Source organism: Rhodococcus jostii RHA1 (genome assembly GCF_000014565.1).
Lineage (GTDB): Bacteria > Actinomycetota > Actinomycetes > Mycobacteriales > Mycobacteriaceae > Rhodococcus_F > Rhodococcus_F jostii_A.
On the sequence record NC_008268.1, the window covers coordinates 2,007,105 to 2,120,514 of the forward strand.

113 protein-coding genes, 4 tRNA genes and 1 pseudogene (2 of these 118 only partly in view) are annotated in these 113,410 nt (G+C 67.5%); 39 read left to right on the top strand and 79 right to left on the bottom strand.

The genetic code is table 11. From position 1 onward, the window contains the following. Positions 1 to 113, top strand: partial view of an HNH endonuclease gene (locus RHA1_RS09170; RefSeq protein WP_011594802.1) — the end only. It extends 1,177 nt beyond the left edge of the window; the window shows 113 of its 1,290 coding nt (coding positions 1,178–1,290); the start codon falls outside the window, past its left edge; its stop codon occupies positions 111 to 113. On the opposite strand, the gene RHA1_RS09175 is transcribed toward RHA1_RS09170, so the two are convergent. Continuing rightward, a complete protein-coding gene (locus RHA1_RS09175; protein ID WP_011594803.1) occupies positions 108 to 521 on the bottom strand; it encodes a PPOX class F420-dependent oxidoreductase in 414 nt (137 codons plus the stop codon). The two genes, RHA1_RS09170 and RHA1_RS09175, sit on opposite strands and share 6 nt — an antisense overlap. Further along, positions 518 to 1,693: a hypothetical protein gene (locus tag RHA1_RS09180; protein ID WP_041811294.1), complete on the bottom strand. Its 1,176-nt coding sequence runs from the start codon at positions 1,691 to 1,693 to the stop codon at positions 518 to 520. The genes RHA1_RS09175 and RHA1_RS09180 overlap by 4 nt, the downstream gene beginning before the upstream one ends. Positions 1,694 to 1,789: 96 nt before the next feature. On the opposite strand from RHA1_RS09180, the gene RHA1_RS51170 reads away from it, so the two are divergent. Further along, complete coding sequence (locus tag RHA1_RS51170; RefSeq protein ID WP_193384929.1) at positions 1,790 to 2,422, top strand: hypothetical protein; 633 nt, start codon at positions 1,790 to 1,792, stop codon at positions 2,420 to 2,422. Positions 2,423 to 2,428: 6 nt separating this feature from the next. Here the strand turns inward: RHA1_RS51170 and RHA1_RS09190 are convergent, their stop codons facing one another. Together RHA1_RS09190 and relB are read right to left on the bottom strand one after the other, a co-directional pair. After that, positions 2,429 to 3,664 carry a type II toxin-antitoxin system HipA family toxin gene (locus tag RHA1_RS09190; protein WP_011594805.1) on the bottom strand — a complete coding sequence of 412 codons (1,236 nt, stop codon included), beginning with the start codon at positions 3,662 to 3,664 and terminating at the stop codon, positions 2,429 to 2,431. Further along, positions 3,664 to 3,912, bottom strand: a complete 249-nt coding sequence (gene relB / locus RHA1_RS09195) for a type II toxin-antitoxin system RelB family anti-toxin (RefSeq protein ID WP_009474594.1) — start codon at positions 3,910 to 3,912, stop codon at positions 3,664 to 3,666. Before relB ends, RHA1_RS09190 begins: the two co-directional genes overlap by 1 nt. A gap of 198 nt (positions 3,913 to 4,110) precedes the next feature. On the opposite strand from relB, the gene RHA1_RS09200 reads away from it, so the two are divergent. Next, positions 4,111 to 4,881, top strand: coding sequence for a deoxyribonuclease IV (locus RHA1_RS09200; protein ID WP_009474596.1), 771 nt, complete (start codon positions 4,111 to 4,113; stop codon positions 4,879 to 4,881). On the opposite strand, the gene RHA1_RS09205 is transcribed toward RHA1_RS09200, so the two are convergent. Further along, positions 4,878 to 6,341: a SulP family inorganic anion transporter gene (locus RHA1_RS09205; RefSeq protein WP_011594806.1), complete on the bottom strand. Its 1,464-nt coding sequence runs from the start codon at positions 6,339 to 6,341 to the stop codon at positions 4,878 to 4,880. The genes RHA1_RS09200 and RHA1_RS09205 overlap by 4 nt on opposite strands. Positions 6,342 to 6,438: 97 nt before the next feature. On the opposite strand from RHA1_RS09205, the gene RHA1_RS09210 reads away from it, so the two are divergent. The 3 genes from RHA1_RS09210 to RHA1_RS09220 are packed head-to-tail and all read left to right on the top strand — an operon-like array spanning position 6,439 to position 8,664. After that, complete coding sequence (locus RHA1_RS09210; RefSeq protein ID WP_011594807.1) at positions 6,439 to 7,227, top strand: amino acid ABC transporter substrate-binding protein; 789 nt, start codon at positions 6,439 to 6,441, stop codon at positions 7,225 to 7,227. Positions 7,228 to 7,237: 10 nt separating this feature from the next. Then, positions 7,238 to 7,906 carry an amino acid ABC transporter permease gene (locus RHA1_RS09215; protein WP_011594808.1) on the top strand — a complete coding sequence of 223 codons (669 nt, stop codon included), beginning with the start codon at positions 7,238 to 7,240 and terminating at the stop codon, positions 7,904 to 7,906. After that, positions 7,903 to 8,664: an amino acid ABC transporter ATP-binding protein gene (locus RHA1_RS09220; RefSeq protein ID WP_009474600.1), complete on the top strand. Its 762-nt coding sequence runs from the start codon at positions 7,903 to 7,905 to the stop codon at positions 8,662 to 8,664. The genes RHA1_RS09215 and RHA1_RS09220 overlap by 4 nt, the downstream gene beginning before the upstream one ends. 4 nt (positions 8,665 to 8,668) lie before the next feature. On the opposite strand, the gene RHA1_RS09225 is transcribed toward RHA1_RS09220, so the two are convergent. Next, complete coding sequence (locus tag RHA1_RS09225; protein WP_037197085.1) at positions 8,669 to 9,163, bottom strand: GNAT family N-acetyltransferase; 495 nt, start codon at positions 9,161 to 9,163, stop codon at positions 8,669 to 8,671. A gap of 119 nt (positions 9,164 to 9,282) precedes the next feature. Between RHA1_RS09225 and RHA1_RS09230 the strand changes: the two genes are divergently transcribed. Beyond that, entirely contained in the window at positions 9,283 to 10,530 is a 1,248-nt protein-coding gene (locus RHA1_RS09230) for a lipase family protein (protein WP_050787272.1), read from the top strand. A 3-nt stretch (positions 10,531 to 10,533) separates the two neighbouring features. Here RHA1_RS09230 and RHA1_RS09235 read toward each other — a convergent pair whose 3' ends face one another. Genes RHA1_RS09235 through RHA1_RS09245 form a run of 3 tightly spaced genes read right to left on the bottom strand, consistent with a single transcriptional unit; the run spans position 10,534 to position 13,719 of the window. Beyond that, positions 10,534 to 11,385, bottom strand: coding sequence for a patatin-like phospholipase family protein (locus RHA1_RS09235; protein WP_011594811.1), 852 nt, complete (start codon positions 11,383 to 11,385; stop codon positions 10,534 to 10,536). 17 nt (positions 11,386 to 11,402) lie between these two features. Continuing rightward, positions 11,403 to 13,202 carry an AMP-dependent synthetase/ligase gene (locus RHA1_RS09240; RefSeq protein WP_011594812.1) on the bottom strand — a complete coding sequence of 600 codons (1,800 nt, stop codon included), beginning with the start codon at positions 13,200 to 13,202 and terminating at the stop codon, positions 11,403 to 11,405. Then, positions 13,195 to 13,719: a MarR family winged helix-turn-helix transcriptional regulator gene (locus RHA1_RS09245; protein ID WP_011594813.1), complete on the bottom strand. Its 525-nt coding sequence runs from the start codon at positions 13,717 to 13,719 to the stop codon at positions 13,195 to 13,197. Before RHA1_RS09245 ends, RHA1_RS09240 begins: the two co-directional genes overlap by 8 nt. A 190-nt stretch (positions 13,720 to 13,909) precedes the next feature. On the opposite strand from RHA1_RS09245, the gene RHA1_RS09250 reads away from it, so the two are divergent. Both RHA1_RS09250 and RHA1_RS09255 read left to right on the top strand, forming a co-directional pair. Next, positions 13,910 to 14,413, top strand: coding sequence for a GNAT family N-acetyltransferase (locus RHA1_RS09250; protein WP_011594814.1), 504 nt, complete (start codon positions 13,910 to 13,912; stop codon positions 14,411 to 14,413). A 67-nt stretch (positions 14,414 to 14,480) separates the two neighbouring features. Next, positions 14,481 to 14,909: an antibiotic biosynthesis monooxygenase gene (locus tag RHA1_RS09255; RefSeq protein WP_011594815.1), complete on the top strand. Its 429-nt coding sequence runs from the start codon at positions 14,481 to 14,483 to the stop codon at positions 14,907 to 14,909. On the opposite strand, the gene RHA1_RS09260 is transcribed toward RHA1_RS09255, so the two are convergent. After that, positions 14,855 to 15,370 carry an SRPBCC family protein gene (locus RHA1_RS09260; RefSeq protein ID WP_029539347.1) on the bottom strand — a complete coding sequence of 172 codons (516 nt, stop codon included), beginning with the start codon at positions 15,368 to 15,370 and terminating at the stop codon, positions 14,855 to 14,857. The two genes, RHA1_RS09255 and RHA1_RS09260, sit on opposite strands and share 55 nt — an antisense overlap. A 128-nt stretch (positions 15,371 to 15,498) precedes the next feature. Here RHA1_RS09260 and RHA1_RS09265 point away from each other — a divergent pair, with 128 nt between their 5' ends. From RHA1_RS09265 to RHA1_RS09285, 5 genes and pseudogenes are all read left to right on the top strand, one after another. Next, complete coding sequence (locus RHA1_RS09265) at positions 15,499 to 16,827, top strand: SWIM zinc finger family protein (protein ID WP_011594817.1); 1,329 nt, start codon at positions 15,499 to 15,501, stop codon at positions 16,825 to 16,827. Continuing rightward, positions 16,824 to 18,299, top strand: a complete 1,476-nt coding sequence (locus tag RHA1_RS09270) for a DUF5691 domain-containing protein (RefSeq protein ID WP_011594818.1) — start codon at positions 16,824 to 16,826, stop codon at positions 18,297 to 18,299. The genes RHA1_RS09265 and RHA1_RS09270 overlap by 4 nt, the downstream gene beginning before the upstream one ends. Next, entirely contained in the window at positions 18,296 to 19,399 is a 1,104-nt protein-coding gene (locus tag RHA1_RS09275; RefSeq protein ID WP_009474611.1) for an ATP-binding protein, read from the top strand. The genes RHA1_RS09270 and RHA1_RS09275 overlap by 4 nt, the downstream gene beginning before the upstream one ends. After that, on the top strand, positions 19,396 to 21,564 hold the full coding sequence (locus RHA1_RS09280; protein ID WP_011594819.1) for a DUF5682 family protein: 2,169 nt from the start codon (positions 19,396 to 19,398) through the stop codon (positions 21,562 to 21,564). Before RHA1_RS09275 ends, RHA1_RS09280 begins: the two co-directional genes overlap by 4 nt. After that, positions 21,561 to 22,719, top strand: a pseudogene (locus RHA1_RS09285) (VWA domain-containing protein). Before RHA1_RS09280 ends, RHA1_RS09285 begins: the two are co-directional and overlap by 4 nt. Before the next feature lie 7 nt (positions 22,720 to 22,726). On the opposite strand, the gene RHA1_RS09290 reads toward RHA1_RS09285, so the two are convergent. From RHA1_RS09290 to RHA1_RS09315, 6 genes are all read right to left on the bottom strand, one after another. Next, positions 22,727 to 22,930, bottom strand: a complete 204-nt coding sequence (locus tag RHA1_RS09290; RefSeq protein ID WP_005252231.1) for a hypothetical protein — start codon at positions 22,928 to 22,930, stop codon at positions 22,727 to 22,729. 186 nt (positions 22,931 to 23,116) lie between these two features. Then, entirely contained in the window at positions 23,117 to 24,244 is a 1,128-nt protein-coding gene (locus tag RHA1_RS09295) for an acyl-CoA dehydrogenase family protein (RefSeq protein ID WP_009474614.1), read from the bottom strand. A 9-nt stretch (positions 24,245 to 24,253) separates the two neighbouring features. Next, positions 24,254 to 25,429, bottom strand: a complete 1,176-nt coding sequence (locus RHA1_RS09300; RefSeq protein WP_009474615.1) for an acyl-CoA dehydrogenase family protein — start codon at positions 25,427 to 25,429, stop codon at positions 24,254 to 24,256. A gap of 71 nt (positions 25,430 to 25,500) precedes the next feature. Beyond that, entirely contained in the window at positions 25,501 to 25,944 is a 444-nt protein-coding gene (locus tag RHA1_RS09305; RefSeq protein ID WP_005252226.1) for a hypothetical protein, read from the bottom strand. A gap of 11 nt (positions 25,945 to 25,955) precedes the next feature. After that, positions 25,956 to 26,471 carry an Rv1363c family protein gene (locus RHA1_RS09310; protein ID WP_011594822.1) on the bottom strand — a complete coding sequence of 172 codons (516 nt, stop codon included), beginning with the start codon at positions 26,469 to 26,471 and terminating at the stop codon, positions 25,956 to 25,958. Then, entirely contained in the window at positions 26,468 to 26,995 is a 528-nt protein-coding gene (locus tag RHA1_RS09315; protein WP_011594823.1) for an Rv1363c family protein, read from the bottom strand. Before RHA1_RS09315 ends, RHA1_RS09310 begins: the two co-directional genes overlap by 4 nt. A 189-nt stretch (positions 26,996 to 27,184) precedes the next feature. On the opposite strand from RHA1_RS09315, the gene RHA1_RS09320 reads away from it, so the two are divergent. Genes RHA1_RS09320 through RHA1_RS09345 form a run of 6 tightly spaced genes read left to right on the top strand, consistent with a single transcriptional unit; the run spans position 27,185 to position 29,985 of the window. After that, positions 27,185 to 27,646, top strand: coding sequence for an Asp23/Gls24 family envelope stress response protein (locus tag RHA1_RS09320; protein WP_005252221.1), 462 nt, complete (start codon positions 27,185 to 27,187; stop codon positions 27,644 to 27,646). Further along, positions 27,643 to 27,957, top strand: coding sequence for an Asp23/Gls24 family envelope stress response protein (locus RHA1_RS09325; protein ID WP_009474619.1), 315 nt, complete (start codon positions 27,643 to 27,645; stop codon positions 27,955 to 27,957). The genes RHA1_RS09320 and RHA1_RS09325 overlap by 4 nt, the downstream gene beginning before the upstream one ends. Continuing rightward, a complete protein-coding gene (locus tag RHA1_RS09330) occupies positions 27,954 to 28,133 on the top strand; it encodes a hypothetical protein (protein WP_005252219.1) in 180 nt (59 codons plus the stop codon). The genes RHA1_RS09325 and RHA1_RS09330 overlap by 4 nt, the downstream gene beginning before the upstream one ends. Then, complete coding sequence (locus RHA1_RS09335; RefSeq protein ID WP_009474620.1) at positions 28,126 to 29,106, top strand: DUF6286 domain-containing Asp23/Gls24 family envelope stress response protein; 981 nt, start codon at positions 28,126 to 28,128, stop codon at positions 29,104 to 29,106. Before RHA1_RS09330 ends, RHA1_RS09335 begins: the two co-directional genes overlap by 8 nt. Next, a complete protein-coding gene (locus RHA1_RS09340) occupies positions 29,103 to 29,678 on the top strand; it encodes an Asp23/Gls24 family envelope stress response protein (RefSeq protein ID WP_009474621.1) in 576 nt (191 codons plus the stop codon). Before RHA1_RS09335 ends, RHA1_RS09340 begins: the two co-directional genes overlap by 4 nt. A gap of 34 nt (positions 29,679 to 29,712) precedes the next feature. Further along, positions 29,713 to 29,985: a YciI family protein gene (locus RHA1_RS09345; protein ID WP_009474622.1), complete on the top strand. Its 273-nt coding sequence runs from the start codon at positions 29,713 to 29,715 to the stop codon at positions 29,983 to 29,985. A 71-nt stretch (positions 29,986 to 30,056) separates the two neighbouring features. Here the strand turns inward: RHA1_RS09345 and tuf are convergent, their stop codons facing one another. The 14 genes from tuf to RHA1_RS09415 form a co-directional block, all read right to left on the bottom strand. Continuing rightward, on the bottom strand, positions 30,057 to 31,247 hold the full coding sequence (gene tuf, locus RHA1_RS09350; RefSeq protein WP_005252203.1) for an elongation factor Tu: 1,191 nt from the start codon (positions 31,245 to 31,247) through the stop codon (positions 30,057 to 30,059). Between the two features lie 89 nt (positions 31,248 to 31,336). Further along, a complete protein-coding gene (gene fusA / locus RHA1_RS09355; protein ID WP_009474623.1) occupies positions 31,337 to 33,439 on the bottom strand; it encodes an elongation factor G in 2,103 nt (700 codons plus the stop codon). A 161-nt stretch (positions 33,440 to 33,600) separates the two neighbouring features. Beyond that, entirely contained in the window at positions 33,601 to 34,071 is a 471-nt protein-coding gene (gene rpsG / locus RHA1_RS09360) for a 30S ribosomal protein S7 (protein WP_005252199.1), read from the bottom strand. Next, positions 34,071 to 34,445: a 30S ribosomal protein S12 gene (gene rpsL, locus RHA1_RS09365; protein ID WP_005252198.1), complete on the bottom strand. Its 375-nt coding sequence runs from the start codon at positions 34,443 to 34,445 to the stop codon at positions 34,071 to 34,073. Before rpsL ends, rpsG begins: the two co-directional genes overlap by 1 nt. Positions 34,446 to 34,807: 362 nt before the next feature. Continuing rightward, on the bottom strand, positions 34,808 to 35,347 hold the full coding sequence (locus RHA1_RS09370) for a DUF3558 domain-containing protein (RefSeq protein ID WP_011594824.1): 540 nt from the start codon (positions 35,345 to 35,347) through the stop codon (positions 34,808 to 34,810). An 11-nt stretch (positions 35,348 to 35,358) separates the two neighbouring features. Then, positions 35,359 to 35,883: a DUF3558 domain-containing protein gene (locus RHA1_RS09375; protein WP_009474625.1), complete on the bottom strand. Its 525-nt coding sequence runs from the start codon at positions 35,881 to 35,883 to the stop codon at positions 35,359 to 35,361. A 38-nt stretch (positions 35,884 to 35,921) separates the two neighbouring features. Then, positions 35,922 to 36,659: a TetR/AcrR family transcriptional regulator gene (locus RHA1_RS09380; protein WP_011594825.1), complete on the bottom strand. Its 738-nt coding sequence runs from the start codon at positions 36,657 to 36,659 to the stop codon at positions 35,922 to 35,924. Positions 36,660 to 36,718: 59 nt separating this feature from the next. Continuing rightward, on the bottom strand, positions 36,719 to 37,519 hold the full coding sequence (locus tag RHA1_RS09385) for an enoyl-CoA hydratase family protein (protein WP_011594826.1): 801 nt from the start codon (positions 37,517 to 37,519) through the stop codon (positions 36,719 to 36,721). Continuing rightward, a complete protein-coding gene (locus RHA1_RS09390; protein ID WP_011594827.1) occupies positions 37,519 to 38,709 on the bottom strand; it encodes an acyl-CoA dehydrogenase family protein in 1,191 nt (396 codons plus the stop codon). Before RHA1_RS09390 ends, RHA1_RS09385 begins: the two co-directional genes overlap by 1 nt. Then, positions 38,706 to 40,715 carry an acetyl/propionyl/methylcrotonyl-CoA carboxylase subunit alpha gene (locus tag RHA1_RS09395; RefSeq protein WP_011594828.1) on the bottom strand — a complete coding sequence of 670 codons (2,010 nt, stop codon included), beginning with the start codon at positions 40,713 to 40,715 and terminating at the stop codon, positions 38,706 to 38,708. Before RHA1_RS09395 ends, RHA1_RS09390 begins: the two co-directional genes overlap by 4 nt. Before the next feature lie 8 nt (positions 40,716 to 40,723). After that, a complete protein-coding gene (locus RHA1_RS09400; protein ID WP_041811305.1) occupies positions 40,724 to 42,322 on the bottom strand; it encodes an acyl-CoA carboxylase subunit beta in 1,599 nt (532 codons plus the stop codon). Beyond that, positions 42,319 to 43,467 (bottom strand): acyl-CoA dehydrogenase family protein, encoded by a 1,149-nt coding sequence (locus RHA1_RS09405; RefSeq protein ID WP_009474631.1) that lies wholly within the window; start codon positions 43,465 to 43,467, stop codon positions 42,319 to 42,321. The genes RHA1_RS09400 and RHA1_RS09405 overlap by 4 nt, the downstream gene beginning before the upstream one ends. Continuing rightward, positions 43,464 to 45,170, bottom strand: coding sequence for an acyclic terpene utilization AtuA family protein (locus RHA1_RS09410; RefSeq protein WP_011594830.1), 1,707 nt, complete (start codon positions 45,168 to 45,170; stop codon positions 43,464 to 43,466). The genes RHA1_RS09405 and RHA1_RS09410 overlap by 4 nt, the downstream gene beginning before the upstream one ends. Then, on the bottom strand, positions 45,167 to 45,958 hold the full coding sequence (locus tag RHA1_RS09415; RefSeq protein WP_011594831.1) for a TIGR03084 family metal-binding protein: 792 nt from the start codon (positions 45,956 to 45,958) through the stop codon (positions 45,167 to 45,169). Before RHA1_RS09415 ends, RHA1_RS09410 begins: the two co-directional genes overlap by 4 nt. Between RHA1_RS09415 and RHA1_RS09420 the strand changes: the two genes are divergently transcribed. From RHA1_RS09420 to pepN, 4 genes are read left to right on the top strand one after another with little or no spacing between them, the layout of a single operon-like run. Continuing rightward, on the top strand, positions 45,936 to 46,904 hold the full coding sequence (locus RHA1_RS09420) for an SDR family oxidoreductase (protein ID WP_011594832.1): 969 nt from the start codon (positions 45,936 to 45,938) through the stop codon (positions 46,902 to 46,904). The two genes, RHA1_RS09415 and RHA1_RS09420, sit on opposite strands and share 23 nt — an antisense overlap. A gap of 57 nt (positions 46,905 to 46,961) precedes the next feature. Beyond that, positions 46,962 to 47,762 (top strand): crotonase/enoyl-CoA hydratase family protein, encoded by an 801-nt coding sequence (locus tag RHA1_RS09425; protein ID WP_011594833.1) that lies wholly within the window; start codon positions 46,962 to 46,964, stop codon positions 47,760 to 47,762. Between the two features lie 19 nt (positions 47,763 to 47,781). Continuing rightward, positions 47,782 to 48,636: an EamA family transporter gene (locus RHA1_RS09430; RefSeq protein WP_011594834.1), complete on the top strand. Its 855-nt coding sequence runs from the start codon at positions 47,782 to 47,784 to the stop codon at positions 48,634 to 48,636. A gap of 37 nt (positions 48,637 to 48,673) precedes the next feature. Then, on the top strand, positions 48,674 to 51,184 hold the full coding sequence (pepN, locus tag RHA1_RS09435) for an aminopeptidase N (RefSeq protein ID WP_011594835.1): 2,511 nt from the start codon (positions 48,674 to 48,676) through the stop codon (positions 51,182 to 51,184). On the opposite strand, the gene RHA1_RS09440 is transcribed toward pepN, so the two are convergent. Then, positions 51,174 to 52,616 carry an FAD-dependent oxidoreductase gene (locus RHA1_RS09440; RefSeq protein ID WP_011594836.1) on the bottom strand — a complete coding sequence of 481 codons (1,443 nt, stop codon included), beginning with the start codon at positions 52,614 to 52,616 and terminating at the stop codon, positions 51,174 to 51,176. The two genes, pepN and RHA1_RS09440, sit on opposite strands and share 11 nt — an antisense overlap. Positions 52,617 to 52,722: 106 nt before the next feature. Between RHA1_RS09440 and RHA1_RS09445 the strand changes: the two genes are divergently transcribed. Then, positions 52,723 to 53,283, top strand: a complete 561-nt coding sequence (locus RHA1_RS09445; RefSeq protein ID WP_011594837.1) for a TetR/AcrR family transcriptional regulator — start codon at positions 52,723 to 52,725, stop codon at positions 53,281 to 53,283. On the opposite strand, the gene RHA1_RS09450 is transcribed toward RHA1_RS09445, so the two are convergent. Together RHA1_RS09450 and RHA1_RS09455 are read right to left on the bottom strand one after the other, a co-directional pair. Then, positions 53,259 to 53,591, bottom strand: coding sequence for a hypothetical protein (locus RHA1_RS09450; RefSeq protein ID WP_011594838.1), 333 nt, complete (start codon positions 53,589 to 53,591; stop codon positions 53,259 to 53,261). The two genes, RHA1_RS09445 and RHA1_RS09450, sit on opposite strands and share 25 nt — an antisense overlap. 82 nt (positions 53,592 to 53,673) lie before the next feature. After that, positions 53,674 to 54,876, bottom strand: a complete 1,203-nt coding sequence (locus RHA1_RS09455; protein WP_011594839.1) for an adenylate/guanylate cyclase domain-containing protein — start codon at positions 54,874 to 54,876, stop codon at positions 53,674 to 53,676. 89 nt (positions 54,877 to 54,965) lie between these two features. Here RHA1_RS09455 and RHA1_RS09460 point away from each other — a divergent pair, with 89 nt between their 5' ends. The 3 genes from RHA1_RS09460 to RHA1_RS09470 are packed head-to-tail and all read left to right on the top strand — an operon-like array spanning position 54,966 to position 56,937. Then, positions 54,966 to 55,529: a TetR/AcrR family transcriptional regulator gene (locus RHA1_RS09460; protein ID WP_009474642.1), complete on the top strand. Its 564-nt coding sequence runs from the start codon at positions 54,966 to 54,968 to the stop codon at positions 55,527 to 55,529. A 3-nt stretch (positions 55,530 to 55,532) separates the two neighbouring features. Beyond that, positions 55,533 to 55,961: a PaaI family thioesterase gene (locus RHA1_RS09465; protein WP_011594840.1), complete on the top strand. Its 429-nt coding sequence runs from the start codon at positions 55,533 to 55,535 to the stop codon at positions 55,959 to 55,961. 31 nt (positions 55,962 to 55,992) lie between these two features. Next, complete coding sequence (locus tag RHA1_RS09470; protein WP_011594841.1) at positions 55,993 to 56,937, top strand: serine/threonine dehydratase; 945 nt, start codon at positions 55,993 to 55,995, stop codon at positions 56,935 to 56,937. A 12-nt stretch (positions 56,938 to 56,949) separates the two neighbouring features. On the opposite strand, the gene RHA1_RS09475 is transcribed toward RHA1_RS09470, so the two are convergent. The 7 genes from RHA1_RS09475 to RHA1_RS09505 all read right to left on the bottom strand — a co-directional run bounded on the left by RHA1_RS09475 (position 56,950) and on the right by RHA1_RS09505 (position 64,385). Continuing rightward, on the bottom strand, positions 56,950 to 57,927 hold the full coding sequence (locus tag RHA1_RS09475) for a pirin family protein (RefSeq protein ID WP_016882808.1): 978 nt from the start codon (positions 57,925 to 57,927) through the stop codon (positions 56,950 to 56,952). A gap of 19 nt (positions 57,928 to 57,946) precedes the next feature. Then, positions 57,947 to 58,393 carry a MarR family winged helix-turn-helix transcriptional regulator gene (locus tag RHA1_RS09480; protein ID WP_011594843.1) on the bottom strand — a complete coding sequence of 149 codons (447 nt, stop codon included), beginning with the start codon at positions 58,391 to 58,393 and terminating at the stop codon, positions 57,947 to 57,949. Beyond that, positions 58,377 to 59,474, bottom strand: a complete 1,098-nt coding sequence (locus tag RHA1_RS09485) for an LLM class flavin-dependent oxidoreductase (protein ID WP_009474646.1) — start codon at positions 59,472 to 59,474, stop codon at positions 58,377 to 58,379. The genes RHA1_RS09480 and RHA1_RS09485 overlap by 17 nt, the downstream gene beginning before the upstream one ends. 142 nt (positions 59,475 to 59,616) lie before the next feature. After that, positions 59,617 to 61,146 (bottom strand): DHA2 family efflux MFS transporter permease subunit, encoded by a 1,530-nt coding sequence (locus RHA1_RS09490; protein ID WP_009474647.1) that lies wholly within the window; start codon positions 61,144 to 61,146, stop codon positions 59,617 to 59,619. Next, the gene (locus RHA1_RS09495) at positions 61,143 to 61,613 is read right to left on the bottom strand and encodes a MarR family winged helix-turn-helix transcriptional regulator (protein WP_005574387.1); all 471 of its coding nucleotides are present in this window, start codon (positions 61,611 to 61,613) and stop codon (positions 61,143 to 61,145) included. Before RHA1_RS09495 ends, RHA1_RS09490 begins: the two co-directional genes overlap by 4 nt. A 107-nt stretch (positions 61,614 to 61,720) precedes the next feature. Further along, a complete protein-coding gene (locus tag RHA1_RS09500; RefSeq protein ID WP_011594844.1) occupies positions 61,721 to 62,686 on the bottom strand; it encodes an NADPH:quinone oxidoreductase family protein in 966 nt (321 codons plus the stop codon). Between the two features lie 37 nt (positions 62,687 to 62,723). Continuing rightward, positions 62,724 to 64,385 (bottom strand): FAD-dependent oxidoreductase, encoded by a 1,662-nt coding sequence (locus RHA1_RS09505; RefSeq protein ID WP_011594845.1) that lies wholly within the window; start codon positions 64,383 to 64,385, stop codon positions 62,724 to 62,726. 153 nt (positions 64,386 to 64,538) lie between these two features. Between RHA1_RS09505 and RHA1_RS09510 the strand changes: the two genes are divergently transcribed. Next, on the top strand, positions 64,539 to 65,318 hold the full coding sequence (locus RHA1_RS09510) for an acyl-[acyl-carrier-protein] thioesterase (protein ID WP_041811311.1): 780 nt from the start codon (positions 64,539 to 64,541) through the stop codon (positions 65,316 to 65,318). Here RHA1_RS09510 and RHA1_RS09515 read toward each other — a convergent pair whose 3' ends face one another. Further along, entirely contained in the window at positions 65,319 to 66,155 is an 837-nt protein-coding gene (locus RHA1_RS09515) for a helix-turn-helix transcriptional regulator (RefSeq protein WP_011594847.1), read from the bottom strand. It lies immediately after the preceding gene. Between the two features lie 134 nt (positions 66,156 to 66,289). On the opposite strand from RHA1_RS09515, the gene RHA1_RS09520 reads away from it, so the two are divergent. Beyond that, positions 66,290 to 67,303 (top strand): aldo/keto reductase, encoded by a 1,014-nt coding sequence (locus RHA1_RS09520; protein ID WP_011594848.1) that lies wholly within the window; start codon positions 66,290 to 66,292, stop codon positions 67,301 to 67,303. A 9-nt stretch (positions 67,304 to 67,312) separates the two neighbouring features. Further along, a complete protein-coding gene (locus RHA1_RS09525; protein ID WP_011594849.1) occupies positions 67,313 to 67,825 on the top strand; it encodes a SixA phosphatase family protein in 513 nt (170 codons plus the stop codon). 5 nt (positions 67,826 to 67,830) lie between these two features. Here RHA1_RS09525 and RHA1_RS09530 read toward each other — a convergent pair whose 3' ends face one another. Next, a complete protein-coding gene (locus tag RHA1_RS09530) occupies positions 67,831 to 68,031 on the bottom strand; it encodes a hypothetical protein (RefSeq protein WP_005258232.1) in 201 nt (66 codons plus the stop codon). Positions 68,032 to 68,149: 118 nt separating this feature from the next. On the opposite strand from RHA1_RS09530, the gene RHA1_RS09535 reads away from it, so the two are divergent. Next, complete coding sequence (locus tag RHA1_RS09535; RefSeq protein ID WP_011594851.1) at positions 68,150 to 68,521, top strand: TetR/AcrR family transcriptional regulator; 372 nt, start codon at positions 68,150 to 68,152, stop codon at positions 68,519 to 68,521. Between the two features lie 3 nt (positions 68,522 to 68,524). Further along, entirely contained in the window at positions 68,525 to 68,710 is a 186-nt protein-coding gene (locus RHA1_RS51685; protein WP_011594852.1) for a hypothetical protein, read from the top strand. Here RHA1_RS51685 and RHA1_RS09540 read toward each other — a convergent pair. The 3 genes from RHA1_RS09540 to rpoB form a co-directional block, all read right to left on the bottom strand. Next, positions 68,707 to 69,939: a M23 family metallopeptidase gene (locus tag RHA1_RS09540; protein WP_011594853.1), complete on the bottom strand. Its 1,233-nt coding sequence runs from the start codon at positions 69,937 to 69,939 to the stop codon at positions 68,707 to 68,709. The genes RHA1_RS51685 and RHA1_RS09540 overlap by 4 nt on opposite strands. 146 nt (positions 69,940 to 70,085) lie before the next feature. Then, positions 70,086 to 74,042 (bottom strand): DNA-directed RNA polymerase subunit beta', encoded by a 3,957-nt coding sequence (locus RHA1_RS09545; RefSeq protein ID WP_009474658.1) that lies wholly within the window; start codon positions 74,040 to 74,042, stop codon positions 70,086 to 70,088. Positions 74,043 to 74,160: 118 nt separating this feature from the next. Then, a complete protein-coding gene (gene rpoB / locus RHA1_RS09550) occupies positions 74,161 to 77,667 on the bottom strand; it encodes a DNA-directed RNA polymerase subunit beta (RefSeq protein WP_011594854.1) in 3,507 nt (1,168 codons plus the stop codon). A gap of 410 nt (positions 77,668 to 78,077) precedes the next feature. On the opposite strand from rpoB, the gene RHA1_RS09555 reads away from it, so the two are divergent. Further along, a complete protein-coding gene (locus RHA1_RS09555; RefSeq protein ID WP_011594855.1) occupies positions 78,078 to 80,240 on the top strand; it encodes an MMPL family transporter in 2,163 nt (720 codons plus the stop codon). 108 nt (positions 80,241 to 80,348) lie between these two features. Here the strand turns inward: RHA1_RS09555 and RHA1_RS09560 are convergent, their stop codons facing one another. The 13 genes from RHA1_RS09560 to rplJ form a co-directional block, all read right to left on the bottom strand. Then, positions 80,349 to 81,239: a hypothetical protein gene (locus RHA1_RS09560; RefSeq protein ID WP_011594856.1), complete on the bottom strand. Its 891-nt coding sequence runs from the start codon at positions 81,237 to 81,239 to the stop codon at positions 80,349 to 80,351. A 79-nt stretch (positions 81,240 to 81,318) separates the two neighbouring features. Beyond that, positions 81,319 to 81,915: a hypothetical protein gene (locus tag RHA1_RS09565; protein WP_050787273.1), complete on the bottom strand. Its 597-nt coding sequence runs from the start codon at positions 81,913 to 81,915 to the stop codon at positions 81,319 to 81,321. A gap of 134 nt (positions 81,916 to 82,049) precedes the next feature. Continuing rightward, positions 82,050 to 83,297 carry an MCE family protein gene (locus RHA1_RS09570; protein WP_011594858.1) on the bottom strand — a complete coding sequence of 416 codons (1,248 nt, stop codon included), beginning with the start codon at positions 83,295 to 83,297 and terminating at the stop codon, positions 82,050 to 82,052. Next, the gene (locus RHA1_RS09575; RefSeq protein ID WP_011594859.1) at positions 83,294 to 84,595 is read right to left on the bottom strand and encodes an MCE family protein; all 1,302 of its coding nucleotides are present in this window, start codon (positions 84,593 to 84,595) and stop codon (positions 83,294 to 83,296) included. Before RHA1_RS09575 ends, RHA1_RS09570 begins: the two co-directional genes overlap by 4 nt. Next, positions 84,592 to 85,848 carry an MCE family protein gene (locus RHA1_RS09580; protein ID WP_011594860.1) on the bottom strand — a complete coding sequence of 419 codons (1,257 nt, stop codon included), beginning with the start codon at positions 85,846 to 85,848 and terminating at the stop codon, positions 84,592 to 84,594. The genes RHA1_RS09575 and RHA1_RS09580 overlap by 4 nt, the downstream gene beginning before the upstream one ends. Then, positions 85,848 to 86,843: an MCE family protein gene (locus RHA1_RS09585; RefSeq protein WP_011594861.1), complete on the bottom strand. Its 996-nt coding sequence runs from the start codon at positions 86,841 to 86,843 to the stop codon at positions 85,848 to 85,850. The genes RHA1_RS09580 and RHA1_RS09585 overlap by 1 nt, the downstream gene beginning before the upstream one ends. Then, positions 86,840 to 87,919: an MCE family protein gene (locus tag RHA1_RS09590; protein ID WP_011594862.1), complete on the bottom strand. Its 1,080-nt coding sequence runs from the start codon at positions 87,917 to 87,919 to the stop codon at positions 86,840 to 86,842. The genes RHA1_RS09585 and RHA1_RS09590 overlap by 4 nt, the downstream gene beginning before the upstream one ends. Continuing rightward, the gene (locus RHA1_RS09595) at positions 87,916 to 89,274 is read right to left on the bottom strand and encodes an MCE family protein (RefSeq protein WP_011594863.1); all 1,359 of its coding nucleotides are present in this window, start codon (positions 89,272 to 89,274) and stop codon (positions 87,916 to 87,918) included. The genes RHA1_RS09590 and RHA1_RS09595 overlap by 4 nt, the downstream gene beginning before the upstream one ends. Further along, entirely contained in the window at positions 89,271 to 90,131 is an 861-nt protein-coding gene (locus RHA1_RS09600) for an MlaE family ABC transporter permease (RefSeq protein ID WP_016882794.1), read from the bottom strand. The genes RHA1_RS09595 and RHA1_RS09600 overlap by 4 nt, the downstream gene beginning before the upstream one ends. Positions 90,132 to 90,135: 4 nt before the next feature. After that, complete coding sequence (locus tag RHA1_RS09605; RefSeq protein WP_005252107.1) at positions 90,136 to 90,930, bottom strand: MlaE family ABC transporter permease; 795 nt, start codon at positions 90,928 to 90,930, stop codon at positions 90,136 to 90,138. A 9-nt stretch (positions 90,931 to 90,939) separates the two neighbouring features. Continuing rightward, positions 90,940 to 92,034 carry an ABC transporter ATP-binding protein gene (locus tag RHA1_RS09610; RefSeq protein WP_005258257.1) on the bottom strand — a complete coding sequence of 365 codons (1,095 nt, stop codon included), beginning with the start codon at positions 92,032 to 92,034 and terminating at the stop codon, positions 90,940 to 90,942. 302 nt (positions 92,035 to 92,336) lie between these two features. Beyond that, complete coding sequence (rplL, locus tag RHA1_RS09615; protein WP_005252104.1) at positions 92,337 to 92,723, bottom strand: 50S ribosomal protein L7/L12; 387 nt, start codon at positions 92,721 to 92,723, stop codon at positions 92,337 to 92,339. Positions 92,724 to 92,801: 78 nt separating this feature from the next. Further along, positions 92,802 to 93,362 (bottom strand): 50S ribosomal protein L10, encoded by a 561-nt coding sequence (rplJ, locus tag RHA1_RS09620; protein ID WP_005252102.1) that lies wholly within the window; start codon positions 93,360 to 93,362, stop codon positions 92,802 to 92,804. A 460-nt stretch (positions 93,363 to 93,822) separates the two neighbouring features. On the opposite strand from rplJ, the gene RHA1_RS09625 reads away from it, so the two are divergent. After that, positions 93,823 to 95,442, top strand: a complete 1,620-nt coding sequence (locus tag RHA1_RS09625; protein WP_009474665.1) for an MFS transporter — start codon at positions 93,823 to 93,825, stop codon at positions 95,440 to 95,442. 66 nt (positions 95,443 to 95,508) lie between these two features. On the opposite strand, the gene rplA is transcribed toward RHA1_RS09625, so the two are convergent. The 11 genes from rplA to RHA1_RS09680 form a co-directional block, all read right to left on the bottom strand. Next, a complete protein-coding gene (rplA, locus tag RHA1_RS09630; protein WP_005252097.1) occupies positions 95,509 to 96,225 on the bottom strand; it encodes a 50S ribosomal protein L1 in 717 nt (238 codons plus the stop codon). Positions 96,226 to 96,382: 157 nt separating this feature from the next. After that, positions 96,383 to 96,817, bottom strand: coding sequence for a 50S ribosomal protein L11 (gene rplK / locus RHA1_RS09635; RefSeq protein ID WP_005252095.1), 435 nt, complete (start codon positions 96,815 to 96,817; stop codon positions 96,383 to 96,385). Positions 96,818 to 96,876: 59 nt separating this feature from the next. Continuing rightward, positions 96,877 to 97,743, bottom strand: a complete 867-nt coding sequence (nusG, locus tag RHA1_RS09640; RefSeq protein WP_016882792.1) for a transcription termination/antitermination protein NusG — start codon at positions 97,741 to 97,743, stop codon at positions 96,877 to 96,879. A gap of 58 nt (positions 97,744 to 97,801) precedes the next feature. Next, positions 97,802 to 98,254, bottom strand: a complete 453-nt coding sequence (gene secE / locus RHA1_RS09645) for a preprotein translocase subunit SecE (RefSeq protein WP_009474667.1) — start codon at positions 98,252 to 98,254, stop codon at positions 97,802 to 97,804. Positions 98,255 to 98,285: 31 nt separating this feature from the next. Further along, positions 98,286 to 98,358 (bottom strand) — tRNA-Trp (locus RHA1_RS09650). A gap of 184 nt (positions 98,359 to 98,542) precedes the next feature. After that, positions 98,543 to 98,968 (bottom strand): (3R)-hydroxyacyl-ACP dehydratase subunit HadB, encoded by a 426-nt coding sequence (hadB, locus tag RHA1_RS09655; protein WP_005252091.1) that lies wholly within the window; start codon positions 98,966 to 98,968, stop codon positions 98,543 to 98,545. Then, positions 98,955 to 99,518, bottom strand: coding sequence for a (3R)-hydroxyacyl-ACP dehydratase subunit HadA (gene hadA, locus RHA1_RS09660; RefSeq protein WP_009474668.1), 564 nt, complete (start codon positions 99,516 to 99,518; stop codon positions 98,955 to 98,957). Before hadA ends, hadB begins: the two co-directional genes overlap by 14 nt. A gap of 89 nt (positions 99,519 to 99,607) precedes the next feature. Continuing rightward, positions 99,608 to 99,775, bottom strand: a complete 168-nt coding sequence (rpmG, locus tag RHA1_RS09665; protein ID WP_003941903.1) for a 50S ribosomal protein L33 — start codon at positions 99,773 to 99,775, stop codon at positions 99,608 to 99,610. A 61-nt stretch (positions 99,776 to 99,836) separates the two neighbouring features. Continuing rightward, positions 99,837 to 99,909 (bottom strand) — tRNA-Met (locus tag RHA1_RS09670). A 45-nt stretch (positions 99,910 to 99,954) separates the two neighbouring features. Further along, positions 99,955 to 100,027 (bottom strand) — tRNA-Thr (locus RHA1_RS09675). A gap of 215 nt (positions 100,028 to 100,242) precedes the next feature. After that, positions 100,243 to 100,325: transfer RNA gene (locus RHA1_RS09680), tRNA-Tyr, on the bottom strand. Positions 100,326 to 100,524: 199 nt separating this feature from the next. On the opposite strand from RHA1_RS09680, the gene RHA1_RS09685 reads away from it, so the two are divergent. After that, positions 100,525 to 101,016 (top strand): YajQ family cyclic di-GMP-binding protein, encoded by a 492-nt coding sequence (locus RHA1_RS09685; RefSeq protein WP_007298080.1) that lies wholly within the window; start codon positions 100,525 to 100,527, stop codon positions 101,014 to 101,016. Positions 101,017 to 101,086: 70 nt separating this feature from the next. Here the strand turns inward: RHA1_RS09685 and htpX are convergent, their stop codons facing one another. Together htpX and RHA1_RS09695 are read right to left on the bottom strand one after the other, a co-directional pair. Then, positions 101,087 to 101,947 carry a zinc metalloprotease HtpX gene (htpX, locus tag RHA1_RS09690; RefSeq protein WP_005252087.1) on the bottom strand — a complete coding sequence of 287 codons (861 nt, stop codon included), beginning with the start codon at positions 101,945 to 101,947 and terminating at the stop codon, positions 101,087 to 101,089. A gap of 143 nt (positions 101,948 to 102,090) precedes the next feature. Then, the gene (locus tag RHA1_RS09695) at positions 102,091 to 103,146 is read right to left on the bottom strand and encodes a polyprenyl synthetase family protein (RefSeq protein ID WP_016882791.1); all 1,056 of its coding nucleotides are present in this window, start codon (positions 103,144 to 103,146) and stop codon (positions 102,091 to 102,093) included. A 130-nt stretch (positions 103,147 to 103,276) separates the two neighbouring features. On the opposite strand from RHA1_RS09695, the gene RHA1_RS09700 reads away from it, so the two are divergent. Further along, positions 103,277 to 104,539 (top strand): geranylgeranyl reductase family protein, encoded by a 1,263-nt coding sequence (locus RHA1_RS09700; protein WP_011594866.1) that lies wholly within the window; start codon positions 103,277 to 103,279, stop codon positions 104,537 to 104,539. Positions 104,540 to 104,542: 3 nt separating this feature from the next. On the opposite strand, the gene RHA1_RS09705 is transcribed toward RHA1_RS09700, so the two are convergent. The 5 genes from RHA1_RS09705 to menD all read right to left on the bottom strand — a co-directional run bounded on the left by RHA1_RS09705 (position 104,543) and on the right by menD (position 110,017). Next, on the bottom strand, positions 104,543 to 105,241 hold the full coding sequence (locus tag RHA1_RS09705) for a demethylmenaquinone methyltransferase (protein WP_009474673.1): 699 nt from the start codon (positions 105,239 to 105,241) through the stop codon (positions 104,543 to 104,545). 62 nt (positions 105,242 to 105,303) lie between these two features. Continuing rightward, positions 105,304 to 106,680, bottom strand: a complete 1,377-nt coding sequence (locus RHA1_RS09710) for an NAD-dependent succinate-semialdehyde dehydrogenase (RefSeq protein WP_050787274.1) — start codon at positions 106,678 to 106,680, stop codon at positions 105,304 to 105,306. 56 nt (positions 106,681 to 106,736) lie between these two features. Further along, positions 106,737 to 107,882, bottom strand: coding sequence for a glycosyltransferase family 4 protein (locus tag RHA1_RS09715; RefSeq protein ID WP_011594868.1), 1,146 nt, complete (start codon positions 107,880 to 107,882; stop codon positions 106,737 to 106,739). A 72-nt stretch (positions 107,883 to 107,954) separates the two neighbouring features. After that, positions 107,955 to 108,395, bottom strand: coding sequence for a DUF3592 domain-containing protein (locus RHA1_RS09720; RefSeq protein ID WP_011594869.1), 441 nt, complete (start codon positions 108,393 to 108,395; stop codon positions 107,955 to 107,957). Further along, entirely contained in the window at positions 108,392 to 110,017 is a 1,626-nt protein-coding gene (menD, locus tag RHA1_RS09725) for a 2-succinyl-5-enolpyruvyl-6-hydroxy-3-cyclohexene-1-carboxylic-acid synthase (RefSeq protein WP_009474677.1), read from the bottom strand. Before menD ends, RHA1_RS09720 begins: the two co-directional genes overlap by 4 nt. Before the next feature lie 93 nt (positions 110,018 to 110,110). Between menD and RHA1_RS09730 the strand changes: the two genes are divergently transcribed. Next, positions 110,111 to 110,707, top strand: a complete 597-nt coding sequence (locus tag RHA1_RS09730; protein ID WP_011594870.1) for a flavin reductase family protein — start codon at positions 110,111 to 110,113, stop codon at positions 110,705 to 110,707. 61 nt (positions 110,708 to 110,768) lie between these two features. After that, on the top strand, positions 110,769 to 111,596 hold the full coding sequence (locus tag RHA1_RS09735) for a siderophore-interacting protein (RefSeq protein ID WP_011594871.1): 828 nt from the start codon (positions 110,769 to 110,771) through the stop codon (positions 111,594 to 111,596). 55 nt (positions 111,597 to 111,651) lie between these two features. On the opposite strand, the gene RHA1_RS09740 is transcribed toward RHA1_RS09735, so the two are convergent. The 3 genes in view from RHA1_RS09740 to RHA1_RS09750 are tightly spaced (at most 45 nt apart) and all read right to left on the bottom strand, a layout consistent with a single transcriptional unit that may run on beyond the window. After that, positions 111,652 to 112,098, bottom strand: a complete 447-nt coding sequence (locus tag RHA1_RS09740; RefSeq protein ID WP_009474680.1) for a DUF6918 family protein — start codon at positions 112,096 to 112,098, stop codon at positions 111,652 to 111,654. A 45-nt stretch (positions 112,099 to 112,143) separates the two neighbouring features. After that, positions 112,144 to 113,145, bottom strand: coding sequence for an o-succinylbenzoate synthase (locus tag RHA1_RS09745; protein WP_011594872.1), 1,002 nt, complete (start codon positions 113,143 to 113,145; stop codon positions 112,144 to 112,146). Between the two features lie 4 nt (positions 113,146 to 113,149). Continuing rightward, positions 113,150 to 113,410: the 3' end of a PaaI family thioesterase gene (locus RHA1_RS09750; protein ID WP_009474682.1), read on the bottom strand. Its footprint extends 393 nt past the window's final position; the window shows 261 of its 654 coding nt (coding positions 394–654); the start codon falls outside the window, past its right edge; the stop codon is at positions 113,150 to 113,152.

A 113,410-nucleotide genomic window follows, 5' to 3' on the forward strand; every position in this document is an offset into this window, starting at 1 on the left:
CCATACACAACCCCGGCGGCACCCACCTCATCGACCTCGGCACCCCGACCGGGCACCACTACCGATCAACCGCGCCGCCGCTCCCGACCCCGGCGCACCTACGCGCGTCATGACGCGGTGGGCGTTACCCTCTCGGTCGCCGGGGTGATCCGTAACAGCACCCGCGGCTTCTGCCGACGCGCGAGGATGCGTTCGACCAACATCACGATCCGGTATTTCAGCCCGTACTCGTCCCGGACGGTGTCGGCCATCCTTCGGCTAATGAACTCGTCGGCGACGATCTCGGCCACTGCGACTACCGGGTCTACCCCGGTTTCCACTTTTCCCCGCCGCGAACATGGGCGAATTTCGACGCTCGGGTTGTTGCGTAGCCGCTTCACCTTTCCGCTGTCCTCCGGAGTGGTGACGACCAGAGCGTCGCCGTCGCGCGCGATCCAGACCGGCGTCGACACGGGCTCCCCGGACCGGCGGAACGTGGTGAGGGAGACGAAAGATTCGTCTCCCAGCGCGGTGAATGTCACTTGTTCCCACCTGACCAGGACGTGAGTTCGGCGATGTCTCCGTACAGCGTCGACTGGTAGGTGAGCATCAGCTCCTCCACCCCGCCGAACTGATCGCCGACGTGATGGGTGTTCTCCGCCGACAGCTCGCGGTCACCGGAGCGTGCGATGAGTTCGTCGATGCGGCTGTCGAGACTCATCGCCCGGTTGACCGCCAGCACGGACCGCAGTTGCACCTCGGCTCGGGACAGCAGGTCGCCGATTCGTGCGAGTGCGGCGACGCGGTCGACCAGTTGATCCCACACCGGCTTCAGTGCGTTCTGCCGGGCCTCGATCTGTTGACGGGCTGTGTCGGAATGGGTGGCACGCAGCGCTTCGTCGAGTTCGGTCCGGATTCCGCGCAGCGCCACGGTATCGACGGCGATCTGCGTCAGTTCCTCGGCGAGGTCGAGTTGGTACCGCTGGATCGCGAAGTGCTCCGAATGCCAGACTGCGGAACCGTCGATCCTGTCGAAGAGCATCCCCGCCAGGTAGAGCAGGGTGTCGTACGAGTCGGCGAATCTGTCGTTGTCGAGATCGACGCCCTTACCGATGGCCTCGGCGACGCGGCGGCCGACTGCGGCCATCGGGGTGTTTTCGGCGGCCCGGCCGAGGCGTTCCGCCGCGGTGCCGCGCGCGTAATTGCCTGCACGTTCGAGCGCGGTGCCGGCGATCGGCGCCGGTGTGCGTTGCAGCGCCCGGAACAGCGCCTCACGCTGTTCGAGATCGAGATGGACACCCTCACGCCGATCCCGGCGCATCGCCCGGACGCCGTTGCCGTAGTGCGCCGGCGACATCACGACCGCAGCCCGAGACGACTGCAGCTTGCGGGCCAGTTCGGTGGCACGGTATTTGAACAGTAGTTGCGCCGGTCCGGGACGCAGACTGTCGGCGCGGCGCGCCACCTGGTGGTACTCGTCCGTCAGCAGGCGCAGCGCCCCGAAGCCGCCGATCGACGGGATGGTGCGGCCGGCGCGACGCCGGTGGCTGAGTACCTGCCGGGTGGGCGAATCGAGGTGTCCGGCGGCGATCAATACGGCAGCGGCGTCCGACAACGGGGCGTGCGTGCCCGTGATCGCGGATCGTTCACACCATTGGCGGACCTGCAGGGAGATGCGTGCACGCCGCTCCTCGTACTCGGTGCTTTCCGACATCGGACCTCCTGGCCGTTCACTGGTCACCACTGTCCCAGAATTTCGTCGGACGCGCCGCGACCACTCGAGGCGGGGTGCGGATCTAGGCTCTCCCTCATGACCTTCACGTTGCGTGAGGTACTTCTGTTCGCGACAGCGTTGGTGGTGGCCGGTTGCGGTCGCGCGGTCGACGGATCCCCCGAGACCGGCGCCGTCGCGGGGCCCGCGACCACCCCGACGGTGACGACCACACCGAAGACCACCGCACCGAAGACGACCACCACCACCACGACCACCACCACCACGACCACCACCACGACCACCACCACGAACACCCCGGCCCAGGCAAACCCGCAGACGTTTGCGGGCACCGCGGCGGGGAGCTACTACTTCACGACACCGAGCACCAAGTTCCACTGTGCGATCCTCACCGGCGGCGACGTCCCGACCGCCGGCTGTCACGGCCCGATGCCGGCGTCGGCGCCGAAGGTTCCGGGCGCCGGCGCGTCCGGCACCCCGGTGACGCCCAACGCGATCGAGGTCGCCGGTGGCCGCCCCGGTCAGTTCGCCAGCGCCGGCGACCCCCGGTACTACCCGCTCGACCGATCTGCCGCCCCCGCACTGTCGTACGGCACCGCGTTACACGTGAACGATTTGACGTGCCTCGTCGACGAGACGTCCGGGGTCACGTGCCGCAGCGACGCGGGCCACGGATTCACGCTCTCGGACAGCGCGTTTCGAGTGTGGTGAGCCGGCTCAGCCCAGTTCGTCCGAGCGCCGTTCCATCAGTGTGCGCAGCTGGGCGTTCTCCTTCGCGGTGAAGCCGATCGTCTCGATCTCCTCGATGCCACGCCCGATGCCCTTGCGGACGCCGTCGAGCATTCTGGTGACCGCGCGTTCGGGAACACCCAGCCGCCCGCCGGACTCGACGAAGTGCCTGCGGTTCAGCTTGTTCGCCTTGCCGTAGAAGTCGAGGGCCATCGGGTCGCGCCATCCGAGGTACGGCTGGGTGCACAGCAGGTCGTAGGCCGGTGTGACACTCCACAACCCCGATGCGGCGAGCTGCACCGAGAAGTTCTTGCCGTGCAGGTCACCGTTCCCGATCGCGTACGAATAGGCCACCAGCCGAAGCAGCTCCAGGGTGGCGACCCGGGCCGAACCGCCGCCGCGCTCACACACGCCGGCGAGTGCGGTGATCACGCTCTCGGTCTTCAGCCGGTACTTGGCGGCGGGGAACATCCCCATCACCTGGCACGCATCCTCCTGCGGTGTGCGGATGACGCGGCCGGACGGATCGACCCGCCGGTCGAAACGGGCGACGAGCAGACCGGCATTGCCCTTCCCGTCGCGCACCAGCTGATGGTCGGCGACGGGCAACCCGCACTTTGCGGCGAGTCCCATGAAGAAGTGCTCGTTCTCGACCAACTGCGGATATCCCTGCGGTGGCGAGAGTTTGAGGATGGCGGGACCCTTGTCGGTCGCGATCGGCGTCGAGTACATCTGAGCCGACACCTTCGCCTGCACACCGGGCAGCGAGGTGGGGTCCAGTTTCACCGCCTCGTGCCCCGACATCTGCTCGAACAACGCCCGCAGGTCCTGGCGCTCGACCGCGTCGGGGTCGAACACCGGTGCGGTCTCGGGCGGCGGCGCCCCGGCGGGAAGCACGCGCACGTCGCCGATCGTGTCGGCCCCGACCGCCATCAGGATCGTGAGGTGATCGTCCTCGGACGTCTTGGTGGCCGCCACCGCACCCCGCAGCCGGATTCCCTCCGGGAGGAGACCCGCGAAGAACGGCGGAACGCTGCCCCCACTCGCGCGCACCTCGGTCGACGACGTGGGGATCGTCCACGCGACCTGCGGGGCGCGTGGGTCCTGCAGGTACGTGGCGTCGTAGCGGAAGACGACGTCGCCGCCCTCCCGCGCGAGACTGCCCGCGAGGCGCTCACCCTTGTAGACGTCGGCACGGTCGACGTTGCTGAGGTTCTCGACCATCAGGACGCCACCTCCACGCCCGAGCGGGTGACGAGCGCCAGACGGCAGCCCATCGCATCCGCGACGGCGTCGACGAGATCCAGTTGCACGGTCCCCCGACCCGATTCGATCGACTGCACGCTGGACCTCGACACCCCGGCCAGGTCGGCCAGCTCCGCCTGCGTCAGCCCGAGCTGATGTCGCCGCGCCACGAACCCGTCGGCGACCCCGCCGGTCTCGGTTCGCTCGCGGCGGCGCGGGGTTGCCATGAAGCCTCCCTGATCGGTGCAATGCTTGTCGACGGATGCTTAAAGCCAGTGTGCGCCGATTCTGTCTTGAAGTCCATATCTATGACTGCGATAGCAAGCTTAAGGTGCGAGAAGAACGGAAAATGGATGGCCTCCGGCTTTAAGCATGCGAACACAAGCACAAGGCACCTCGTCACACCCACCCCCTACCCTGGATACATGCGCATAGGAGCACACGTCCGCCAGGACGAAGATCCGATCGGATACGGCGAACGGCTCGGCGCCGACGTCATCCAGATGTTCCTCACGGACCCACAGAAGTGGGACAAACCGCCGACGCATCCGCGGACCGACGAGATCCGGAACAGTCCCATCGACGTCGTCGTGCACTCGTCGTACGTGATCAACGTGGCCAGCCTCAACAATCGGCTCCGGATGCCGTCCCGCAACGCCGTCGCGCAGCAGGCGCAGGCCGCCGCCGACATCGGCGCGTTCGGCCTGGTGGTCCACGGCGGGCACGTCCGCGACGGCGAGGACGTGAACGCAGGGATCGTCAACTGGCGCAAACTCTTCGAACGCCAGGCCGACAAGGGCGGATTCCCGGTCCCCATCCTGATCGAGAACACGGCAGGCGGCGACTTCGCGATGGCACGGCACTTCGACGCCATCGACCGGCTGTGGCAGGAGGTCGGCGATTTCGGCGCCGGATTCTGCCTCGACACCTGTCACGCGTGGGCGGGCGGCGAGGAACTGGTCGGTGTCGTCGAACGCATCAAGGCCATCACCGGACGCATCGACCTGGTGCACCTCAACAACTCCCGCGACGAGTTCAACTCGGCCCGCGACCGGCACGCCAACCTCGCCGAGGGAACCATCGACGCCGAACTGCTCGCCGAGGTCGTGCGCACCGCCGATGCGCCCGTCGTCCTCGAGACGCCGTCCGAGGGGCTGGCCGAGGACCTCGCGTACCTGCGGGAAACCGCGGGCTAGTCGCCCAGCCGGCCGGTCAGCCTGCGGTACCGCTCCTCGCTGACCGGGTTCAGGCCCTCCACGGTGACATCGGTGCCGCGGCTCGCGTACTTGGTGGTGATGCCATCGAGCGCGGCCACGGTGGACGCGTCCCAGATGGTGGCGCCCGACAGATCGATCACGACGCGGCCGGGGTCGTCGGCGTAGTCGAACGAGAACACGAGGTCGTTGGACGAGGCGAAGAAGAGCTGACCGCTCACCCGGTACATCTTCACGTCGCCGTCGAGTTCGCCGCGCACGTCCACCATGTGGGCTACCCGGCGTGCGAACAGAACCATCGCCACCAGCACGCCGACACCCACACCGATCGCGAGGTTGTCGGTGGCCAGGGTGCCCGCCACGGTGCTGAGCATCACCATCGTCTCGCTCAGCGGCATCCGCCGAAGCGTGCGGACGCTGTGCCAGTCGAAGGTCGTGGCGGCCACCAGCACCATCACGGCGACGAGCGCCGCCATCGGAATGGTCCCCACCACGTCGCCGAGCCCGACCACGAGAATCAGCAGAAACGCACCGGACAGGAACGTCGACAACCGGGTTCGCGCACCACCGGTCTTGACGTTGATGATGGTCTGCCCGATCAGTGCGCACCCGCCCATGCCGCCGAAGAGACCGGTCACGATGTTCGCGACGCCCTGCCCCCACGACTCCCGCGTCTTGTCCGAGTGCGTATCGGTGACGGAGTCCACGAGCTTGGCGCTCATCAGCGATTCGAGCAGTCCGACGACGGCCATCGCCAGCGCGAACGGCGCGATGATCTTCAGGGTGTCGACGGTGAGGGGAACGTCCGGCAACCCGATCAGAGTCGGCAGTCCGTCTGGCAGTTCACCCTGGTCCCCGACGGTGGGCACCGCGACACCGGCGAGGACGGTGAACGCGGTGAGACCGACGATCACCAGCAGCGGGGCGGGCACCGCCGTGGTCAGCTTCGGGATCCACACGAGCAGCGCCAGACCGGCGGCGAGCAGCGCGTACACCGCCCACGGCACATTCGTCAGATACGGGAACTGGTGCACGAAGATCAGGATTCCCAGCGCGTTGCAGAACCCCACCATCACGCTGCGAGGCAGGAACCGCATGAGCCGCGCCACCCCGAGGACGGCGAAGAGGATCTGCATCGCACCGCCGAGGAAGACGGCCGCAATGAGGTACTGCAAACCGTGTGACGCCATGAGCGGGGCCAGCACCAGCGATACCGAACCGGTGGCCGCCGAGATCATCGCGGGACGCCCACCGGTGAATGCGATGGTCATCGCCATGATCGCGGCGGTGAACAAGCCCACCCGGGGATCGACCCCCACGATGATGGAGAACGACAACGCTTCCGGGATGAGGGCCATCGCCACGACGAGCGCGGACAACGACTCGATACGAAACACCGTCGGATGCAGCCACACCGGCCGTCGGAGAGCGAGAGAGGGCACGGGGAGACAAACCTACTTCCTGAGGAGACCGGAAGATCCTATCCGGGTAGCGTTCGACCAGTACGGTTAGCTGATCCGCCGACAGAGGAGGAACCCCGTGCGACGCACACTTCCGGCCGTCCTGATCACCGTCCTGACCGCGCTGTCGCTGGCGGGGTGTGGGAACTCCGACTCGGGGCCGGTCATCGACCAGGTTCGCGAGGCCGGGGTCCTGAAGGTCGGCACCGAGGGCACGTACACACCGTTCAGCTACCAGGGCCCCGACGGTCAGCTCACCGGGTACGACGTGGATGTCATCCGCGCGGTCGGTGACAAACTCGGCGTCTCCGTCGAGTTCACGCAGACACCGTGGGACTCGATCTTCGCGGGCCTCGAAGCGAAACGCTACGATCTCGTCGCCAACCAGGTGACCGTCAACGACGAACGCACCCAGAAGTACGACCTGTCGACGCCGTACACCTACTCCGAGGGTGTGATCGTCACCCGCGCCGACGACAACTCGATCACCTCGCTCGCCGACCTGAACGGCAAGACGACGGCGCAGTCCGCGACGAGCAACTGGGCGCAGGTCGCCAGGGACGCGGGCGCGAACGTCGAATCCGTCGAGGGCTTCGTGCAGGCCATCACCCTGCTCAAGGACGGCCGGGTCGACGCCACCGTCAACGACAATCTGGCCGTCGCCGAATATCAGAAGCAGACGAGCGACACCGGTGTGAAAGTGGCCGCTGAAACCGGTGACACGAGCGAGCAGGCGTTCGCGGCCCGCAAGGACAGCGGTCTGATGCCCGACATCGACAAGGCCTTGGACGAACTGCGCGCCGACGGAACGCTCGCCCAGATCTCGCAGAAGTACTTCGGCACCGACGTCTCGGCACCGACCAACTGAAAGCCTGCCTGTGGACGACGCAACAGTCCAGCTGATCCTGGACAACCTGTGGCCGATGCTGAAGGCCACGGTCACCATGACGATTCCGCTGACGATCATCAGCTTCACCATCGGGCTCGTCATCGCGTTGCTGATGGCGCTCGCCCGGATCTCGTCGATCAGACCGCTGTCGGTGATCGCCCGGTTCTACGTGTCCATCATCCGCGGCACGCCGCTCCTGGTGCAGCTGTTCATCGTGTTCTACGCGCTGCCCCAGTTCGGCGTGGTTCTCGACCCCTTCCCGGCGGCTGTGATCGCGTTCAGCCTCAACGTCGGCGGGTACGCCGCCGAGGTGATCCGGTCGGCGATCCTGTCGATCCCCAAGGGGCAGTGGGAAGCCGCGCAGACCATCGGGATGGGGTACACCACCACACTGCAGCGGATCGTCCTGCCGCAGGCCGCACGGGTCGCGGTGCCGCCGCTGTCCAACACACTCATCTCGCTGGTGAAAGACACCTCGCTGGCATCGACGATCCTGGTGACCGAACTGCTGCGCGTCGCCCAGCTCGCCGCCGCGCCGACATTCGACTTCTTCGCCCTCTACAGCGTCGCCGCGCTGTACTACTGGGTGATCTGCATCTTCCTGTCGGCCGTCCAGGGCCGGCTCGAAGCCCGACTCGACAGGTATGTGGCCAAATGACCGGCACCCCTCCCCTGCTTCAGGTATCCGGCGTCGAGAAGTCGTTCGGCGACCATCACGTCCTGCGCGACATCAGCTTCGACGTCGGGGCCGGAACGGTGACCGTCATCATCGGGCCGTCGGGCTCCGGCAAGACGACGGTGCTGCGCACCCTCAACGCCCTCGACGTGGCGGACCGCGGGACGATCTCCATCGGCGACGTGTCCGTGGACTTCGGCGCCAAGGTGGACCGGTCGACGCTGGCCGCGTTCCGCGGGCAGAGCGGCATGGTGTTCCAGGCCCACAACCTGTTTCCGCACAAGACGGTGATCCAGAACGTCACCGAGGGGCCGATTGTGGTGCAGAAACGCCCCAAGGACGAGGCGCGCGCGGACGCGATGCGGTTGCTCACCCAGGTCGGCCTGGCGGAGAAGGCGGACCAGTACCCGTACCAGCTGTCGGGCGGTCAGCAGCAGAGGGTCGGTATCGCCCGGGCGCTCGCCCTGAAACCGAAACTGATGTTGTTCGACGAGCCCACGTCCGCACTCGACCCCGAACTGGTCGGCGAGGTGTTGCGGGTGATCCGGGATCTCGCGACCGAGGGCTGGACGATGGTGATCGTCACCCACGAGATCCGGTTCGCGCAGCAGGTGGCCGACCAGGTGTTGTTCGTCGACAACGGTGTCGTACTCGAACGCGGCACACCGAGAGACGTACTCGCCAACCCGACCGGGCCGAGACTGCGCCAGTTCCTGCACCGCATCCTCGACCCGCTGTGAACGGTCAGCGCAGGGATTTCTCCATGAGCACGACGCTCGGCCACTCCACGTCGAAGTCCCTGCGACCCACCAGGAAGAAACCCTGCTCCTCGTAGTAGTCGCGTAGCCGGGCGTTGGTTTCGACGCACTCGAGCCGGACGACGGACGCGTCCTCGGAGCGGGCGTGCTCGTCGACCCACCGGAGCAACTGGGCGCCGAGTCCCGCGCTGGCGTGCCGGCGGTCGGTCATGACCCGGGCCACGTAGGCGGCCGGTATGTCGTCCTCGATCCACACGTCGGGGTCGGACCGCAGCACCCGCAGTGCCCCCACCACGATTCCCGCGAACAGCGCGACACGCCATTCCCCGAACTCGATCTGTTCACGAACGTCGGCGAGCGACACCTCACCCCGGGCGGGTGCGTCGAGTTCCCTTGCCAGGATCCAATCCTCAGCGTCCCAGTGCATCTGAACGATGTCTTCAGCCTGCTCGAGTACTGCCCGCTCCACGGTGACCGCCATGCACACACAGTAACCACCCCGCGACGAAAACAAACCACCGCTGTACCTGTGTCGATCTGCGAAGATGTGACTGGAGTTACAGTTACATTCTGGGACAGTTACCTCAGGCGGTGGTAGCGATGAAGCTGTTTCGTGCAGTGGTCCTGATGACACTCTCCACCTGCGCGGCCGCGTTCGTCTGCGCCCATCCCCCACGTGTCGCCGCCCAGCCCCTGGGCGCCGAATCCATTCTCCCGTCCCCCATTCTGGACGACGACTTCTTCGCGTGGCCGCCGAATGTCGCGGAGTTCGACGCCGGTGAGATCATCCGCTCGCGGGAAGTGACGCTCCGGGCGTTCCCGAACACACTGGTGCCGCACCGGGCTCACCAGATCATGGTGCGTTCCAACGATTCCAAGCACCGTCCCGTGCCGGTGACCGCGACAGTCCTTGTACCGACCGCGGCGTGGACGGCGACGGAACCGAGACCGGTGGTCGCCTACAACATGCCCATCGACTCCCTGGGCGCCCGGTGCACCCCGTCCTACAAGATGGTGCACGACTGGCAGACCCTGGACCTGGACATCCCACCGGTGCTGTCGCTGTTCCTCGCGAAGAACTACGCGGTGCTCGTGCCCGACCACGAGGGGCCGCGGATGGCGTACAGCGCCGGACGAATGGCCGGTCATGCCGTGCTCGACAGCATCCGCGGCATGAAGCGTCTGCCCGGCCTCGGGCTCTCCGACAGTCCGGTCGTCGCGACGGGTTACAGCGGTGGTGCGATCGCCACCGGCTGGGCGGCGCAACTGCAACCGTCGTACGCGCCGGACGTCGAACTCGCCGGCGCCGCCGCGGGCGGCATCCCCGCCGATTTCGGTTTGCTGCGCAGGACGATGAACAGCCAGCTCGGTTCGGGTCTGTACCTGTCCGCTGTCCTCGGGCTCGCCCGCGAATATCCGGAGATGCTGACATTGGCGAATCCGCTCGGTGTGCTGCTGGCGACGTCCCCGCTGAAGGACCAGTGCATCCTGGCCCTCGCACCGGCCGGGATCGCGTTGCTTCCCGCCGAACTGTTCGCGGCCGTACCCGACCCGTTCGGCGATCCCACGGCCCGAACGGTGGTCGCCGAGAACAGGATGGGCGCGCTCACCCCGGTCACGCCTGTGCTGCTGTATCACGGGTCGTCGCGAGTGTTCCTCGGCGACGAATGGATTCCGGAGGAGGGGGTGATCACGCTGCAGCAGGAGTGGTGCCGCGGTGGCGGCGACGTCACCTACGCCCCACAGTTCGGCGAGCACCTCACCGCGGCCGTGTTCGCGCTGCCCGAGGTGGTGCGCTGGATCGACGAACGACTGGCCGGCGTGCCGGCGCCCACGGGATGCCGCTGACGGTTATCCGTGCACGTGCGGCAACAGCAGATCGGCCTGACCGACCTCGACGACCCGCGCCTCGTCGAGCCACTTCGCGGTCTGCTCCCGAGCTCGCGTGATCAGCTCGTCGGCGTCGCCGAAATCGGCGGGACTCGTGTCCAGTGGGCACAGCGGGGGAACCACCCGGATGTCGGCGACGCTCTCGTACCGCTCGATGTCGAGGGCGAGCCGCTGATTGATCGCGAGGGTCACACCGAGCAACCCCATGCCCAGGGCACTTCCGGGGACCTTCGACAGGGTGCACGCATATCCGGTCGGGAGTACCCACACGGTCGTGGCCCCCAACTCGATGGCATGGGAAATGGGCGTGTTGTCGACGACCCCGCCGTCCATCAGCGCCCGGCCGTCGATCACCACGGGTGGGAGGATGCCGGGCAGCGCCGCGCTGGCGGTCACGGCGTCGACGGCCGGCCCCGTCGACAGCCGGACGTCCTTCCCGGTCAGCACGTCGGCGGCGATGACGTGCAGCGGGATGGGCGCGTCTTCCATCCGTTCGAACCGGAGATTCTGCTCCAGCAGCCTCCGGATGGCGCGGTTGGACACCAGATGGTTCCGGAGGCCGACGAAACCGGTGAATCCGGTAAGCAGTCCGGTGGGGAACACCGCACTGCGGGTGAGACCACGCCACAGGTCTGCGAGTTCACGCAGATCTGCATCGGAGGAGCCGCCGGCGAGCCAGGCACCGTTGAGCGCGCCGACGGACGTGCCGACGACGAGGTCCGGCCGAATTCCCCTGCCGATCAGGGTCTGCAACATGCCGACCTCGAGGGCACCGAGGCTCGCCCCACCCGACAGAACGAAAGCTGTTGTCATGCCGCCACCGTAACGGGTCAGCCCCGCCGGTACAGGCTCGCGATGTCGTCGGCGAAGCGCTCGGTCACCACGGGACGCTTGATCTTCAGGGTGGCGGTCAGCTCCCCGTCGGCCTCCGTGAGGTCGCGGCCGAGGACGACGAACCGTTTGATCGACTCCGTGTGGGAGACGGTGGTGTTCGCGTCGTCCACCGCGTCCTGCAGGTCCCCGCGCAGCTCCTCGTCGTCGCGCAGGTCCGCCGCCGTGGCGTCGGACGGCTTGCCGTGCGCGGACTTCCACTTGTCGAATTCCTGCGGATCGACGGTCAGCAGGGCACCGATGAACGGGCGGCCGTCGCCCACCACGACCGCCTGCGAGACGAGGGTGTGCGAGCGAAGCCGGTCTTCGAGAGGCCCCGGCGACACATTCTTGCCGCCGGCGGTGATCAGCAGATCCTTCTTGCGGCCGGTGATGGTGAGGTAGCCCTCGTCGTCCAGGTCGCCGAGATCGCCGGTGCGGAACCAGCCGTCGTTCAGCACGTCCCGGGTGGCGTGTTCGTTGCGCCAGTAACCGCCGAACACGACGCCGCCGCGCAGTTCGATCTCACCGTCTTCGGCGATGCGCACGCTGTTGCCGCCCAGTGGCTGACCGACCGTTCCCATCTTCTGGGCGCCGGGAACGTTCACGCAGTGCGCGGCAGTCGATTCGGTGAGACCGTAACCCTCGTAGACCGGAACACCCATGCCGCGGAAGAAGTGACCGAGCCTCGGCATGAGGGCGCCGCCGCCGGAGATCGCCCACCAGCAGTCGCCGCCCAGTGCTGCGCGGAGTTTCGCGTAGACGAGTTTGTCGGCGAGCGCACGCTCGAGCCGGAGCCGCAGCGACGGACCGCCCGTGTCCTGGGCCTCGCTGTACGCCACCGCCGTGGCTTCGGCGAAGTCGAAGATCCGCTTCTGCAGGCCGCCCGCCGACGCCGCCTTGCGCGCCGCACCGTCCCGCACCTTCTCGAACACGCGGGGTACACCGAGAATGGTGTTGGGCCGGAAACGTTCGAATTCGCCCGTGACCGTGCCGAAGTCGGACCAGTGTGCCTGCGTCGCGCCGGCCTCGAACATCGCCAGCGACACTGCGCGCGCCAGCACGTGCGCCAGCGGAAGGAACGTGAGGACGCGGTTGCCGGGCCGTGCGACGTCACCGATCGGTGCCGCGAGCAACGCCCGCACCTCCGACAGGAAGTTCCGGTGGGTGAGGATGCAGCCCTTGGGACGGCCCGTGGTCCCGGACGTGTACACGAGCGAGGCGAGATCGTTGGCGGTCAGCGCCACTACGCGTTTGAACACCTCGGAATCGTCGATGGACAATCCGTCCTTGATGAGCGTGCCCACCGCGTCCTCGTCGATGGTGAGGATGCGCTTCAGCGTGTAGGGGATGCCGTCGCCCTCGAAACTCGACGCGTGGGCCGGAGTCTCCACGAGCGCGGCGACCGCCCCCGAATCCTCGATGATCCACCGGATCTGATCGTGCGAGGACGAGTCGTAGATCGGGACGGACGCGGCGCCCGCCGCCCAGATCGCGTAGTCGAGCAGCGACCATTCGAATCTCGTCGACGACAGCAGTGCCACGCGGTCGCCGGGCTGGACACCGTTGGCGATCAACCCCTTCGCGGCCCCGATGACGAGCGCACCGAAGTCCTTGGCCGTCACGTCGACCCACCCGCCGGACTCCGGACGCGTGTACATCACCCGATCCGGATGGCTCTCGGCGTGCGCGAACACCCTCAGCACGGCGTTCTCGTGGTCGGAGACGGTGAACGTCGGGGCGCTGGTGTACTCACGCACGGGTGTCGTCTCCGATGCTGTCGTGGTCTGTGTCGCCGCCCTGGCGGAATTTCCGGAGGTGCCGTGCGAACGCGGCGATTTCGCTGTCCGACCACGTGGCCACCCGGTCGCGGACTTCCTCCACGCGGCGTGCGTCGGCGCCGGCCAGCACCGCGACGCCGCCGTCGGTGAGGCTCAACGGATGACCGCTGCGGAGTGGTCCCGGCTCGGCGTGCACCCACCCCTCGTCGATGCAGCCCCGGAGTTGACGCGACACCGTGGAGCGGTGCACGCCGAATGCGTCCGAGATCTGGGTGGCCCGGCATCCCGGATTGCGGGCGACGAAGGAGAGCAGCGAATGTTGAGCGAACGTCGGGGATCCGACGGGAGGACGGTCATCGGCAACCAGTTGACGGACGAGGCGGACGAGTTCGTCATGGACGGCCACCACGCCCGACGCGGACGTTTCCTCCGGCTCGACCTCGTTGTGTTGCACACCGCAACTGTATCCGACCACCCTGGCCTCGACCACCCGCACCCCGATTCCCGTTGCCCTTCGCTCGACTCACGTTCTGCCCATACTGCTATCGATCGTTCGGAAATTCATTCGGCCCGAATCGTCACACGGTCACAATTGGAGAACGCTTTCCGTCCACCGCTACCGGCCGGACAACGGGCGCCGTCAGAAATCCGTTGCGGCCGCGGGCCCGTCGATACACTCTGTCCGCATGCTGATCAGACGCGAGAATCCGGGCGACATCGACGCGGTGGCGGAGGTGCACCGGCAGGCCTTCGACGGCGACGCACCCCTCGAGGTCGGCCTCGTGACCCGATTGCGGTCGAGCGACGCGTGGATTCCGCAACTGTCCCTCGTCGCCGAACTGGCGGGGTCCGTCGCCGGCCACGTGTGCCTGACCCGCGCGACCGTCGACTCCACGGACGTACTCGCGCTCGGCCCGATCGGCGTGCTCCCCGACGTCCAGCGCGACGGCGTGGGTTCGGCACTGATGCACGCCGCGCTCGGCGGCGCCGACGCCAGGGACGAACCCCTGGTGGCACTGCTCGGTCACCTCGACTACTACCCGCGGTTCGGCTTCGTCTCCGGAACGTCGGTCGGGATCGAGCCGGACCAGCCCTCGTGGTCGTCCCACTTCCAGGTCCGCCGGCTCGCACGCTGGAATCCGAGCATCACCGGCACGTTCAGGTACGCCGCACCCTTCTACGACCTGTGACGTCGTATCCGCTGGTAGTTTGAGGTGGCACGTGTCACGGGGGTGAGCGGAACCGAGGTAGGAAACGATGGAGCACGCGGCCGAGGGCGCCGGAACAGCCGGGCCGGTGGATGCGTCCGTCACGACGACCATCGTCCGCCGGGTCCTTCCCGGCTGCGACGAGGAGTTCGCCGACTGGATCCAGACCGGACTCGGGCTCGCCCGGCTGTTTCCGGGATTCCTCGGCGGAGGATGGCTGAAGGAGAGCAGCACCTCCGATGTCTGCGTGATCGTGCTGAAGTTCGAAACCCAAGCCGCGCTGGACAACTGGTTGACATCTTCGCTGCGGAACGGGTGGCTGAGGACCGGCGGGAACATCGCGGTCGAGGAGCCGGACGAGCCGGCGTCGGACGTGGAGAGCCTGTTCGAACGCCCTCGACGCCGGACCGCCGCCGGCCACGGTCAGGCGGGCTCCCCGGGGATCTGCGCACCCGACGGCATCCCCTCCCCCAAATAGGTCTGATAGAACGGCCGCCAGTCCGCGGACGCATCTCCACGGTGACCGGGCGCGTCGGAGCCGTCGAGGTGCCGGTCGAGGTCGGCGAGGCAGACGCTCCACCCGGCGGCGTTCCTGGCTGCGGTGTTGCGGACCTCGAGAACGTTGACGAGCGTCAGGGCGCACCCGTCCGCGGTCGGCTCGACCTCGAAGTGGATCTCGTCCCCGCCCCACGTGAAGGCGAGCGTGTACGGGGCGCCGTAGACGAGGACCGTCCCCGTCTCGGGGTCGCTGTGCGGCTCCGGGAAGAACTCGATGTCGCCGCCGGCGTAGGTGTCGAGGCGGACCCGTGACGGAAACCAGTGCGCGAGCTCGTCGGGCTCCGACACCGCCTCCCACAGCCTCGGGACGGGGAACGGGTACGTGCACCGGAACCGCACGGCGGGACGACCCTTGAACTCGAAATACCTTCCGTGGATCACCGGCCCACTCCCTCGCTGTCGTACCTGACGACAGCTTGACACGGGAGACCGACGTCCACACCGAAGTTGGCCGACAATTCCGCGCACCCTCCTCCCTTCCTGTCGGACAACTCCCCTACGGTGGCGGAGTGACGTCGCCTTGGTCGGAGGGACAGGTCGCATCGGTCGCCCCCGATGCCGGCTCGCTCGCTGCCGCCGGAAAGCTGTCGACCGCGTGGTCGGAGACGGGCAGCAACGGCGGCGCGCTCTGGGGACTGTGCCAGGGCAGCGGCAAGAGCCCCTACCGATCGGTCGTCGACCTCTCCGGCCCGGCCTACAACTGCTCGTGCCCGAGCCGGAAATTTCCCTGCAAACACACGCTCGGCCTGCTGCTGATCTGGTCGCAGGGCCGGGTCCCGGAGCAGTCCGAACCGCCGCCGTTCGCGGCGGAGTGGCTGAGCCGCCGGGCGGGGCGGGCAACCGCGCCGGCGGCTGCGGCCACCACGACGGCCGGTGCGAAGGCCACCGAACGCCGGGCCGAGCGGGTGACGGCGGGCCTCGACGAACTCGACCGGTGGCTCACCGACCAGATCCGTAGCGGGCTCGGCGCAGCCGACATCTCGGCATCCGCGTTCGACGCCATCGCGGCCCGCATGGTCGACGCGCAGGCGCCCGGCATCGCGTCCGCCCTGCGCCGCCTGCCGATCGTCGTGGCCACCCGCGCCGACTGGCCGGACCGGTTGCTCCGCGAGTACGCCAGGCTGCACCTCCTCGTCGTCGCCCATCGCCGGCTGAACGAGCTACCGGAACCACTGCAGGCGTCGGTGCGCTCGCACGTGGGGTACCCGGTGGCCACCGACCGCGTGCGCAGCGAGCCGGGAGTCCGCGACCGGTGGATGGTCCTGGGTATGCAGACCACCGAGGAGAAGCGCCTCTTCACCCGCAAGGTGTGGTTGATCGGCCGCGACCACGGTCGCCGCGCGATCCTCCTGGACTTCGCGCACGGCTCCGCGAACTTCTCGACAGTGGTCCCGCCGCTCGGGTCGCTCGTCGACGCCACCCTGCACTTCTACCCCGGCGCCGCGCCGCTGCGCGCCCAGTTCGGCGACGCTCACGAGGCCCCCGAACCGTTCACCACCGTCGCACCGAGCGACGTCGACACCGCTCTCGACCACTTCGCCGCCGCGGTCGGCGCCGACCCGTGGGTCCGCTCGTGGCCGGCGCTGCTCACCGGCGTCACCCCGGCAATCGACGACGGGCACTGGTTCCTCGTCGACGCGCAGGGGCGCGCGCTGCCGCTGTCCGGCGAAGACCCTGTCCTGTGGCGGCTCCTCGGAATGTCCGGCGGCCGTCCCGTCACCCTGTTCGGGGAGTGGACAAGCGAATCGCTGGTTCCCGTGTCGGTGTTCGATCGCGGCGACGTGTACCCGCTCGGGGCCGGCACGCCCTCGGCCGCGGCGGCGGGGAGCCGGCGATGAGCGAACTCCTGTCCGCCGCCTTGCTCGGCACGGCACGGACTGCCCCCTCGTTCGAGGATCTGGCCACCGGCGAACTGGCACAAGCGGTCAGCGGCGACCCGGCGGAGACCCTGCTGGGCGCCGCCGCGCTCGAGAACGCATACCGCGACGGCGGAGTCGCCGCCTCCGCGCGCGTGCTGCCCGCCCCCGCCGAGGACGACCCGCGGCTGCAGTTGCCGCCGGCGTCCGCGTCGCACCTGATGCAGTTGCTCGCCGCCAAGTCGTGGACGCTCACCGAGTGGTTCGCGGTCGTGGCCGAGCGGAACTACCGCGCGCCGGATCATCTCGTCGCCGACCTGATGGCCGTGGCCCGCACCAACGACGCCCACCGCGAGAGCATCCTCCGGCTGGTGGGGCCCCGCGGCCAGTGGCTCGCCGCGCAGAACCCGGACTGGTCGACGCTGGTCCGCCGATCCGATCGCACCGACGTGTGGACGCACGGCGCACACCAGGAACGACTGCAATGGCTCACGACGATGCGGGCGGTGAACCCGGCGATCGCGATGGCCGAACTGAGCCGCACCTGGGATTCCGAACGGGGCGAGCACCGGGCGGCGTTCATCGCCGTTCTGGGAACGGGGCTCGGCGACGCCGACTCCGCATTGCTCGAGCACGCACTCGACGACCGGCGGAAAGAAGTGCGCCAGCAGGCGGTCCAGTTGCTGCGCCAGCTGCCGAACTCCGCGTACGCCGGGCGCATGGCCGCTCGCGCCCGGGCATGGGTACGGGTGGAGAAGAAGCCGCTGCGCACCCGTCTGGTGGTGAACATGCCCGGCTCCCTGGACGATTCGGCCCGTCGCGACGGCATCGAGGACGTCCACTTCAAGAACAAGGGAATCCGCAGCTGGTGGTTGCGGATGGTGGTCACCGCCGCCCCCTTGTCGGTGTGGGAAGGCATGATCGGCTCCGCCTCCACCGCGTGGGAGATCCGGATCGAAGACCAGTGGCGGGAGGTGATGACGGAGGCGTGGACCACCGCGACCGTGCTGCAGCGCAATCCGCGCTGGGCGTCTGCTCTGCTGCACCGGGAGGGGCGGACAACCGAACGTCGCGTCGTACCGATCGTCCCCGCCCGCGAACGCCTGGCATACATCCTGTCGGGTCGCGCCGACTCCTACCTGCTGGGCGTCGACGGCGCCGCCCTGTTGGACGGTCTGCCCCACCCCTGGCCGCTCGACCTGGCCGAGCGGGTGATCGCCCGCCTCGAGGACGTCGCCGGGCGGCACGCCGAGACCGGCAAGGATCTTGGGCAGTTCTCCCGGCACAGCCACTACTCGACCCTCCGCAGCGCCGAGACGCATTTCCCGTTCGCTGCGGCGCCGCTCCTCCGCGCGGCCGCCGAACGCACCCGTGATCCCGGCTGGCACCAGGCATTCGCCACCGTCGCCACCAACATCGACCATCGCAGAACAGTCCTGAAGGAGCTCGAGTGACCGAGATCGCGGCCGCCCAGGCCGACCTGCTACGACCCCACGCGGAGCAGGCCTACGCCGACGAACTCGCCGCCCTCGCCGCGCACGACACCCGGCCCCGGCCACCGTCGTGGAAATTGTCTCCGTGGGCGGTCGTCACGTACCTGCTCGGCGGCGAACTCGACGACGGCACCGTCATCACCCCCAAGTACGTCGGTCCCCGTCGGCTCATCGAGGTGGCCGTCGCGACGCTCGCGACCGACCGCGCGCTGCTTCTGCTCGGCGTCCCCGGAACCGCCAAGACGTGGGTTTCCGAACACCTGTCGGCGGCGGTCTCCGGCGAGTCGACGCTGCTCGTCCAGGGAACGTCGGGGACGCCGGAGGAGGCCATCCGGTACGGCTGGAACTACGCGCGGTTGCTCGCCGAGGGCCCGACAGCGGGTGCACTCGTTCCGTCCCCCGTCATGACGGCCATGCAGGGCGGGCGGATCGCACGGGTCGAGGAACTCACCCGCATTCCCGCCGATGTGCAGGACGCGCTCATCACCGTGCTGTCGGAGAAGACGCTGCCCATCCCCGAACTGGGCACCGAGGTGCAGGCCGCCAAGGGTTTCAATCTGATCGCCACCGCGAACGACCGCGACCGCGGGGTCAACGAACTGTCGTCCGCGCTGCGCAGGCGGTTCAACACGGTGGTCCTGCCGCTGCCCGCCGACGAGGAGGATGAGGTCGCCATCGTCGCGCGGCGCGTCGAGCAGCTCGGGTCCTCGCTGGAACTACCGAAGATCCCGGCGACCGTCGACGAGATCCGGCGCGTGGTCACCGTGTTCCGCGAACTCCGGTCGGGCGTCACCGGCGACGGCCGCACCAAGCTGAAGTCGCCGTCCGGAACGCTGTCCACGGCGGAGGCGATCTCCGTCGTCACCAACGGACTCGCCCTCGCCGCGCACTTCGGCGACGGGGTGCTCCGCCCGTCCGACGTCGCCGCCGGCATCCTCGGGTCCGTGCTGAAGGACCCGGTCGCCGACAAGGTGGTGTGGACGGAGTACCTCGAGGCCGTGGTCCGCGAACGGGAGGACTGGGCCGACTTCTACCGGGCGTGCCGCGAGGTCACCGGGTGAACTCCGACGTCCGTGTCTTCGGCATCCGCCACCACGGGCCCGGTTCGGCACGATCGGTGCGGCGCGCGCTCGACGAATTCGTCCCCGACGCCGTCCTGATCGAAGGGCCCGCGGACGCCGATCCGCTGGTCGCGTTGACCGCCTCCGACACCATGGAACCTCCGGTGGCCCTGCTCGCGTATGCCACCGGGGAGCCCCGGACGGCGGCGTTCTGGCCGTTCGCCGTGTTCTCCCCGGAGTGGCAGGCGCTGTCGTGGGCGGCTGGGCGCGGCGTCGAAGTCCGCTTCTGCGACCTGCCCGCCGCCAACACCCTCGCCGCCGACGACTCCGAGCCCCGTGCCGAGGATCCGCTGACCCAGTTGGCCGCCGCGGCGGGCTACGACGACACCGAACGCTGGTGGGACGCCGTCATCGAATCGGGTTCGGGTCCCGACTCGTTCGACGCGATCACCGAGGCCATGACCGCCCTGCGGGACACCGTCGAACTCGACGAACCCACCAGCAGGCGCGAGGCGTACATGCGGCAGACGCTGCGGAAGGTGATCAAGGGCGGCGCGCAGCGGATCGCGGTGGTGTGCGGTGCCTGGCACGCCCCCGCACTAGCCGGACCTCTCGGACCGGCCACCGCGGACGCGCGAATCCTCAAGGGACTCCCCAAGATCAAGACCTCGCTCACGTGGGTGCCGTGGACGCACTCGCGGCTGTCCGCCGCGTCCGGGTACGGCGCCGGGATCACCTCCCCCGGCTGGTATCACCACCTGTTCACCGCACCGGACCGGACGATCACCCGATGGCTCACGAAGGTCGCGCGGGTACTGCGGGACGAGGACCTTCCGGTGTCGAGCGCGCACGTCATCGAATCCGTCCGTCTCGCGGACACGTTGGCAGCAATGCGTGCGCGGCCGCTCGCCGGTCTCTCCGAGGTCACCGAGGCCACCCGCGCCGTGATGTGCGACGGCGACGATGTCCTGCTCGACCTCATCACGCGTCGTCTCGTCGTCGGCGAGGCACTCGGCGCCGTCCCGGAGAACACCCCGACAGTTCCCCTCGACGCCGACCTGCGGGCGCGGGCGAAAACCCTGCGGCTCAAGCAGCAGGCCACCGAGAAGACCATCGACCTCGACCTGCGCAGAGACAACGACGTCGCGCGGTCCCGGCTCCTGCACCGCCTGCAGATCCTCGGTGTCGACTGGGGCACGCCGGCCGACAGCGACGTCCGCGGCACCGGCACGTTCCGTGAAACGTGGTCCCTCACCTGGAAACCCGAACTGGCGGTGTCGATCATCGAGGCGTCGCTGTGGGGAACCACCGTCGAGGCCGCGGCTACAGCGACGGTGCGCGAGGGGGCGTCGTCCGCTGATGTCTCCCTCGCCCAGCTCACCGGGCTGCTCGAACAGGCCCTGCTGTCGGATCTCGGCGATGCGCTGGCCGAGCTGCTGCGCGCACTGGAGACGGCTGCCACGCTCGACCACGACGTGATGCACCTGATGGATGCCCTGCCCGCGCTCACCCGCACGCTGCGATACGGAGACGTCCGCGGCACCGACGTCTCGTCCCTCACCCGCGTCACCGACAGCCTGCTCGTCCGCATCTGCGCCGGACTGCCCACCGCGATATCGGGTCTCGACGACGACAGCGCACTCGACCTGCGCCGCGCCGTCGACGACGTCCACGCGGCGGTGATGCTGCGCGACGACGATCGTGCGTCGGCGCGGTGGCTCGGCACACTCGCCGGCCTCGTCGACCGCAGCGACGTGAACGGCCTCGTGATCGGACGCATGGTCCGATTGCTCCGCGACGCAGGCACCGTCAGCGAAACCGAGTCCGCCACCCGACTGTCGCGGGCACTGTCCGTCGGCGCGGATCCCTCCGCCAAGGCGGGGTGGGTCGACGGCTTCCTCGGCGGCGCAGGGCTGCTGCTGGTCCACGACCGGCAATTGCTGCATCTGCTCGACGGATGGGTGTCGGGACTGCGCGAGCAGGACTTCGTCGACGTTCTGCCACTGCTGCGGCGCACGTTCGGCGGGTTCGAAACCGGGGAACGCCGGGCCATCGGGCAGTCCGTGGAGGGCGGGTCCACGGAAGATGCCCGCGCCGAGGTCGACGCTAGGCGGGGCACGATCGCGATCCGGACCGTCGCGGACATTCTGGGGGTGACGTCGTGACCGAGGACGCGGAGCGGTTACGTCGGTGGCGGCTGCTGGGGCAACGCCGCCGAGGAATCCACCGGAGGTCTCGCGTCCAAGGCGGACGCGGCGATGGACGGCGCTCTGGCCGCCCTCTACGACACCAGCAGCGAAGGGTCGAAGAGCCGCCGTCGCGGCGCGGGTCTCGGCGGATCGGCGCCGAAGGTCGCGCGCTGGCTCGGCGACATCCGCACCTACTTCCCGAGCAGCGTCGTGCAGGTGATGCAGAAGGACGCCATCGACCGGCTCGGCCTCACCCAGCTGCTCCTCGAACCCGAACTGCTCGACGCCGTCGAACCGGACGTCCACCTCGTCGGCACGCTGCTGAGCCTGAACCGGGTGATGCCCGAGACCAGCAAGGCCACCGCCCGGATGGTCGTCGAGAAGGTGGTCCGGGAGGTGGAGGAACGGATCGCGCAGAAGACCAGGACAGCCGTCACCGGTGCCCTGAACCGGTCTGCCCGCATCACCAACCCCAAGTACCGCGACATCGACTGGAATCGCACCATCCGCGCCAACCTCGCGCACTACCTCCCCGAGTACAAGACGGTGGTGCCGGAACGACTGCTCGGATACGGCCGCCGATCGCAGGCCGTGCACCGCGACGTCGTCCTCGCCATCGACCAATCCGGGTCGATGGCGTCGAGCGTCGTGTACGCGTCCGTGTTCGGCGCGGTCCTCGCCTCGATGCGCGCGCTGAAGACGTCGCTGATCGTGTTCGACACGGCGGTCGTCGACCTCACCGACAAGCTGTCCGATCCCGTCGACGTGCTGTTCGGCACGCAACTCGGCGGCGGCACCGACATCAACCGGGCCATCGCCTACAGCCAGTCGCTGATCGACAGACCGACCGAATCGCTGTTCGTGCTGATCTCGGACCTGTACGAGGGCGGGATCCGCGCGGAGATGCTGCGGCGGATGTCGGCGATGAAAAACGTAGGCGTCCAGGTGGTTGTTCTGCTGGCGCTGTCCGACGACGGCGCCCCGTCGTTCGATCACGACAACGCGGCGGCCCTCGGTGCGCTCGGCATCCCCGCATTCGCCTGCACCCCGGACAGGTTCCCGGAACTGCTGGCGCTCGCACTCGAACGCGGCGACATCGGCAGGTGGGCGGACAGTCTTCAGACGGAGTGACCGGGGGTCAGCCGGCGGCCATCCGGCGGTCGCTGTGCAGTTCGGGGTGCGCGTCGGCGCGGATCCTGAGCAGGACCAGTCCGGAGACCGAGGCGACGATCAGCGACGCGACCGTCCAGGGAACGTGCAGTTCGGAGATCCCGACTCCCGCACCGACGAGTCCCACGAAAAGCAGGCTCCACATGATCGCTTTGACTGGACCGGACCCCATGGCAATGCTCCTTCACCGAGATTACGTACATCCCCCGTGAGTTCTGGTGTGCGCGCAGAACGTTAGCTGCGTCACACTGGGGTCCCCGTGCGACACGTCGAAAACGCTCTTTCCGATACCAATCCGAGACCTGGACCCGTGAGTACTTATTAACCGCCCGCGGTTAATAAGTACTCACGGGCGCGGCTAGATGATGCTGACGGTCCCCTGGGTGGTCGCCGACGCGAGCACCCGCAGGTGGTCGTCGGACCCGCCGAGGGTGTGCTCGATGGCCGTCAACCGGCTCACGTAATGCCCGACCGGATACTCGGCCGTCATGCCGATGCCGCCGTGCATCTGGATCGCTTCCTGCCCGATCGTGCGGGCGGAGCGGCCGATCTGCAGCTTGGCGCGGGAGGCGACCACCGGATCGACGGTTCCGTCGGCCAGCGACATCGTCGCGTAGAGACTCATGCTACGAGCCAGTTCCAGCAGCACGTACATGTCGGCCGCACGATGCGTGAGCGTCTGGAACTTCGCGATCGGGACACCGAACTGCTTGCGGGTCTTCAGGTACTCGGTGGTCAGTCGCAGCGCTTCCTCCATCGCGCCGACGGCCTCCGCACACAGTGCCGCCTGCGCCCGGATCTGCGCGCTCTCGATCGCCGACGACGCGTCGCCGCCCGTACCGAGAGGCTCAGCCGGGGTGTCCGACAGTTCCACCTGCGCGGCCCGCAGTCCGTCGTGGGTCGCGTAGGCGGTGCGGGTCAGGCCGCTGGCATCGGCGTCGACGAGGAACAGTCCGACCCCACCGTCCGGGAGTGCCGCCGTGACGACCAGAGTGTTCGCGCTGCCGCCGTGCGGAACGGGGTTCTTGGTGCCCGTGAGGGTCCACGCGTCGCCGTCCTTCTTCGCGATCGTGGACACCTGGGTGGACGGCCAGCGCACACCCGGTTCCCGATCGGCGAAGGCCAGCAGGAGGTTGCCCTCCGACACGTCCGGCAGAATCCGGCGACGCTGCTCCGTGCTGCCGGCCGCAGCGATCAGGCCGCCGGGCACGAGCACGGCGTCGAGGACGGGTTCGGGCGCGAGGCGGCGGCCGATCTCGGTCATCACCGACGCGACCTCGACAGGTCCGGCGCCCATACCGCCGTCTTCCTCGTCGAAGCTCAGACCCAGCAGTCCGACCTCGGCGAGTTGCTTCCACACCTGAGGGCTCCACCCCTGCTCGGTGTCGGTGACGGCGTTGCGCTTCTCCGCGTCGTAGCTGCGCCCGAGCAGTTCGCGGGTGGTGTCGCGCAGCAGTTTCTGTTCGTCGGTCAGTTCGAAGTCCATGTCACGCCCTCACAATCCGAGGATCGAGGAGGCGATGATGCTGCGCTGCACTTCGCTCGATCCGCTGTAGATGGAAACCTTGCGGTAGTTCAGGTAGGTCGGAGCCGTCCGCTGCGCCCAGAGAGGCGAAGAGATGCCGTCACCTGCGGCGAAGGGCAGGGAGTCGGGTCCCGCGACGTCGGTGAGCAGTTCGAGTGTGGCCTGCTGCAGTTCGGACCCACGCAGCTTCAGCAGCGACGACGCCGGGTTCGGCTTGCCGTCGGCGGAACTGGCGACCACCCGCAGCTGGGTGAGTTCGAGCGCGATGATCTCGTTCTCGAGTTCGGCGATGCGGGCGGCGAACAGCGGGTCGTCGAGTAGTGTCCCCTCGCCGACCGAGATCTCGGCGGCGCGTTCCTTCGCCTGCGCGAGACGGACTTTGGAAAATCCCAGCCGGGTCACCCCGGTGCGCTCGTTGCCGAGGAGGAACTTGGCGTAGCTCCAGCCCTGGTTCTCCTCGCCCACGAGGTTCTCGGCCGGCACGCGCACGTCCTCGAAGAAAATCTCGTTGACCTCGTAGCCGCCGTCGATCAGCTTGATCGGGCGCACCGTGACGCCGGGCGTCTTCATGTCGACGAGGATGAACGAGATGCCGGCCTGCTTCTTGGGGGCGTCCGGGTTGGTGCGGGCGAGGACGAAGATCCAGTCGGCGTGCTGCGCGAGGGTGGTCCACGTCTTCTGGCCGTTGATCACGTAGTCGTCGCCGTCGCGGACGGCACGGGTCTTCAGCGACGCGAGGTCGGAGCCGGCCTCGGGTTCGGAGAATCCTTGGCACCACCAGATGTCGAGGTTGGCGGTCGGGGGAAGGAATTTCTCCTTCTGCTCCTGCGATCCGAACGCCGCGATGACGGGGCCGACCATGCTGGTGTTGAACGCGAGCGGTTCGGGCACCGAGGCGAGCTGCAGTTCGTCGAGCCAGATGTGCTTCTGCACCGGAGTCCAGTCGCGGCCGCCCCACTCGACCGGCCAGTGCGGCGTCGCGAGCCCGTTGGCGTTCAGAATCCGCTGGGACTCGATGAACCCTTCCTTCCCCACTTCTTCACCACGCGCATACCGCTCGCGGATCTCCGCCGGAATCTGCGTGGTGAAGAACGTTCGCATCTCGTCGCGGAACGCCAGCTCCTCGTCGGTCAAGGCCAGATTCATCGGAATTCCTTCGCACTCGAGGTCGGATTCATGTTCTGGTCCCGACGTTACTCCCTCGTGCGGCTCACGGGTCAGGCGGTGCGAAGGACGAGCAGGTACGCACCACCGGCGGCGTCGATCTGCGTCTCGACGTTCAGTTCCGGTGCGAGGCGGGACAACCTGTCGAGCAACCACTCCGCCGCGTCCTCGGCGTCCGATTTGCCCGGGCACCGCGCCACCGCGACCCGTCCGCCCTTGCGGCCGAGTTGTTCGACGACACCGATGATCGGGGCGGGATCGACGACGAACAACCGGTCGGGCCACGGCACGACCGGTTTGACGGCACCCTTCTTGGTGTTGCACGCCCGGTGCGCGAGGCGTTCGACGCCGCCCTTCGCCTTGGCCTTCTTCGCGGTGACGACGCTGTCGATGCTGGGGCCACGCGGATCGTTGACCGACATGTCGGGGTCCACCGGTTCGTCACACAGCCAGCAACGCCACGACTCGCGGTCGCCGACCTCTCGAAGAGTACTCATGGGCGCCAACGCTACCCGGACGACTGAACCGGATCGAAGCCGGAAATCAGCCAGTTGTCGCCGGACTTGGTGAGCTCGACGGTGATGCTCGTCGCCGTCACCGCCGCTTCCGGTTTCGCGGCGCTGGTGGTGGTCTGGTTGACGAACAGCAGCACCGTCGCCGTGTCGGCCGCGACCTCGACGGGACCGGAGGCGGCCACCGTCGCCTGGGTCGCGACCTGGCTCTCCTTGGCCGCCGGGACGACGACGTCCGTCGTGAACTGTGTGTAGTAGTCGAGGAACTCCCCCGTCAGGCGTTCCTTCGCGGTGCCGACGTCGTTCTCCACCGTGTCCGGCTTGTAGGTCAGCAGGGCGATCGCGCCCTGCGACGCGGTGTCGGTGACGGTGGCCCGGACGGCGTCGTCGACGCGCCGGTCGGGTCGGTAGAGCGTGAAGTAAAGAACCCCCGCCAGCACGGCCGCGACGACGGTGAGCGCGCCCAGGATCAGGAGGAGTCTGCGCGACTTCGGCGATGCGTCGGTACTCACTGCACGAACCCTGCCTTCACGATCTTGTACGTGCCGTCCTCGAGTTGCATCGTCACCCGCATCCGCTGACCGCGCGGCTCCTCGGCCGCGCCGCCCGCATTGGACACCTTCTGCGCGACCGCGACGAGCACGTCCGCGGCGTCGCCGTTCTGCGTCTCGATCGCAGCCTGGCGCACCTCCCCCTGGGACTTGACCTTGGCCTCCTGCATGACCGCGATGAGGTCCTTGGATCGGGCTTCGAATTCGTCGCGGAATTCTCCGGTCGAGCCGTCGAGCACCTTCTGCACGTCTTCGTCGGCCCGCTCGTAGTCCATCGTCGTCAGATTCACGACGCCCTGCCGCGCTGCTTCGAGGATCTCGGATCTCTGCTGAGCCTCCTGCTCCGCCTGCCGGTGTGTGTAGCCGAAGTAGCCGCTGACCGCGACGAATGCGAGTGCGAGGACGGCGAGAACCGCCACACCCGCGGTGACGGCGGAAGTCCTGGCCTGGGGAGCGGCGTCCTCACCGGTGGGCTCTTCCGCCATGGGGTTCCTTCCGTCGTGCCGTGCCTTTGTTACCTGCATCACGTCAGATGCTACCGGGTAGTCATATCAAATATTTTTGGGTGCCTCCCGTCACGGGATCCGCGGACGGAAAGGCGCGTGGGAGACCCCGCGTACGGTCGGTGATCATTACTGTTGAGGAGAAGCCAGGCGACTCGAAGGGGATCCACGATGACCAGCGATTCAGGCGCACGCAGCCGCGTGCAGTTCGGTGCCGGGGCGACGCCGGAACTCGTCAGTTCCGAGGGACGGACCATCATCGCGGACGCCGTGGTCGCCAAGATCGCCGGGATCGCCACCCGTGAGATCAACGGCGTCTACGACGTGGGCGGCGGCACCGCACGCGCTGTCGGCGCCCTCCGCGATCGGATCCCCGGCGCCCGCGTCAACCACGCCCAGGGCGTCGCCGTCGAAGTCGGCGAGAAACAGGCCGCCATCGACATCGGCATCGTCGCGGAATACGGCGTCGCACTGCACGAACTCGCGGTCGGCATCCGCCGCAACGTCATCGCGGCCGTCGAGCGCATGACCGGGCTCGAAGTGACCGAAGTGAACATCACCGTCTTCGACGTCATGCTGTTCGACGAATCCGAGGCCGCATCCGAGCTCGACGGCAAACCGAGGGTGCAGTGACCGGACCACTTCCACCGGACACCCACGCCGAGGACATCTCCGAACGCATCGTCGCCGCCGTCCTCGCAACCCCCGGAGTGGCAGCGATGCACGGCGGCGCGTTCGGTGAAGTCGCGACCTACCTGCCCGGACGCCGGGTGACCGGGGTGACCGTCGGCCCCACGTCCTGTGCGGTCCACCTCGCGGCTCGCTACCCCGCCAACGTCGTCGACACCGCCGAAAGAGTGCGGGCCGCAGTGGAATCGCTGGTGGACGTCCCCGTCGACGTGACCATCGAAGATCTCCTGACAGAGACAGGACAATCTCAATGAACAGCACAATCACAGGCCTGATCGTCGGGTTACTTCTCGCCATCGCCGGCATCCTCGGTGGTTTCAGCGGATTCGTCTTCGCCGTCCTCCTCGGAGCGCTGGGCATGGCCGTCGGCGCGCACCGCGACGGCCACCTCGACCTCGGCGCCATCCTCCGAAGCCGCGGCCGTGGCTGAACCCTTCACCGCACCCCCCGCCGGTCCCCACGACGACGCGGCGCTCGACGACACCGCCCTGCGCGGCGAATTGGTCATCAAGGAGCGCGCCGTCGTGAAGATCGCCGTCGCCGCAGCGCTCCAGGTACCCGGCGTCGTCAAGCAGTCCGGTGGGCTCTCCCGCCTGACGGGGCGGGAACTCCCCCGCGCCGACGTCTCGACGGGAGCGGGCGCCGTCGCGATCAACCTGTACATCGCCGTGCAGTGGCCGTGCCACCTCGACCTCGTCAACCGCCGGCTCCGCGCGCAGGTGCACCGTCAGGTCGAGCAGATGACGGGCATGCCGGTCATCGAACTCAACATAGTGGTCGTCGGAACGGAATCCGCCGCCCCCGAGGACAGTTCGACCGAAGGCCGCTACTCCGAGCAAGGCGATCCGGCCGTGCCACCCGCTCCGGTGGCGCCCCTCCGGCCACGCACGCCGCGCGCCACCCCGGCCGCTGTGCCCGCCGCGATCATCGTCGCCGTAGGAGCCCTCGGTCTCGCGGTCGTCGCAGCGCGTGAGCTGCTCATCATGCGCGGCACCTTCGCCAACGCGCCCTGGATCCGCAACACCGTGCAATGGCTGGGCCGGCTGCACTGGTCCGAGTGGATCGTCCCCGTCGCCGCAGGCGCGATCGTGCTGGGGGTCGTGTTCATCGTCGCGGCCCTCAAACCGCGGCCGCGCACCCACCTGCCGCTCGCAGTCGGTGACACCCCGATCGTCTGGCTCCGCCCCACCGACCTCGCTCGCAACTCCAGTAGCCACGCCAAGACCGTTCCCGGGGTGCTGTCGGCGCACACGACGGTCGACCGCAAGCACGTCACCGTCCGCGTGGTGCGCACCGAGTCGACACCCGCCGGCGACGTGGCCATCTCCGTCCGCGAGGCCGTGGAACCGACGCTGTCGCTGCTCGGCACGTCCCCCGAACTTCGAGTGCAGGTGAAACCGTGAGACATCGGACCGCAGCCGTCAACCGGGTCATCGTCCTGCTCGTCGGGCTCGCACTCCTCGGATTCGGCGCGTACGCCCTCGCCTGGGACCTGCACGTTCCGATCGTCCGCGAATGGGTGTCGCGGTACGACCGCGCGCGCGTCACCGCACTCCCCGACCAGGACTGGTGGGGCTGGGCGCTCGCCGCGACGGTCGTCGTGGGGCTGGTCTTCGGGATCGTGCTCCTCGCCCTGGACCTCACCCGGCGACGCACGTCCCCCGTCGCCGTTCCGGATCGCGAATCGGGCACCTACGTCACCGTCGACCTCGGCTCCCTCGCCAACGGGGTCGCCAGCGAACTCGCGCAGTACCCCGGCGTCCGGCAGACACGCGCTCGCGCCGTCATCGAACGCGGACTCCCCACCCTGTCTATCGTCGTGACCGCCGACCCCACCCTCGACTTGTACGACTTCACCCGCAAATCCGAGGACGTCGCATCCTGGGTCGCATCGACCCTCGGCGGTGAAGAAGTCGCCACCCAGGTCCTGCTCCACCTCGACCGCGCCGACCACCCGGTGCACGTCGAAAGCTGACACGGGGCGTTGCGGTCTCGGTAGGTTCGGTGCCATGGAATACGTGGTGTTCTACGCGACCGATCCGACCACCGCCGCCCGGATTCCGGAGATCTATCCACGACACCGGGAGTACCTCGACGCGTTCGCCGCGGAAGGTGGGCTGCTCGGTATCGGACCGTTCGACGACCCGGCGAGCAACGGGTCCATGGCGGTCTTCAGCAGCCGCGAGCGCGCAGAACAATTCATCGCCCGCGACCCGTTCGTCCTCGAGGGCATCGCGCATCCCAGCGACATCCGAGAATGGGATGCGTTGAACTACCGCTGAGTGTCACACCCCGAAAACGCCAATGGCGCCCACCCCGGAGGGTGAGCGCCATTGGCGTTGGTGGAGCTAGATCACTTGTTGATCTTCGTGACCTTGCCGGCGCCGACGGTACGGCCGCCTTCGCGGATCGCGAAGCGCAGGCCCTCGTCCATGGCGACGGGCTGGATCAGCTTGACGGACATCTCGGTGTTGTCACCGGGCATGACCATCTCGGTGCCCTCGGGCAGCGTCACAACGCCCGTCACGTCCGTGGTACGGAAGTAGAACTGCGGACGGTAGTTGTTGAAGAACGGCGTGTGGCGGCCGCCCTCGTCCTTGGACAGGATGTACGCCTGGCCCTCGAACTCGGTGTGCGGGGTGGTGGTGCCGGGCTTGACGACAACCTGTCCACGCTCGACATCTTCGCGCTTGATACCACGAACCAGCAGACCGACGTTGTCACCGGCCTGGCCCGAGTCGAGGAGCTTGCGGAACATCTCGATACCCGTGACCGTGGTCTTGGTCTTGGTTTCCTTGATGCCGACGATCTCGACATCCTCATTGACGTTGATCACGCCACGCTCGATACGACCGGTGACGACGGTGCCACGACCGGTGATCGTGAAGACGTCCTCGACGGGCATGAGGAAGGGCTTCTCGGTCTCGCGGACCGGGTCCGGGATGGACTCGTCGACCGCAGCCATGAGCTCGAGGATGTTCTTGGTCCACTCCGGGTCGCCCTCGAGCGCCTTGAGTGCGGAGACCTTGACAACCGGAGCGTCCTCGTCGAACTCCTGCGCAGCGAGGAGCTCACGGACCTCCATCTCGACGAGCTCGATGATCTCGTCGTCGTCCACCATGTCGGCCTTGTTCAGGGCGACGAGGATGTACGGCACGCCGACCTGGCGGGCGAGCAGCACGTGCTCACGCGTCTGGGGCATCGGGCCGTCGGTGGCCGCGACCACGAGGATGGCGCCGTCCATCTGCGCCGCACCGGTGATCATGTTCTTGATGTAGTCGGCGTGACCGGGAGCATCGACGTGCGCGTAGTGGCGCTTCTCGGTCTGGTACTCAACATGCGAGATGTTGATCGTGATACCGCGAGCCTTCTCCTCAGGAGCCTTGTCGATCTCGTCGAAGGCCGAGGCCTCGTTGAGATCCGGGTACGCGTCGTGCAGAACCTTGGTGATGGCCGCGGTCAGCGTGGTCTTGCCGTGGTCGACGTGACCGATGGTGCCGATGTTCACGTGCGGCTTCGTCCGCTCGAACTTCGCCTTCGCCACTGTGTGTCCTCCTGGACTGATTGATGCTTGCGGTATGCAGCAGTGCGGTTGTTATTACTGGGTCGTGCTTCGGCCGGCTGGAACCGAGGTTACTCGCCGGTCGCCTTGGCGATGATTTCCTTCGAGACGTTCGCGGGAACCTCTGCGTAGGAATCGAACACCATGGAGAAGTTCGCCCGGCCCTGGGTCTTCGACCGCAGATCACCGATGTAACCAAACATCTCCGAGAGCGGAACCAGCGCCTTCACGACACGGGCACCACTGCGTTCCTCCATGGCCTGGATCTGGCCACGGCGGGAGTTCAGGTCGCCGATCACGTCACCCATGTACTCCTCGGGTGTCGTGACCTCGACAGCCATGAGCGGCTCGAGAATGACCGGGCCGGCCTTGCGGGCGGCTTCCTTCAGCGCCTGCGAACCGGCGACCTTGAAGGCCATTTCCGACGAGTCGACGTCGTGGTAAGCACCGTCGAGCAGCGACAGCTTCAGGTTCACCAGCGGGTAGCCGGCGAGAACGCCGTACTGCATCGCGTCCTGCGCGCCTGCATCCACGGACGGGATGTACTCGCGCGGGATACGACCGCCGGAGACCTTGTTCTCGAACTCGTAGGTGGCACCGTCTTCGCCGACGAACGGCTCCAGCGCGATGATCACCTTGGCGAACTGGCCCGATCCACCCGTCTGCTTCTTGTGGGTGTAGTCGTGCTTCTCGACCTTCTTGGTGATGGTCTCGCGGTAGGCAACCTGCGGCTTGCCGACGTTGGCCTCGACCTTGAACTCGCGACGCATACGGTCGACGAGGATGTCGAGGTGGAGCTCGCCCATGCCGCCGATGACGGTCTGGCCGGTCTCCTCGTCGAGCTCGACGGAGAACGTCGGGTCCTCTTCGGCGAGCTTCTGGATCGCGGTGCCCAGCTTCTCCTGGTCGGACTTGGTCTTGGGCTCGATCGAGACCTGGATGACCGGGTCCGGGAAGCTCATGGACTCGAGCACGATCGGCGCGTCCTGTGCGCACAGGGTGTCACCGGTCGTGGTGTCCTTCAGACCGATCATCGCATAGATGTGGCCGGCCACGGCCTCGTCGACCGGGTTCTCCTTGTTGGCGTGCATCTGGAAGAGCTTTCCGATGCGCTCCTTCTTGCCCTTGGTCGCGTTCATGACCTGGGCGCCCGGATCGATCCGGCCGGAGTACACGCGGACGAACGTCAGCTTGCCGAAGAACGGGTGCGAAGCGATCTTGAAGGCCAGAGCCGAGAACGGCTCGTCCTTGCTCGGCTTACGCGTGAGGATCTCTTCTTCGTTGCCCAGGGCGTGACCCTGGACCTCGCCGATGTCCAGCGGGTTCGGCAGGTAGTCGATGACCGCGTCGAGCATGGGCTGAACGCCCTTGTTCTTGAACGCGGAACCACACAGCACCGGGTACAGCTCGGAGTTGACCGTCATCTTGCGGATGGCGCCCTTGATCTCCTCGACGGAGAGCTCCTCGCCGGCGAAGTACTTCTCCATGAGCTTCTCGTCGGACTCGGCAACCGTCTCGAGCAGCTTCTCGCGGTACTCGGCAGCCTTGTCGGCGAGATCGGCCGGGATCTCCTCGATGGTGGGCTCGGCGCCGATGGCGACCGTGCCACGCCAGGTGACAGCCTTCATCTCGACCAGGTCGACGACGCCGTCGAAATCGTCCTCGGCGCCGATCGGCAGCTGCAGGACGAGCGGCTTCGCGCCGAGGCGGTCGATGATGGTCTGAACCGTGAAGTAGAAGTCCGCGCCCATCTTGTCCATCTTGTTGACGAAACAGATGCGCGGAACGTCGTACTTGGCGGCCTGACGCCACACCTGCTCCGACTGGGGCTCGACGCCCTCTTTGCCGTCGAACACTGCGACGGCGCCGTCGAGCACGCGGAGCGAACGCTCCACCTCGACGGTGAAGTCGACGTGGCCCGGCGTGTCGATGATGTTGATCTGGTTGTTGTTCCAGAAGCAGGTCACCGCGGCAGAGGTGATCGTGATGCCGCGTTCCTTCTCCTGTTCCATCCAGTCCGTGGTCGAGGCACCGTCGTGCGTCTCACCGATCTTGTAGTTGACACCGGTGTAGAACAGGATGCGCTCGGTGGTCGTGGTCTTGCCGGCATCGATGTGCGCCATGATGCCGATGTTGCGGACCTTGTTCAGGTCGGTCAGCACTTCCTGTGCCACAGGATTCTTCCCCGCTCGTAGCTCGTGTATCGGGTGTCGGCCTCCCCGGTGTTCCACCAGCGGGGCCGTTGTCTCGAGTTGTAGATCAGCCGGTCCCCGGTAGGGGCCCGACGTGCGACGACGCCGGAGCAGTCACGGTAGGTGACTGCTCCGACGTGACGTCACCAGCGGTAGTGGGCGAATGCCTTGTTGGCTTCGGCCATCTTGTGAGTGTCCTCACGGCGCTTAACAGCGGCACCCAAGCCGTTGCTGGCATCGAGGAGCTCGTTGGCGAGACGCTCGACCATGGTCTTCTCGCGGCGCTGCCGGGAGAAGGTCACGAGCCAGCGGAGCGCGAGGGTGGTGGAGCGGCCCGGACGGACCTCGACCGGCACCTGGTAGGTGGCGCCACCGACACGGCGGCTGCGGACCTCGAGGGCAGGCTTGACGTTGTCCAGTGCGCGCTTGAGGGTGACGACCGGGTCGGTGCCGGTCTTCTCGCGCGCCTGCTCGAGTGCTTCGTAGACGATGCGCTCGGCGGTGGACTTCTTGCCGTCCAGGAGAATCTTGTTGACGAGCTGCGTCACCAGGGGCGAACCGTAGACCGGGTCGTTGATGAGCGGACGCTTCGGAGCGGGGCCCTTACGTGGCATTAGCTCTTCTCCTTCTTGGCGCCGTAGCGGCTGCGGGCCTGCTTGCGGCCCTTGACACCCTGGGTGTCGAGCGAGCCACGGATGATCTTGTAGCGCACACCGGGGAGGTCCTTCACACGACCACCGCGGACGAGCACCATCGAGTGCTCCTGCAGGTTGTGACCCTCGCCCGGGATGTAAGCGGTGACCTCGACGGAGCTGGTCAAGCGCACACGCGCGACCTTACGGAGCGCCGAGTTCGGCTTCTTCGGGGTGGTGGTGTACACGCGGGTGCACACGCCACGACGCTGCGGGCTGCCCTTGAGGGCTGCCGTCTTGACCTTCGCGGTCTTGTCGCGGCGGCCCTTGCGGACCAGCTGGTTGATGGTTGGCATTTACCGGCTTTCTTCGTGTTGAACAGACTGCTCTGGACAAGCAACCTTGGCTGTTCTGAAATTAGGGATCTAGCAGTTGGGGCAAGAGAGCTGCTGCCCCTCACCCGCACCTCGAGCTGCACCCGAGGTCGGGTGTGTCGCATACCCCCACACAGGCAGCCGGATGCTCGTTCCATGCAGATATCTGCACGAACGCGCGCACGGCAATACCTCGCTAGGCACACAGATCGGCCCGGGCATGCCGGACACGACCCACAACGATACCCGGCGGCGCGCCGGAAGGTCAAAGTGGGCTGGCAGTGGTAAGGGCTGACCTGCGATGTGGGGTACTGCTCGGAGCTGTCGGTACGGACACGGGCACATCAACTACTCAGATTGAGCGTCAGATCCGCAAGCGTCGATGCCGCTTCACACGGGTCTGCCGCCCCCGTCTGGAACTGTACCCACCAGCCGACGACGCCCGCGGAGGGAGATCCGACCGTCACTCCGCACGCCCCCGGATCGCCGGGGGGACGCATCACGACGGCCTTGCGGCCCTGGATGGTGGAGGACTCCACGGTGTACCCGAGCTTCTCGCCGGTCGACTTCTCCGTGTCGAGGGAACCCGTCTCGAACCAGTTGAACGTCACCTTCACGGGACCGTTGGCGCCGACCGCGTCCCAGCGGCAGATCGCGCCGAAGAAGCCCCGTTCGATGGCGTCTGCACCGACGGTCTGGGCGATCTGTTCGTCCGCGACAGCGTTGCATTCCTCCAGCAGGGCCGTGAATTGTTCGGTGTCCCCGGACGAGGACGCCCCCTCCGCCCTGGGCGAGCCCTCGATCGTCGACCCGCACCCCGCGATCAGCCCGACCGCGGTGGCCGCGGCCAGTACCCGCACCGCACGCCACGTCCCGCTGCTCATCACTCCCCCGCTCACTTGGCCCTCGACACGCTGAGTTCGGCGAGATCGCGCGCCACCGTGCACGGGTCCGCCGCGGGTTGCGCGTCCGCGTACATCACCGACCAGTGCACGAAGTCGCCCCCGAACTCCACACCGAGTTCGCACAGAATTCCTTCGGACGACGCAATGAATCCGGGATGCCCCTGGATGTCGATGTCGGTGGCCGGCCTGCCGATCAGCTCGGAACCCGCCCGCTCGCGGCCGATGGGACTGCCGCGGTACCAGGAGAACGTGACGCTCGGACCGCCTATTCCCGCGGTTTCCCACTCGCAGCCGACGGAATTACGCGTCACGCCGGTGAAGGGCGGCATCCCGAACGCCTTCGCCACCTCGTCGTCGGTGACCGAACCGCACTGACCGAAGAACGGGCCCGGGTCGGTCACCTGCGGGAGTTGCTGCGCGGCGGGTTCGGTACCGGAATCGTCTCCGTCTCCCCCACAGCCGGCCAGACCGGCCGCGACGGCGATCAGGACGAGCGCTCCCCATTTCCGGCCCATGGTCGGTGACTCTACCGATCCCCGCGCTCTTTGCCCGATCAGTCGAGAACGGCCACGTCGAGACTCCGCGGCTCTACCGATTCACCGCTCCGCGGCTCTACCGATTCACCGCTCCGCGGCTCTACCAACTCACCGCTCCGCGGCTCTACCAACTCACCGCTCCGCGGCTCTGCCAACTCACCGCTCCGCGGTAGTGCCGCGTCCAGCTGCGCCGCCCACTGGCGCACGATCTCCGCCCGTCGTTTGGAGTCGTCCGTGAGCACGTCGGCCAGACCGAGTCCGCGGGCGAGATCGAGGGTGGCCTGGACAAGCCGGTGCGCCACCGGATCGGCGTCGTCGAACCCGAAGTGCTCGACGGCGGTGCGGTGCGCGACCCGCCCGAACCGTTCCTCGAGCGGCACGATCCGGGCCCGGAGTTCGGGGTCGGCGGCGGCGGCCGTCCAGACCTGCAGCGCCGCCTTGAACAGGGTGCCCGTGTAGTAGTCGACGAGCCGCGACACCACGGCCTCGGTGCGTCCCTCCCCGGTCGGCAGGTCGGTGGCCTCGCGGCGGGCCTGCTCCATCCGGGCGTCGAACATGACCTCGAGGGCCGCGGTGATGAGGTCCTCGCGGGTGGGGAAATGGTGCTGGGTCGCGCCGCGGGACACGCCGGCGCGCTGGGCCACGAGGCTCACCGTGGTGGCACCCCAGCCCGACTCGGCGAGGCAGTCGATGGTGACCTCGAGGAGATGTCCGCGCGTGACCCGGCTACGGTCCTGCTTCGGTTCGCGGGTCATGTGTCACTTCCTCTCGTCGCGCTGCGCGCCCGTGAGCGGGTGACGAGTCCTGAGACTCGTCAACCACGCACGGGGCCGGAGGCCCATCTCGGCGGCCGCTTCTGCAGAAACGCCATCATGCCCTCCCGCGCCTCCTCGGATTCGAACAGCCTCGCCGACTGGGCGGTCAGCTCGTCGGTGTAGCGGTCGAAATCGGCGAGCACGCTCCGGGTCGTGAGGGTCTTCGACTCGGCCAACCCCTGCGGCGAGGCCTGCCGCAACTGGTCGAGCAATTCCTGGACGGTGTCCTCGGGATCCTCGTCGGACTCGCTGATCAGCCCGATGGCCTCCGCCTCGTGGGCACCGAACTTCTCGCCCGTGAGGAGGTAGCGGCTCGCGGCGCGCGAATCGATGCGGGGCAGCACGGTCAACGAGATGATCGACGCGGCGAGTCCGAGCCGGACCTCGGTGAGCGCGAACGTGCTGCGCGGGCCGGCGACGGCGATGTCGCAGGCCCCGACCAATCCCATGCCCCCGGCCCTGACGTGACCGTCGATCCGGGCGATCACCGGCTTCGGCAACTCGACGATCGCCCGTAGCAGTGCGGCCATCTGCCGGGTGCGTGAGCCGACGTCGCCGGACGTCTCACTCAGATCCGCCCCGGCGCAGAACGTGCTGCCGGTGTGGGTGAGGACGACGCCGCGGACGTCGTTGTCCGCGGCGGCGTCCCGCAATCCCTGCAGCAGTTCGTCCACGAGCCTGCCGGAGATGGCGTTCCTGTTGTGGGGCGAATCGAGGGTGAGGGTGGCGAACCCCCGGTTCACCTCGTACCGGACGTACCGGTCGGATTCCACGTCGGTCATGTGCTGTCCGTTCGACATCAGTACGACTTCGGCAGCCCGAGCGAGTGCTGGGAGACGAAGTTGAGGATCATTTCCCGGCTCACCGGGGCCACACGGGCGATGCGTGCCGCACCGAGCATCGCCGCGAGACCGTATTCCTTGGTGAGACCCGCGCCACCGTGCGTCTGGACGGCCTGGTCGAGTGCCTTGATGCTGGCCTCGGCGGCGGCGTACTTGGCCATGTTGGCGGCCTCGGCGGCGCCGAAGTCGTCGCCGCTGTCGTAGAGGACGGCCGCCTTCTGCATCATCAGCTTGGCGAGTTCGAGTTCGATCTTGATCTGCGCCAGCGGATGCGAGATGCCCTGGTGCGCGCCGATCGGCTCCTTCCACACCGTGCGGTCCTTCGCGAACCGCACCGCGGCGTCCAGCGCGTAGCGGCCCATGCCGATCGCCATGGCGGCGCCGAGGATGCGTTCGGGGTTGAGACCCGCGAACAGCTGCATCAACGCCGCGTCGGCCTCGCCGACGAGCGCGTCGGCGGGCAGCCGGACGTCGTCGAGGAACAGCATGAACTGGTGGTCGGGCTCGACGATGTCCATCTCCATCGGCGTCTTCACGAAGTTCTCGGCGTCGGCGGGGACGATGAACAGTGCAGGCTTCAGCTTGCCGGTCTTCGAGTCCTCGGTCCGCGCGACGATCAGCACGGCGTCGGCCTGGTCGACCCCGGAGATGTAGATCTTGTTCCCCGACAGCAGCCAGTCTTCGGCTTGACCATCACCCCTCGCTTCGCTCGACCGGACCCGCCGCGCAGTGGTCGTGATCTGGTGCGAGTTCGAACCCGCGTCGGCCTCGGTGATGCCGAACGCCATGATCTTCGAGCCGTCGGCGAGGCCGGGGAGCCAGGTCTGCTTCTGCTCCTCGGTGCCGTACTTGCCGATGATCGTGCCGCAGATGGCCGGCGACACGACCACCAGCAGGAGGCCGGCGCCGTGGGCCGCGAGTTCTTCCTGGACGAGGGCGAGTTCGTAGATGCCTGCGCCGCCGCCCCCGTATTCTTCGGGGAGATTGACGCCGAGGAAGCCGAGTTTGCCGGCCTCGTTCCACAATTCGGTCAGCGGTTCGCTGCGCCGCGCCCGGGGCAACACGTAGTCGACGTAGTTGAACCGCTCCCCGAGCCTCGACACGGAGGCGCGGAGTTCCTTCTGTTCTTCGGTCTCGATGAAGCTCATAGTTCTCCTTCAGGCTGCGCTGCTTCGACTACTGCAAGGACCGTTCCCACGTCGACCTGCTGACCGGCGGTCACGGAAAGTTCGGTGAGGACGCCGGAGGCCGGTGCCTTGATCGTGTGTTCCATCTTCATCGCCTCGAGCCACACGATCGGCTGACCGGCGGTCACGGAGTCGCCTGCCGCGGCGCCGACGCGGATGACGGAACCCGGCATCGGCGCGAGCAGCGACCCCTCGGCGACGACGGCGCTCGGATCGGTGAATCGCGGTGCGGCGTGCAGGCTCACCGGGCCCAGGGCGGAGTCGACGAACACGTCGTCGCCGTACCGGGACACCTCGAACGAGCGGCGCAGCCCCGCGACGTCCAGTGCGACGTGACGGGCCGTGGCCGACACGAGCGCGACGTCGTCGAAACCCTCGGCCTTCAGCCCGTACCGGGTGAGCAGGTACCGGATCTCGATGTCACCGCCTCCGCCCGTGAACGTCTTGCTCTGCGGCGCGGACGCCAGGTTCCGCCATCCGCTGGGCAGCGAGGTGTTCACCGTCGCGACGTCGCGGTTGTGCGCGGCGTCCGCGAGTGCGGCGGCCAGCGCCGACAGTCGCTCGGTGTCGGCCGAGGCCAGCGGACGGGCCAGCACGTCCAGCCCGTGGGTGTCGAAGAACGCGGTGTCCGTGTCGCCGGCGAGGAATGCCGGGTGGCGGAGCACGTTGACGAGGAGGTCGCGGTTGGTGCGCAGTCCGTGAATCTGCGCGCGGCCCAGGGCCGCAGCCAGCCGGGTGGCCGCCTGCGTGCGGGTAGGCGCGAACGAGATGACCTTCGCGAGCATCGGGTCGTAGTGCACGCCGACGGTGGAGCCGTCGACCACGCCGGAGTCGAGGCGGATCCCCGGGGAGCGCAGGACGTCGAATTCGACCGCGTTCTCGGGCAGGTCCAGACGGTGGACCGGTCCGCTCTGCGGCTGCCAGTTCTGCGCCGGATCCTCGGCGTACAGCCGGACCTCGATGGAATGGCCGGACACGGCGGGCGGTTCGGGGTCGAGCCTGCCGCCCGCAGCGACCTGCAACTGCAGGTCCACGAGGTCGAGGCCGGTGGTGCACTCGGTGACCGGGTGTTCCACCTGCAGCCGGGTATTCATCTCGAGGAAGAAGAAGTTCCCCTGGTCCGGGTCATCTCCCCCTCGCTCCGCTCGACCGGAAGCCAGGAACTCGACCGTCCCCGCACCCTCGTAGTCGATGGCCTTCGCCGCGAGCCGGGCGGCCTCGAACAGTCGCTCGCGCATCCCGGGGACGGCGTCGACCAACGGTGACGGCGCCTCTTCCACCACCTTCTGGTGCCGACGCTGGATGGAGCATTCACGCTCCCCCACCGCCCAGACGGTTCCGTGCCGGTCGGCCATCACCTGGACCTCGATGTGCCTGCCCGTTTCCAGGTAGCGCTCGCAGAACACGGTCGGGTCACCGAAGGCCGATTGCGCTTCGCGGCGGGCCCCTTCCAGCTGTTCCGGGAGGTCCGCGAGTTCACGCACGACACGCATGCCGCGTCCGCCACCGCCTGCGGACGCCTTGACGAGCACCGGCAGGTCCGCTTCGGTGACGGCGTCCGGGTCGAGTTCGGTCAGCACCGGGACTCCGGCGGCGGCCATCATCTTCTTGGACTCCACCTTCGAACCCATCATTTCGATGGCGGGCGCTGGCGGGCCGATCCACGTCAGGCCCGCCTCGTGGACGGCGCGCGCGAAGTCCGCGTTCTCGGAGAGGAACCCGTAGCCGGGGTGGATGGCATCGGCGCCGGCGAGCAGTGCCGCCTCGATGACGAGGTCACCGCGCAGGTAGGTGTCGGCGGGACTGTTGCCCGGCAACCGGACCGCGGTGTCGGCCTCGGCGACGTGCGGGCTGAGGGCGTCGGCGTCCGAGAACACGGCGACGGTCCCGATGCCTGCGCGGCGGCAGGTGGCGAAGACGCGGCGGGCGATCTCACCACGATTGGCAACCAGTACGGACTGGATCATGTCGGGCCTCACATCCGGAAGACGCCGAAGTTCTCGGCGCCTTCGATCGGGGCGTTGGCAATGGCCGACAGGCACATTCCCACCACGGTTCGGGTGTCGCGCGGGTCGATCACGCCGTCGTCGTAGAGGCGACCGGACAGGAACATCGGCACGGATTCCGCCTCGATCTGGTTCTCGATCATGGCGCGCATGCCGGCGTCTGCCTCTTCGTCGAACGCCTGCCCGCGGGATTCGGCGGAGGCGCGGCTGACGATGGAGATGACCCCGGCCAGCTGCGCCCCGCCCATGACTGCGGATTTGGAGCTGGGCCAGGCGAACAGGAAGCGGGGGTCGAATGCGCGTCCGCACATCCCGTAGTGGCCGGCGCCGTAGGACGCACCGAGCAGGATCGAGATGTGCGGGACGGTGGAGTTGGAGACGGCGTTGATCATCATCGACCCGTGCTTGATCATCCCGCCCTCCTCGTACTCCTTGCCCACCATGTAGCCGGTCGTGTTGTGCAGGAACAACAGTGGCGTGTTCGAGCGGTTGGCGAGCTGGATGAACTGGGTGGCCTTCTGCGATTCCTCGCTGAACAGCACGCCGCGCGCGTTGGCGAGGATGCCCACCGGATATCCGTGCAGTTCGGCCCAGCCCGTGACGAGCGACGATCCGTACATCGGCTTGAACTCGTCGAAATCGGAGCCGTCGACGATGCGGGCGACCACCTCGCGGGGATCGAACGGGATCTTGAGGTCGGCGGGGACGATGCCGAGCAGTTCCTCGGGGTCCTCGAGGGGTTCGATGACCTCGGCCCGCGGCGCGGGACCCTGCTTCTTCCAGTTGAGGCGCTTGACGATGCTGCGGCCGATCCGGATGGCGTCCTGCTCGTCGACCGCGAAGTAGTCGGCGAGGCCGGACTTGCGCGCATGCATCTCGGCGCCGCCGAGGGTTTCGTCGTCGGATTCCTCACCGGTGGCCATCTTCACGAGCGGCGGTCCGGCGAGGAACACCTTGGACCGTTCCTTGATCATGACGACGTGATCGGACATGCCGGGGATGTACGCGCCGCCTGCCGTCGAGTTGCCGAAGACGAGGGCGATGGTCGGGATACCCGCGGCGGACAGCTGGGTGAGGTCGCGGAACATGCGACCACCGGGGATGAACACTTCCTTCTGGGTGGGAAGGTCGGCGCCGCCGGATTCCACGAGGGAGATGACGGGGAGCCTATTCTGCCGGGCGATGTCGTTGGCGCGGAATCCCTTCCGCAACGTCCACGGATTGCTGGTGCCGCCGCGGACCGTCGGGTCGTTGGCGACGATCAGGCACTCGACGCCCTCCACCACGCCGATACCGACGACAGTGCTGGCGCCGACCGGGAAGTCGCTGCCCCACGCCGCGAGCGGGCACAGTTCGAGGAACGGCGAGTCGGGGTCGAGGAGCAGTTCGATGCGTTCGCGGGCGAGCAGCTTGCCGCGCTTCTTGTGCCGTTCGGTGTACTTCTCGCCGCCGCCCGCGAGCGCCTTGGCGTGCTCGGTGTCGATCTCGGCGAGCTTGTCCGTCATGGCCTTCGCCGCCGCGGCGTACTCTTCGGAACCCGTGTCCAGCGTGGACTTCAACGTGGTCATGACTGATACCCCAATCGCTTGGCCGCGAGCCCCGTCAGGATCTCGGTGGTACCGCCACCGATCCCGAGGATGCGCATGTCGCGGTACTGCCGTTCCACTTCGCTCTCCCGCATGTAGCCGAGGCCGCCGAACAGCTGGACGGCCTGGTTGGCCACCCACTCGCCCGCCTCGACGGCGGTGTTCTTCGCGAAGCAGACCTCCGCGATGAAGTCCTCGTTCGACACGAGCGAACGCTCTACCAGCGCTCGGGTGTAGACGCGGGCCACGTCGGTCTTGCGCGCCATCTCCGTGACCGTGTTCTGCACGGACTGCCTGCTGATCAGCGGACGGCCGAACGTCTCGCGGTCGCGCACCCACTGCAGCGTGAGGTCGAGGCACCGTTGTGCGCTCGAATAGGCCTGCGCGGCGAGGGCGATGCGCTCGGTGAGGAACGCCTGCGCGATCTGCGCGAACCCGCTGTTCTCCTCGCCGACCAGGTTTGCGGCGGGCACCCGCGCGTCGACGAACGACAACTCGGCCGTGTCCGACGCGCGCCAGCCCATCTTGTCGAGTTTGCGTGCCACCTCGAATCCCGGTGTGCCCTTCTCGATCACGAGCAGGGAGACCCCGGATGCGCCGGGACCGCCGGTGCGGACGGCGGTGACGACGAAGTCGGCCCGCACGGCGGAGGTGATGAACGTCTTCGACCCGTTGACGACGTAGTGGTCGCCGTCGCGGATCGCGGTGGTCCGCAGATGGCCGACGTCGGAACCGCCGCCGGGTTCGGTGATGGCGAGCGAGCCGATGAGCTCGCCGCGCAGGGTGGGGCGGACCCACTTCTCGATCTGCTCCGGGTCACCGGCCGCGGCGAGGTGCGGCAGGGCGATTCCCGACGTGAACAGGGAAGCGAACGCCCCGCCCGAGGCCCCCGCCTGATGGAATTCCTCGCAGATCAGTACGGCGTCGACGAGGTCTCCGCCCTCGCCTCCGACGGATTCGGGGAAGCCGGCGCCGAGGAGTCCCAGCTCGGCGGCCTCCCGGTGCAGCGCGCGGGGCAGTTCGCCGTCGCGTTCCCAGTCGTCCAGGTGCGGCAGTATCTGCCGTTCGACGAAGCTGCGCACCGTCTTGCGCAGTTCCTGCCGTTCGGGTGTGTCCCACACGCTCACAACGTCGTCCCTTCGGGAAGGAGTGCTTCCGGTATGTCGAGGTGCCGGGATCTCAGCCATTCGCCGAGACCTTTGGCCTGCGGGTCGAACCGGGCCTGGGACGCGACGCCCTGCCCGAGGATTCCCTCGATCACGAAGTTGACGGCGCGCAGTTTCGGCAGCACATATCTCGTGACGGTGAGGTCGGCGGCCTCCGGGAGGAGGCGCTTGACTTCGTCGACGGTCAGGGCGTGGGCCAGCCACCGCCACTGTTCGTCGGTACGCACCCACACACCGACATTCGCGTTGCCGCCCTTGTCCCCGCTGCGCGCCCCGGCGATGGTGCCGAGCGCCACCCGGACCGTGGGTTCGGCGCCCCGCGGCTCCGGGAGCGCGGGTTCGGCGACGTCCTCGAGTTCCCGGACGTCGGTGGCGGGTTCGATGTCGACGCGCGTTCCGTCCGGCAGCACCGCGACGTGCGGCACCTCCTTGGCGTACACGTATCCCGGGGTGAACACGCCGTACGGCTGCCCCTGCCCGGGCGGCGCCGTCAGCGTGAATCCGGGGTAGCTCGCAAGTGCCATTTCGACTGCGACGGAGGAGAATCCGCGTCCGACCGCGTTGGCGTCGGAATCCCGGACCACGCAGCGCAGCAGCGCGCTCGCGGCCTCCTCGGTGTCGGCGTCCGGGTGATCGGTGCGGGCGAGCGACCAGTCGAGTTCGGCAGGCCGGGCGGGAAGCCACCCCTCGAGCTGCCGCTTCACCAGGGCCGCCTTGGCCTCGATGTCGAGGCCGGTGAGGACGAACACGGCCTCGTTGCGGAATCCCGCGAGCGTGTTCAGCGACACCTTGAGCTGCGGCGGCGGCGCCTCCCCGGTGACACCGCTGATGCGCACGCGGTCGGGTCCGTCCTGCGACAGTGCGGCGGAGTCGATCCGCGCGGTCACGTCGGGACCGGCGTAGCGGCCACCGGTGATCTCGTACAGCAATTGCGCGGTGACGGTACCGACGTTCACGGCGCCGCCGGTCCCGGGGTGCTTGGTGATGACGGACGAACCGTCCGAGTCGATCTCGGCGATCGGGAATCCGGGACGGTCGAGGTCGTCGATCTCGGTGAAGAACGCGTAGTTGCCGCCCGTGGCCTGGGTGCCGCATTCGATGACGTGCCCCGCCACCACGGCGCCGGCGAGCTGGTCGAAAGCGTCTCGCTGCCAGCCGAAGTGCGCGGCCGCCGGGCCCACGATCACGGACGCGTCGGTGACACGCCCGGTGACGACGACGTCGGCGCCGGCATTCAGGCATTCGACGATGCCCCACGCGCCGAGGTAGGCGTTGGCGGTCAGCGGGCTGCCCAGCCCCAGTTCGGCGGCCCGGCCGATGAGGTCGTCGCCTTCGACGTGGGCGATCTTCGCCTGCAGCCCCAGCTTGTCGCTCACCTCCCGCAACGCGTCCGCGAGACCGGCCGGGTTGAGGCCGCCGGCGTTGGCGACGACGCGGACTCCCTTGTCGAGGGCCAACCCGAGGCAGTCCTCCGCCTGACGGAGGAATGTCTTGGCGTACCCGCGGTTCGGGTCCTTCATGCGGTCGCGGCCGAGGATCAGCATGGTGAGTTCGGCGAGGTAGTCGCCGGTCAGGTAGTCGAGCTCGCCGCCTTCGAGCATCTCGCGCATCGCCGACAACCGGTCGCCGTAGAAGCCGGAGCAGTTGCCGATCCGCACGGTCATCGGGTTCCCGCCTCACGCCCGCCGCCCGCGGGGCCCGCGAAGGCCTGAGCGATGTTCAGCCACGTGTCCGCATCGGCGCCGGTGGCCTCGAGGGCGAGATCCGCCCGGTTCGCGCGCTGGGTGACGAGAAGGCAGAAGTCCTCGGCGGGCCCGGTGACCTTCTGCGCGGCATCCTCGGGTCCCCACGTCCAGACGGACACCCCGTCGGGGGCGGTGAGTTCGACGCGGAACTCCTCCGCGGGTGGGGCGAGTTCGTTGACGGCGTAGGCGAAGTCGCGGGTGCGGACACCGAGGTGGGCGATGCTCTTCAACCGCTCGGTGGGTGTGCGCGGCACCGAGAGCGCGTCGGCGACGTCCTGGCCGTGTGCCCACGTCTCCATCAACCGGGCGGTGGCCATCGAGGCCGCCTTCATCGGCGGGCCGTACCAGAGGATCTTCTGCCCGGGCGGCACCGACAGGAGGGCCTCCGCGAGTCGGGCGCGGGCCGAGCGCCAGGCCGCGAGCAGTTCCGCGGGTTGCCGCCGGGCGTGCTCCTCGGCACCGGCATCGACGAAGCCGGCCGGGTTCGAGGCGGCCACCGTGAGTTGCTCGGTGAAGCCGTCGGGGTCGGTGATCGCCAGGAGGGCGGCCTCGTCGGTCCACAGCAGATGTCCGATCTGGTGTGCGATGGTCCAGCCCTCGGCCGGCGTCGGATCGGCCCAGCGGGAGTCGGGGAGGTCGGCGACCAGGGCGTCCAGTGAATCGCTCTCGGCGCACAAGTCGTCGATGAACCTCTGCAGTTCAGCCATGCGACCAGCATCACACCGGCCCCAGAAAAAAGCAAGCACGATTGATTGTTATTTGGCTGCGGATCGCCCGGCGAGGTGCCACGCTGGTCACGTGATACGACAGTTGCTCACCCATGCCGCGCTCAACCCACTCCCCTCCCCGCGCGCACTGGCCGCCCGAGTCGTACCGGGAACCGGCCACCGCATCACCGGGAAACGGATCCTCGTCACCGGTGGTTCCTCGGGAGTCGGGGAAGCGGCCGCACGCCGGCTCGCCGCGCTCGGCGCGGAGGTCGTCCTCGTGGCCCGCGGCTCCGACGCCCTCGAGTCGGTGCGCGACGACATCCTGCGGTCCGGTTGCGACGCGCACGCCGTTCCCTGCGACCTCACGGACCCGGAGTCCGTCGACGCCCTCGTCGCTCAGGTGCTCGGGGAGATCGGCCCCGTCGACGTACTCGTCAACAACGCCGGGCGGTCGATCCGGCGGACGGTCGAGGACTCACTGGACCGATTCCACGATTTCGAACGCACCATGGCCGTCAACTACTTCGGCTCGACGCGGCTGACCCTCGCGTTGCTCCCGTCGATGATCGAGCGCCGCAAGGGCCACATCATCAATGTCGCGACGTGGGGCGTGCCTGCCGGTGTCATGCCCAAGTTCTCCGCCTACCACGCGTCCAAGGCTGCCGTCGGCGCGTTCGGCCGGAGCCTCGGCGCCGAAGTGCGCGACCGCGGAATCTCCGTGACCACCCTGGACTTTCCCTTGGTCCGGACGCCGATGATCGCGCCCACCACGGACTACGACGCGATGGCCGCCCTGACTCCAGGGCAGGCGGCGGAATGGTTCGTCACCGCCGTGCGCACCCGGCCGATCGAACTGCTCCCCAGTTACGCCGAACTGTTCCGGCTGCTCGGCACGTTCGCGCCGTCCGCCACCGACGCACTGGTACGGCGCACCGGCATCTGAGCGCAATGACAGACTGGGACGGTCTCGAATCCGCGCTCACACCCGAGGGAGTCGTCCATGACCGACGCCGTGCTCACCACCCGCGAAGGCGACATCGTCACCTGGACGCTCAACCGTCCGGAGGCGCGCAACCCGATCTCCGAGCCGGACGTGATCGAGGCGCTCGAGAATGCGGTGGCCGACGTCAACGGTGATCCCAGCGTGCGCGTCGCGATCGTCACGGGTGCGGGTTCGGCGTTCTCCTCCGGCGGCAACGTCAAGCACATGCGCGACCGCGCCGGAATGTTCGGCGGCTCCCCCGCCGACCTGCGGCAGGGCTACCGGCACGGTATCCAGCGCATCCCGCTGGCCCTCTACCACTGTGAGGTGCCGACCATCGCCGCCGTCAACGGACCCGCGATCGGTGCCGGATGCGACCTGTCCCTGATGTGCGACATGCGGATCGCCTCCACGGCCGCCGTATTCGCGGAGAGCTTCGTCAAGGTCGGACTCGTCCCCGGCGACGGCGGCGCCTGGTTCCTGCCGCAGGCCGTCGGGATGGCGCGGGCCAGCGAGATGGCGTTCACCGGCGACGCGATCGACGCCGCGAAAGCCCTCGAGTGGGGACTCGTCTCGCAGGTCACCGAGCCCGAGGAACTCCTCGGCGCGGCACGAGCACTCGCCGAGCGGGTGGCGGTCAACCCGCCGCAGGTGCTGCGGATGACCAAGAAGCTGCTACGCGAAGGCCGTCACCAGAGCCTCGAGAGCCTCCTCGAACTGTCGGCGGCCATGCAGTCGCTCGCCCATCACACCGCGGACCATCACGAGGCGGTCGGCGCGATGCTCGATCGCCGCAGCCCGAACTTCACCGGCGAGTGAACCCGGGCATCGCACACCGGTGACAGCCGAGCCGCGCAGTCAGCTTCTTCCCGTCGTCTCGGTCCTCGGATCGGTGCTGTCCGTCCAGTTCGGCGCCGCCTTCGCGAGCACCCTGTTCGAGGCGGTGGGCGCCAGTGGCGCGGTGTCGCTGCGGCTGACGATCGCGGCGATCATCCTCGGGGTGATCGTGCGGCCGCGGTGGCGACGGTGGACGCGAACGCAGCGCGAGGGCATCCTCGCACTCGGAGTGGCGCTGGCCGTGATGAATTCGGCGTTCTACGAGGCCCTCGCGCGGCTCCCGCTCGGCACCGCCGTCACCATCGAGTTCCTGGGTCCGCTCACCCTCGCCGCCGTGCTGTCGCGAAGACTGCGGGACGGTGTGTGGGTGCTGGCGGCGCTGACCGGCGTGGTCATGCTCGGCGTGCGCGAGAACTCGGGCGCCGAGGCCCTCGACCTCGTGGGGGTGGCATTCGCGCTCACCGCCGGGGCGGCGTGGGCCGGTTACATCGTCGCCGGCTCGAACCTCGCGGCAACGGTTCCCAGCGCGGACGGCCTCGCCGGCGCGAGCATCGTCGCGGCGGCCCTGACGCTTCCGCTCGGCGCCATGTCCGGCGGCACCGCACTGTTCGACCCCCGGATCCTGGCCGTGGGCGCGGCGGTGGCCCTGCTGTCGTCGGTGATCCCGTACTCGCTCGAGCTACGGGCGCTGCAGGTGATGAACAAAAAAGTGTTCGCCGTGCTCATCGCGCTCGAGCCTGCGGCCGCGACCCTCGCCGGGGTGATCGTGCTCGGGCAGGTCCTCGGACTGCAGTCGCTGGCCGCGATCGCGCTCGTCGTCGCGGCCGGCGTCGGCTCCGTCCTGAGCAACCGGTAGCGGCACGGCCTGCGGGCGGGGCTGGCAGGATCGACGCGTGAGCACAGCGAACCTGACCCGAGCCGAAACCGCCGAACGTTCCCGCGCGATCGACGTTCTCGGCTATCGGGTGGAACTGGACGTACTCGGCGCCGTCGACCGGGAGGTCGGGACGTTCGCGACCACCACGACCGTCGAGTTCACCGCCCGCACGTCCACGACCTGGCTCGACTTCCTCGGCGCCGGTGTGGAGTCGGTGACGGTCAACGGCGCCGACGTCCCCGTCGACTACGACGGCGCCCGTATCGCGTTGACCGGACTGCGTGAATCCAACGTCGTGACCGTCGCCGCTCGGGGCGAGTACAGCCGTTCCGGTGAGGGTCTGCACCGGTTCCTCGACCCGGCGGACGGGCAGACGTACCTGTACACGCAGTACGAACCGGCGGACGCGCGGCGGGTGTTCACGTGCTTCGAACAGCCGGACCTGAAGGCGCCGTTCACGTTCGTCGTCACCGCGCCGGAGGAGTGGGAGGTGGTCTCCAACCAGCAGGTCGCCGAGCGGGAAGACACCACCGGTGGGCAGGTGGTCACGTTCGCGCCGACCCTGCCGATCTCCACCTACATCACCGCCGTCGCGGCCGGGCCCTACCACCGGGTCGACTCGGAATGGAGTGGCGGCGACGTCACGATCCCGCTGGGCGTCCTGTGCCGCGCCTCGCTCGCGCGGTACCTCGACGCGGACACGATCTTCGAGATCACCCGGCAGGGGCTGGGGTTCTTCACGGAGAATTTCGACTACCCCTACCCGTTCGGCAAGTACGACCAGGTGTTCGTCCCCGAGTACAACCTCGGCGCCATGGAGAACCCCGGCTGTGTGACGTTCACCGAGGCGTACGTGTTCCGCGGCGCCGCCACCGACTCCCAGTACGAGGGCCGGGCCAACACGATCCTGCACGAGATGGCCCACATGTGGTTCGGCGACCTCGTCACGATGGTGTGGTGGGACGACCTGTGGCTCAAGGAATCGTTCGCCGACTACATGGGCGCACTGGCCAACGCGGAGGCCACCCGGTGGACCGACGCGTGGGTGGCCTTCGCCAACCGTCGCAAGGCGTGGGCGTACCTGCAGGACCAGTTGCCGACGACGCATCCGATCGTCGCGGACATCGTCGATCTCGAGGCCGCGAAACTGAACTTCGACGGCATCACGTACGCGAAGGGCGCCAGCGTCCTCAAGCAACTCGTCGCGTACGCCGGGCGTGATGCGTTCTTCGAGGGGGCACGCCGCTACTTCCGCGCCCACGCCTTCGGGAACACCACCCTCACGGATCTGCTGACGGAACTGTCGGCCACGTCGGGCCGGGACCTGACGAGCTGGGCGCGCGCCTGGTTGCAGACCACCGGCGTGTCCGCACTGAGCCTGCAGCGCGGCGCCGACGGGCGCGCCTCGATCGTGCAGACCGATCCGCGTCCACACCGCCTCGGCGTCGGGCGCTACGACTTCGACGGGACCGGCGACCTCCTGTGCGTGGAGCGGGTCGAGGTCGACCTCGCCGACGCCCACACCCCGATCGATCTCGCCGACGCGCCGCTCGTGTTGCTCAACGACGCCGACCTGACGTACGCGAAGGTGCGGCTGGACGACCGATCGCTGACCACCGTCGAGACCTCCCTCGACCGGGTCCGCGACCCGCTGGCGCGTGGCCTGATCTGGTCGTCGCTGTGGAACGCGACCCGCGACAGCGAACTGGGTGCCACGCGGTATCTGTCGATGGCCCAGCGGTTCTCGCCGGCGGAGTCGCACCTGACCCTCCTCACGTCGGTGCAGGCCAACGCCCCCTATGCGATCGAGCACTTCTTCCCCGAGACCTCGCGCGACACCGCCCGCCTCGACTGGCTCGAGCACACCTGGCGCGCGTTGTGGAACGCCACGCCGGGTTCGGGAAGCCAACTCGCCTGGGCACGGGCGGTGGCGTCTGCAGCGGCGATGGACGGCAGTCGCGCGGCCGGCATCCGGTCGATTCTCGAGGCCGGCGGGCCGGCACCGACCGGCCTGTCGCTCGACCCGGATCTGCGCTGGGGATTCTGGGGCGCGCTCGCCGCCACCGGGCACGCCGACGACGCGGACCTCGACGGTGAGCTGCGCCGCGACGACACCGGCTCCGGCCGCACCGCGTACCTGCGGGCGAGTTTCTCGCGACCGGACCCGGACGTGAAGGCGAAGGCCTGGGAATCGATCTTCCACGACCGCACACTGTCCAACGAACATCTCGGCGCGATCATCGCCGGGTTCCGCGCAGGTGCCCGGAACGACCTCGTCGAGGGATACGCTGCCGACTACTTCGCCTCGATCCGCTCGGTGTGGGAGGAGCGCAGTATCGAAATCGCGCGGCGGATCGTGGTCGGGCTGTTCCCGTCCGAGCCCACACTCGACGCGGCGGACGGTTGGCTCGCCACCCACGCCGATGCGCCCGCCGCGCTACGACGGCTGGTGCTCGAGCAACGGGATCATCTCTCCCGGGACCTGCGAGCGCAGGCGTTCAACAGCCATTCGGACGTCACCGGCTGACCGGCCGGGCACCGTTCGACGTGCGGGCCGTCCACCGTTCCAGGACGCCCCGCCACAGCCCGGACGCACTGTCGCCCGCCCAGGCGATGTAGCCGTCGGGACGCACGAGCAGTGCGGGGCCCTCGTCGGTCCGGGTCACCGCGCGGACATCGCCCGGGACAGGAACCCCGTCCTCGGTGACCAGGACGAAACCGCCCGAGCGCATCACCTCGTACAGCCGTCCGCCGTCGGTGGGCAGGTCGTCGGCGCGTCGGCCGACGAGGGTGCTCTCGCCGGCGACGTGGCCGTACCCGATTCCGATCCCCGAGAACATCCGGGCGATCGCGTCGCCGATCGCCGGGAAGCCGAGAAGCGCCGCCACTAACCCGTTCCGGATCTTCCGGAGGATCCACGGCCTGACAATCATCATCCGCATCGTGGCACCGCTCGACCGCAGAACCAGCCGGCCCACCGGGTGCCGCTCGGAGTGGTACGTGTCGAGCACCGCGTCGTCCGCGCCGTCCAGGACGGCCGCGAGCTTCCATCCGAGATTGACGGCGTCCTGAATGCCGGTATTCATTCCCTGTCCGCCAGCAGGGGAATGCACGTGGGCGGCGTCACCGGCGAGAAACACCCGGCCCGTCCGATACTGCAGGACCTGCCGTTCGTCGCAGTGGAAACGCGACTGCCACCGCACGTCGCCGAGGCCGTAGTCCGTGCCCATGGCGACTTCGATGGTGCTGCGCAGTTCCTCCCGGTCCACGGGCGCGGTGTCGTCCACCTGATGCCGCCGGTTCCAGGCGATCACGCGAAACAGGTTGTCGCCGTACGGTGCGATGAACGCGAATCCGTCGCGGACGGCGTTGACGGTCACGAGATTGTCCGGTGGGTTTTCGAGTTCGACGTCGGCGAGCATGATCGACCGCAGCACGGCCTTGCCGGGGAACGGTTGCCCGATCATCGTCCGCACCGCGCTGTGCGCGCCGTCCGCACCGACCGCATACGTCGCGAGGAACGTGCTGTCGCGTCCAGAATTGTCGTGGCCGTGAACGCGCACGCCGTTCCCGTCCTGCTCCACCCCGGTCACGGTGAACCCGCGGATGATGTCGGCGCCCCTGTCCCGGGCGTGTTCCTCCAGGAGTGCGTCGACGTTCCGCTGCGGGGTGACGAGGACGAACGGGAACCGGGACCGCAGGCGCCCGAGGTAAAGCGCTGCACCGCGCCACAGCTTCAGACCGGGTGAGGCGGCGCCGGTGGCGACGAGTCGGTCGGCGAGTCCGCGGGCGTCGAGCAGTTCGAGGGTGCGGGCGTGGACGCCGAATGCGCGGCTGAGGGTGGACGGCGCGGCGCGCTTGTCCAGCACCGTCACCGATCGGCCGGCCGCCGCCAACTCTCCCGCGAGCATGCATCCGGTGGGTCCCGCGCCGATCACCACCACGTCGATGTGCTTCATGACGTTGCCTCCGATCGAAAGTGCCCCAGCTAAGTCAACAACTGTTGACTTCAACGGTAGGCGCATCCCGGCGCCAGGTCAACAGCTGTTGACTTACACTCTGAGAATGCCCGACCGCCGCGCCCGCTCCGCCGTCGCCACCCGCGCCGCGATACTCGACGCCGCCCGCGCCCGATTCGGCACCGACGGCTACGAACGCACGACGATGCGCGCCGTCGCGTCGGATGTGGGCGTCGACCCCGCACTGGTGGTCCGGTACTTCGGCAACAAGGAATCACTGTTCGCCGAGGCCGCCGAATTCGATCTGCACCTGCCCGACCTCCACGACGTTCCCGCGAAGGACCTCGCGACCGTGCTCATGCCGCGCTTCTTCGCGGTGTGGGAGAACGACGGCGCGTTCCTCCCCCTGCTCCGCGCGGCGGCGAGCAGCCCGCGGGCCGCCGAGGCGATGTTGCAGGTCTTCGCCCGCCAGGTGGCGCCCGCGCTGGCCGTGGTCACGGCGGACCGCCCGGACGAACGCGCGGCCCTCGTCGGGTCGCAGGTCCTCGGACTCGCCTTCTCGCGCTACGTACTCCGGGTGCCGCCCGTGGCGGACATGACGCACGAGCAGCTGATGCGCTGGGTCGGGCCGGTGCTCGAGTACTACCTCACGACCGAACCGCGGTAGCCCTGCCGGTGATGCCTGCCGCCGTTCAGCATCCAGCGGGCGTCGAGCTCGCTCGTGCTGCGGTGGTGCCGCCTGATCGTGAACGATGTGATCGGCAACCGCTCGACGACGCTCGCCTCGGCACGCGCATCGCCCGCGATGCCCTGTTCGAGAACCGAATACGCGGTGTGGTTGACCGAATGCACGGCCAGCCGGAGCGCGTCGAGCGCCGTGGGTCGCGGCCCGAACGCGGCGAGCGTGTGACCGCCGTCCACCGCGGTTTCGACCACCGCGTAGAAATGCCAGTCTGCGCCCGAATCGCCAGTCATGATGCGCCTCACTCGATGTGCTTCTGTGAGCTGTGCCATGACGATATCGCGGGGGTACGACACGTTTTCGGAGCCGCGTCGCTCAGGCGACGGACCGGCGGCCGATCCCGAAGAGCTCCTGGGGGACGTCGATCCCCTTGAGGCGGTGACTGCCCGCCGGTTCACCCCAGAACTCGTCGGTGTCGAGTTCGTCGTAGAACTCGCCGGTCACGACCACCTCGTGAGACGGCGCGACCGCGACGACGCGGCTCGCCATGTTCACGGGCCTGCCGAACCAGTCGCCCGCGCTCGGCACGGCTGTGCCCCAGGCGATCCCGGCCCGCAACGGCGGAAGCCCCTCGGCGCGGGCGGCCTGCACGAGGTCGAGCGCGGTGTATGCCAGCGCGTTGGGATCGGGCGAGACCAACATGACGGCGTCGCCGATCGTCTTCACCAGACGCACCGGCGGAAGCACCAGATCGGTGGCCAGCCCGTCCAGCCGCTCGGCCACCCGTCCCAGATCGGCGGGCGCCACCTGCTCACCGAGCAGCGTGAATCCGACGAGGTCGGCGAAGCAGACGCCGATCTCCTGCGCCCCTCGAACCTGCAGGTTCGAGTCCCTGGCGATACCCACCGCATCGGAGCGCAGTTGGTGGCGCAGAGTCGTGGCGATGAGGTGTGCCAGGATCTGCGCCTCGAAATCCGCGATGCGCCGCACCTCGACCGCGTACCGCAGGGCCACCTCGGGGTGATCCCGCGTCGCCTCGAGTCGCTCCTGTAGGAGCGCGTCCGCGGCGTCGGCGACCGTCCAGAGGTTGCGGCCGAGGACCCGGGCGGCCGCGAAGATTCCGCTCTCGTCGAGCCCCAGATCCCGGTACTGCTTGAGTCCGCGCGCGAGGTCGAGGTCGCCGTCGTCGTAGAACGTCCCGTCCTCCGACGCACCCCGGCCGATCGCCCGGAACCACCGCCGGGCGTCCTCCACGGTGACGCCGGTCTTCTCGGAGATCTCGTCGATGCCGTACCGGCCCTTCGGCGCCAGCGCGTGCTCGAGCAGCAGGTGCGCGAGCCGATTGTTCCGCGAGGCGGCGCGGAGTTCGTCGATCGACACCCCGTCCTCGATCAGGGTGTTCAGGACGCCCATCCGCGCAGAGCGATCCGATCCGCTGAGTCCGTCGAGGAGGCCGGCGGCCTCGAACTCGTGGACTTGCGTGGGCGGCGGACCCGGGCGTCGAAGCGGGCGAGGCGGCGGGGACACCAGACGTCCCGTTCGGGGCGTGATCCGTCGGGGCTGTCGCGGGTTGCGCACGCCCTCATCGTCCCAGGAACGACGCCGCCCTTCGCCGTAATCCTGCGAACTCGCTTCCCCCGCGACCCCGACCGAACTATATTCGGTAGGTGCCGATTCAAAGTCTGTTGCTGGACGCGGCGGAGGGCCACTTCGCCCGCCGCGGCGTCCTCGCGACGCGGCTCGCCGACATCCGGCACGAGGCCGGTGTCAGCGTGGGAGCCGTCTACCACCACTTCCCGAACAAGGAAGAGCTGTACCTCCAGGTCTGGTTACGCGCTCTCGCCGACTATCAGGACGGATTCCGGACCGCGCTCACGAAATGCGCGGATGCGCGGTCCGGGGTGGAAGGCGCTGTCGTCCGCCACCTGCAGTGGGTGTCCGGCAACCCGCAGCGGGCCACCATCCTCGCCGCGCCCCGGCCCCCGGGCATCGACGAGCGGGCCGATTCCACCAACGCGGCGTTCTTCCGCGACGTCACCCACTGGTGGCGGGTCCACGAACACTACGGAACGGTCCGCCGGTTCGAGTTCGACGTGCTCTACGCGCTGTGGCTGGGCCCGGCCCAGGAGTACTCCCGCCAGTGGCTCGCGGGCGCCATGACCACCGACCCCACCGCCGTGGCGCCCGAACTGGCGACCGCCGCATGGAACTCGCTACGGAACCAGGAGTAGAGGATGACAGTCGACGTCGCGCTCACCGCCGACACCGCGCAGGCCGTGCTGGCGGCCCAGCCGTTCAGCGTGCTGGTCGGCGCCCGCATGACCCAGTTCGGGGAGGGCGGCACCACCCTCGAGATCCCGGTCCGGGACGAACTGCGGCAACAGAACGGCTTCGTGCACGGCGGTGTCCTGTCATACGCCGCCGACAACGCTCTGACGTTCGCCGCGGGCACCGTGCTCGGCGCGAACATCATGACCGCCGGCTTCACGATCACCTACCTCCGCCCCGCCCAGGGCGTGCTGCTGCGGGCGGACGCCCGAGCCGACGCGTCGACCCGGCGACAGGCGTTGTGCCGGTGCGACATCTACGCGGTGCAGGACGACGGCTCGGAGGTACTGTGCGCCGCCGCCCAGGGCACGGCGACGGTCAAGCAGCCGCGGTAGTCGCGGCCGCACGGGATGGAACGATGGGACCATGGCTGAATCCGTCGACCGCGCATCCGTGGACAGGGCGCGTGAGCGCATCACCGGCCTGATCCGCAGGACACCCACGTTCCGCGCCACCGTCCCCACCGTGCACGGCGCCGTACCGGTGATCTTCAAACTCGAGTTCCTGCAGTACGGGGGCTCGTTCAAAGTGCGGGGCAGCCTCAACGCGCTGCTCCACGCCGAGGAGGACGGGCGGCTCGACGACGCGGGTGTCGTCATCGCGTCCGGCGGGAACGCCGCCATCGGCGCGGCCTGGGCGTCGCGTCTCAGGGGTGTGAAGTGCACGGTCGTCGTCCCCGTCACCGCACCCGACGTCAAGATCGACAAGCTGATCGCGCTCGGCGCGGACGTACGCAAGGTCGGTGCTCGATACGCCGAGGCGGCCGAGTATGCGGACGAACTCGCGACGTCGTCGAACGCTCTCGCCCTGCACGCCTACGATCTCCCCGACATCGTCGCCGGGGCGGGCACCATCGCCCTAGAGATCCAGGACGACGTCGCCGAGCCGCTGTCCTACGTGATCGCCGTCGGCGGCGGCGGACTGCTCTCCGGTGTCGTCGCAGGCAGCGGCGAGGACGACAGCATCTACGGCGTGGAACCGAGCGGAGCGGCGACGCTGCACTCCGCGGTCGCCGCCCGGCAACCCGTGGACATCGACATCGACAGCATCGCCGGCGATTCCCTCGGCGCCACCAAGATCGGTTCCATCGCCTGGGACACCGTCCTGTCGCGGCCCGTGTCCAGCTTGATCGTCGACGACGACGCCCTGATCGACGCGCGAACACTGCTGTGGGAGGAGTTCCGGATCGTCGTCGAGCACGGCACCGCCGCGGCGCTCGCCGCGATCGTCACCGGACAACTCGCCCCCGCCGACGACAAGCCGCTCTGCGTGGTGCTCTGCGGGGCCAACACGTCGATGACCAGCTACTGATCCGCCGTCTTCTCAGCCGCGCGGTTTCAGCCGGCTGTTCGGCAGTTCGGGTGCGGGCAGCGGATCGCCGTCATAGCCCTCGACCGTGCCGAACCGGGGGTCCGCGGGCGCCGCGCCCCGGAGCTCGGACTGCCACTCACGGCGGGAGCCGACGATGTCCTCGTGGGTGCGGCCGAGGAAGTTCCACCACATGATCACCTGTTCGCCCAGCGGCTCACCTCCGAGCAGCAGCAGCCGGGCCCGCGTTCCGCCCGCGTTGCGCAGCGCCACCAGCGCCTCCCCGGGCGGCTGATAGCCGAGTTCCGCCCACCGCAGCGTGGTCCCGCGCAGCTGCACCTCGCCCTCGTCGACGAGCACCCCGACCTCGAAGCCACGTTCGATGTCGAGGGTGACGTCCGCACCCGGCGCCAGGAGGATCTCCGCGCCGAGCAGCGGCGTGAATGTGCGCACCGGCGACGTGGAGCCCACCGTGCTCCCGAGGAACACCCGCACGGTCGCGCCGTCCAGTTCGACCGGGTCGGGTGCGTACGTCTCGAACGCCGGATCCGCGTCCTGCGCCGACGCCGGCAACGCCACCCACAGCTGCGCGCCGTGCAGGATGCGTGTCTGCGGGGTCGAGACCTCGGAGTGCGCGATCCCCCGCCCCGCGGTCATCAGGTTGAGCTCACCGGGACGCACCATCGCATGCGAGCCGATGCTGTCGCGGTGTTCGATCTCGCCGGTGAACAACCAGCTCACCGTCTGCAGTCCCGTGTGTGGGTGCGGCGGAACGTTCATCCCGCCCGTCGTCCCGACGTCGTCCGGACCGTAGTGGTCGGCGAAGCACCACGCTCCGATCAGCGACCGCTCCCGCTGCGGGAGGGTGCGCCGGACCGGCATCGCGCGGGGACCGCCGAGCGGGACCTCGCGCGCACCGAGCACCTGGATGCCCCCGCCGTCGGGGTGCGACTCGCACCGCTCTTCCACCGAATTCGTCTCCAGATTGCTCACTGTTCCATCGTGCCTTCCGTCAGTCCTGTGCGCCGCGCAGTTTCGCGCAGAGCTCGGTGAGCGTGTCGAGTTCGTCGTCGGACAGTGCCGGGCCGACGTGTCTCCGGATGCTCGCCGCGTGCCGACGTCCGACGGACTTCTGCACACGAGCACCCTCGTCCGTCAAAGCGACGACGGTCCCCCGGCGGTCGCCCGGATCGCATTCCCGCGTGACGAATCCGGACCCGGCCAGCCGCTCGACGAGCCTGCTCAGCGACGGCTGGCTGAGCAGGATCTCCCGGTTGAGATCGTGCAGACGCAGTCTGCGCCCGGGGGCCCGGCCGAGCGTGAACAGCACGTCGTATTCGCGCATGCTCAGCTCGTCCCACACGTCGTCGGCGGCGAGGTTGCGCATCACCGCGACCTGGGCGCGGAAGATCGCCTCCCACGCCTCGGCCGCGCGTTCGGTCCTACTGACGGGCGGCATCGACGGGCTCGCGATCGGCCTTCATCGACGCGTGCGTCGGCGGGTTGTCCGGCACGCCGGCAGGTCGGCGGGCAGCGAACTCCTTGCGCAGCACGGGCACGACCTCGCCGCCGAGCAGATCCAGTTGCTCGAGCACCGTCTTCAGGGGTAGTCCCGCATGGTCGACGAGGAACAACTGCCGCTGGTAGTCGCCGAAGAAGTCGGCAAACGTCAGGGTCTTCTCGATCACCTGCTCCGGTGTGCCGACGGTCAGCGGAGTCTGCTCGGTGAAGTCCTCGAGACTCGGCCCGTGGCCGTAGACGGGGGCGTTGTCGAAGTAGGGCCGGAACTCGTCGACGGCGTCCTTGGCGTTCCGGCGCATGAACACCTGCCCGCCCAGTCCGACGATCGCCTGGTCCGCGCGGCCGTGACCGTAGTGCTCGTACCGCTCGCGGTAGAGGTTGATCAGGGCGATGTAATGCTCCTTCGGCCAGAAGATGTTGTTGGCGAAGAAACCGTCACCGTGGAACGCCGCGATCTCGGCGATCTCCGGACTGCGGATCGAGCCGTGCCACACGAAAGGCGCGATGCCGTCGAGCGGACGCGGCGTGGACGTGAACCCCTGCAGCGGGGTGCGGAACTGTCCCTGCCAATCGACGACGTCCTCGTCCCACAGCCGGCGCAGCAGCCGGTAGTGCTCGAGCGCCAGCGGAATCCCCTGGCGGATGTCCTGCCCGAACCAGGGGTAGACGGGGGCCGTGTTTCCGCGACCCATCATGAGGTCCACCCGGCCGTCCGCGAGGTGCTGCAGCATCGCGTAGTCCTCGGCGATCTTCACCGGGTCGTTGGTGGTGATCAGCGTCGTGGACGTCGACAGGATGATCTTCTCGGTCTGCGCTGCGAGGTAGCCGAGCATGGTGGTCGGGGACGACGGCACGAACGGCGGGTTGTGGTGCTCGCCGGTGGCGAACACGTCGAGCCCGACGTCCTCCGCATGCTTGGCGATGGTCGTCATCGCCTTGATGCGCTCGTGCTCGGTGGGGGTACGGCCGGTGGTGGGATCGGGGGTCACGTCGCCGACGGTGAAGATTCCGAACTGCATAGCTGTTCCTCTCGCGCCAGAACTCCATGCGTTTGCATGAAACTATTGCAACATTCAACCACCTCGTCCTATTCCGGGAACGACGAAGGGCGGCAAGCGCAGCTCGTTCGCCCTCGGCGACGTTCGGATCGAACGAACCTGATCAGTGCATCATGACCGTCGGGGCACCTTCGGCCTCGAGCTTCGGGTTGACCGACTTCTTCCGCGGCAGCAGGAACGCCGGGATGAGCGTCAAGGCGATCAGCACGGTGGCGACCAGGAACGTGTTGCCGAACGCATCGGCGGCCTGGCTCAGGACCTGATCCACCATTCCGGGAGGCTCCTGTGCGGCGACCTCGGGCACGTGCTGCATCGCGACCGTCTGACTGTCGAGACCGCGATCGAGCAGCTGGTTGGTGAGGACCACCGACATGACGGCGGTACCGATCGAACCGGCGGTCTGCTGGACGATGTTCATCAGCGTGGAACCGCGCGCGACCTGCTCGTTGGACAGCGTGACGATCGCTGCCGTCATCAGCGGCATCATGGTGCAGCCCATGCCCATGCCCATCACGAACAGCGCACCCATCAGCAGCCAGGTCGGCGAGTCCGACGCCACCTGCGTGAAGACACCCAGACCGATCAGGATCAACGGCAGACCCGTCAGCACGATCTTGCCGGGGCCGATCTTGTCGACGAGACGTCCGGCCACCGGCATGGTCAGCATCGCGCCGATACCCTGCGGAGCCATCAGCAGACCGGCGGCGAGCGTGGTGTGACCACCGACCTGGATGAAGTAGCTGGGGAACAGCAGACCGGCACCCATGAATGCGACGATGAACAGCGAGGTCGTGATGACCGCGACCGACAGCTGCCGGTTCTTGAACAGGTGCAGGTCGATCAGCGGGTGATCCTTGCGGAGTGCGTGGACGACGAACGCGACGATCAGCGCCAGGCCGATCGCACCGGGCACGAGCACGCGAGCCGAAGCGACCGTGCCCACCTCCGGGATGGACGACACACCGAACAGGAACAGAGCCAGACCCGGCGAGAGCAGCAGCATGCCGAGGAAGTCGAAGGACTCCGAGGGCGACGCGTTGTCGGAGGGCAGGATGATGAACGCGGCAGCCAGGGCGATGATGCCGATGGGCAGGTTGATCAGGAAGATCCAGTGCCAGCTCGCCGCCTCGATCAGCCAGCCGCCGAGGATCGGACCACCGATGGGGCCGAGCAGCATGGGGATTCCGAGAACCGCCATGACCCGGCCGACACGGTCGGGGCCGGCCGCCTTCGTCATGATCGTCATGCCGAGCGGCATCAACATGCCGCCGCCGAGGCCCTGCAGGACGCGGAAGCCGATGAGTGACGTGATGTCCCACGCGAAGCTACACAGCACCGAGCCGAGGACGAACAGCACGAGCGCCGTCATGTAGAGGCGCTTGGTGCCGAATCGGTCGGCCGCCCACCCTGTGACGGGGATGACGGTGGCCAGGGCGAGCGTGTACGCGGTCATCGTCCACGCGACAGTGGCGTACGTGGTGTCGAACTCCGTGGCGAACGTCGGCAACGCGACGCTGACGACGGTCACGTCGAGGATCGACATGATGGCACCGAGCACCACCACGGACGCGATCTTGAGGACCGTGCCGTCGAGCTTGTCGGGCGCCGCGTTCGCGGCGGTCGGCGATGTCATCCGAGTATCTCCTGGTTGAGTTCTCGCAGGGACTCCCCCGCGAGGATCGGTTGTAGTGCCTCGATCAGCCGAGTCCGCTCGATCTCCGGAACCCGCCATGCGAACCGTCGCAATTGATCACGCTTGCATTCGATGTGCTGGGTAGCGACCTTATGTCCGGCCTCCGACAAGGAGACCCGCTTGACCCGCCGGTCGCGTTCGTCCTCCCGGCGAACGACCAGACCCAGTTTCACGAGTTGATCGACGTTCCGACCCGCTGCGGCCACCGAGAGCCGCAACCGCTCGGCCACCTCGTTGATCGGAAGTGGCTCACCGTGCTGAACCAGCGCGAAGAGCATGCGCACCTGCGAAAACGTGAGGTCCAGCTCGATGAGGTTGTCCATCGACTCCGACTCCCCCGCACTCAACAGTTGGGTGAAGAAGTCGTTGAGTAGTTCGAAGAGAAGATCAGGAGATTTGTCGGGCACCCTCGAATGCTAGCGCTCATGCAACTATTGCCCAAGAGCAACTATGGCGCAACCGAATAAATGGTGTCAGGTATCACATCCCCCGGCGACACCCTCGCCCTGCGGGTTCAGTCCTGGACGAGCACCGCTTTACCCAGCACGAGGCCCGCCTCGAGATCTCGCAATGCGTCCGCGGCCCGCTCGAGTGGATACCGGGAAGTGACCACGGGACGCAATCCTCGTTCGACGTGCCGGATCAGCGCGGCATGCACCTCTTCCAGCGCATTCGGTTCGGTCCGGATGAACTCACCCCACGCCGCACCCACGATGCTGATGTTGCGGAACAGCACCCGGTTCACCTTCACCTCGGGGATCGCCCCTCCCGCGAAACCGATCACGACCAGCCGGCCTTCCGGGGCCAGCACCCGGACGGCCTCGTCGAACGCGTCGCCGCCGACCGGGTCGACCACGATCTGCGCGCCCCGGCCGCCGGTCAGCGCGCGGACCCGGGCGCCCCAGCCGTCGTCGAGGCGGACGACCTCGTCGGCCCCTAGTTCGCGCAGGAAGTCTTCGGCCCCGTCCCGGCGCACCACCGCGATCACGCGGGCGCAGTGCGCCTTGGCCAGCTGGATGGTGGACGTCCCCACCCCACCCGCCGCGCCGAGGACGACGACGGTTTCGCCTGCCCGCAGCCGGGCCCGGCGCTCCAGCGCGAACTCCATCGTCTGGTAGTTGACGATCAGCGACGCCGCCTCGTCGAAATCCAGGATCGACGGAATGGGCAGCACCTGCGCCGGCGGCACCGCGACCCGTTCGGCGTAACCGCCGACCTGCGACGCCGCGAGCACCCGCTGACCGGGCTCGAATCCACTGTCCGCCGGTGCCGACACCACGACACCCGCGACTTCGGCGCCGGGAACGAACGGCAACTCGGGGCCGAGCTGATACTTGCCGTAGCTGATCAGCAGGTCGGGGAAGCACACGCCGCTGGCCTTGACGTCGATCAGGACGAGCCCCTCGGCCGCCGGTTCGGGTACGTCCTGCAGCGTCATGCCGCCCGGCCCCGACAGCTCCGTCACCACCACTGCGCGCATGCTCGAAACAGTAGACGCGCGGGGGTGGCGAGAGGCGTCAACGAGCGAACAGCCGCTTCCGCTTGCGGGCGACGGACACCAGCTCGACCTTGTCGGTCATCTTCACGCGGGGCCGGCCGGACCCCGCCGCGCGACCGGTCTCCGCCTTGTCGATCGCCCGCCAGCCGGGGAACCCGATCTGTTCGGGCTGGCGCCGCTCGATCAGCTTCTTCACGTCCTTGCGGGTGCCGACCGTGCCGAGGAGTTTTCCGGCCTCGAAATCCGCGAGCAGCGACGACACCGTCTCCTTCGCGCACGCCTTGTTGGTGCCGATGACGCCGCTGGGACCGCGCTTGATCCATCCGGTCACGTACACCCGGTCGGTGACCCGGCCGTGCTCGTTGGGGATCACGCCGCGCTTCTCGTCGAACGCGACACCGCTGACGCGGTTGCCGCGGTAGCCGATGGAGCGCAGCACGAGCGAGGTGTCCAGCGAGCCCTCCTCGCCGCGAGCCCGGGCGGACAACGCGCCGGAGTCGTCGACCACCAGTTCGTTGCGTCCATAGCGCAGGGCCTCTGCCTTGCCGGATCCGGTGACCTCGAGCGGCGACGTCAGGTAACGGAACACGATGCGCTTGTGACCGGGCCGCGGGGCACGCTGCGCGAACTCCCGCGCGAGCCGGACTTTCATCGCGGTGGCCGGATCGTCGAGCAGTGCCTCACTGGCCGGGTCGAGGTCGAGATCGGCGTCGTCGATGACGACGTCCACGTTCTCGAGGTCGCCGAGCGCCAGGAACTCGGGGTTGCTGTAGGCGGCCTGCGCGGGCCCGCGGCGGCCGAGGAGCACGACCTCCTCGATGTTGCTGCGGCGCAGGGCGGCGAGGGCGTGATCGGCGATGTCCGTCCGTTCCAGCTCCTCGACGTTCATCGTGAGGATGCGGGCCACGTCGAGCGCGACGTTGCCGTTACCGACGATTACCGCGCGCTTCGCGGACAGGTCGAACGTGCGCTCCGCGTAGTCCGGGTGGCCGTTGTACCAGGCCACGAATTCGGTGGCGGCGTGCACGCCGGGAAGGTCCTCGCCCGGGAGTCCCAGACGCCGGTCGCTCGACGCCCCGACGGCGTAGATGACGGCGTGGTGATTCTCCAGCAGCTCGTCGTGGGTGACGTGCGTGCCGACCTCGACGTTGAGGTGGAACTCGAAGTTCGGCCGGTCGAGGCTCCACTCGAACATCCGGGTCACCTCCTTGGTGCCGGGATGGTCGGGTGCGACACCGGCGCGGACGAGTCCCCACGGGGTCGGGAGCTTCTCGAACATCTCGACCTCGACGTCGGAGCGTTCGAGCAGTTCACCGGCGGCGTAGCAGGCCGCCGGGCCCGCGCCGACGACGGCGACCCGGAGCTTGCCGAGGTCGCGGCGCGGCGGCGTCGCGGGCGTGAGGGGGATCCACCCCGTCGGCATGGGGTTGGTCGTGTAGTACTCGGCGTTGATGTCCTTGTAGCGGGTGAGTGAGCCGATGAGCTTGTCTTCCGGGAAGATCGCGTCGACCGGACAGGCATCGACGCAGGCCCCGCAGTCGATGCAGGTTTCCGGGTCGATGTGCAGCATCTCGGTCTGCGCGAATTCCCGCTCCTCCGGTGTCGGATGGATGCAGTTCACGGGGCATGCGGAGACGCAGCTCGCGTCGTTGCAGCACGCCTGGGTGATGACATATGCCATTGCGGTTTCCTCACACCTGTCCGGACCATCGAACTCGTTTATGTTACACGTAGTAACAGTTATATGAACTGTACTGAGAATCGCGTCCGCAAACAAGCACCGGCGCCGGGATGGAAGAATCGGGGCTCCGTCCACGAGCGAAGGAACCGCATCTTGGCACTCGACCGACCCCTCGCCGCTGCCCCCGCACGCGGCCGCTTCTTCGAGACGTCCTGGCCGGTCCGCACCGGCGACATCGATGCGGCCAAGCGCCTGCGCCTCGACGGGATCGCGCGGTATCTGCAGGACGCCGGACTGGACAACCTCGACGCGGTCGACGCCGCCGACAGCCACCCGCTGTGGATCGTCCGGCGCACCGTCATCGACGTCGTACGACCGGCGGTATGGCCCGAGCGGGTGCACCTCCGGCGCTGGTGCTCCGCGCTCTCGACCCGCTGGACGAACATGCGGGTCCAGATCGAGGGTGAGGCGGGCGCCCTCATCGAGACCGAAGGCTTCTGGATCCACATCAGCGGCGAAACGGGAATGCCCACCCGCATCGACGACGGGTTCATCGAACGCCTCGGCGAGTCGGCGGAGGAACACCGGCTCAAGTGGAAGCGGTGGCTCGTCGAGAATGCGCCGTCCGCAGACGAGGACGGCATCGTGGATACCGAGTTCGTCCTACGCCGCACCGACATCGACCCGTTCGACCACGTCAACAACGCCGTCTACTGGCAGGCCGTCGAAGAACTGCTCGCCGACCACGAGCATCCGGGCGGCGGCCGCCTCGTCGACAATCCCCATCGCGCCGTGCTCGAGTACCTCTCGCCCATCGTGTCGACCGACCGAATTGTCCTGCGCTCGAGGCGGGACGACACGTCGCTGACCGTGTGGTTCCTGGTCGACGACGCCCTGCGTGCCGTGGCCAGCGTCGGGCCACTCGCCGCCTGATCAGACCATCTGCTGGGTGCCGATCACCCGCAACAGGTCGAGCCGGGCCCGCGCGTCGGAGCCCGGCTGCGGCATGTACACGAGCAGGTGCTGGTAGGCGCTCGGGGTCAGCAGCGTCTCGCAGACGAGGTCGATGCGTCCGACCTCGGCGTGGAGGACGGTCTTGGTGTCGGACCGGCGGACGGCCACATCGTGCCTGTCCCAGAGCGCGGCGAATTCGGTGCTGCTCTCGTAGAGGCGGTCCACCAGTTCCGTCACGTCGGCGTCACCGGCCCGCCGGGCGGCCGTCGCCCGCAGGTCCGCGACGTGATGTCCGGCGAGCCGCTCGTGATCGTCCTCGGGGAAGATCCCGCGCTCGCCGGGGTGCGCGAACCACCGCCACGGCACGTACCGATCGAGACCCGAATACCGGGACGCGTCGCCGAACAGGATCACGTGCATGCGGTTCTGGACCAGCACTTCCCCGAGGTCCGAGATGACGCAGCCCGGGGTGTCGTCGAGCTTGTCGAGCAGGTGCAGCAGTCCCGGCCCGACGTGCTTGTTGCCCGCGGCCCGCATCGGCGGCACCTGACCCGACAACAGGTAGAGATGGTCTCGCTGATCGTCGGTCAGCCGCAACGCCCGCGCGATCGACGCCAGGACCTGCGTCGACGGATGCGGACCGCGGGCCTGCTCGAGTCGCGTGTAGTAGTCCGTCGACATTCCCGCGAGCATCGCCACCTCGTCGCGCCGGAGCCCCGGCGTCCGCCGGCGTACACCCGGTGGCAGTCCGACGTCGGCCGGAACCAGCTGTTCCCTGCGACGGCGGAGGAAGTCGGCCAACTCGGAGCGGTTCATGCATCAACTGTGCCGGACCCACCGGGACGCTGCCAGGGATCGCCGGTCCCCCGATGAACGGTCTCTGGTTGCCGCTCGCGGCGACGGCGACGCTGGTGTCAGTCCGGAACAGACACCGACCATCGGAGCAGAACATGATCAGCACCACCGCACTCGGAACCACCGGTCCCACAGTCAGCCGGCTCGGCCTCGGCGCCATGGGCATGTCCGGGATGTACGGCAGGACGGACGACGCGGAGTCCACCGCCACCATCCACGCGGCGCTCGACGCCGGGATCGACCTCGTCGATACCGGGGACTTCTACGGATCGGGCCACAACGAGTCCCTGATCGGCAAGGCCCTTGCGGGCCGTCGACGGGAGGACGTGACCCTCAGCGTCAAGTTCGGCGGGCTGCGCGGCCCCGGCGGCACGTGGGCCGGAGTCGACACGCGACCCGAGTCGATCCGCAACTTCCTCGCCTACTCGCTGCAGCGTCTCGGTGTCGACTACATCGACATCTACCGCCCCGCCCGCCTCGACCCCGACGTGCCGATCGAGGACACCGTCGGAACGATCGGCGAACTCGTCGAGGCCGGCTACGTGCGCCACATCGGGCTGTCCGAGGTGGGCCCCGAGACCCTGCGCCGCGCGGCGGCGGTGCACCCGATCGTGGACCTGCAGATCGAGTACTCGCTCGTCTCGCGGGGTATCGAGGCCGAGATCCTCCCGCTCTGCCGGGAACTCGGGATCGGCGTGACGGCCTACGGCGTACTTTCCCGGGGCCTGCTCAGCGACTCGCTGCGCACCGATCAGACCCTCGCGGCCGACGACTTCCGCGCACACAGCCCCCGGTTCCAGGGCGACAACCTCCGGCAGAACCTCACCCTCGTCGACTCGCTCGCCGACGTGGCCGCGCAGCACGGTGTGAGCGTCGCGCAGCTGGCGATCGCGTGGGTTCTCGCCCAGGGCGACGACATCGTGCCCGTCGTCGGAGCGCGCACCGTCGCCCGGCTCGAGGAGACGCTCGGCGCACTCGACGTCCACCTCGGCGCCGGTGACCTCGCCGCCATCGCCGCAGCGGTTCCCGACACCGCGGTCGCCGGGGACCGCTACGCACCCGCGCAGATGGCCCAACTCGACAGTGAACGCGCCGGCGTGGGGCGCTAGCGTCTAGCCATGGCCTCGCACAGCTCGTCGCGGAATCGCACCCTGATCCTGATGCGCCACGGCAAGTCGGCGTACCCGGAGGGGGTCGCGGATCACGAGCGGCCGTTGGCGCCCCGCGGGCGGAAGCAGGCGGGAATGGCCGGTGAGTGGCTGCGGTCGACTCAGCCGCCGATCGACGCCGTGCTGTGTTCGACCGCTCGCCGCACCCGGGAAACGCTGGAGGCGACCCGGGTCGGCGCTCCCGCCCGGTTCGCCGAGGAGTTGTACGGCGCGTACCCGTCCGAGGTGCTCATGGAGATCGTGCGGGTCGAGTCATCGGTGCGCACGCTGCTCGTGGTCGGGCATGTTCCCGGCATGCCGTCGACGGCACTGGATCTGGCAGGCAACCCCGACACCGGGGATGCCGACCTGATGCGGGAGAAGTTCCCGACGTCCGCGCTCGCCGTTCTCACGGTGCCGTGCGAGTGGGACGAACTCACGTCGAGCGCGGCGTCACTCGCCGCGTTCCACGTTCCGCGGTAGCGGCCTCAGAACAGCTTCCGGCCGACCACGGCGACAACACCCAGAATCAGGACCAGCACGAGGGCCGACCAGAATCCGAACAGCCACCAGACCACCCCGAAGACGACCAGTGCCGGTGCCACGGTGATGAGTGCGATCGTGGGGCTTTCCCGCAGCACTTCGAGTGCCGACTCCGTCTTGACGCGATCGATCTTCTTCTCGGACATCTCGTCTCCGTTCAGCGAACCACGCATATCGGACAGGTGTGGTCGAGGATAGTCTTCACGGGACGAAAACCCGGTCGAGCGAGGGCAGACCAGCGGCGAGGGAGATGGGGAAAGCGCAGTGACCACCCGACAGGAGAAGGCCGCACAGACGCGCCGGGACTTGCTCGACGCAGCCAGAGTGGTCTTCGAACGCAACGGTTACCTGAACGCCACCATCACCGACATCACGACCGAGGCCGGCAAGGCGGCGGGTTCGTTCTACAACCATTTCGACGGCAAGGAAGCGCTGCTCCTCGCGCTCGCGGACGACATCGGCGACGACGCGGATGCACTCATCACCACCTCTCCCGACGATCTGCGGAACCTCGGTCCGCATCTCGCCGTGTTCTGGCAACTGCAGTCGCGGCATCGCCCCGTGATGGCCGCGCTCCGCGACGCAGCCCTCGTCGATCCCGAGTTCGCGCAGCGGATGCACGACTTCGGGATTTAGCAGATGAAGCCGTGGGCCGAACTCCTCACCACACTCTCCGCAGACGGCGCACGCCTCCCCGCGAGCCCCGACGTCAGTGCACAGCTGCTCGCCGCGGTGGCCACCGCCTTCGTCGACCTGTGGGACGGCGACGACGATGCGGGCATCGCCGCACTCACCCGGTTCGTCGAGCGCGGGCTCCTCGGCTAACTGCCCGGGAACGTCACGACGTCGAGGTACAGCGGCATCTCGTCGGTGCGCGATCCGGTCTGCGTTCCCGCCTCGTCGACCACCGGGGCGCCTGCGGTCGCAGCAGCTTCGAGGCTCTCCCCCGTCACCCGCCCGTCGAGGTCGAAGTTCTCGAACTCGAACGGAATGCCGTTCGACGCCAGATAGTCCGGCCCGTCCATCAGATGGAAGTGCAGGTGCGGCGCGTCGGTGTTTCCGCTGTTGCCCAGCAACCCGAGCTGGTCGCCCGCCCGCAGGTCCTGGCCGACGCTGATGTCGTCCACACTGCCGGGCTGCAGGTGTGCGTAGAACGCGTACCGCCCGTTGCCGATGTCCTGGACGACGTGGTTTCCGCCGTACTGGTCGAGGGGCAGTCCCTGCGGACTGGCACCCGGAACCTGTTCGGACAGATCGCCCACGACGGCGATCACCTTGCCGTCCGACACCGCGCGCACCGGTGCGCCGTAGTACTCGTAGCTCGACAGCTGAGTCTTGTCGCCGACGTAGATGCGTCCCTGCTCGTCGAGCTGGACGAAATCGATCGCGAAGCGCTCGGCCGCGAGCATCCGGCCGTTCATCGGCAGCACGGCCGCGCGGTGGGACGTGACCGTGCAGCAGCCGGTGCCGTCGAGCCACCGCGGACCGTCGAGGGGAGCGCGGATCCGGACGGCGTCGCGGGTGTCGACTTCGGTGTCGGCCACGTTCTCGGCGAGCTGCGACGGCACGAGTGACGTCGCCTGCGGAAAGTTGACGTTCACGACGTGGCCGAGACTGTCGGGCACATCGTCGGGACTGTTCAGTGTCGCGTCGATCCACACCAGCCCCTGCTGTCCGGGGGCGAGGACGGTGCCGGTCTTCGGGCCTCCGCCGAGTGCCTGGAACCACGGCGTCAGCGCGTCGCCGGTCAGGTCCACCAGCGTGCGGTCGTCGCCCTTCACCTGCAGCGACGTGATCGTCGCCGGCTGCGAACCGGTGTTCGTCAGCCGCAGTTCGTAGGCGAGGTGCACGCGACCGTCGCTGCCCGTCACCGGGATCGGTGCGGCCACCACATCCGCGACCACCGGAGTGAGCACAGCGGGACCGGCGGACGCGGCCGGCGTCGCCGATGACGTCGCCTCGCTCTCCTGGGTGTCCGAGCCCGTGCAGGAGGTCGCGGCTGCCACGACGACGGCGAGTAGGAGCGCGATGGCGAACCTCGGCCGGGCCATCATCCGACGCTAGCAACGGCGAACACCCGGCGACAAGGCATGGAAACAGATGAAGGCCCCACCCCCGAAGAGAGTGGGGTGGGGCCTTCGTCGTTGGTGAGTGCTCGGCGAGTCCTGGGACTCGTCAACCGCTCACGGGCGCGGAGCGCCTACCGGTAATCGTTGCTGAAACCGTAATCGTCCAGCGGCACCGCGGCACCGGTGTTCTGGCCGAAGCCGTCCGGGCTGTAGTACTGGTCGTCGTAGGACGGAACCGCGTACGCAGCAGCGCGGGCCTCTTCGGTCGGCTGAACCTGGATGTTGCGGTAACGGTTGATACCGGTACCGGCAGGGATCAGCTTTCCGATGATCACGTTTTCCTTCAGACCGATCAGCTTGTCCGAGCGGCAGTTGATCGCCGCATCGGTCAAGACGCGAGTGGTCTCCTGGAACGACGCCGCGGACAGCCACGAATCGGTCGCCAGCGATGCCTTGGTGATACCCATCAGCACCGGACGTCCGGCGGCCGGCTCACCACCCTCGGCGACGACACGGCGGTTGGCCGCTTCGAAGTCCGCACGCTCCGTCAGCGAACCGGGCAGGAACTCCGTGGCGCCCGAGTCGATGATCGTCACGCGACGCAGCATCTGGCGCACGATGACCTCGATGTGCTTGTCGTGGATCGACACACCCTGGCTCCGGTACACCTCCTGGACCTCGTTGACGAGGTGGATCTGCACCTGACGGGGGCCCATGACACGCAGCACCTCGTGCGGATCGGCAGCACCTTCCATTAGCTGCTGACCGACCTCGACGTGGTCACCGTCGGCCAGAAGGCGTTCGGTGCCGTCGTCGTGCTTGAAGACACGCAGACGCTGACGCTTCGAGAGCTTGTCGTAGACAACCTCTTCGCCACCGTCGTCCGGGACGATGGTGATCTTGTAGAAGCGGTCGCCGTCCTCGAGCTGCACGCGGCCACTGACGTCGGCGATCGGGGCCTTGCCCTTGGGGACGCGGGCCTCGAACAGCTCCTGAACACGCGGCAGACCACCGGTGATGTCGTCTCCGGCGACACCACCCTGGTGGAACGTACGCATGGTCAGCTGGGTACCGGGCTCACCGATGGACTGTGCGGCGACGATACCGACGGCCTCACCGATGTCGACGAGCTTGCCGGTGGCCATGGAGCGGCCGTAGCAGGTGGCGCAGACGCCGGTGCCGGTGGTGCAGGTGAGCACCGAGCGGACCTTGACCTGCGTGATGCCTGCCTCGAGCAGCGCGTCGATAGCCGGGTCGCCCAGGTCGTGTCCACGCTCGACGATGACGTTGCCGTTCTCGTCGACCGCGTCGGCGGCCAGGGTGCGGGCGTACGTGCTCGTCTCCACGTGTGCATCGCGGATAAGCGTGCCGTCGGCCTGCTTCTCGGCGATCGTGGTGACGATGCCGCGCTCGGTTCCACAGTCGACCTCGCGGACGATGACGTCCTGCGAGACGTCCACCAGACGACGGGTCAGGTAACCCGAGTCGGCGGTGCGGAGCGCGGTGTCGGCCAGACCCTTACGGGCACCGTGCGTGTTGATGAAGTACTCGAGAACGGTCAGGCCTTCCTTGAAGGAAGACTTGATCGGACGCGGGATGAACTCACCCTTCGGGTTGGTCACCAGACCCTTCATGCCGGCGAGCGAACGAACCTGAGTCATGTTGCCGGCGGCGCCGGACTTCACGATCATCGGGATCGGGTTGTCGTCGGGGAAGTGGGCCTCCATGGCCTTACCGACCTCGTCGGTGGCCTCGGACCAGATCTTGACCAGGGCGCTGTTGCGCTCGGTCTTATTCAGAGCACCACGCTGGTACTTCTTCTCGATCTGGTCGGCCTGAGCCTCGAAGGACTCCATGATCTGAGCCTTCTCCGGCGGCACGAGGACGTCGGAGATCGAGACCGTGACACCGGAACGCGTGGCCCAGTAGAAACCGGCGTCCTTCAGCTTGTCGACGGTCTGCGCGACCACGATCATGGGGTAGCGCTCGGCGAGATCGTTGATGATCGTCGCCTGACGCTTCTTCGGCATCTGCTCGTTGACGAACGGGTAGTCCGCGGGCAGCAGCTCGTTGAAGAGCACGCGACCCAGCGTCGTCTCCGCGGTCCAGCCGTCACCGTAGTTCCAGCCTTCGGGGAACAGCTCCGACTCGATGTCGCGGGGCGGGCGCTGCTGCGTGAGCCGCACCTTGATCTTCGCCTGCACGACGAGCGCGCCACGATCGACGGCCATCTGAGCCTCGGCAGGCGAGGAGTACACGCCCTGCTCCGCCTCGTCGCTGGTCGACGCTGCGAGCTCGCCGATCGCACCCTCGTCCAACCGGGTCAGGTGGTACAGACCGGTGACCATGTCCAGACGGGGCATGGCGAGCGGTCGACCCGACGCGGGCGACAGGATGTTGTTCGACGACAGCATCAGGATGCGAGCCTCGGCCTGCGCCTCCGCGGACAGCGGAAGGTGCACGGCCATCTGGTCACCGTCGAAGTCGGCGTTGAAGGCCTCACACACCAGCGGGTGGAGCTGAATGGCCTTACCCTCGACCAGCTGCGGCTCGAAGGCCTGGATGCCCAGGCGGTGCAGCGTCGGTGCACGGTTCAGCAGCACGGGGTGCTCGGCGATGACCTCTTCGAGGACGTCCCACACCTGTGCGCGCTGACGTTCCACCATGCGCTTGGCGGACTTGATGTTCTGCGCGTGGTTCAGGTCGACCAGACGCTTCATCACGAACGGCTTGAACAGCTCGAGAGCCATCAGCTTCGGCAGACCGCACTGGTGCAGCTTGAGCTGCGGACCGACGACGATGACGGAACGACCCGAGTAGTCGACGCGCTTGCCGAGCAGGTTCTGACGGAAACGACCCTGCTTGCCCTTGAGCAGGTCGCTCAGGGACTTCAGCGGACGGTTACCGGGACCCGTGACGGGGCGGCCACGACGGCCGTTGTCGAACAGCGCGTCCACGGACTCCTGCAGCATCCGCTTCTCGTTGTTGACGATGATCTCGGGGGCACCGAGGTCGATCAGTCGCTTGAGGCGGTTGTTGCGGTTGATCACGCGGCGGTACAGGTCGTTCAGGTCGGAGGTGGCGAAACGGCCACCGTCGAGCTGAACCATCGGACGCAGCTCCGGCGGGATCACCGGGACGGCGTTCAGAACCATGCCCATGGGCGAGTTCTGGTTGGTCTGGAAGGCTGCGACGACCTTGAGACGCTTCAGCGCACGGAGCTTCTTCTGCCCCTTGCCGCTGCGGATGGTCTCGCGGAGGTTCTCGGCCTCGGCGTCGATGTCGAAGTTCTCCATGAGCTTCTGGATCGACTCGGCACCCATGGCGCCCGTGAAGTACTCGCCGTAGCGGTCGACGAGCTCGCGGTACAGCAGTTCGTCGACGATGAGCTGCTTGACACTGAGCTTGGTGAACGTGGTCCAGATCTCGTCGAGACGGTCCAGCTCACGCTGCGCGCGGTCACGGAGCTGACGCATCTCGCGCTCGCCGCCGTCCTTGACCTTGCGGCGGACGTCGGACTTGGCGCCCTCCGCCTCCAACTCGGCGATGTCGGCTTCGAGCTTCTGCGCGCGGGCCTCGAGGTCGGCGTCACGCTGATCCGCGACGGACTTCTTCTCGACCTGCATCTCGGCTTCGAGAGTGGACAGCTCGTTGTGACGCAGTTCCTCGTCGACACCGACGATGACGTACGCGGCGAAGTAGATGATCTTTTCGAGATCCTTCGGCGCCAGGTCGAGCAGGTAGCCGAGACGGCTGGGCACGCCCTTGAAGTACCAGATGTGCGTGACCGGGGCGGCCAGTTCGATGTGGCCCATGCGCTCACGCCGAACCTTGGCGCGGGTCACCTCGACGCCGCAGCGCTCACAGATGATGCCCTTGAAGCGGACACGCTTGTACTTACCGCAGTAGCACTCCCAGTCCCGGGTGGGGCCGAAGATCTTCTCGCAGAAGAGGCCGTCCTTCTCGGGCTTGAGGGTGCGGTAGTTGATGGTCTCCGGCTTCTTGACCTCACCGTAGGACCAATTGCGGATGTCCTCTGCACTGGCGAGGCCAATGCGGAGTTCATCGAAGAAGTTGACGTCGAGCACGTAACTTCCTTTCCCCAGAGGGATTGTGGATCAACGGTCGCCCGCCGATTCCTGACTGCCAATTCAAATGTGAACTACGCCCCCGGACCCTGATTTCTCAGGACCCGGGGACCGAAACCTAGTTCGCGAGGTCGTCGACCGTCGCCGCTTCGTTCCGGGACAAGTTGATGCCCAGGTTCGCTGCGGCCCGCTCCAGGTCCTCGTCGTCGCCGTCCGCCATCGCGATGGCCGCGCCGTCCGAGGACAGCACCTCCACGTTGAGGCAGAGCGACTGAAGCTCCTTCAGGAGCACCTTGAACGACTCGGGGATGCCCGGCTCGGGGATGTTCTCGCCCTTGACGATGGCCTCGTACACCTTGACTCGACCCACCACGTCGTCCGACTTGATGGTGAGCAGCTCCTGCAGCGTGTATGCCGCGCCGTAGGCCTGCATCGCCCAGCACTCCATCTCACCGAAGCGCTGGCCACCGAACTGGGCCTTACCGCCGAGCGGCTGCTGGGTGATCATCGAGTACGGACCGGTCGAACGAGCGTGGATCTTGTCGTCGACCAGGTGGTGCAGCTTGATGATGTACATGTAGCCGACCGAGACCGGGTACGGGAACGGCTCGCCGGAACGACCGTCGAACAACGTGGCCTTTCCGTCGGACGCGACCATGACCTCGCCGTCGCGGTTCGGCAGCGTCGAACCGAGGAGACCGGTGAGCTCGTCTTCCTTGGCGCCGTCGAACACCGGGGTGGCGATGTTGGAGTCGGCAGGTGCAGACAGCATCTCCTCCGGCAGCTGCTCCGCCCAATCGGGACGGGAGCCGTCGCCGGCGATCTGAACGTTCCAGCCGGTCTTGCCGATCCACCCGAGGTGGGTCTCCAAGATCTGACCGATGTTCATACGACGCGGAACACCGTGGGTGTTCAGAATGATGTCGACCGGAGTGCCGTCGGGCAGGAACGGCATGTCCTCCTGCGGGAGGATCTTGCCGATGACGCCCTTGTTGCCGTGGCGGCCGGCGAGCTTGTCGCCGTCCTGGATCTTGCGCTTCTGTGCCACGTAGACGCGGACCAGCTCGTTGACACCGGGGGGCAGATCGTCGTCGTCGTCGCGCGAGAACACGCGGATGCCGATGACCTTGCCGGTCTCACCGTGGGGAACCTTCAGCGACGTGTCGCGAACCTCGCGAGCCTTCTCACCGAAGATGGCGCGCAGCAGGCGCTCCTCGGGGGTCAGCTCGGTCTCGCCCTTCGGCGTGACCTTTCCGACCAGTACGTCGCCGTCACGAACCTCGGCACCGATACGGATGATGCCGCGCTCGTCGAGGTCGGCGAGGACCTCGTCGGAGACATTCGGGATGTCGCGAGTGATCTCCTCGGCACCGAGCTTGGTGTCGCGGGCATCGATCTCGTGCTCCTCGATGTGGATCGAGGTCAGGACGTCCTCTTCCACGAGGCGCTGCGACAGAATGATCGCGTCCTCGTAGTTGTGGCCTTCCCACGGCATGATCGCGACGAGCAGGTTCTTGCCGAGCGCCATCTCACCGTTTTCGGTGCAGGGGCCGTCGGCGAGGACCTGTCCGAACTCGACACGCTGTCCCTCGTCCACGATCGGACGCTGGTTGGCGCAGGTGCCCTGGTTCGAACGCGCGAACTTGCGCATCCGGTAGGTCTTGCGGCTTCCGTCGTCGGCCATGACCGTGACGTAGTCGGCGGAGACCTCTTCCACGACACCGGTCTTCTCGGTGACGATGACGTCGCCCGCGTCGACGGCGGCACGCAGTTCCATGCCGGTACCGACCAGCGGAGCTTCGCTACGGACGAGCGGCACCGCCTGACGCTGCATGTTCGCACCCATCAGGGCACGGTTGGCGTCATCGTGCTCGAGGAACGGAATCATCGCGGTCGCGACGGACACCATCTGTCGCGGCGAGACGTCCATGTAGTCGATCTCGGCGGACGAGACGAACTCGACCTCGCCACCCTTACGACGGACCAGAATGCGATCGTCCGTGAAGTGACCGTTGGCGTCGAGGGCCGAGTTGGCCTGGGCGACGACGTGGCGGTCCTCTTCGTCCGCGGTCAGGTAGTCGACCTGGTCGGTGACCTGGCCGTTCTCGACCTTGCGGTACGGCGTCTCGATGAAGCCGAACGGGTTGACCCGTGCGTACACCGACAGCGAACCGATCAGACCGATGTTCGGACCCTCAGGGGTCTCGATCGGGCACATGCGGCCGTAGTGCGACGGGTGAACGTCTCGCACCTCCAGGCCGGCGCGCTCACGGGACAGACCACCCGGGCCGAGGGCGGACAGACGACGCTTGTGCGTCAGCCCCGACAGCGGGTTGTTCTGGTCCATGAACTGCGACAGCTGGGAGGTTCCGAAGAACTCCTTGATCGCAGCCACGACGGGCCGGATGTTGATCAGCGTCTGCGGCGTGATCGCCTCGACGTCCTGGGTGGTCATGCGCTCACGAACCACGCGCTCCATGCGGGACAGGCCCACGCGGATCTGGTTCTGGATGAGCTCGCCGACCGTGCGCAGACGACGGTTACCGAAGTGGTCGATGTCGTCGACCTCGACGGGCACCGCACTGCCGCCGGGGGCGGTCATCTCGGTGTCACCGGCGTGCAGGCGCACCAGGTACTCGATGGTGGCGACGATGTCTTCCTCGGTGAGGGTCGACGCGACGATCGGCTGTCCCAGGTTCAGGCCCAGCTTCTTGTTGATCTTGTAGCGACCCACGCGAGCCAGGTCGTAGCGCTTGTCCTTGAAGAACAGGTTCTCCAGGAGCGTCTGCGCACTCTCCTTGGTCGGCGGCTCGCCCGGACGCAGCTTGCGGTAGATGTCGAGCAGCGCCTCGTCGGTGCCGGCGGTGTTGTCCTTCTCGAGCGTCGCCATGAGGATCTCCGAGAAGCCGAAGCGCTCGGTGATCTGCTCGGTGGTCCAGCCGAGGGCCTTCAGCAGCACGGTGACGGGCTGGCGGCGCTTGCGGTCGATGCGGACGCCGACCGTGTCGCGCTTGTCCACGTCGAACTCGAGCCATGCACCACGGCCCGGGATGACCTTGACGCTGTGCAGGTCCTTCTCGGTGCCCTTGTCGACGGAGTGGTCGAAGTAGACGCCGGGGGAACGCACCAGCTGCGAGACCACGACACGCTCGGTGCCGTTGATGATGAACGTGCCCTTGTCGGTCATCATCGGGAAGTCGCCCATGAAGACCGTCTGGCTCTTGATCTCACCGGTGTTGTTGTTGATGAACTCCGCGGTGACGAACAACGGCGCCGCGTAGGTCATGTCTTTGTCTTTGCACTCGTCCGTCGAGGCCTTCACCTCGTCGAAGCGCGGGTCCGAGAAGGACAGAGACATCGAGCCCGAGAAATCCTCGATCGGGGAAAGCTCCGCGAGAATGTCCTCGAGACCGCCGGAGATTGCGCTGTCGCCACGAGCGGCGGCGCGTTCGCGCCAGCTCTGCGCACCGATCAACCACTCGAACGAATCGGTTTGTACATCAAGAAGCCCGGGAACTTCGAGGGGTTCGCGAATCTTTGCGAACGAAACCCTCTTCGGGGCTCCGGGGATTCCGGAAACTGCCTTGGTCTGGCTAGAGACTGCCAAGATGCGTCCTTCCAGCACCTCACGCGGGCCGCTCTTGCTGTTGCGACCGCCGCTGTATCTGCTTCGAATTTCGCTGGTCACAACCCGAACGAAACTCGTCACAGTTGCTGAAGAGTGAATCACTTCGCAGCGGTGCGGACGAGGGGTGGACAGGAGGCAGCCAGCGCAACGTCCAAAAGTACACCCAAACTCAGTAGATGTCGAGTCGGGCACCCGAAACAGCACCCAGCCGGGCGCTTGGCCACGCGTCACTGCGCATGTTCACGCATCAGAGTGACGCGTGATCATCGCGGCGTCAAGAGTTAGGGGGCGTGTCGCGTCGTTTCGCGAGGCCCGGGGACTGTTCCCGCCGCCCCTTCCCAGCCGCTGACGGGCGGTGAACAATATGCGCACGCGATCGCCGTCGATTTCGCGAGGGAAGCAGAGCCGTGACGCGCTGGAGTTCGTTCGTCGTCGCCCGTCCGAAGCTGGTACTCGCCGCCACGGTGCTGCTGGTGCTGCTCGGTGGGGCGTGGGGATCGGGCGTGTTCGACCGGCTGAGCCTCGGCGGGTACACCGATCCGGGCAGCGAGTCCGCGGGCGTCGAGCGCCTGATCGAGGGGACGTTCGGACGGCAGACCCCCGATCTGGCGGTCGCCTACCACGCACGTCCGGGTTCGACGATCGACGACCTCGGGCCCGAGGTGGCCGCCCACCTCGCGCAGATCGACCCCGGCATGCTCGCCAGCACTCCCCTGTCGTACTGGTCGGCGCCGCCGCAGGCGAAGGAGTTCCTGAGGTCCACCGACGGCACCGAGGGACTGGTGGTGCTGTCGCTGAGCGGCGACGAGAACACTCGCATCGCGGCGTACCACGATCTCGGACCCCTGCTGGTCATCGACGGCACGGATGCGGAGTTCAGCGGCTTCAGCGCGGCCGCCAACGCCTTCAACGAGGTGTCCGAGAGTGATCTGCTGCGAGCCGAGGCGGTCTCGTTCCCGCTTCTGCTGCTTCTTCTGCTCGTCATCTTCGGCGGCCTCGTCGGCGCGGCCGTCCCGCTGTGCGTCGGCGGCCTCGCGATCCTCGGCGCCCTCGGCGCCCTGCGCGTGATCTCGTACTTCACCGAGGTCAGCGCATTCTCGGTGAACATCGCGAGCCTCGTCGGGCTCGGCATGTCCATCGACTACGGATTGTTCGTGGTGACCCGGTTCCGCGAGGAGCTGCGGTCCGGGGCCCGCACCGACGACGCCGTCCGCCGGACCCTCGCCACGGCCGGCCGGACCGTGGGATTCTCCGCGCTCCTCCTCGTGTGCGGTTTCGTGGGCATGCTCGTGTTCCCCCAGGCCATCGTCCGGTCGTTCGCCTACGGCGGGATGGCAGCCATCGGGATCGCCGCCGTGCTGTCGCTGTCGGCGCTGCCCGCGGCACTCGCGCTGCTCGGGCCGCGCATCAACTCGCTGACGTGGCGACCGGGTGTGGTCGAACGCGGCGAAGACCGGGCGCACCGGTTCTGGGGCGGCGTCGCCGCCCGCGTCATGCGGCGACCTGTCCCGATCGCGACGGCCATCGTCGCGGGGTTGCTCGTGCTCGCCGCGCCGCTCACAGGCGCGTCGCTGGGTGATCTCGACCACACCGGATTGCCCGTGGCTCACCCGCTCCGGCTCGCCGTCCAGGATCTCGCCACCGACTTCCCACTCGCCAACAACGGGGCGACGCTCGTCCTGCAGGGCAGCGACGGCAAGGCACCGCCGCCGGCCGCCACGGCGGAGTTCTTCCGGGCGACGGCCGCGGTCGACGGCGTCCAGCGGGTGGTCCCGGTCGGCGCGACCGACACGTTCGTCGCCATCCGGGCCATCTTCGACGACGCCGACCGCACCACGGGGGCCATGGCGACCGCCGCCGCACTGCGCGACCTCCCGCCCCCGGAGGGCACCGAGAAGATGCTGGGCGGGTTGAACGCCCTGACCGCCGACGGACTGGACGCGATGGCCGCGGGACTGCCGTGGATGATCGGGATCATGGTGGCCGTCACCTTCGTGTTGATGCTGCTGGCGTTCCGGTCCGTGGTGCTGCCCCTGAAGGCGATCGCGATGGCCACCCTGAGCCTCGCCGCCTCGTTCGGCGTGCTCACGTGGATCTTCGAGGACGGTCACGGTGCGGAATTTCTCGGTGTGACGCCGGGGCCGCTGCCCGCGACGATGGTCGTCCTCATCATCGCAGTGGTGTTCGGGCTCTCCACCGACTACGAGATCTTCCTGATGTCACGGATGGTCGAGGCCCACGACAACGGTGCGTCGACCGAGGAGGCCGTGCGGATCGGCACCGCACATACGGGACGCATCGTGACGGCGGCCGCCGCGCTGCTGATCGTCGTCACCGGCGCGTTCACGCTCTCGGAACTGACGATGATGCGATTCATCGGGCTCGGCATGATCGTCGCGCTGGTCATCGACGCCACCGTCATCCGCATGATGCTGGTGCCCGCCCTGGTGAAGCTGATGGGTGAGGCAAACTGGTGGGCGCCGGGATTCCTGGCGCGGAAGACACCTACCCCCGGTTCACCGGAGTATCCGAAACCGTCACCGCAACAACAGATTCCCATCCAATCGTGAAGACGATCGGATGGGAATCGGTTCACTCTGCCGGAGAGGGCAATTCAACGCCCACCCATTCCGGAGCACACGGATCCCGTTCCGGCTCAATTCTTTCCGGGTGGCAGATCAGCCCTCGCTGTCGGAGATGTCGGACAGCACCCACTTGCCGTCGATCTTCTCCATCTTGATCGACAACGGGGTCGCAGCACTGCCCTGAGCCACGGCGTCACCGGTGGCGCTGACGTTCATGTGCGCGAGCAACTCGGCGCGGTCGCCGTCGAGCATCGTGACCCCGATGTCGGTGACGGAGGCCTGGGTGGCCGTCTTGGTCTGGATGGCCGCCTGCTTGGTGGTGTCGGCGGTCGAATCGAACTCGTCACGCTTGGCGTCGTCGAGGTAGCCCCGCGCCTTCTCGAAGTCCTGATCGATCGTTTCGTAGCTGTACGTGTACAACGTCTCGATCGCCTCGGTTCCCGCCTTGGTCACCTCGGCGGTGGCACCTTCGTCGACCCAGGCGGTGTTCGTGATGTCTGCGCCGGGCTTGAAAGCCGCGACCACCGCGAACACCCCGAGCACCACCGCCACAGCTCCGAGGATCCCGACGAGCTTCCAGGTGATCCGACTGGACCCGCTGTCGGCCGCCGCGGTCTCGGCGGCGGCGGGGGCCTGCTGCTTGCTGATGCGCGGTTGAAGGTTGGGCACCTTCGCCTTTCCCACCGACGCGGCCTTCGCCGTCGACACCGGCTTGGCCAACGACACAGTCGTGTCCGTGTCGGGGGTCTTCGCCGTCTCGGCGGACGTGGTCGAGGAGGCTGCTGCTGCTGCGGTCGTCGCGGCCTCGGCCTTCGCCACCGGTTCCGTCTTCTTCGCCGGTTCCGTCGTCGTCACCGGCTCCGTCTCAGTGACCGGGGTTTCCGATCGAGGCGGCTTGGACGCTGCCTGACGGGTCCCCGCCACGCGCGGACGCCTGCCCTTTGCAGCGCTGTCCGGCACGTTGTTTCGGCGCTTGGGGGGCATAGTTCACCACTTTCTCATTGCACGACGAGCTGTCGTCGACGTGGACACCGCAGCGACACGCCGCCGCGGCACATCAGGACTACTGACCGCCGCTGTCGCCTTCGGGCGCCTGTTCGGCCGGCGCCTGCTCGGCGGGAGCCGGTTCGGCAGGGGCTGGGGCGGGGGCAGCGCCGTCGGCGGGCACGGGACCGCTCTCGAGCGGAATACGCCCGCCCACCGGTTCGACCGACGAGGCCTTCCAGACCCCGTCCACGTCCTGGACGTCCATCCGCATCGTCACCTTGGCCTTGTCGAAGCGGTCGGGCCACGTGGTGGTGACTGCCACGACGACCAGCGCCTTCGCGGTGCCGTCGTCGGTGTTCAGTTCCGTGAGTGTGCCCTGGATCAGCTCGGCCTTGCTCGCCGCACCCGACTGACGCATCTGGTCGGTGAACCCGTCCATCGTCGCCTGGAGGTCCTGGTTCATCTTGTCGCCCGTGATCGACGACTTCATGTTCTCGAAGGATCCGTCGAGGTCTTTCGAATCGACCGAGTTGAGGTTGACCGCGGCCTGCTGTGCGCCTGTCAACGCGGAATCGCGTGCGTCGGCGATCGGCTTGTCCACGAAGAGAGCGCGCGCCCACCCGAAGCCAAACCATCCGGCTGCGACAACCGCGATCACCACCAGTGCGGTCACCGCAGCAAACGAGGCCTTCAGAGTTCTGTCCTTCCCCGGAGTCGGTTGTCCCGACTCCGGGGGCGTGGTAATTCGCGTCACACCAATACCCTACTGATTGTTTTCTTCTACTCGCCCTCGGTCGGGACCGAATGCTACTTGGGAGTAACCCCGAGGAGCGGCGCGAGCTGCGTTGCGATGGGATTCAAGTTGAGAGTGTCAGGCATGACCTTCGGCTTGAAATCCCACGGCTGGATCGTGTCCGGATCGGCGAACACGATGCGGTCTGCACTTCGCACACCCGTCACGCTTCCCTGGGGAGCGTCGCAGTTGGCCTTCGTGTTGTACGGGAAGTCCTGCTGGGTGTCGTCGAAGTTCGGGTCCTGCCGCTTCATCTCCGCCAGGATCTCCTGTGTCCCCTCGTAACCGAGTGTGCACGGCGGCGGATTGTTGGTTTCCAGGACGATGCCCTGATGCACCGTGCCGTCGCCGGGGGCCACGGTCGACGCGGACGCCGCGATGGCAGGGAGGAACATCAGGATCGGCCGCAGCGCGATCGCCTGCGGAGCCAGCTTGTCGCCGACCGCGGCGAGGTTCGTCAGGTCGGTGGTGAGACTCGGACCGATCTGGTTCACCAGCAGACCGATCTCGTCGCTCGCCGGAATTCCCTTGTCGATGATCGCGCGGAGATCGGGGTCGCTGGTCCGCAGCTGCGCCGCAACCGCGTCGAGGTCCGAACTGAACTGGACGATCGCGGAGGACTGATCGGACTGCGTCGCCAGCACCGTCTGGCTGTCCCGGATGAGGGCCAGCGTTTGCGGGAGAACGTCGAGTCCGTCCTTCGTCAGCGTCGACAGAGAATCCGCGAGTGTCTGCAGATCCTCGCCCTTGCCGTTGAATGCCGTCCCCAGCTGGGTGACGACCGTGCGCAGCGAATCGACCGGAACCGACCGGACCAGACCGTCGGTAGCCATCAGCACCTGCTCGACCGGAACCGGTGTCGACGTGTCGGCCTCGGTGATCACCGAGCCCTGTTCGAGGAACGGCCCCTGGTCACTGTCGGGCTGAAGGTCCACGTACTGCTCACCTATCGCGGATCGGTTGGCGACGACGGCCTTGGCAGACGCCGGGATGTCGGGCCCACCCGAGGAGATCTTCAACTCGACATTGATTCCGTCCGCGGTCAGGGACAGGTCGCCGACACGGCCGACGGGAACTCCGCGGTACGTGACCTCGGCATTGGTGAAGATCCCGCCGGAGTCCTTGAACTGCGCGTTCACGTCGTACTCACCGAACCCGAGCAGGTTGTCGAGGCGGACGTACTTGGCGCCGACGTAGACCAGCCCGAGCATCGCCACGATGGCGAACGCGACGAGCTGGATCCTGACCAGTCGTGACCTCACTGTCCACCCCCTATTCCGAACTGCTCCAGCAGTCCCCCGAGCGGGTTCTGCGGCGACGGCGCTGCGCCGTCCGTCGTGCCGTTCCCTGCGCCACCGTTGCCTGCCGCAGGCGCGGTGCCGGGGAGACCCGGGATCCGCAGGCCCGTCGGGGCGGGGATGATCGGCGGAATCGGCAGCAGCGAAACCGTCGGCCATCCCGGCTTGGGTCCGTTGCCGTTGTAGTACGGGTTCGAGGGATCGACGATCGGCTTGGGCTCACCGAACTTCGGCGGCACGTACACCGGATCGCCCTGACCGACGCCGAGGGCGCTGAGCGCATCGCCGATCTGCAGGTCGACCGTGAGGAACAGGTTGACCGATCCGCCGAGCGCGATCTTCTCGACGCCGTCCGGGAACGGAACGGTCGGGATGAACGCCAGCGAATTGGGCAGGTCGTCGCCGGACTCGGCGAGCGCCTTCAGCGTCGGCCGCAGCGCGAGGAGGTCCGCGATCAGATCGTTCTTCGACCGGTTGATCACGTCCGTGCCGACGGTGCCGAGCCGGTCCAGTTGCGTGAGCATCTGGGTGAGCTGCGGACGCTGCTCGTTGAGCACTTCGGCGGCGATCGGGAGCTGGTCGAGGATGAGCCCGATCTTCTCGTTCTGTTCGTTCACCCGGGTGGTCAGGGCGTCGAGGCCGTCCAGGGCGCGGGTGATGTCGTCGCGCTGCTGGTTGAGACCGTCGATGAGCGTGTTCGCCTGCTCGAGAAGTCCCCGGACACGATCCTCACGCCCGTCGAGTGCGGTGGTCAGTTCGTGCACGATCGGCTGCAACTGGCCGACGCCGCCGCCGTTGAGCAGCAGTGACAGCGCGCCGAGTACCTGCTCGATCTCCGTGGCGTGCCGGGTGCGATCGAGCGAGATCGTGTCGCCGTCCTCGAGCCGCGCGGGATCCTTGTCTTCCGGCGGTTCGGACAGCTGCACGAACTTCTCGCCGAGCAGGTTGGTCTGCTCGATGGCGGCGACCGCGTTGGCCGCGAGATCGACGGACGAGTCGAGGACGACCTCCACATCCGCCGTCCAGCCGTCCGGCGCCACCTTGATCGTTTCGACCCGGCCCACCGGAACACCGTCGACCTTGACCGCGGACTGCGGGACGAGGTCGAGGACGTCGTCGAACTGAATCGTCAGGTGCATCGGGTGGTCACCGATATCCGGACCGCCCGGCAGCGGAACTCCGTAGATTCCCTCCGACGAGCAGGACGTCACTGCGATGGCGACGGCGCACGCACCGGCGCCGAGGATTACCGACCGCTTCATTCGCCCTCACCACCCGTTGCGCCTTCGAATCGCGGCGACACGACACCCGGCACCGTGCCGGGCGTGACCGTCCGCTGAATGTTGTCCGCACTCATGATCCCGAAGGGAAGCACGAGCGACGGCGTCTTCGCCGATTGCGTGATCTGCGACGTGATGTTGGCGCAGTTGTCGATCAGCGGCTGCATCTGACGCCCGAGTTGCTCGAAGCGCGGATCGCCGGGGACCAGCTTGCCGAGGTCGATCAACTTGCACGCGACGCCGGCCGGGTCCTGCAGATCCGGGAGCGCCAGGCGCGAGGCCAGGTTGCCGGACTCCGCGTCGTAGGAGTTGGCCAGGTTGCTGATCGCCAGCGGAAGCAGGGTCAGCGAATTGACCAGCGACTCGCGGTTGTCCGCGAGGGTCTGCGTCACCGGAACCAGATCGTCCACGTTCTCGGCGAGGATCTCCCGGTTGTCGGCCACGAACTTCGAGACGTCACCCAGGGCGATCGCCAGCTGGTTCAGGGCGGCACCGAGGTTCTCCCGCTCCCCCGCAAGGAATCCCGACAGGTCGGACAGCTGGGAGTTGAAGTCGCGGACCTGCTGATCGTTGGCCGCCAATGCACCCACGAACACCTGGAGGTTCTTGACGGTGTCGAACAGATCGCCGCGGCTCTCGTTGAGCGTGCGTGCGGCGTCGGACAACTGATTGATGCTCTGCCCCAGCGCCTCTCCGTTACCGTCGAGGTTGGCCGCGCCGGTCTCGACGAACTGTGACAACGCGCCTTCCTTGTTCGCCCCGTCCGGGCCGAGGGCGGTGGACAGCTTCTCGATGCTCGCGTACAGCTCATCCACCTCGACGGGGGTGGCCGTGCGGTCACGCGAGATCACGGCGCCGCTCTGCATCTTGTCGCCGCCCGTGTAGGCAGGCGCGAGCTGGATGTAGCGGTCGGACACCACCGACGGCGTGACCTGCGCGGCCTTCGCGTCGGCGGGGATGTCGACGCCACGATCGACGCGCAGGTCGACCTTCACCTGGTCGCCCTGCGGTTCGACACCGTCGACGGATCCGACCTTCACACCGAGGATCCGCACATCGGAACCCTCGTAGATGCCCACCGACTTGTCGAAGTACGCGGTGATTTTCGTGGTGCCTGCGCGGGTGAACACCCACCACAGGGCGCCCGCGATCACCAGCGCGACGATGACGATTCCCGCGATGAGGGCGATCGTGCCGCGTCCTCCGCGCTCGGCTCCATTATCGACGTCTGCCATCAGTTACCCCCCAACGTGCGGACGGGATCGCGCGGACCGGGAATGTCGGGCAGACCCGGCGGCAGGAGGTTCACCACGACCTGGTCGAACCAGCGACCGTTACCGACCACGTTCGTGTACAGGCGGACGAAAGGTTCGTACAGTTTCATCGCCTTGTCCAGGTTCTCGTTATTGGCCTTGAGGATCTCGACGACACCGTCGAGTTGTTCGAGCGCGGGACCGATGGCGGCCTCGTTGTCGCGCACGAGTCCGGTCAACTGCTGCGACAGCCGCTGAGTTCCGGTGAGCAGCTGGGAAATCGACTGCTGACGGCTGTTGAGCTCACCGAGCAGCAGACCGGCGTCGCTGATCAACCGGTTGAATTCGGCGTTGCGGTCGGCGAGGACCTTGGTGGTCTTGCCCGTCGCGTCGAACAACTTCTGCAACTCCTGATCGCGGCTGGCGATGGTCTGAGACAGCCTGCTGACACCGTCGAGGGAGGCACGGATCTCCGTGGGAGTTCCCTCGAACGCCTGCGACAGCGTGATCATGCTCTGCGCGAGCTGATCGGAGTCGATGTCACCCACCGTCTGTGCGGCGGCCGAGAACGCCTCGATCACGTCGTACGGAGACGTGGTGCGGTCCAACGGGATCACGTCGCTCGGATTCAACGTGTCCGAGCCGCGGGGGTCGAGGGCCAGGTACTTCTGGCCCAGGATCGTCTTGATCTGGATGGACGCCGACGTCTCGTTGCCGACCCACGCATCCGACACCTTGAAGGCGACGTCCACATGGTCGCCGTCGAGTTCGACGGACGTGACCTTGCCGACCTTCACGCCGGCGATCCGGACCTCGTTGGAGGGCTTGAGCCCCGCCGCCTCGGTGAATTCGGCGTGATAGGTGGATCCGGCGCCGATGAACGGCAGCGAATCGAGGAAGAAAGCCGACAGGGTGGCCAACAGCACCACGAGAATGCCGAGGGCACCAGCCACTGCCGGGCTGCGACGTCTGCTCATCGTGTCTGCAACTCCTGTAGGCCGTCCTGCGTGCACCGTTTCGCCGAGTTCGTATAGAGCGGCTGGTTGACGGTGGGCAAGCCCGTGGGCAGGTTCAGTTGGGGCGCGGTACCTGGTCCTGCGACGATGTCGACTCCACAGAGGTAGAACTGGAACCAGGATCCGTAACTGGCTGCCCGGCCGAGCTTCTCGAGCTTCACCGGAAGCGTCTGGAGAACGCTGTTGACCGTGTCGGAGTTACGGTTCAACGTCGTCGCCAGCGTGTTCAGCGACGTGATGGATTCCTGGATGGACGGTCGGGTGGGTTCTAGCAGGTCGGCGGTCGCGTCGGTGAGTCCCGCGAGGGACGTCACCGCCGAGCCGACGGTGCCCCGCTCGTTCGCCAGGCCCGTGACGAGTTGCTGGGTGTTGACGATCAGCGAATCGAGTTGATCGTCACGCTGATTCACCGTGGCCAGCACGTCGTTGAGGTTGTTGATCACCGCACCGATCACCCGATCCTTGTCGGCGACCGTGTTGGTGAGGCTTGCCGTGTTCTTGACGAGTTCCGTGATGGTTCCCGACTCACCCTGGAACACCTGGATGATCTGGTACGACAACTTGTTCACGTCGTCGGCGCTGAGGGTCTGGAACAGCGGACGGAACCCGTCGAACAGCGTGGTGAGGTTGACGGCAGGCTTGGTCCGCTCCATCGGAATGGTGTCGCCGCCGCTCATCTTCATCCCTTGCTGGCCCTCCCCCTGTTCGAGCGCGATGTAGCGCTGCCCCACGAGGTTCCGGAAGCGGATGGTCGCGGTGGTGCTGGCGGGCAGCCAGTCCCGTTCCGACACCGTGAACTGGACCTCGGCTTCGCGGTCGTCATGGATCGCGATCTTCTCGACCTGACCCACGCGCACACCGGCGATGCGGACCTCATCGCCCTCGTTGAGCGAGGTGACGTCCGAGAAGATCGCGTTGAACTTGGTGCCACCGCCGCCACCGAAGTTGGCGATGGTGGCGGCCAGCAGAGCGGTCGCCAGGATGGTGACCACGGCGAACACGATCAGCTTGACCAATGGTGCGGTCAGGCCCCTCACTTGAAGCTCACCTCAGTCCCCCTCATGGTCGGCGCGCCGACGAGTGTCGTCCAACTCGGCACGTCCTCCGGCGCCATGCCCCCGGCCTCGCCGTAGACGACGTCCAACGTGTCCTGCTCCATCTTCGAACCCGCGTAACTTGCGGGCGTGACCTCGGCTCCGTACCCCGGGACCTGATCGGGGACCCCGGCGGGCGCCGGGAGGAAGTCGATGGTCGACGGGCCGGGATTCCGCGAGGGCACCTGGTAGGCGCCGTCGTTGTAGGACGACCCGCCCGGGTACTGCGGAAACTTTCCACCCGGAGCGGTGACGTTGTCGTAGCAAGCCGGTCCGCGGTTGTCGAGCAGCCGCGGCTCGTCCTGGTTGGGCACGTAGCGACCCTTCGGATTGACGAACTGCACGCTGGCACGCACTCCCGGGTACGGATCGTCCGGTGCCAGCAGTTCACGGGCGACGGGAGCGGATTTCGCGAAGCCCGCGAACGTGCAGCCGAAGCTCGGCGAGTAACGGCCCAGGATCTGCAGCGCCTCACGCGAATCGGCGGCAATACTGACGATCGATTCGGCGTTGGTCTGCAGGAGGTCCGCGGTGCTCGACGCGGTTCCGGTCAGCGACGCCAGCAGCGTCGAGATCTCGCCCTGCTTCTCCACCACGGTGTTTCCGGTGGTACGCAGGTTGTCGAGGGCGTTGACCAGGTCGGGTGCCGCCTCGGAATACGTCTGCGAGAAGTCCGCCAGACCGCGCAGATCCTCCTGGATGGCAGGAAGTTCGGTGTTCAGCCCGCCGAAGATCTCCTCGAGACGGTCGAGTGTCAGGCCGAGTTCGGCGCCGCGGCCGCTCAGTCCCTGGGACAGCGCGCCGAGCGTGTTCGCCAGGTCCTGCGGCGGAATCGCCTGCAGCAGCGGCAGCAGACCGTCCAGAACCTGACCGACCTCGACGGCGTTGCCACTCTTGTCCTGACGCAGCGTGTCGCCGGCCTGGATCGGCGGAGCGGTGTCGCCCTCGGGAACGATCAGCGACACATAACGCTCACCGAACAGCGTCTTGGGCAGCAACCGCGCCGTCGCGTTGGACGGAATCAGCGGCGCCTTGTCCGGCTGGATCGCGAGAGCCAGGGTGACCTCGCCCTCCTGGGAGGACGCGGAGCGCACCTCGCCGACGATGAGGCCACGGACCTTCACGTCAGCGTTGGGCGGCAGGGCATTTCCGGCGGTATCGGTGAGGAGGTCGATCTTGACGACCTTGGTGAACGTCTTGTTGAACATGCCGATGGTGAAGGCCAGGAACAACGCGAGGACGAGGAAGAACACCAGCCCCAGCACCCGTCGGCCCACAACAGATGTCGTGTTGCTCATCCGGCCACCCTCACTGTGGTCGTCGTGCCCCAGATGGCGAGGCTCAGGAAGAAGTCGAGAACGGCGATGGTGACGATCGCGGTGCGAACCGCCCGACCCACGGCCACACCGACACCGGCGGGACCGCCGGAGGCGTGATAGCCGTAGTAGCAATGGATCAGGATCAGCACGAACGCGAAGACCAGCACTTTCGCGAACGAATAGAGGACGTCCTGCGGTGGCAGGAACAAGTTGAAGTAGTGGTCGTACGAGCCGGTCGACTGGCCGTTGAACACGGTACTGATGATGCGGGACGCGAGGTAGGCCGCGAGCAGACCGACGATGTACAGCGGGATGACGGCGACGAATCCCGCGATCATGCGGGTGGTGACGAGGAACGGCACACTCGGCACCGCCATGACCTCCAGCGCGTCGATCTCTTCCGAGATCCGCATGGCGCCGAGCTGCGCGGTGAAACCACAACCGACGGTTGCCGACAGCGCGAGTGCCGCAACGATCGGCGCGATCTCACGGGTGTTGACGTAGGCCGACAGGAAGCCGGTGAGCACCGAGCTGCCCAGCTGTTCGAGCGCGGCGAAACCCTGCAGTCCGACGACGACGCCGGTGAAGCCGGACATCATCGCGATGACGCCGATGGTGCCGCCGATGACGGCGAGCGCGCCGCTGCCGAACGTGACCTCGGCGAGCAGCCGGAGCACTTCCTTGCGGTAGTGCACGAGAGTGTGGGGCGACCAGGCGATTGCCCTGGCGTAGAACGACATCTGCTCGCCGGCCCGGTCGAGCACGTTGAGCGGCGCACGACCGACTCGGCGTGCCGCCATCAGAGTCCGGTCACCGCGTCCCTTGGCGATTGTCATGGGGTCACGATCCCTTCGCCGGAACGATCTGGAGGTACACCATGGTCAGGATCAGGTTCGCGAAGAACAGCAGCAGGAACGTGATCACCACCGACTGGTTCACCGCGTCACCGACGCCCTTGGGTCCACCCTTCGGATGGAGCCCCTTGTACGCGGCGATGACACCGGCGATGACACCGAAGACGGCCGCCTTGAGCTCACCGACCCAGATGTCGGGAAGCTGCGCGAAGGCCGAGAACGATGCCAGGTACGCACCGGGATTACCCCCTTGGAGGATGACGTTGAAGAAGTACCCGCCGGCGATACCGACCACGGACACGAGGCCGTTGAGCAGGATCGCGACGAGAACCATGGCAAGCACCCGAGGCACGACGAGTCGCTGGATCGGGTTGATACCGAGAACTTCCATGGCGTCGATCTCTTCGCGGATCGTCCGCGCACCGAGATCCGCCGTGACGGCCGAGCCCGCAGCCCCGGCCACCAGTAGTGCCGTGACCAGCGGGGAACCCTGCTGGATGACGGCGAGCACGCTGGCCGCTCCCGTGAACGACTCTGCACCGAGCTGCTTGATGAGCGATCCGGTCTGCAGTGACACCACTGCGCCGAACGGAATTGCGACCATTGCCGTCGGCAGGATCGTGACGCTGGCGATGAACCAGGCCTGTTCGATGAACTCGCGGAACTGGAACGGCCGCTTGAACGTGTTTCGTGCAACGTCGACGAAGAGCTCGACGATGTTTCCGGCCTGTGTCAGCGCACCGTTGACCGGCCGCAAGACCGAGCTGCGGGTAACCCCCATCCGATATGCCTACCCTTGCCCGTGAGTGGTGTTTTCGTATCCTTCGCCCCGGTATGCGGGGATGACCTGAGTGTCTTCCTGGCTGTATGCGTAGTCGTAGCCGCCGCCGCCGTTTCCGCCGGAAGTCTCGTCGAGACTTTCCTGGATGGCGATCTGGGCATTCTCCGGCAGGGTGTGCATGATGTGCCGGACGCGTTCCTGCCGGCGGGCGACCGCCTGCCGGAACGGCATCCCCGGCGTCGCCTTCATCTGCGGGACGATGCCCTCGACGTCGTCGACACCACCGGCGTGGTGACCGGCGTCGACCATCGCCTGCTCCTGCGCCATGGTGGCCTCGTCCTTCTCCTCGGACATGCCGATCGGACCGATCATGGTGCCGTTGAGGAACTGCTTGACCACCGGCTCCTCACTGGTGAGCAGCACCTCCCGCGGACCGAACATCACCAAATGACGACGGAACAGCATGCCGATGTTGTCCGGCACCGTGCGCGCGAGATTGATGTTGTGCGAGACGATCAGGATCGTCGCGTCGATCTCGGCGTTGATGTCGATCAACGTCTGCGAGATGTAGGTGGTACGCACCGGATCCAGACCCGAGTCCGGCTCGTCGACCAGGATGATCTGCGGGTCCAGCACCAGGGCGCGGGCCAGGCCGGCACGCTTGCGCATACCACCGGAGATCTCACCGGGCAGCTTGTCCTCGGCCCCGAGCAGGCCGACGAGCTCCATCTTCTCCATGACGATCTTGCGGATCTCGGACTCGGACTTCTTGGTGTGCTCGCGCAGCGGGAACGCCACGTTGTCGAACAGGTTCATCGAGCCGAACAGGGCGCCGTCCTGGAACAGCACACCGAACAGCTTGCGGATCTCGTAGAGCTCCTTGCTGGAGCACTCGAGAATGTTGGTGCCGTCGATCACGATCGAGCCCTGCTCCGGGCGGAGCAGACCGATCAGCGACTTCAGAAACACCGACTTACCCGTACCCGACGGCCCGAGCAACGCACTGACCTCACCGGCGGGAAGGGTCAACGTGACGTCCTGCCAGATCCTCTGCGAGCCGAACGACTTGGTCAGTCCCTCGACGGATACCTCGACTCCCACCATTACCTCCGCGACCGTTCGATGCACTCACCCCGTGTGGGTTGGGTCACTCTATCGCATCGACGTGTTACCTGTGACAAGGGATGCTACTCATGAGTAAGGAAGCATGCCAACAGCGGGTCCCACTATGCAAAACAACGCGTCTGAACTGGGATAACGGTAGCGAAATTTCTGGGCGCGCGTCCAGCTTTCGGCCAGGAATCTCGACACTCCGAAGCCGTCCGCGGACGCAAAAGAGGGCCACTCCCCACGGATGGGGAGTGGCCCTCTTCGTCTGCTCGGTGAGCAGCGCGGAAGAGACCGTCTTACTTGACGGTGATCTTCGCGCCGGCAGCCTCGAGCTTCTCCTTGGCGGCGTCGGCCGCGTCCTTGGCAACCTTCTCCAGGATCGCCTTCGGAGCACCCTCGACGAGGTCCTTGGCTTCCTTCAGGCCGAGGCCGGAAACGACCTCACGGACGACCTTGATGACCTGGATCTTCTTGTCGCCGGCCGACTCGAGGACGACGTCGAACTCGTCCTGCTCCTCAGCAGCCTCGGCGGCAGCCGGTGCTCCGCCTGCAGCGGCAACGGCGACCGGGGCAGCGGCGGTGACCTCGAAGGTCTCCTCGAATGCCTTCACGAACTCCGAGAGCTCGAGGAGGGTGAGCTCCTTGAACTGGTCCAACAACTCTTCGGTGCTGAGCTTCGCCATTGTGGCGGTCCTTCCTGTAAGTCCCATGTCGCTGATCCGCGACCGGGCGGGGTTATAGCAGTGATGCGCGGGTGCGGATCAGCTTTCGGCTGCAGCCTCGGCGGGAGCTTCGGCAGCTCCGCCTTCTGCGGCCTTCTTTTCCTGCAGTGCAGCAGCCAGTCGGGCCACCTGCGAAGCAGGAGCGTTGAACAGGCCTGCGGCCTTTGCCAAGTTGCCCTTCATCGCGCCGGCAAGCTTGGCCAACAGGATTTCGCGGGACTCGAGGTCCGCGATCTTGTTGACCTCGTCCACGGACAGCGCAGCGCCGTCCATGTAGCCGCCCTTGATGATGAGCGCCTTGTTGTCCTTAGCGAAGTTCTTCAGAGCCTTCGCAGCATCGACGGGCTCGCCCTTGATGAATGCAATGGCGGTCGGACCGACGAAAAGGTCATCAAGGCCCTCGACGCCCGCTTCAGCAGCGGCACGCTTGACCAGGGTGTTCTTGGCGACGGAGTAGGTGGCACCTTCTCCGAGAGCGCGTCGCAGTGTCGTGATGTTGCCCACCGTCAGACCACGGTATTCCGTGATCACAGCAGCGGTCGAACCCTTGAACTGCTCGGTGATCTCCGCAACCGCGGAAACCTTCTCAGGCTTTGCCATACTTCGCCTCCTCTCATGACAGTCGTTATCCCACTTCGGAACCGCTGCGCACCGCCGGAATCCCGGAGCACACAATCCACGACATGCAAAACGCCCCGGTGCAGGGCACACGGGGCGTGAAAGGAAACGATACGGTCAGGGCGCGAGCCCTCAACCGATACGCATCCCCCTACCTCGTCCTCCTGCGTGGGCCGCCGGACATTCCCGGACTTTCAATCACACCCTTGCGGGAGTGATCACCAACGGTCTTGGGTAGAACATGATTTGGGGTGAAGTTCAACTACTGCATTGAACTCCGCAGGACAGATTACGGCATGGCCTGCACAACCGCCAAATCGCGGCCGGACCCCGACCGTCATAGTAACCGGCGTCACTCGGCATGCGGGGGTGTGGTTCATCAGACTGCCTCTGCGCCCATTATCTGTTACGAGACGTAACATATATGAGCTAGCTTTTCCTCATGACAATCCTCGAAGCCCGGGCCGTCGCGACCGGATCCCGGACACGCCGCTTCCTCGCGCTCGCCGTGATCTGCCTGGCCGAACTGCTGGTCGTGCTCGACAACACCATCGTCAACGTCGCTCTCCCGTCGATCGGTGTCGAACTCCGCACCAGTGTCAGCGGCCTGCAGTGGGTCGTCGACGCCTACACGCTGACGTTCGCGGGCCTGCTCCTGGCATTCGGCAACCTCGGCGACCGCTACGGTCGTCGACGCGTCATGGTCATCGGGCTGATCGGCGTCGCCGTCATGTCGATCGCCGGCGCCAACGCCGAGAGTCTGGGGCAGGTCATCGCGGCCCGCGCGGCGATGGGTGTCTTCGCGGCCGCAGTCTTCCCCGCGACCCTCGCCCTCGTCATCAACATCTTCACCGACGTCCGCGAACGGGCGCTGGCCATCGCCGCCTGGACTGCGATGGCCGGATTCGCGATCGCCATCGGGCCGATGGCCGGCGGGTGGTTGCTCGAGCATTTCAGCTGGCACTCCGTCTTCTGGATCAATGTTCCGATTGCGGTGGTCGTGGCAGCAGCGACGCTGCTCCTGGTGCCGGAATCACGCGCCTCCGTCATCGGACGCATGGACCTCGTCGGAATCGCCGCCTCGATCACCGGAATCACCGTCCTCGTGTGGGCCATCATCGAGGCCCCTCACCACGGGTGGACGTCGTCCGTCACCGTCGGCGCCATCGCCGTGTCGATCGCGGTCCTGGTCGGGTTCGTCCTCTGGGAACTGCGCACCGAGCACCCGATCCTCGACCTGCGGCTGTTCCGCAACCGCAGGTTCTCCCTGCCCGCCCTCGCGATCGCCATCGGGTACTTCTCGATGTTCGGCTTCCTGTTCCTCATCACGCAGTACTTCCAGGGCGTCCGGGAGTACACGCCGTTCGAGTTCGGTGTCGCGTCGCTGCCGTTCGCGGTGTCGGTGGCGGTCGGCGCCCCCGTCGCCACACTTCTGGCGCAGCGAGTCGGGACGACCCCGGTCATCGTGTTCGGCCTCCTCCTCACCGGTGTCGGGCTGTACCTCGGCGGTCAGGTGGCCGTCGACAGCAGCTACCTGACGGACGTCCTCCCGTCGATGGTGTCGATGGCGCTCGGCTTGGCCATCGTGCAGGGGCCCGCCACCGAGTCGATCATGGCATCGCTGCCTCTCGACGAGGCAGGAGCAGGCTCCGCCGTGAACGACACGACGAGGGAAATCGGTGGAACGCTGGGTGTCGCCGTGCTCGGATCGATCGTCGCGTCGTACTACGCGACGACGATAAGTCCGGTGCTCGACAGGATTCCTGCCACATTGATGAACGACGACGAGAAGGGCTTCGCGCGTGCGACGGTCCTGAGTGTGCTCGAGATCCGGAATCGGGAGATCCCGCCGTTCCTCGAACAGCAGCGTGAAAATCTCATCCTCACCATGAAGACGACGGTGTTGCAGGGGTCGCACACTGCGTCGCTCGTCGCGGCGGGCGCGGTGGTGGTCTGCGCGGTCGTCGTCGCGATCTTCATGCCCTGGGCGCCGGCACGCACGGATTCCGTGATGCTGGCGTGGCGGAAGAAGTCCGAATCGGGCACGGGCGACGAAGACTGATCCCGGAAAAAGCAGTTCGGCCGGTACGGGAGATTTCCGTACCGGCCGAACTGTGTGAAGCGTGACTTACGCGTCGGCATCCTCGAGAAGGTTGCGGGTGCGGTTCGGGTCCACCGGGATGCCCGGGCCGGTGGTGGTCGAAACGGTGACCTTCTTGACGTAGCGGCCCTTCGCGGAGGACGGCTTCGCACGCAGGATCTCGTCCAGCGCGGCGCCGTAGTTCTCCACCAGCTTGGCGTCGTCGAACGACGCCTTGCCGATCACGAAGTGCAGGTTGGCCTGCTTGTCGACGCGGAAGTTGATCTTTCCGCCCTTGATGTCCGCGACAGCCTTCGTGACGTCAGCCGTCACGGTGCCGGTCTTCGGGTTCGGCATCAGGCCACGCGGTCCGAGGACGCGGGCGATGCGGCCGACCTTGGCCATCTGATCGGGAGTCGCGATGGCGGCGTCGAAATCGAGCCATCCACCCTGGATCCGCTCGATGAGGTCCTCGGCACCGACGGCGTCGGCTCCAGCTGCCTCGGCCTCGGCGGCCTTCTCTCCGACTGCGAACACGATGACGCGGGCGGTCTTACCGGTGCCGTGCGGCAGGTTGACCGTGCCGCGGACCATCTGGTCCGCCTTGCGGGGGTCGACGCCCAGGCGGACTGCAACCTCGACGGTCGCGTCCATCTTGCTCGACGACGTCTCCTTCGCCAGCTTCGCAGCCTGCAGCGGGCTGTACAGCTTGTCGAAGTCGATCTTCTCAGCGGCGGCGAGATACGCCTTGCTGCGCTTTGCCATTTCTTCTGTCCTAACTTCTCACCGCAGTGTGTGTCTTGTCTGCGATGGTGAATGGTTCAGTAGTGGTCTGGGCCTGGCCGGCCCTCCCACGCTTTCTTCGACGGCGGTGCCGTCAGTCGATCGCCGACGGCGGTGCCGCCGATCGATCAGGGCTGACTCAGCCGTCGACCGTGATACCCATCGAGCGTGCGGTGCCGGCGATGATCTTCGCGGCCTGCTCGATGTCGTTCGCGTTGAGGTCTTCCTGCTTGGTCTTCGCGATCTCGCGCACCTGATCCATGGTCACGGAAGCGACCTTGGTCTTGTGCGGCTCGCCGGAGCCCTTCTGCACGCCTGCAGCCTTGAGCAGCAGCTTGGCAGCCGGAGGGGTCTTCAGCTTGAAATCGAAGGTCCGGTCTTCGTAGACCGAGATCTCGACCGGCACCACGTTGCCGCGCTGGGACTCAGTCGCCGCGTTGTAGGCCTTGCAGAATTCCATGATGTTCACGCCGTGCTGACCAAGCGCGGGACCCACGGGCGGTGCAGGGTTAGCCTGACCGGCCTGGATCTGAAGCTTGATGAGCCCTGCGAGCTTCTTCTTCTTGGGGGGCATCTCGATTTCCTAATTCTTGCTGGGTGTGTTTCTTGCTACTGCAGTGCAAGTATGTGGCGCTAGATCTTCGCGACCTGCGTGAAGGACAACTCGACCGGGGTCTCGCGACCGAAGATCGAGACCAGGACCTTGAGCTTCTGCTGCTCGGCGTTGACCTCGCTGATGCTGGCGGGCAGCGTGGCGAACGGGCCGTCCATGACGGTGACCGACTCGCCGACCTCGAAGTCGACCTCGATGAGCGGCTTCGCGAAGCTTTCTCCGCCGGTCTCGCCTGCCGAGACGGTTGCCGCGGCGGCCTGCTTCTTCTGCTCCTGCTGCGGGAGCAGGAACTTGATCACCTCGTTGAGGGTAAGCGGGGACGGGCGCGACGTCGCACCGACGAATCCGGTGACGCCGGGCGTGTTGCGCACAGCTCCCCAGGACTCGTCGTTGAGATCCATGCGGACCAGGATGTAGCCGGGCAGAACCTTGCGGTTGACCTGCTTGCGCTGTCCGTTCTTGATCTCGGTGACCTCTTCGGTGGGAACTTCCACCTGGAAGATGTAATCGCCGACGTCGAGGTTCTGGACACGGGTCTCGAGGTTGGCCTTGACCTTGTTCTCGTAACCCGCGTAGGAGTGGATGACGTACCAGTCACCGGGTGCGCGACGCAGAGCGGCCTTGAGTTCCGCAACGGGGTCCTCGGGCTCTTCGGCCGTCACTGCCTCGTCGGCGGACACAGCCTCGTCAGCGGTCACAGCCTCTTCGGCGGTCGCCTCGTCCTCGACGATCTCGTCGGCCGGGGCGTCCTCTGCACCGTCGTCACCGACGATTTCCGCGGCTTCGGTGCCCTCGTCGGCAGCCTCGACATCCACTTCGGCTGCCGCCTCGGCAGAAACACGCTCTTCGGCCAAAGCCTCATTCGTGTCGTTCTCGGGGGTGCTCACTGGGGCACTCGCTTCCTCTCGTCACTCACATACTTCGGATCCACCGGGGCGGATTCCGTCAACCGAACAACCAGGTGACGCCTTTGATGACCACCAGATCCAGCACGCCGATGAACGTCACCATGAACACCACGAAGACCAGGACGACGCTGGTGTAGGTGATCATCTGCTTGCGATTGGGCCAGATGACCTTGCGCAGCTCGGCGATGACCTCGCGGAGGAACCGGCGCAGGCGCTTGAAGATGTTTTCCTTGCGCGGCTTGTCGGCGCGATCCTTCTTTGCCGGCCTGACCTTGGTGGTCGTGTCCGACTTCGAGAGTTCCGGTGACTTCACGGAACTCGCGGCGACTTCGGTACCTGCCTGCGAACGACGGCCCTGGCGCTTACCGCTGGGCTTTCCCGAGGGAGTGGCGGAACGCGTGGTGGTGGCGTCGGCCGCGGTGTCGTCGGCACCGTCCGGGCGCGTCGACCCTGAAGTGTCGCCGTCGCGCTTGGCGCGCTCCTCGCTCACGTCGTTCCTCTCAGTCGCTGGCATCCGGGGGCAGGGGCGACAGGACTTGAACCTGCAACCTGCGGTTTTGGAGACCGCTGCTCTGCCAGTTGAGCTACGCCCCTTTGGTCGGGAGACCTGGTCCGAAACTAGCCTCGGACCAATTCTTGACCGACCTCTCTGTGATTACATGACACGCGCGCCACCCTTGCCGGCCGTACAGCACCGTAGGGCAGCGCGCAGCGCTGAGTAATCCCAGAAATCTCAGTGTACTTCAAAGCCCCGGAACAAACCCAATCCACCCGGCTGTCAGGCCAGACGGACCGTTGCGGTGGCGCGACCGAAGATCTTCTTTCCCTCGGAACGCGCCACGATCGCGACTACTGCTGTCTTGCTTTCTTCGTCGAGCGACTTCACCTTACCGGTGTACTCGACCTGCGCGGCCTCGTCCTCGCGGACGTAGACCGAGCTCGTGAAACGAACGTTGTATTCCTTGACGGCACCCGGATCGCCGAGCCACGACGTGACGAAGCCGCCGCCGAGACCCATGGTGAGCATTCCGTGCGCGATCACGTTGTCCAGACCGGCAAGCTTGACGACCTCGTCGCTCCAGTGGATCGGGTTGGGATCGCCGGACACGCCCGCGTAGTTGACCAGGTCGCCACGCGTGAGCTTCACGATGCGCTCGGGGAGTTCTTCACCCACCGAGACGTCCTCGAACTTACGAAGCGCCATGCATGATCACGTCCTTGACTGCGTGAGCGATGTTCTCGTCGACCTCGCCACCGGTGCGCGCGACGAGCGTCGTCCACGTGGTCTGGACCAGTTCGTCGTACTGATCGGTGACGATGTTCTTGGTGACGATGATGTCGCTGCCGCCCATCTGACGGAACGACTCCAGGTACACGTCACAGACCAGGCGGTCGCCGACCTTGATCGGCTTGTGGAACTCGAGCCGCTGATCGGTCTGGAGAATCTGGCTCGGGTCGTAGCCCGTGACGATCTCCTTGAAGAGACGTCCCTGGGCGATGATGCCGACGAGCGAGATGAACGTCAGAGGAGCGAGGAGACCGTCGTAGCCGAGGCCCTTCGCGGCTTCCTCGTCGTGGTGAGCGGGGTGCCAGTCCTGCACGGCACGCGCGTACTCTCGCACCTTCTCGCGTCCGACCTCGTAGAAGTCGTCGACGCGGTAGTGGTGCCCGACCATTGCCAGTGCGTGCGCGGCAGGATCAGCAGGAACAGCCTCGGGCACGTATGCCTCTGTCTCTGTCACAGTGTCAGTCACGCGAAAGAACCTCTTCTACCCTTGGCGTCAGCGCGTGAGGGCAGCCTAGAGGACTCCCTTCGCGAACGCAGTCCTAGTTCCGGACCGTGTTACTTGGACTCGCGATGCGACTGGTGAGTTCCGCAGTTCGGGCAGAACTTCTTGAGCTCCAGGCGATCGGGGTCGTTGCGCCGATTCTTCTTGGTGATGTAGTTGCGGTGCTTGCATACCTCGCAGGCCAAAGTGATCTTGGGCCGAACGTCAGTCGAGGAGGCCACGGGATGCCTTCTTTCGGGTGAATCTGATTACGAACAATCAGGGTGGATCATGCATATTGTGTAGCGGTGACCGGACTTGAACCGGCGACGCAACGATTATGAGTCGTTTGCTCTACCAACTGAGCTACACCGCCTCGGTGTCGAGTGTCGCGCACTAGGCGCTCCACTTCAATCCAGCGAGCCCCCTAACGGAATCGAACCGTTGACCTTTTCCTTACCATGGAAACGCTCTGCCGACTGAGCTAAGGGGGCGTGCTTCGCTCGCACATCGCTGCGCGCTGAAGCCTTGACGAGATTACACAGAGTTCGCGTCCAGAACCAAATTGCCTGGTCAGCGGCTTTCGTATGTCGCTGCACCCGACAGTTCGGGTCGGAAACCCACGTAGACCGGGGTGTCGGCCGGACAACCGGTCCCGGCCACGAACGACAGAACCCCGGTGAGCTGTCGCTCACCGGGGTTCTGTGTGTGGCAGATGTAGGATTCGAACCTACGTAGGCATAAGCCGACGGATTTACAGTCCGCTCCCATTGGCCGCTCGGGCAATCTGCCGGGGTTGCACGAGGAGCGCGAAATCTGCTCGAAATCGCTCTCCGCTGCGGAAAGAAGAATACAACGAACGGCCCCCCGTTTTGCAAACCGGGTGGATACGGGCGGTTGCGAACCGATAGCGTCGAATCTGCTCGCCGGCATTCGGCGGGCCCCCGGCCGGGTCGCGGCGGGGAGAACTAGACGAAACCGGGAGTGTGAAGTGGCTGATTCGTCCTTCGATGTGGTGAGCAAGGTGGAGCGTCAAGAGGTGGACAACGCCCTGCATCAGGCCGGCAAGGAGCTGTCGACCCGGTTCGACTTCCGGAACACGGGAGCATCGATCGAATGGTCCGGCGAGGAAACCATCACCCTGACGGCCGACACCGAGGAGCGACTGCTCGCCGCCCTGGACGTGTTCAAGGAGAAACTGATCCGGCGTGACATCTCACTGAAGGCGTTCGACGCGGGCGAGCCGGCGCAGTCCGGAAAGATTTACAAGCTGTCGGGCAGCCTCGTCCAGGGCATCACCACGGAGAACGCCAAGAAGATCACCAAGAAGATCCGCGACGAGGGCCCCAAGGGCGTCAAGGCGCAGATCCAGGGCGACGAACTGCGGGTGAGCAGCAAGAAGCGCGACGACCTGCAGGCCGTCATCTCCCTGCTCAAGGGCGAGGACTTCGGGATCGCGCTGCAGTTCGTGAACTACCGGTAGAGGCGCTCCGCGCCCGTGCGCGGTTGACGAGTCTCTGCACTCGTTGACCACGCACGGGCGGCGAAGCCGCCTACATCCCCGCCATCCGCTCGAGCCGCTCGATCCGGTCGGCCATCGGCGGGTGGGTGGAGAACATCCGGCTCATCTTCTCGCCGGTGCGGAAGGGGTTGGCGATCATCAGGTGCGACTGCGCGGCGAGCTGAGGCTCCGGCGGCAGCGGCGCAGCCTGGGTGCCCTGCTCCAGCTTCCGCAGCGCGGACGCCAGCGCCAGGGGGTCTCCGGTGAGTTCTGCGCCCGACTGGTCGGCCTGGTACTCCCGGGACCGCGACACCGCGAGTTTGACGACGGTCGCGGCGATGGGTCCGAGCAGCGACACCAGCAGCAGCGCGATCGGGTTGGCGCCCTGTCCCCCGCCGCGTCCGCCGAACATGTTGGCGAACATGGCGAAGTTCGCAAGTCCCGACACGACGGCGGCCATGGCGCCTGCGACGGAGGAAATCAGGATGTCGCGGTTGTAGACGTGCGACAGCTCGTGTCCGAGCACGGCCCGCAACTCTCGTTCGTTGAGGATCTGCAGAATGCCGCTCGTGACGCACACCGCGGCGTGGCGCGGACTGCGCCCGGTGGCGAACGCGTTGGGCGCGGACGTGGGGCTGATGTAGAGCCGCGGCATCGGCTGGTGCGCGGTGGTGGCCAGTTCCCGGACGATGCGGTAGATGACCGGCGCCTGCACCTCGGTGATCGGCTGGGCGTGCATTGCCTTGAGCGCCATCTTGTCGCTGTTGAAGTACACGTACGCGTTCATTCCGACCGCGAACACGATCGCCAGCAGCAGGATGGTGGGGTTGCGGAACAACGCGCCGATGAACACGATCAGCGCCGACATGCCGACCAACAGAACCAGAGTCTTCGCCCCGTTTGCGTAGCGCACGTCACGCCTTCCTTGTCGTTGTCACCCGATCACGTCACCCGAGTTTCGGGATCTTGATCATTCAACGAAACACGGTGGCGGGACGGTTCCCGCACGGACGACGAGAATCGGGTGAAGACGAGTTCAGGTACTGACGATACGGCTCAGCCGACGCGCTCGATCGTGTAATCGACGAGCTTCACGAGGGCGTCGTTGGCGGGGCCCTGCGGCAGTTCGGCGAGCTGCGCGCGCGCCTGGACCGCGAACTCCTCCAGCTTCGCCTTGGCGGCGGCCATGCCTGGCGACCGTTCGAGGAGCGCGAGCGCCTCCGCGACGTCGTCGTCGTTGGTGACGGGGCCGTCGAGGAGCACCCGGAGGCGATCGGCGTCGGGTCCCTCGTCGCGCAGTGCGTACAGGACGGGCAGCGTGTGGACGCCCTCACGCAGGTCGGTTCCGGGTGTCTTGCCGGACTGCGCGGACACCGAGGAGATGTCGATGATGTCGTCGGAGATCTGGAAAGCGGTGCCCACGGCGTCGCCGAGGCGTTCGAGCCGCTTCACGTGGTCGGCGTCCGCGCCGGAGAAGGTGCCGCCGAAGCGTCCGCACGCCGCGATGAGTGAGCCCGTCTTCTCCCACACGACCTTGAGGTAGTGCTCGACCGGATCCTGCTCGCCGCGAAGCCCGATCGTCTCGCGCATCTGGCCGGTGACGAGTTCGGCGAACGTTTCGGCGATGATGCGCACCGCCTCGGGTCCCAGCGTCGAGACGAGACGGGACGCGTGCGCGAACAGATAGTCGCCGGCGAGGATCGCAACGCTGTTGCCCCACCGCGAGTTCGCGCTGGGTGCACCGCGGCGCATCGACGCTTCGTCCATCACGTCGTCGTGGTACAGCGTGGCGAGGTGGACCAGCTCGACGACGGTGGCCGCCGTGACCACCGACGGGTCGGAGGCCTTCGGTCCGAGCTGGGCGGTGAGCACCGTGAACAGCGGGCGGAAACGCTTGCCTCCCGCCTTCGCGAGATGCAACGCCGCCTCCGTGAGGAAGTCCTCCCCGTCGGAGAGCTCACTGACCAGCAGTTCCTCGACTTGCTTCAGTCCTTCACGGACCGTGGCAGCGAGCTGCGGGTCGCCGAGATCGATCCCGGCGACCGTAGTGCCCACTACAGCGTCGGCAGCGGTGTGTGCTGCGCCCTCGGTGCTCACGTTCTCAGTACCCATTCCTGTCGTCAGTGACGGCTCGGTTCCCGCGCCGTCGGTGGCGGCTCGGCTACCACGGTAGTGAACCTAGCGGTTCCGCTGCCCGTCGGCCTCGCCGCGGTCGCATAGCGAAGCCTGACAGGATGTAGGTGTGGTCGCAGCAGAACAGTCGCCCGCGGGATCCCCGCTTCCCACCGTCACCGATGTCCTGGTCATCGGTGCTGGTCCGGCCGGTTCCTCGGCTGCCGCGTGGGCGGCGCGCGCCGGACGTGACGTGGTGCTCGCCGACGCGGCGGTGTTTCCCCGTGACAAGACGTGTGGCGACGGACTCACTCCGCGTGCCGTCGCCGAGCTCGATCATCTGGGTCTCGGCGACTGGGTGCGGTCGAAGGGGACCAACCGCGGGCTGAGGCTCAGCGGGTTCGGCCAGGAGCTCGAACTCGAGTGGCCGGGACGGTCGTTCCCGGCCGTCGGCAGCGCGGTGGCCCGCACCGAGCTGGACGACAGGATCCGTGCGACCGCCGTCGACGCGGGGGCCGTCATGGTGCAGGGCGCCAAGGCGATCGGAGTCGAACGGGACGGCGACCGGGTGACGGCGGTGGCCCTGAAGACCTCCGACGGAGCCCACACCATCGGCTGCCGGACGCTGATCGTCGCGGACGGCGTCCGGTCCACGCTGGGCAAGCAGCTGGGCCGTGAATGGCACCGGGACACGGCATACGGTGTTGCCGCCCGCGCGTACATCGCCACCGACCGCAGCGCCGACCCGTGGATCACCTCGCACCTCGAACTGCGGGACGGTGCGGGGACGCTGCAGTCGGGCTACGGCTGGGTGTTCCCCCTCGGCACCGGAGAGGTGAACATCGGCGTCGGCACCCTCGCCACCGCCAAACGTCCGGCCCCGGGTGCGCTGCGACCGCTGCTCGACCTGTACACGGCGCAGCGGCGCGACGAGTGGAAGTGGGACGGCGAGCTGCGCGCGGTGGCGTCGGCGTTGCTGCCGATGGGCGGTGCGGTGTCGCACATCGCGGGCCGGAACTGGGCGATCATCGGCGACGCGGCGGCGTGCGTGAATCCGCTGAACGGCGAGGGCATCGACTACGGGCTCGAAGGGGGGCGCCTGGTCGCGGAGATCCTCGACTCCGACGACCTGACGGAGCTGTGGCCCGCGATCCTCCGGGAGCGGTACGGCCGGGCGTTCTCCGTGGCGCGGCGACTCGCCGGACTGCTGACCGTCCCCCGGGTTCTGCCCGCCTCCGGTCCGGTGGCGATGCGGTCCCGTGCGCTGATGACCATCGCGGTCCGGGTCATGGGCAACCTCGTCACCGAGGAGGACAGCGACCTCACCGCCCGCGCGTGGCGGGCGTCCGGTCTGCTGTCGACGAAGGTCGACTCGCGGCCGCTGTTCGGCTGAGGTTCAGCGGGTGGCGCGGTGCAGGGCCACCACACCGCCGGTGAGGTTGCGCCACTGCACGTTCCGCCATCCGGCCGCCTCGATGCGCAGCGCGAGTTCTTGCTGGGTCGGCCAGGCGCGGATCGATTCCGCGAGGTACACGTAGGCGTCGGGGTTGCTGCTGACGGCGCGCGCGACCCGCGGCAGCGCCCTCATCAGGTACTCCATGTAGACCGTGCGGAACGGCCCGAACACCGGGGTCGAGAACTCGCTCACGACGAGGCGTCCGCCGGGCTTGGTGACGCGGGCGATCTCGCGGAGACCGGCGTCGAAGTCGGAGACGTTGCGCAGCCCGAAGGAGATGGTTGCGGCGTCGAACACGGCGTCGGCGTAGGGCAGGTGCATGGCGTCACCCGCGACCATCGGGACGTGGCGCCCGCTGCCTGCCTGCAGCATTCCCTTGGAGAAGTCGGTGGCCACACACCACGCACCCGACCGTCCGAGCTCGACGGTCGAGACGCCGGTCCCCGCCGCGAGGTCGAGAACGCGCTCCCCCGGCTTCAGTGCCAGGGCCGAGCGCGTCGCCTTGCGCCAGCTGCGGTCCTGACCGAACGACAGGATCGTGTTGGTGAGGTCGTAGCGCTTCGCGACGCCGTCGAACATCGACGCGACCTCGTGCGGATCCTTTTCGAGCGACGCCCGCGAACCGTGTGTAGTTGCCACGCCCGAAACGCTACCAACCGCGCCCGGCGCCGATGTCGGCGCCGGGCGCGGGGGCGAGGCGGTTATTTCTTGGAGACCCGCACCAGCTTCTTGTTGACGAATTCGTCCATCCCCCACGGACCGAGTTCGCGGCCGACGCCGGAGCGCTTGACGCCACCGAACGGCAACCCGGGAAGCGTCGTGCCGTGTTCGTTGACGAAGGCCATGCCGACGTCGAGCCGGTCGGCGACTTCCCGCGCCCCGTCGAGGTCGGTGCTCCACACCGAACCGCTGAGCCCGTAAGAGGAGGAGTTGGCGAGTTCCACGGCTTCGTCGGCGGTGGCGACCTTGTAGACGACGCCGACCGGTCCGAACAGTTCCTCGCTGTACGCCCGCATCTCGGGGGTCACGTCGACGAGCAGCGTCGGTTCGACGTACGAGCCGGGGCCGTCGATCTTCTTCCCGCCCGCGAGGAGCGTCGCACCCTTGGCGACGGCGTCCTCGATCTGCTCGATCAGCGAATCCGCGGCGCTCTGCGAGGACAGCGGCCCGAGGACGGTCTTCGCGTCGAGCGGATCGCCGGTCGGGGTGGCCTTGAACGACTCGGCGAGCTTCGAGACGAACTCGTCGTAGTTCGGCTCGGTCACGATGAATCGCTTGGGCGAGTTGCAGGCCTGGCCCGCGTTGGACAGGCGGGCACGGGTCGCGGTCTTGACCGTGGCGTCCATGTCGTTGGTGTCGAGCAAGACGAACACGTCGGACCCGCCGAGCTCGAGCACCACCTTCTTGAGGTTGCGGCCCGCCGTCTCGGCGACGCTGGTCCCGGCCCGCTCACTGCCGGTGAGGGAGACGCCCTGGACACGCGGATCCGCAATCATGTCGGCGATCTGCTCGTTGGTGGCGAACACGTTGATGTACGCATCCTCGGGGAGACCGGCCTGCCGGAAGATCTCCTCCATCAGCAGTGCCGACTGCGGACAGTTCGGGGCGTGCTTGAGCAGCACCGTGTTGCCGAGCATGAGGTTCGGCGCCGCGAAGCGGGCGACCTGGTAGTACGGGTAGTTCCACGGCATCACGCCGACGAGCGCACCGATCGGCCTGCGGTAGACCACGGACTCGTCCGCGCCCGGCACGTCGAGCCGTTCCGCCTCGAGCAGTGCGGGGCCGTTGTCCGCGTAGTAGCGGTAGATCGCCGAGGAGAGCTTGACTTCGCCTTTGGCCTCGCGGACGGGTTTGCCCATCTCGAGGGCGATCATCCGCGCCAGTTCGTCTTCACGTTCCGCGTAGAGATCGGCGGTTCGGCTCAGGACCCGGGCGCGTTCCTCGGCGGGGGTCGTCCGCCAGTCGAGATATCCGTTGTGGGCGCGGGAGAGCGCCGACTCCACTCCTGCATCGTCCAAGGTCGTGAATTCCCGGACGGTTTCACCGGTCGCGGGATTGACAGTCTTGTACTTGGCCATACTCCGGGCAACCACGAGACGACCTCTCGAATTCCCCACCGGTATCGATGCGGTGGTCAGGCCGCTCGCGTCTCGCGAAAGCCCTCCCCGCCGACGACCGCCGCGTAGTGGCCCAGCAGCTCGTCGCAGATCGCGGGCCACGTGCGGTGCAGCACCGACTGCCGGGCGGCCTCCCCGAAGCGGGCCCGCATGCGGCGGTCGCACAGCGCCTCGACGGCGCTCAGCAGCAGTTCGCCGAACCGGTCGACCGGAAGCAGGTAGCCGTTGCGGCAGTGCGCGACCAGATCGCGCGGCCCCCCGGCATCCGGTCCGATCACCGGCACCCCGCTGGACAGCGCCTCCTGCACCGCCTGGCAGAACGTCTCGTGCTCGCCCGGGTGGACGAAGACGTCCAGGCTCGCGTAGGCCTCGGCCAGCTCCACACCGCCGAGCTGACCGGTGAACACCGCATCGGGCATCAACCGCTGCAGGCGCGCCCGCTCCGGACCGTCGCCGACGATCACCAGCCGGACCCGCTGGTCGCCGGCGAGTGCGGCCAGCCGCTCGACGTGTTTCTCGGGTGCGAGCCTGCCCACGAATCCGACGACCAGCCGGTCCGAGCCGTCCAGCCAGGAGTCCCGCAGACCGGTGCTGCGGCGGGACGGCGCGAACCGAGCGGTCTCCACGCCGCGGGCCCAGCGGTGGACCCTCGGAATCCTCTGCTCGGCGAGCGCCTCGACCGCCGACGTGGACGGCGCGAGGGTGCGGGTGCAGCCCCGGTGGATGCGACGCGTCCAGGCCCACGCCGCACGGCTGGTGATGCCGAGGCCGTAGCTCTCGGCGAAACCCGCCACGTCCGTCTGGTACACCGCGACGGTGGGGACGTCGAGCCGGTGCGCCGCACCGAGCCCGCCCGCCCCGAGGAGGAACGGCGACGCCAGATGCACGACGTCGGGGTCGAACGCCCGCAGCGCGGCGGTGAGTCCGGGCTGCGGCAGACCGACCGGGAGTGAACTGACCTTCGGCACCATCACCGCGGGCACCCGGTGGACCGGCACACCGTCGTGTTCGGTCGGCGCGGACGTCAGCGATCCGACCGTGTCCGGGGCGACGACCATCGCCTGGTGTCCGGTGCGCTGGAGGTGGTCGAGGACCCGCAGCACCGAGTTGGTCACACCGTTCATGTTGGGAAGAAACGATTCCGCGACGATGGCTACTCTCACGCGCTCAGCGTGGCAGTGCTCGTGGTCACAGCAGCGAGATCGACGTGACCGTCGCGCGAAGTTCCGGGAAACTCAGGATGACACTGCCGGCTGGGCCTCCGGCGAACTCTCCCGCCGCCGCAGGTACCAGATCACCGGTCCCGCGATCAGCCAGGTCACGACGATCAGCGAACCGGCGGGGACGACGGCCACGCTGGCGTCGCGTCCGGACACCCGCACCAGGTCGGGGTCGCTGCGCGCGTACTCGACGTCGATCCGCTGCCCCACCGTGAGCTTGGTCGGGTACAGCACGCCCAGTTCGGGGTTGTGCGTCACCCCGTCGGGCGTGACGAAGCTGATCGCGGACCGCAGCGATCCCGCCGACAGCACCTCCGCCGTGGCCACGCCCCGGTCGGATTGGATGGTGTGGTCGTTGCGCCAGGCGGCCAGCACGAGGAGCACGGCGAGGACCGAGATGCCGATCGCCGTCACCAGCACCCCCCGCCGGACGCGCCGCGACACCCGCGTATTCACAGTTGTGCCCGCACCGCGGCGTGCAGTTCGCGCAGCCCGGAACGTTCGGTGGTCACCTCGAGCACCCGGATGCCGCGGTCGCCGGGCGCCTCCGGCGCGCTCAGCCGCGTCGACAGCTCACCCAGCCCCACCAGGTGATGCTCCACCCGGTAGGCAGCGCAGAGTGCGGCGAGATCCATCCCGTGCGGGGTGCCGAAGACACGCTCGAACACCCCCGCGTACTGGGGATCGCCCTGTTCGAGCAGTTCGAAGATGCCGCCGCCGTCGTCGTTGGCGACCACGATGGTCAGGTCCCGGGGCCGCGGTTCGCCCGAACCGATGAGCAGCCCGGACGCGTCGTGCAGGAACGTGAGGTCGCCGAGCAGGGCCACCGTCCGCCCCTCCTCGTAGGCCAGGGCCGCCCCGACGGCGGCGGACACGGTGCCGTCGATGCCGGCGACACCCCGGTTGGACAGCACCCGGATCTTCGGCGCCGGATAGCTGACGAGCGCGGCGTCCCGCACGGGGTTGGACGCCCCGAGCAGCAACTGGTCACCGTCGGTCAGGGCGTCCATGACGGCGGCCGCCACGTGCAGTCCCGTCGCTTTCGGGTGCGCGGCGAGCTGCGCGCGCACCGCCTTGTCGGTGTGTTCGGACAGCGTGCGGCACCGATTGATCCAGGCCCGGTCGGGTTCACCGGACACGACCGCGCGGGTGCCGGTGGCCAGCACATTGCCGGACACATCGGGCCAGCGGGGGCCGGTGGTGAGCGCGTAGACGGCCACCGACGGATCGGCGAGGACCTTCGACACGGACCGGTGGAGGGTGGGGCGCCCGGTGATGACGGCCTGCCGCGGTTTGAGCTGCGGCAACGCCATCGGATGCACCGGGATGCCGTGCAGCGGCGCGGTCGGCTCGGCGACCGTGGGAAGTCCGGCGAGCTCCGGCCGCAGCGCGGACCCGTGCCCGGAGATCACGATGGTGTCGGGGGTGAGGTCGAGGTCCATCGGCACGTCGAGGGTCGCGTGCTGGGTGGTGGTCCACGCCGCCCCACCCGGTCGTCCCTGCGGGACCGGTCCCTGCGCGTGGACGTCGGGAACGAGCGGTTCGCGGAGCGGGATGTCGAAGTGCACGGGACCGGCGTTGCCCGACCTCGTGCCGCGCGCTGCGGCGAGGACCCGGCACACGGCCGAACGCCACTGGCTGTTCTGCCCGGCATCGTCCTCGGCCAGGCCCAGGCTGATGGTTGCGCGCACCTGGCTGCCGAACAGTCCGAGTTGCTCGATGGTCTGGTTGGCGCCCGTGCCGAGCATCTCGTACGGGCGGTTGGCGCTGAGCACCACGAGCGGCACCCGGGCGTAGTTCGCCTCGAGCACCGCGGGTCCGAGATTGGCGACCGCGGTGCCGGACGTCATGACGATCGGGACGGGGCGCTTGCCGGCCACGGCCAGGCCGAGCGCGAGGAATCCCGCGGTGCGTTCGTCGATGCGCATGTGCAGACGCAGCCGGCCCTCGAGGTCGGCGGCCTGCAGGGCGAACGCCAGCGGCGCGTTGCGCGAACCCGGGCAGAGCACGACCTCGCGTACTCCCCCGCGGACCAGTTCGTCGACGACCGCGGTGGCTTGTGCAGTGGACGGGTTCACGACATCAAGAGTGTCAGATACTCCGGCAGGTCCGTCCGGCGACCTCGCCGGGTGAGTTCACGGCCACATCGCGGGCGCTGACACCATGAACGCATGCGCACTGTCTTCGATCCCGCCGACCTTCCCCCACACCGCATGTATCAGGTGCTGACCGCGTCGATCGTGCCCCGGCCGATCGCGTGGGTGTCCACCGTCTCGGCGGACGGGGTGGCCAACCTGGCCCCGTACAGCTTCTTCTCGGTGTCCAGCACGCACCCGCCGGTGGTGCAGTTCACCTCGGTGACCCGCAAGGACAGCCTCCGCAATATCGAGGCGACGGGAGAGTTCGTGATCAACGTGGCGACGGAGCCGCTGATCTCGACGGTGAACGCCAGCTCTGCCCCGTTCGACAGCGAGGTCGACGAGTTCGCCGCGCTGGGCATCGACACCGAACCCAGCGAGCGGGTCCGTCCCGTGCGGGTCGCGGGTTCGCCGGTCGCCATCGAGTGCACCCTGCACCAGGTGATACCTGTCGGTGATTCGTTCGTGGTGATGGGCGACGTCGTCACGGTCGCGGTGCGGCCCGAGGCGCTCGCCGACGACGGGCTTCCGGACTTCGCGGAACTCGCCCCGCTCAGCCGGCTCGGCCGCAACGAGTGGGGTCTGCCGCCGAAGGTCGTGATGCTCGACCGGCCGCATCGACCCGCATGACCGATCGATTGGTTAGGCTTACCTGACAAATCGCACCGCTACCGGGGGAGTAACCAACGCCATGGCTCAACGCAGCAAGTTCGTCAAACCTCGGAGTCGCCGGATCGCGTCCGCACGCGTCGTCGCGGGCAAGCAGATCAGCCCGAACTTCGTCCGCGTCACCATCGCGGGCGAGGAACTCGACTCCGTCAGCCCGATGGGGTTCGACCAGTGGTTCCGGATGTTCATCCCCCAGCGGGGACAGAGCACGCTGCGGCTTCCGACCAGCGCGAGCAACCTCTGGTACGCGCAGTACAAGCTGATGTCCAAGGACACCCGGCCGGTCGTGCGCAACTACACGATCCGCGAGATCCGCGTGGCGGGAACGGGAACGTTCGGCGACACCACCGAGATCGACATCGACTTCGCCTCGCACGGCGACCTCGGTCCCGCGTCGGCGTGGGCGAACTCGGCCGCGGCCGGTGACGAGGTGGCAATCCTCGACGAGGGGCTGATCTACAACCCGACGCCGGATGCGGAGTGGCAATTGCTCGTCGGTGACGAGAGCGCGCTTCCCGCCATCGTCGGGATCCTGCGGTCGGCGCCGCGGGACCTGCGGGCCGAAGTGTTCGTCGAGATTCCCGATGCCGACGACGCTCAGGAGGTTTCGGTGGGTGACGGCGTGAACGTGCACTGGCTGGTGCGCGAGGACGCCGATGCCCGTCCGGGAGTGCTCGCGCTGAACACCGTGAAACAGGCGGAGTTGCCGGCCGGGCCGTCCTACACGTTCGTGGCCGGCGAGAGCGAGCTGACGACGGCGTTGCGGCGCCACCTCGTGAACGAGCGCCACATCCCGAAGTCCGATATCGCGTTCACCGGGTACTGGCGCCACGGCCACGCTGCCAACTGACCACAGGTGAGTGGCACGGCACGCCCGGGGCGCGCCGTGCCACTCACCCGGCTTCTCAGTTGGCGTGCTTCTGAACGAGGGCGCCCAGACGCGGAAGTGCCTCGATCACATTCTTCTTCGCCGACGGACGCAGCGACGAGTACACCTTCTTGACAGCACCGCGGTCGCTGCCCGCGATGCGCTCGTCGGTCACGCCGAGGAGCGAGTCCGCGACCTCGTCGCCACGCGCGACCAAGTACTCGGAGAATCCAGCCTCACCACTGGCGGTGAAGGCCTGCCAGTACGGCTCGAGCTTGGTGACGAATGCCGGCAGCAGGCCCTCGATGGCGTCCGGCACGATCGACGGTCCCACCTTCTTGACGGCGCCGTATCCACCCTTGAGTGCCAGTCCCGAAGCCCCCGACTTGTCCGAAACCTCCGCGTCGATGAGAGCCTGGACGTCTGCGATGACCGCAGGAACGCGCGACTCGTCGAGCAGGGTTTCGTTCAGAGCTGCAACCACTTTCAATGCCTCCGTATTGACTGAGCGATCAGGTCCGGCCAGACACTATACGAAAAACCGGACTCCGCGTTGTTCGAGCAGGCCATGGCACCGGCGTGCCCGCTCGATCCACCAGCGTGAACGCTCCGCGGACGCGGCGAGCGCCGTGACGCGTTCGACGTCGGGTACCACCGCTTCGACGGTGAGTTCGCCGTCGACGGGTTCGCGGGGGCGGGCCACGTCCGCCTCGAAGAGTCCCCCGGTACCCAGACCGCACGCGAACTGCAATTCGGGGAGGGCGGCGGCAGCGGCGACACCGGCGGCGATGCCGACAGCGGTGTCCAAGGCGCTCGACACGACCACCGGCACACCGTACGAAGACAACTCGTCCGCGAGCGACAGCAGCCGCCGCATCCCCCCGAGCGGGGCGACCTTCACGACGGCCACGTCGGCACCGCCTGCCCGCACGACCTTCAGCGGATCCTCGGCGCGCCGGATGCTCTCGTCGGCGGCCACCCGCACGTCGGGCATCCGCCTGCGGACCTCCACCAATTCGGGCACAGTCGCGCACGGCTGCTCGGCATATTCGAGCGGACCGTCGACGGTCAGTGCCCGCAGCGCGGCCTCGGCCTCGTCGACCGACCATCCCCCGTTCGCGTCGACGCGCACGTTCGGAACGAGTGCGCGGACCGCCCGCACCCGTGCGACGTCGTCGTCGAGGGTCTGACCACGTTCGGCCACTTTCACTTTCGCGGTCCGCGCGCCGGGGTAACGCTCGAGCAGGGCGGGCACCCGCGCGGCGTCGACGGCGGGGACGGTGGCGTTGATCGGCACCCGCGTGCGCACCGCGGGCGGCGGCCCCAGCCAGGCGTCCTCGATCGCCGACTGCAACCAGTGCGCCGCCTCGTCGTCCGCGTACTCGGGGAACGGCGCGAACTCGCCCCACCCCGCGGGGCCCCGCAGCAGCAACGCTTCTCGCGTCGTGATGCCGCGGAACCGCACGCGCATGGGCAGACTCACCACGACGGCGTCGGCCAGGACCTCCTCCACGGAGGGCAGGGACGTCACGAGGTCAGGGCTGCCCGGGCAGCAACTGGAGCATGAGGGCCTCGCAGTCGGCGAGCAACGTGTCGTCCTGCATCAACCGTGCGGTGATGAACGTCTTGCGACCCTCCACTCGGTCGACGCTGCCCTCGACGGTCAGACGCGTGTCGAGCGGTGTGATCGCGCGGTAGTTCACGTGCAGGTAGGCGGTGCGGCTGATGGGCCGCCCGTACGCGTGGACGATCATGCCCATCAGGTCGTCGAACAGCAGCGGCAGCGTGCCGCCGTG

Bases quoted from the DNA above. Each gene is read 5' to 3' on its own strand.
- RHA1_RS09180 (WP_041811294.1), bottom strand. From the start codon at position 1,693: ATGTCGGAAAGCACCGAGTACGAGGAGCGGCGTGCACGCATCTCCCTG.
- RHA1_RS51170 (WP_193384929.1), top strand. From the start codon at position 1,790: ATGACCTTCACGTTGCGTGAGGTACTTCTGTTCGCGACAGCGTTGGTG.
- RHA1_RS09190 (WP_011594805.1), bottom strand. From the start codon at position 3,664: ATGGTCGAGAACCTCAGCAACGTCGACCGTGCCGACGTCTACAAGGGT.
- relB (WP_009474594.1), bottom strand. From the start codon at position 3,912: ATGGCAACCCCGCGCCGCCGCGAGCGAACCGAGACCGGCGGGGTCGCC.
- RHA1_RS09200 (WP_009474596.1), top strand. From the start codon at position 4,111: ATGCGCATAGGAGCACACGTCCGCCAGGACGAAGATCCGATCGGATAC.
- RHA1_RS09220 (WP_009474600.1), top strand. From the start codon at position 7,903: ATGACCGGCACCCCTCCCCTGCTTCAGGTATCCGGCGTCGAGAAGTCG.
- RHA1_RS09225 (WP_037197085.1), bottom strand. From the start codon at position 9,163: ATGGCGGTCACCGTGGAGCGGGCAGTACTCGAGCAGGCTGAAGACATC.
- RHA1_RS09230 (WP_050787272.1), top strand. From the start codon at position 9,283: ATGAAGCTGTTTCGTGCAGTGGTCCTGATGACACTCTCCACCTGCGCG.
- RHA1_RS09235 (WP_011594811.1), bottom strand. From the start codon at position 11,385: ATGACAACAGCTTTCGTTCTGTCGGGTGGGGCGAGCCTCGGTGCCCTC.
- RHA1_RS09250 (WP_011594814.1), top strand. From the start codon at position 13,910: ATGCTGATCAGACGCGAGAATCCGGGCGACATCGACGCGGTGGCGGAG.
- RHA1_RS09255 (WP_011594815.1), top strand. From the start codon at position 14,481: ATGGAGCACGCGGCCGAGGGCGCCGGAACAGCCGGGCCGGTGGATGCG.
- RHA1_RS09270 (WP_011594818.1), top strand. From the start codon at position 16,824: ATGAGCGAACTCCTGTCCGCCGCCTTGCTCGGCACGGCACGGACTGCC.
- RHA1_RS09290 (WP_005252231.1), bottom strand. From the start codon at position 22,930: ATGGGGTCCGGTCCAGTCAAAGCGATCATGTGGAGCCTGCTTTTCGTG.
- RHA1_RS09295 (WP_009474614.1), bottom strand. From the start codon at position 24,244: ATGGACTTCGAACTGACCGACGAACAGAAACTGCTGCGCGACACCACC.
- RHA1_RS09300 (WP_009474615.1), bottom strand. From the start codon at position 25,429: ATGAATCTGGCCTTGACCGACGAGGAGCTGGCGTTCCGCGACGAGATG.
- RHA1_RS09305 (WP_005252226.1), bottom strand. From the start codon at position 25,944: ATGAGTACTCTTCGAGAGGTCGGCGACCGCGAGTCGTGGCGTTGCTGG.
- RHA1_RS09315 (WP_011594823.1), bottom strand. From the start codon at position 26,995: ATGGCGGAAGAGCCCACCGGTGAGGACGCCGCTCCCCAGGCCAGGACT.
- RHA1_RS09320 (WP_005252221.1), top strand. From the start codon at position 27,185: ATGACCAGCGATTCAGGCGCACGCAGCCGCGTGCAGTTCGGTGCCGGG.
- RHA1_RS09330 (WP_005252219.1), top strand. From the start codon at position 27,954: ATGAACAGCACAATCACAGGCCTGATCGTCGGGTTACTTCTCGCCATC.
- RHA1_RS09345 (WP_009474622.1), top strand. From the start codon at position 29,713: ATGGAATACGTGGTGTTCTACGCGACCGATCCGACCACCGCCGCCCGG.
- rpsG (WP_005252199.1), bottom strand. From the start codon at position 34,071: ATGCCACGTAAGGGCCCCGCTCCGAAGCGTCCGCTCATCAACGACCCG.
- rpsL (WP_005252198.1), bottom strand. From the start codon at position 34,445: ATGCCAACCATCAACCAGCTGGTCCGCAAGGGCCGCCGCGACAAGACC.
- RHA1_RS09370 (WP_011594824.1), bottom strand. From the start codon at position 35,347: ATGAGCAGCGGGACGTGGCGTGCGGTGCGGGTACTGGCCGCGGCCACC.
- RHA1_RS09375 (WP_009474625.1), bottom strand. From the start codon at position 35,883: ATGGGCCGGAAATGGGGAGCGCTCGTCCTGATCGCCGTCGCGGCCGGT.
- RHA1_RS09380 (WP_011594825.1), bottom strand. From the start codon at position 36,659: ATGACCCGCGAACCGAAGCAGGACCGTAGCCGGGTCACGCGCGGACAT.
- RHA1_RS09385 (WP_011594826.1), bottom strand. From the start codon at position 37,519: ATGTCGAACGGACAGCACATGACCGACGTGGAATCCGACCGGTACGTC.
- RHA1_RS09390 (WP_011594827.1), bottom strand. From the start codon at position 38,709: ATGAGCTTCATCGAGACCGAAGAACAGAAGGAACTCCGCGCCTCCGTG.
- RHA1_RS09395 (WP_011594828.1), bottom strand. From the start codon at position 40,715: ATGATCCAGTCCGTACTGGTTGCCAATCGTGGTGAGATCGCCCGCCGC.
- RHA1_RS09400 (WP_041811305.1), bottom strand. From the start codon at position 42,322: ATGACCACGTTGAAGTCCACGCTGGACACGGGTTCCGAAGAGTACGCC.
- RHA1_RS09410 (WP_011594830.1), bottom strand. From the start codon at position 45,170: ATGACCGTGCGGATCGGCAACTGCTCCGGCTTCTACGGCGACCGGTTG.
- RHA1_RS09420 (WP_011594832.1), top strand. From the start codon at position 45,936: ATGAACCTCTGCAGTTCAGCCATGCGACCAGCATCACACCGGCCCCAG.
- RHA1_RS09415 (WP_011594831.1), bottom strand. From the start codon at position 45,958: ATGGCTGAACTGCAGAGGTTCATCGACGACTTGTGCGCCGAGAGCGAT.
- RHA1_RS09425 (WP_011594833.1), top strand. From the start codon at position 46,962: ATGACCGACGCCGTGCTCACCACCCGCGAAGGCGACATCGTCACCTGG.
- RHA1_RS09440 (WP_011594836.1), bottom strand. From the start codon at position 52,616: ATGAAGCACATCGACGTGGTGGTGATCGGCGCGGGACCCACCGGATGC.
- RHA1_RS09445 (WP_011594837.1), top strand. From the start codon at position 52,723: ATGCCCGACCGCCGCGCCCGCTCCGCCGTCGCCACCCGCGCCGCGATA.
- RHA1_RS09450 (WP_011594838.1), bottom strand. From the start codon at position 53,591: ATGACTGGCGATTCGGGCGCAGACTGGCATTTCTACGCGGTGGTCGAA.
- RHA1_RS09465 (WP_011594840.1), top strand. From the start codon at position 55,533: ATGACAGTCGACGTCGCGCTCACCGCCGACACCGCGCAGGCCGTGCTG.
- RHA1_RS09470 (WP_011594841.1), top strand. From the start codon at position 55,993: ATGGCTGAATCCGTCGACCGCGCATCCGTGGACAGGGCGCGTGAGCGC.
- RHA1_RS09480 (WP_011594843.1), bottom strand. From the start codon at position 58,393: ATGCCGCCCGTCAGTAGGACCGAACGCGCGGCCGAGGCGTGGGAGGCG.
- RHA1_RS09485 (WP_009474646.1), bottom strand. From the start codon at position 59,474: ATGCAGTTCGGAATCTTCACCGTCGGCGACGTGACCCCCGATCCCACC.
- RHA1_RS09490 (WP_009474647.1), bottom strand. From the start codon at position 61,146: ATGACATCGCCGACCGCCGCGAACGCGGCGCCCGACAAGCTCGACGGC.
- RHA1_RS09500 (WP_011594844.1), bottom strand. From the start codon at position 62,686: ATGCGCGCAGTGGTGGTGACGGAGCTGTCGGGGCCGGGCGGCATGACG.
- RHA1_RS09505 (WP_011594845.1), bottom strand. From the start codon at position 64,385: ATGGCATATGTCATCACCCAGGCGTGCTGCAACGACGCGAGCTGCGTC.
- RHA1_RS09515 (WP_011594847.1), bottom strand. From the start codon at position 66,155: ATGAACCGCTCCGAGTTGGCCGACTTCCTCCGCCGTCGCAGGGAACAG.
- RHA1_RS09520 (WP_011594848.1), top strand. From the start codon at position 66,290: ATGATCAGCACCACCGCACTCGGAACCACCGGTCCCACAGTCAGCCGG.
- RHA1_RS09525 (WP_011594849.1), top strand. From the start codon at position 67,313: ATGGCCTCGCACAGCTCGTCGCGGAATCGCACCCTGATCCTGATGCGC.
- RHA1_RS09530 (WP_005258232.1), bottom strand. From the start codon at position 68,031: ATGTCCGAGAAGAAGATCGATCGCGTCAAGACGGAGTCGGCACTCGAA.
- RHA1_RS51685 (WP_011594852.1), top strand. From the start codon at position 68,525: ATGAAGCCGTGGGCCGAACTCCTCACCACACTCTCCGCAGACGGCGCA.
- RHA1_RS09540 (WP_011594853.1), bottom strand. From the start codon at position 69,939: ATGATGGCCCGGCCGAGGTTCGCCATCGCGCTCCTACTCGCCGTCGTC.
- RHA1_RS09560 (WP_011594856.1), bottom strand. From the start codon at position 81,239: ATGCCCCCCAAGCGCCGAAACAACGTGCCGGACAGCGCTGCAAAGGGC.
- RHA1_RS09575 (WP_011594859.1), bottom strand. From the start codon at position 84,595: ATGAAGCGGTCGGTAATCCTCGGCGCCGGTGCGTGCGCCGTCGCCATC.
- RHA1_RS09580 (WP_011594860.1), bottom strand. From the start codon at position 85,848: ATGGCAGACGTCGATAATGGAGCCGAGCGCGGAGGACGCGGCACGATC.
- RHA1_RS09585 (WP_011594861.1), bottom strand. From the start codon at position 86,843: ATGAGCAGACGTCGCAGCCCGGCAGTGGCTGGTGCCCTCGGCATTCTC.
- RHA1_RS09595 (WP_011594863.1), bottom strand. From the start codon at position 89,274: ATGAGCAACACGACATCTGTTGTGGGCCGACGGGTGCTGGGGCTGGTG.
- RHA1_RS09600 (WP_016882794.1), bottom strand. From the start codon at position 90,131: ATGACAATCGCCAAGGGACGCGGTGACCGGACTCTGATGGCGGCACGC.
- RHA1_RS09605 (WP_005252107.1), bottom strand. From the start codon at position 90,930: ATGGGGGTTACCCGCAGCTCGGTCTTGCGGCCGGTCAACGGTGCGCTG.
- RHA1_RS09610 (WP_005258257.1), bottom strand. From the start codon at position 92,034: ATGGTGGGAGTCGAGGTATCCGTCGAGGGACTGACCAAGTCGTTCGGC.
- rplL (WP_005252104.1), bottom strand. From the start codon at position 92,723: ATGGCGAAGCTCAGCACCGAAGAGTTGTTGGACCAGTTCAAGGAGCTC.
- rplJ (WP_005252102.1), bottom strand. From the start codon at position 93,362: ATGGCAAAGCCTGAGAAGGTTTCCGCGGTTGCGGAGATCACCGAGCAG.
- RHA1_RS09625 (WP_009474665.1), top strand. From the start codon at position 93,823: ATGACAATCCTCGAAGCCCGGGCCGTCGCGACCGGATCCCGGACACGC.
- rplA (WP_005252097.1), bottom strand. From the start codon at position 96,225: ATGGCAAAGCGCAGCAAGGCGTATCTCGCCGCCGCTGAGAAGATCGAC.
- rplK (WP_005252095.1), bottom strand. From the start codon at position 96,817: ATGCCCCCCAAGAAGAAGAAGCTCGCAGGGCTCATCAAGCTTCAGATC.
- hadB (WP_005252091.1), bottom strand. From the start codon at position 98,968: ATGGCGCTTCGTAAGTTCGAGGACGTCTCGGTGGGTGAAGAACTCCCC.
- RHA1_RS09695 (WP_016882791.1), bottom strand. From the start codon at position 103,146: ATGGGTACTGAGAACGTGAGCACCGAGGGCGCAGCACACACCGCTGCC.
- RHA1_RS09710 (WP_050787274.1), bottom strand. From the start codon at position 106,680: ATGGCCAAGTACAAGACTGTCAATCCCGCGACCGGTGAAACCGTCCGG.
- RHA1_RS09730 (WP_011594870.1), top strand. From the start codon at position 110,111: ATGCGCACTGTCTTCGATCCCGCCGACCTTCCCCCACACCGCATGTAT.
- RHA1_RS09735 (WP_011594871.1), top strand. From the start codon at position 110,769: ATGGCTCAACGCAGCAAGTTCGTCAAACCTCGGAGTCGCCGGATCGCG.